Source organism: Hyphomonas sp. (genome assembly GCF_013823385.1).
Lineage (GTDB): Bacteria > Pseudomonadota > Alphaproteobacteria > Caulobacterales > Hyphomonadaceae > Hyphomonas.
Genome location: NZ_PNMA01000014.1, coordinates 1 through 88744, shown reverse-complemented (window position 1 = coordinate 88744; position 88744 = coordinate 1). Strand labels below are relative to the sequence as shown.

Sequence of the window (88744 nt, the reverse complement as noted above, 5' to 3'; positions counted from 1 at the left end):
TCGATGGCATCGGCCACCTGTTTGAGATTGAGAGGACGCAAATGCGCCACGCCATGAGCAAAGAAACCATCCTGCTGGCGGACGATCTCGCTCGCCACCTTCAGGATCGTGCGGGCCCGCTGGTCGAGGGACTTGACCAGCCAGCTCGCCGACGCGGCGCATTCGGAGATGAATTCCTTCTCCTTCTCGCGCATCGGCAGGGCGGTGACTTCGGCATAATAGGCCTTGTCCATCAGCACACGGGGCAGATTGTCGGAATTGAGTTCCACGGCAAACATGCCATTGGGCAGTTCACGGACATACACATCCGGCGCCACGGCGACCGTGGTGTCGCTGGAAAAACCCGCGCCCGGCTTGGGCGAAAGCTGGCGCAGTTCCAGCAGCATGTCCTGGATGTCGGCCTTGTCGACGCCGCACACATCCATCAGCGCCTTCATGTCATGCTTGGCCACAAGATGCAGATTGTCCAGCATCGCCTGCATCGCCGGGTCAAGGCGGCCGCGATCCTTCAGCTGCAGCGCAAGGCATTCAGGCACGGAGCGGGCCATCACGCCGGTCGGGTCAAAGCCCTGGCAGACGGTGAGAACGGCTTCAACATTGGCGATGTCGGCGCCCAGCGCCTTGGCCACATCCTCCAGCGGCGCGCGCAGGTATCCGGTCTCGTCCATCTCGTCGATCAGGCGGGCGGCGATCAGCCGGTCAGCGGCCGAAAGGCCCGCAAAGCTCAGCTGGGAATGGAGATGCTCATGCAGCGTCACATCGCCGGAGACATTGGCCGCATAATCGAAATCTTCCGAGGCCGGACCATTGGAGGCGCCCGACCAGTCGGTGGTGGCAGACGGCCCGCGCGCATCGGCGGCCAGGGCCGCATCAGAGCCCGTGCCCGGCTCGAACACGTCTTCACCCGGCGCGTCCAGCTGGTCGCGGGCTTCGCCAAGGCCGGAGCGCTCGTCGAGGGTCAGCTGTTCGCGGCTCTTGGGATCGCTTCCTTCGGCGGCCGCGCCAGCGCCCTCATCCTCGATCTTCACGAGCAGCGGATTGCGCTCAAGCTCGGCCTCGATGAATTCGGAAAGCTCCTGGTTCGACAACTGAAGAAGCTTGATCGCCTGCTGAAGCTGCGGCGTCATTACCAGGGACTGGCCCTGGCGCATGTCGAGTGATTGTTTCATGGCCATCGGCCGCGCCCCCTGAGATCAAGCGGCGAACTGTTCACCCAGATAGACCCTGCGCACATCCTCATTCTTCAGCACATCCTCTGGCGTGCCGGTGAACAGAACTTCACCATCATACATGACATAAGCCCGGTCCACGATCTGGAGCGTTTCACGCACCTGGTGATCCGTGATCAGAACACCCAGGCCGCGCTGTTTCAGATAGCGGACAAGTTCGGAAATGTCGGAGATGGCGAGCGGGTCGATGCCGGTGAACGGTTCGTCCAGTAGCATGAAGCTCGGACGGGAAGCGAGCGCGCGGGCGATCTCCACGCGCCGCCGTTCACCGCCCGACAGGGAGGTGGCAGGCTGGTTGCGCAGATGTTCGACATGCAACTCGCTGAGCAGGCCATCGACCTGTGCCATCCGCGCGGCGCGGTCGGGTTCGACCAGTTCCGCCACGGCGAGCACATTCTCTTCTACTGTCATTCCCCGGAAGATCGAAGCTTCCTGCGGAAGATACCCCACGCCCAGACGGGCGCGCTGATACATCGGAAGGCGGGTAACATCCTCGCCATCGATGGAAATGGAACCGGAATCGGCTCCGATCAGCCCCATGATCATGTAGAAGCAGGTGGTCTTGCCGGCCCCGTTGGGTCCAAGCAGGCCGACGACTTCTCCCCGCGCAAGGGAGAGCGAAACATCGCGCACAACCTGACGCTTGCCAAAGGCCTTGGCGAGGTTGCTGACGACAAGGCCTTCGGCCGGTTCGCTCATGATCTGGTCATTCCCTTTACGTGGGGCGGTATCGCCGCCCTCTGCTACCCTAGACCGTCATGCTTAAGATCGGCTTCAGGATTCCGTCAAAATTCACCGGTTCGTCTGAGGCTGGCTGTCCGGATCGATCACCATCCGGGTGCGCCCGCCGCCGCCTTCCAGCGTGGTGCGGCGATTGCTGATCTCCATTTTCAGGCGCTGGCCCTCGGCCACGTCGCGGTCCCGCATCAGGGCGACATTGCCGGTCATGGTGATGGTGTCGGTGGCAAGTTCGTAAATCCCGCGATCCCCCTTGGCCTTAAGTTCTGGGGTCACATAGTAGACGTTGCCTTCCGCCAGGATCGACTGGACCTCGCCAAAGCCGGCCGCCACGCCCTGGGTGCTGGCGCCGGGGGCCGGCTGGCCGGTGAAGAGGATGGTCACGGTATCTGCCCGCAGGCGCGCCGTGCCCTGGCGGATGTCGACATTGCCCACCAGCAGCACCTTGCGCTCGCGCTCCAGGCTCTCGGTCCGTTCGGAATTGATATAGATCGGCCCGCCCTCCGAAGAGATCTGCGCCTGGGCCGGCACGCCCATCAAAAGGCCAAGCACAAGGCCGATACCGGCTGCCTTAAGGAGTGCCATCTTATTCACCTTCACGCGTTCCTGCCGATGGTTCGGACTTGCTGGGATAGATCACTGTCTGGACATTGCCCTTGAAGACGATGCGATCACCGCCATCAAGGATTTCATACGAGTCTGCCCGGATATCTCCAAGAGGGCCCCTGCCCTGCAAGGGCGAAAGGCCTTCGACACGGTCTTCGGCGACATGCAGGCGGGCGCCCTGGGAATTGAACATGTAACCGGCCGCGTCGGAGATGCGGACATCCTCGTAGAGTTCCAGAATGCCGGTATCGCGGTCATAGAAGCCCGAGGGGGCCTGCACTTCGGTGCCCTTGGAATCGCGCAGCACCGGCCCGATCAGATCCACCGCCCCGTCGCGGGAGCGCCGGCGCTTGGCCGCGTCAGCCGTAATCGTGAAAATCTCGCCGGCCGCATCGCGCCCGGTAAAGCGCGGATTGATCATCGTCACCGCCTGGGTGTCGTCCACCGGCGGCGGGCGGCTTTCCTGATTGATGGCGCTGCGCACGATATAGCCGAGGAAAAGCCCGATGGAGACGGCCGCGGCCGCCACCAGCCCATAGCGCAGATACTTCACCCGCGAAGACCGGCGCCGCGCCTGCGCCAGCGTCAGCTGCCGCCGGGGCGCCCAGAGCGAAATCGGATCATTGTGGCGGGTTGCGTCCATGGAGGCGGGCAAAATCCGGCTAAACTGCAGTCAACCGGGAGTCTTACCCGTGATATCCGCCCTGTGAAAGCACGAGAAGACAGGTATCGGCGAGACTTTGCTCAGCTGTGAGCAAAAATGTCCTCGTCCGGCCAGCCGGCGAGGTCAAGGTCCGCCCGGACCGGCAGGAAGGCAAAGCAGGCCTCGGCCAGCTCCCTGCGGCCCTCACGCTCCAGCATGGCCTCAAGACCGGCCTTGATCTGGTGCAGATACAGCACATCGCTGGCCGCATACTGGATCTGCGCGTCGGTTAGCTTGTCCTGGCCCCAGTCGGAGCTCTGCTGCGCCTTGGACATGTCCACACCGGCCACTTCGCGGGCCACATCCTTCAGCCCATGCTTGTCAGTATAGGTCCGGGCAAGGCGCGAGGCGATCTTGGTGCACCAGATCGGCGCGCAGGTGATGCCCATCCAGCGCTTCATCATCACCACGTCAAACCGGGCAAAATGGAAGATCTTCAGAACCTTGGGATCGGTCATCAGCGCCTTGAGGTTCGGGCAGTCATAATCGCGGCTGAGCTGCACGATGTGCGCCTTGCCGTCGCCGGCAGAGATCTGCACCAGGGTGAGATTGTCCCGCAGGGGGTTCAGGCCCATCGCCTCGGTATCGACGGCAATCACGGGGCCAAGGTCGAGACCTTCGGGAAGGTCGCCCTTATGGAGGGTGATCTGGTTCATATAGCGGCCCTTATCACGGCGCGCGTTAAGCGCAAGTCAAAGGCGCCGCTTACCCCTGCGCGCGCTTGCCCGCCACAATGGCGGCATCCAGCGCCGAAAGGAAGCGTGAACGGTCCGCCTTGCTGAAGGGCGCCGGCCCGCCTGCCCCGATCCCGGCAACGCCCACCCGCCGGTCTGCCATGATCGACCGTGTGGCCAGCGCCGTGCCGATGGAGTCGTCCGTAAACGGCTTGCCCGAAGGGCTGAGCACACGCGCCCCGGCCTTCAGGCTGCGATCAGCCAGGGGAATGTCCGCCGTCACCACAATCGCGTCCGGCCCGGCCGCTTCGGCGATCCAGTCATCGGCCGCATCGAAGCCGTCACTGACAATCTTGCGCGAAATCAGGGCGTGTTCGGGAATGCGCAGATAGGAATTTGCCACCACGACAACTGCCACCTGATGGCGCAGGGCCACCATGTAGATCTCGTCCTTCACGGGGCAAGCATCGGCATCGACAAGGATACGAACGGTCATTCGGTCTCCATCGCCGCAATCCATTCCCGGATCAAGGCGAGGCTGTCAGGATCGGTGACGCTGCGGCCAAGCTCGGGCATGGCAACGCCCGGCTCGGTGGAGGCCATGCGGTAGAGCAGGATCGAGGCATCGGGATCGCCCGGCACGATCACCTGTTTCAGCCCGCCCGAGCCGCGCCCGGCGGCCACGGGATGTTTCAGGATGCCGATCCGCGCAGGCCCCGTCTCGGTGGAGGAAAGCCAGAGGCCGGAATTGGATGCCGATCCGTCCGCCTTGTGACAATGGGCGCAGTTCACGTCCAGCCAGGCCCGCGCCCGCAGATCGAGCGGCGCGGAGGGATCAAAGGCGTAAGGCTCTCCCGCCACACCCTCCGGCAAGCCGGAAAGAATGCCCGCCGCTTCCCAGCGGGCAAGCTGGCCCTCATGGGCGAGGTGGCGCGCCTTCGGGCCAATGGGGGCGATATCCTTGCCCGTCTGATGGCAGGTCTTGCACTGGTTCTGATTGGGCATGGCGTAACGCAGCTGAAGCGGCGCGCCATCCGGGCTGATCGTCTCGATGCCGATCCGCTGGCCGGCAGGGCTGTAGACCGCCTCGGTCTGCGCCGCGTTCCAGACATAGGGATAGGCCGCCCAGCCGCCCGCCTTGTGAATGAGGAGGCGCGTCTCCACCCGCCACTGGCCATCCTCCGGCGCGCGCATGTCGGGGGCAAAGGCAAAGGTCTTCACCAGCACGGAACCGACCGGGAAATCGAACACCTCCGTTTCGCGATAGGCCGCCGTCTGGCCGCCGGGCACGAACACGAAGCGGTGCTTGGCGGCGTGATCGGTGAACAGCGGATTGATCAGGTCATAGGGCAGAACGCCGGGCGCAGGCGCCCCGGTGGCCATATCGGCAAACAGTCCGTAATCGGAAAGGCTGGGCGCCGGGTCATCCGCCAGGATCACGCCCATATCTGGCCCCCGCGCGCCCTTCCCTGCCGGCGCACAGGCCGCCAGCAGGAAAAGCGAGGCAAGCAGGACCAGCCGTCTCATCGGTGCGGCGGCGTCAGCGGTCAGCTTGCGGCAGAACGATGGCGGCAGGCTCGGCAACCGCGCTGGCCGCCGGGCGTTCCGGAGACGGCGCCATCGCGGCCGGATCAATCGGATACTTGCCCAACCCCAAGCTGATGAAGCCGGCTTCCGGCCCCTCCAGCACCGCAAGGTTCACATCCTGCGCCGCGCCCTCGCCCCAGCGGTCCACCCCGTCCCAGACAATCGCTGGCAGCGTGCCGCCCAGCGCAGCTGCAAGCGGGGCAAGATCGCCCTGCGGATCATTGCCGCCCGCGCCATAGAAATTGTCGCGCAGCACCAGATCCCGCGGCAGCGGATTATAACGCTCATCCGTGAACGGCAGCGAATAGGACATGATCAGCACATGGGCCGATCGGTTGTCGTCAAACTTGTTGTCGAACACGTGCACATTCTGATTGGCCATCACGATGACGCCGGTGCCCGAAGGCACGCTCGCCACGATGTTGCCGGCAGGGGCGAAGTTGCGCGTATTGTTACTGCTGATCTCATTGTCGAAGATGCGGGTGGAATTGCCGCCCGTTACCGGAAGGTCTGGCAGGTCGAACACCAGGATGCCGCCGGTATTGTTGCGGGCGATGTTGCCATAGACATCGGCATTCATCGAATTCTCGATCTCGATGCCGGCCACATTATATTCAACCACGGAATTGCGGACGATGATATTGTCCGACTGGCCGACATAGATGCCCGCATCCGAAGCCGCGCGAACGGTGACATTCTCCACCAGCACATTCTTCGACTCGACCGGGTAGACGCCATAAGCGCCATTGGTCTCGTCCGGCCCGCCGGTCCATTCCACCGTCAGGTAACGGTAGATGATCTGATCGGCGCCCTTGGACTTGATCCCGTCGCCCTTGGTGTTGCGGACGGCAAAATCCATCAGGGTCACATCATCGGAGGTTACCAGCAGGCCCTCGCCTGCCCCCTCCTGGCCGGTGAAATCCAGGATCGTCTTGTCCTGTCCCGCCCCGCGCAGGGTAACGCCGTCGACATCCAGAGAAAGGCCGTCGATGAGCTGGAACGTGCCTTCCGGCAGCACGATCGTCTCACCGGGCTTGGCCGCGATCAGCGCCGCCTGCAGCGTTGCGCCGAAATCGCCTTCGGCAGACAGCGGCGCGGGCAATTCACTGATGGCGCCCGCCTTGTCGCTTGTGGTGGGCGAGCAGGCGGCCAGCGCCAGCAGAATGGCAGCGCTGCCAAGAGCGCGCAGATCAATTGTCATGGGTCCCTCCCCGGGATTGTTATGACGCGAGTGTCAACTTCAATCCGGGGAAAAGCAAGGGTGGGGAAAGCAAAGATGGGCGCGAAGCAGAACTCCGCGCCCGCCTGTTACCGGCTCAGTGGACGCTGAGCGGGCGGAGATCGTTGGCGTGGCAGGCAGCAAAGGCTGCGTCACGCCCTTCGACGATGGCAAGGCGCTGGCCGTCGGCGGAGAATACCATGAACAGGTCATCCGGGTCGTCGATGTCAGCGAGCGCGTCAGGCGGCAGAAGGCCGCTGATCTCACCCACATCCATGTGGCGGATATAGACGAGAGCTTCTTTCTCAAACAGGTCAGTCTTGATTTCGGTCGTCATCAGTCCACTCCTTTCCGCGCCCCGGCGGGGTCGCTGGCAGAGGGCTCACTGGCCACCTTGCCATGCAGGAAAGGTGGGCCTGCATTGTGGCCGGTTCAAGCACCTTGATGCGGCATCATAGCGGCAACCCCTTAAGGACCGTTACCGGCCGCGCCATTGCCCGAAATGTTCCCAGCCTGCCCGCCAAACGGTCAGGATTGTCCGGAAGTGTCCGGATTTGTCCAGGAATGTCCGGAAGTGTCCGGGTCTGGGTCTGGCTCCGGCTGCGGCTGCGGCTGCGGCTGCGGCTGCGGCGGAAAAACAAAAGGCCGCCCGTGCGGGGCGGCCTCTTCGTTCACTTTTCCGTGTTGCGGAAAAGTGGGGTCCTGGTGGAGCCAAGGGGAGTCGAACCCCTGACCTCTTGCATGCCATGCAAGCGCTCTCCCAACTGAGCTATGGCCCCGGACCGGGAAGCGGATGCACTAGACGAGCGCTGATCCGCTTTCAAGCCCCTTTTTCACCGATCATCGTCTTCGTCATCATCGGCGATTTCGAGGTCGTCATCACCGTCCTCATCATCGTCGATTTCGAAGTCTTCCTCATCATCGTCTGCGATGATGATATCGTCGTCTTCATCCTCATCGACACCGTCCTCGGAGAAGCCGGCAGGCACTTTGCCTTCTTCGTCCTCATCTTCAGCGCCTTCCAGAACGATGTCATCGTCTTCCGCGCCGAGTTCCTTGGCGTCTTCCTCGTCGTCCTCGACCTCATCGTCGGCTTCGACAACGTCGTCCTCATCGTCATCCCGGATGACGGCGTCTTCCTCTTCCTCGAGGTCGTCTTCGTCCTCGTCTGCAGCTTTCACAGCAGCGCGGGCCGCTTTCGCCTTCACCTTGGTGATGGTCGTGCGGATCACTTCGTCTTCAGGGTCGAACTCGTTGCCGCATTTGGGGCAGACGGCCGGGCGTTTGTTCAGATCGTAGAAACGAGACTCGCAGGACGGGCAGACCTGCTTGGTTCCGAGTTTGTCCTTGGACATGGGGCTTGCGCGCTCCTCTTGGGGCAAAAAGCCAATTGGAAGTTGGCGGCGCGCTTGCCATGAACGCCCCGCGCTGTCAAAGCCCCAATTGACATCTGCAACCCGCCTTTCTGACGAGACCTTTCCCCAATGGTATGGACCAGCCACCCGGTCAAACGCCTCGCCGGCGCCATTCGCGCGCCCGGAGACAAATCCTGCAGCCATCGCGCGCTGATCTTTGGCGGCCTCGCCGAAGGTGAAAGCCGCTTCACTGGGCTCCTGGAAGGCGATGACGTGCTGCGCACCGGCCAGGCCATGCAGGCGATGGGCGCAACCGTGACGCGCACCGGGCCGGGCGCCTGGGAGGTGACCGGGGTTGGCGCGAAGGGCCTCTCTTCACCTGAAAGTGTTCTGGACTTCGGAAACTCCGGCACCGGCTCGCGCCTGCTGATGGGTGTGATGGCCGGGTATGACCTCACCGCCTCCCTGACAGGCGACGCCTCGCTCTGCTCGCGCCCGATGAACCGCGTGCTCAATCCGCTGCGCCAGATGGGCCTGAAGGATACCGCCGGCCCTGATGGCAAGCTGCCCTTCACGCTGACCGGCTCAAAAGCCCTCCAAGCGATCCACTATGCCCCGCCCCAGGCGAGCGCGCAGGTGAAATCTGCCGTGCTGCTCGCCGGTCTCAACGCCGAAGGCGAAACCGTTGTGGTCGAGGCGAAGGCCACCCGCGACCATACCGAACGGATGCTGCAGGGCTTTGGCGCGAAGCTCACCTTCGGCATGGAACCGGGCGGCGCGCATGAGATCGGCCTCAAGGGCGGCCAACGCCTCTACGGGATCGACGCCGCCATTCCGGGCGACCCTTCCTCGGCCGCCTTCCTCATCGCGGCAGGTCTGCTCTCCCCGCAGGGCGATGTGACCGTTGAAAATGTCATGTCGAACCCAACCCGGTCGGGCTTCTATGACGCGGTTGATCTGATGGGCGCAGGCCTCGGCGCCGAAGAACGCGGCGAAGCAGCCGGCGAGCGCCTGATCGACCTGCATGCCGGCTATGCCGGCCTGAAGGGCATCGCTGTGCCCGAGCGCCTCGTTGCCTCGATGATCGACGAATTCCCGATCCTCGCCGTGCTGGCCGCTTTCGCGACCGGCGAGACGCGCGTGACCGGCGCCGACGAACTGCGCGTCAAGGAGAGCGACCGGATCAAGGCGATTGTTGCCATGCTGCGCGTCAATGGCGTGGATGTGGAGGAGACCGAGGATGGCTTCACCGTGCAGGGCTGCGGCGGCCCGGTGCCGGGCGGCGGCCTCGTCGAAACCCGCCACGACCACCGCATCGCCATGAGCGCGCTGGTCATGGGCACAGCATCGCAGAAGCCCGTAAGCGTCGACGACATCTCCATGATCGATACGAGCTATCCGGAGTTCATGGACCATATGGCGGCGCTGGGCGCGGACATCCGCAACTGACACCTGCCCCTACGGCAAAAATTGACGGATGAAATTCCGGCGCCAAAGTCAGCGCATGACAACGCTGTTTGATCCCCTGACCTTCACCCGTGGCCCGGCCATGAAGAACCGCTTCATGCTCGCCCCGCTCACCAATATGCAGAGCCATGCTGATGGCACGCTCAGCGATGATGAATTTCACTGGCTGGTGAAGCGCGCCGAAGGCGGCTTTGGCCTGACGATGACCTGCGCCGCGCATGTGCAGGCCGATGGCCAGGGCTTTCCCGGCCAGCTCGGCGCCTTTGACGACAAGCACCTGCCGGGCCTCACCCGTCTCGCCCAGGCGCTGAATGCCGAGGGCACGCATTCGGTGGTACAGCTGCACCATGCCGGCATGCGCACACCAAAGGAGCTGATCGGTGGACGCGCCCCACTCTGCCCGTCAGCTGACACGGAAACCGGCGCCCGGGCGATGACACTGGACGAAGTCAGACAGGTGGCCGATGATTTCATCGCGGCGGCCAAGCGCTGCGAAAAGGCAGGCTTCCACGGCGTGGAACTGCACGGCGCGCATGGCTATCTGCTTTGCCAGTTCATCAGCGCCGACATAAACAAACGCGAGGATGAGTATGGCGGCGATTATGAGGGCCGCACCAAGCTGTTGAGCGACATTATTGCGGGCGTGCGGGCCGAATGCGGCAAGGACTTCTCACTCGGTGTGCGTCTCTCGCCGGAGCGTTTCGGCATGGACATCGGCGAAATCCGGCGCCTCGCCAGCGAGCTGATGACCAGCGGTGACATCGATTATCTCGACATGTCGCTGTGGGACACGTTCAAGGAACCCGAAGATCCGAGCTTCAAGGGCCGCCCGCTGGTAGAGTGGTTCACCGGCCTGCCGCGCGGCAATTGCCGCTTGGGCGCCGCCGGCAAGCTCACCACCGGCGAAAGCTGCCGGCGCGCAATGGAGGCCGGGCTCGACTATGTCGTGATCGGCCGCGGCGCGATCCTGCACCATGACTTCCCAAAAAAGGTGGCGGCGGACGCAAACTTCCAGCCGATCGCCCTGCCGGTGCCCGAAGCGCATCTGGTGGCCGAGGGTCTGGGCCCGGTCTTCGTCAACTATATGAAGACCTGGAAGGGCTTTGTGGCTGAAGCGGCAACAGCCTGAGACCTTCTTGACTTGGGGGCGGGGCTGGCTCACTCCCCGCCGTCATGATTATCGCGATCGACGGCACGACAGCTTCCGGCAAGGGCACCATCGCGCGGCGCCTGGCCGCCCATTACGGGCTGCCGCACATGGATACCGGCCGGCTTTATCGCGCGGTGGCGGTGGCTGCCCTGAAGCAGGGTGTGCCTCTGGACGCCGCCGGCCCCCTCTCTGACCTGGCCCGGATGCTGGACCTGACCGACTTCGTGGAGCACGAGCTGCGCTCGGCCGAAGCGGGCAAGGCCGCAAGCGTCGTGGCTGCGATACCTTCCGTGCGGCAGGCCCTGTTCGAGCTGCAGCGGGCCTTTGCGACCCGCGAGGGCGGCGCCCTGCTGGACGGGCGCGACATCGGCACGGTGATCGCCCCGGACGCGGATGTGAAGCTGTGGGTGGACGCCGATGTGCGCCAGCGGGGCGAGCGGCGCTGGAAAGAACTCGTCGGCAATGGCGAGGATGTGACCCTGGAGCAGGTGATCGAACAGCTGAAAATCCGAGATGCCCGCGATCAGGGGCGCACCGACGCCCCCGCCGCGATGGCAGCCGATGCCATCTTGATTGATACGACTGATCTCACTATAGACGCGGCTGTGGAAAGGGCGATGGCTGCCGTCGAGGCTGCTCTCGCCAAGGGAAAGACTGCCTGAGGGGCGCCCGCAAGGGGAAAGCCTCAATCCAAACAGGCGGTGCCCGCTTCAGATACTGAAAGACCACATGACGGGTCGAATGTGCGCAGGCGGCAATGGTGCTGGCCTGCCTTGAACCATTTGGCCCTCTCCGGAGACCCCATGACCAACCAAATGAACCCCTCCTCTGCCGATTTCGCCTCGATGTTCGAGTCCTCGGCAGCGGCATCTGCCATGCAGGAAGGCCAGGTTATCCCGGCCACCGTCCTGCGCATCGACAATGACTCCGTCGTCGTCGACATCGGCCTGAAGACCGAAGGCCGCATCCCGACCAAAGAATTCATGCTTGAAGACAAGCAGCCCGCCCCCGGCGACCTGATCGACGTTTACCTCGACCGGATCGAGAACGCGCTCGGCGAAGCCGTTCTGTCGCGCGACAAGGCACGCCGCGAAGAGCGCTGGGTCAAGCTGGAACGCAGCTTCTCCAAAGGCGAGCCCGTCAAGGGCGCCATCTCCGGCCGCGTCAAAGGCGGCTTCACCGTCGACCTCGGCGGCGTAAACGCCTTCCTCCCCGGCTCCCAGGTCGATATCCGCCCGGTGCGCGATGTCGGTCCGCTCATGGGTGAAGTTCAGCCCTTTGCTGTTCTCAAGCTCGACCGCGTTCGCGGCAACATCGTTGTCTCGCGCCGCGCGATCCTCGAAGAGAGCCGCGCCGAACAGCGCGCCGAGATCGTCTCCGACATGGCTGAAGGCGACGTCCGCAAGGGTATCGTCAAGAACATCACCGATTACGGTGCGTTCGTGGACCTCGGCGGCATCGACGGCCTGCTGCACGTGACCGACATGTCCTACAAGCGCATCAACCACCCCTCGCAGGTGGTCGAAGTGGGTCAGGAAGTCGAAGTTCAGATCATCAAGATCAACCCGGAAACCCAGCGTATCTCGCTCGGCATGAAGCAGCTCGGCACCGATCCGTGGGACAATATCTCGTCCCGCTACCCGGTCGGCGGCCGCCTCAAGGGCACGGTCACCAACATCACCGACTACGGCGCCTTCGTGGAGCTGGAAGATGGTGTGGAAGGCCTGATCCACGTCTCCGAAATGAGCTGGACCAAGAAGAACGTCCACCCCGGCAAGATCCTCTCGACCTCTCAGGAAGTCGATGTGGAAGTGCTCGACGTTGACAGCGAAAAGCGCCGCATCTCGCTTGGCCTCAAGCAGACCATGGACAATCCGTGGAGCGCCTTCCTCGCGGCCAACCCGGTTGGCACCGAAATCGAAGGCGAAGTGCGCGGGATCACCGAGTTCGGCCTCTTCATCGGCCTCGGCCCGGACCTCGACGGTATGGTGCACATCAACGACATCGCCTGGGACAAATCCGGCGATCAGGCGATCGAAGCCTTCACCAAGGGCGACCGCGTCAAAGCGAAGGTTCTCGATGTCGACGTCGACAAGGAGCGCATCTCGCTGGGCATCAAGCAACTCTCCGGTGACCCGATCGAGGCTGCTGTCAGCAGCAGCGGTGGCGAGTCTTCCGGCGGTGGCCTCAAGCGCGGCGCAACCGTGACCTGCACCGTGACGGAAATCACCTCGGGCGGCATCGAAGTCGAGTTCGGCACCCCTGCCGTCAAGAGCTTCATCCGCCGCTCCGACCTCTCCCGCGACCGCGCCGACCAGCGCCCCGAGCGCTTTGCTGTCGGTGACAAGGTCGACGCCAAGATCGTTACGGTGGATCGCGCAACACGCCGCGTTTCGCTCTCGATCAAGGCTCTGGAGATCGCCGAAGAAGCTGAAGCCGTTGCACAGTACGGCTCTGCGGATGCAGGCGCTTCGCTGGGCGACATTCTGGGCGCTGCCCTGGCCTCGTCGAAAGGCAAGCCGAAAGCCGCTGCGGACACCGATGCCCTCGATGACCGTGGCCGTCTGGATGCGCCGCAAGGCGAAGCTGACGACCTCAAGAAGCTGAAGGGCCTCGGCCCGGCATTCGAGAAGAAGCTGAACGAAGCGGGCATCTACCACTTCTGGCAGATCGCTGCGCTCTCCGACGAGCAGATCGCAGACCTCGAAGAGGAACTGGCAATCCAGGGCCGTTTCGAGCGCGATGGCTGGAAAGATCAGGCCGAATCCCTCGCCTGAGGTAGACCATTTGGCGGCGGGCCTGGCTGAAACCGGGCCGGCAACCTAAATTTCCCGAAATGTTTGCGGCGGGGGCCTAGCGCTCCCGCCGCAAATGCGTTTATTATCAATGTGATGCTCAAGTCCCAACTCATAGAGAAACTCGCGGCGGAAAACACGCACCTGCGTCACGAAGACGTTGAAAAGGTCGTGAACGTTATCCTCAGCGAGATTGGCGAAGCGCTGGCCCGGGGCGACCGGGTTGAATTGCGCGGCTTCGGGGCCTTCTCCGTGCGCAAGCGGGACGCCCGCAAGGGCCGCAATCCCCGCACCGGCGAGCCTGTGAAAGTGCCTGCCAAGGCAGTCCCCTTCTTCAAGGCCGGCAAGGAACTGCGCGCCCGCGTTAATGGCGGCAATGATCCCGAGGCGAGATAGGCAGCGCCCCTTTCGCGCGCCTGATGCAGCGCCTTGACGGTCGGGCCAAACCCCGCGAACTCTGTTTCAAACTCTGGCTGCGTCCTGCCAAAGGGAAGGGGTTAGTATGCTTAAGGAATTCAAAGAGTTCGCCCTGAAGGGCAATCTCGTCGATCTTGCCGTCGGCTTCATCCTCGGCGGCGCGTTTGGCACGATCGTCACCTCGCTCGTGAACGACATCATGATGCCGCCCCTCGGCATGCTGATGGGCGGGAGCGATTTTTCCGACCTCTTCATTTCCCTGAACGGCGAAGTCTATGCCTCTCTGGCCGCCGCGTCGGAAGCCGGCGCGCCGGTGATTGCCTATGGCAAGTTCATCAATGCGCTCATCTCGTTTGCGATTATGGCGTTCGCGCTGTTCTTTGTGATCAAGGGGATGAACACGCTGAAGAAGAAGGAAGCGGCTGCCCCGCCGCCACCCCCGCCGCGCCAGGAAGTGCTTCTGGAAGAAATCCGCAACCTGCTGGCCAAGAACCAGTAAGGGGAGTTCGCGGAAAACAGGGTTCGCAAAGTTTTAAGCAGTCTGCTGCTACTTTGCGGATAGTAGAGTACCGCGTAGAGTGCGGAAGGGCGGCCTGTCGGGTCGCCCTTCTTGCTTCAAGGCTCAGAATGTCTGCTGCAGGCCTAGCGACTGTTCCAGAAGATCATGCGCGCCTTCAGTGAAATGGAACGCCTGCCAGCCCCGGCGCCGGGCGGCAGCGACATTCTCCTCCATATCATCCACCAGGAGGAGGCTTTCCGGCGCGACCTGCAATTCCGCTTCGATATGGCCGAAATAATCCGTATCCGGCTTGGCGATTCCCATCCGGCCGGCAGCGAAAATACGTTCTACACGATCGCCAAATCCCATTTTGGTCTCGATGTAGGAGGTACGATGGATCTCGTTATTGGTCGCCATCACATGGCGCACGCCCCGCGCCTTGAGCGGTCCGAACAGCGCGAGGGTCCGGTGATCCGGCAGCGCGTCACGCTCGAACCAGTAGTCGAGGATCTCCGCAGCGCGCCCGGCCGCGGCATTCGCTTCGGCCCATTCGGTTACCAGCTCGACCAGACAGGCCTGTCCTACGATCGCCTTCTGAAACCGGCCCGCGAAAAGGTAGCTCGAGAAGGACTCAAGCGAGAGCCCCAGATCCTGCTCAAAATTGCGGGACCAGGCGAAAACACCCTTCTCGATATTGCTGTTGAGAACGCCGTCAAAATCCCATGCGATGACCTGCACCGCGTCCAGATTTACCGGCGGCGTCATCAGTAGGTGTATTCCTCGATGGCGGTCAGCGTGATCGTGTAGGCCGCGTCCGCCAGTTCGCTTTCCTGTGTCTGGGTGTGGATCGTGCCTTCGATCCAGACGGCCTGGGCCAGGTCCTTCATCTTGATCGGCTTCTCCGACATCACGAACACGGTCTGGTTTGGGGGCGGCGGTGGCGCGTGAATACAGGCGCCGAAATAAGGCACAAGCAGGAATTCCTTGATCTGCGCGTCGGCGCCATATTCGAACGGCACGGTATAGCCGGGGATCCGGATCTTCTTGCCGTTGAGTTCCTTGACCGTGTTGAACGTGCCGATCTGAACAGCTGTGTCGGCCGCAGAGCCTTCGGCAATGCCTGCGCCGGAGTAGAGCATGGCCATCTGGGCCTGGTACATCTGGGCGAGGCGTTCCTCCTCCCCTTCCGGCATCAGGTCTTCCCAGCCGATCCGCCTCACCCCGCGGGCAGCGAGTTCAGCATCCTTCCGGGCCTGTTCCTCGGCGCGCTTCTTGGCGGCCTCAGCCCGGGCAGCGGCGCGTTCGGCTGCGCTCTGACCGATCTTGTCGCCAACCTTGGGGCCTTCCGATTTGGCCTCGGCGGGCGCTTCCTTGGCGGGCTTTGCCGGGGCCGCTTCAGCTGTGCCGGAACTGGAGGCCCCGCCGCAGGCAGCAGCAAGGGCAAAAGCAAAAGTTGCGAAGGCGAAGCCTGGGAGAGATGTCGTTTTCATTCCCCCTGTTTAAAACGCCCGCGCCCACAGTTCCAGCGCACAATGCTGTTACAAACGGACGCTGAGCCCATCTGCCAGCGAGCGGCGCATGGCCGCCACGGCCGGCACCGCCCCGATCACGAGGGAGGCGAGGGTCACCGCGCCCAGCACATAGAGGTCGAGCAGGCCAGGCCCGCCGGCGCCGAAGGCGACGCCGTAGCGCGCCTGCAGCATGGGCGCGATCGCGGCAAACATGCCATGCACGATGACAATGCCGATCAGGGCGCCCATGAAGCCGATGAGGCCGGATTCGAGCACCAGCAGCGAGAAGATATGCCCCGGCCGCGCGCCCGTTGCCCGCAGGATGGACATCTCGCGCCGCCGCTCATTGAGGCTCGTCAGGATCGAGGTGAGGATAGAGACAAGACCGACCGCGATCACGAACCCGGACACCGCCAGCAGGGCGCGCTCGGCAATCGAGGTGACGCCCCATAGCTCGCGCAGCGCCTCCCCCGGAATGATTGCCATCAGCGGCTCGCCGCGATTGGTGTTGATCTGCCGGCGGGTGGTCAGGATCGTGCCTTTCCGCTCCAGGCCAACGAAGATCGCCGTCACGGTCTTGGGCGTGAGGTCAAAAGAGCGGATCATCTCGGTGGGGATGGAATCGGCGAGCGGGTTCTTGGCACCGGTTTCCCAGCCGACATGAATAGCGGTGATGGCTTCCAGTGAGACGTGCACCGTCCGGTCCACCGGCGTGCCGGTGGATTTGAGAATGCCCGATACGCGGAAGGGGCGGTTCTCGTGGCCCGAGCCCAGGTCTGCCGCGCCAATACCGTGAGTGAGAACAAGCGGCGTGCCAATCTCGTATCCAAGTTCGCGCGCCACATCCGCGCCGATCACGGCGTCAAACAGATCATCAAAGATCGCGCCTTCGGCCAGCTCGAGTGGCTGCCCGCCGCCATATTTGTAGTGCTCGAAATAATCGGTGCTGGTGCCCATCACGCGGTAGCCGCGATGGCTGTCTCCCAGCGCGATCGGAACGGCCCAGGCAACATCCGGACGCTCCGCAATCTGACGATAGGTTGGCCAGGAAACTTCCGCCGTGGCCGAGCCCATGCGGAACACCGAATAGAGCAGAAGATTGACCGTCCCCGTCGGCGCCCCGACGATCAGGTCGGTTCCAGAGATCGTGTTCTCGAACCCTTCGCGCGCGCCACTGCGGGCCTTCTCGACCCCCAGGAACAGCGCAACGGAAAGCGCCACGGCGACGATAGTGAGGATCACGGAGCCCTTCCGATTGAGAAGGCTGGCCCAGGCGAGGGAAAAAAGAGCGGTCATGCCGGCGCCCCCGCCCTGTTCATTACGGTGAGATCGGCAGCGCGGGTGAAGAGGCCCGCAAGGGAGGCGTCGTGGCTGACGAAGAGGAGGCTGGCGCCGGAACGTTCGACTTCCTCCGAGAGTAGATTGATGAACCGGTCGCGCGCGTCTGCGTCCAGGGCGGAGGTCGGCTCATCCGCAATCACCAGGCTGGGGCTACCGATCAAGGCGCGGGCGGCGGCCACGCGTTGCTGCTGGCCGACGGAAAGATCTGACACGCGCCGCTCCAGCAGGCTTTCATCCTGAAGGCCAAGCCGGGCGAGCAGACGGCGCGCCTCCGCCTGCGGATCATTTCCGGCGGCCTTGCGGCGGGCGGGTGAGAAGCGCAGCGGCAGCAACACATTCCCGGTCACCGAGAGATAAGGCACGAGATTGAACATCTGGAAGATCACGCCCATCCTGTCCGCCCGCAGCCGGTCACGGCGCGGGGCAGGCAGTTTGTTCATATCCTGCCCCAGAACACTGATGCGCCCTGCCTGGGGCTGAAGCACGCCAGCGATCAAGCCAAGAAGCGTCGATTTTCCGGAGCCCGAAGGCCCCCGGAGAAACACGCGCTCACCGGCCTCGACACGGAACGCGTCGATGTCGAGCACTTGCGGGCCGCTCTTCCAGGCAAAGCGCAGCCCTTCGATATCGATTACGGGATCAGCCATGCGCTCTTATTTCAGGGAAAGCTCCGGGGAGGAAGGCGTGAGCTCTGCGGCTTTCTGGGTTGTGTCAGTCACAAATACGGCATTGACTTTCTCGAAGCCCGGAAATGCGCTGAAGCCTGCAAAACGGGCAGACATTACGGCGCCCACATTAGCGCACGTCCAGCTGAAGTTCACATGGCCGTCCGTGTGGCCGCTGGAGGTGTCCACCTTGGCAGCGGGGGTCTCAGCGGTGCAATTCCCGCCAGTCAGCGTGATCAGACCCGGCAGCGCGGCGGTGACATCCTGAGTGAAGACACCGTCTGCCTCGGAGAGCCCGAAATTGGCGAGCGGCGAAACCAGCTCTGCCGTCAGCTTTCTGCCGTCTATGACGAAGGCCAGATCCGCGATGCCGTGCACATGGGCCGCTCCGCCGGCATGCTCATGGTCGTGATCGTGATCCTCTCCCTCGTCGTGGTCATGGGCTTCGCCTTCGGCATGACCTTCTGCGTGCACGTCATGGCTGTCCTCCAGAGGAACTTCCGCTGACAGCGTGTCGCCCGTTTCGACGGGGCCGGGCGCCGCAGGGGGCGGCGTGCCTGGACCGCAGGCCGCAAGCACCGAAAGGGCCGCTCCAGCGAGCAATGGCAGCGAAACACGGGCAAGGTTGGTCATAAACAGCTCCTGACTTTTCCGGGCATGGCGGCACGGCCCGAAGGAAAACGGGCCCGCACCGCAAAAATTACTGGCAGGCGGCAGAGTGAAACATTATAACACTTTTCGCAAGGTGCCCGAGCGCACAAGCGCAGCCCTTCTTCAACCCCTGCCCCCTTTTCAGGCCGCAGCAAATCGGACACACGCCGCCGGATGCCCCTTTCTCTTCAGGCGCCAATCCTCTTCGGACTGCTTGCAGCTCTGGTCACTTCGGTAGGCCTGATTGCTGTTGCCGTGCGCAGCGAATGGACCGCGCGCCAATCTGGCCTGTTCTCTCTGGCGGCCGGGGGGATGCTGATCTCCCTGACGCTGTTGCACATTGCGCCCGAAGCGCTGGCGATGAATGGCCGCGCGCCCTATTTCATGCTCGTGGGGTTCTTCGGCGGCCTGCTGCTGAGTTCCGGTATCACCGCGATCTTTCCGGAGAAGGCTGGCGGGCGATCACAGGCCCTGACGCCGCTGCTGGCGGTCGGGCTGCATTCCTTCCTAGACGGGGTGATCTACTCGGTCACGTTTGCGGCAAGTTTCGAAGCAGGCGTCTACGCGTCTACCTCGCTCATCATGCATGAATTTGCCGAAGGCGTGATCGCCTTTGCTATTCTTGCCCGGCACGGCTTCCGGGTCCGGGAGGCCGTCATCTGGGCCTTCCTGGCCGCCGGGGCGACAACGCCGCTGGGAGCGCTGGTGAGCGGGCTTTTCCTCACCGGGCTCGGCCCGGATGTCGTCGCCGCGCTCTACGCCATTTCGGCAGGTCTGCTGGTCTATGTGGCGACGGGCCCCCTGATGCAGCCGCTGAAGGAAGAGCCGCCGCTTCGCGGTGTGGCGGCGCTGGGCGCGGGCATTCTGATCGCCATGCTTCTCCTGTTGACGCCGCTGCATGGCCATGGCGGGCATGACCACGCCCATGATCATGATCACGACCATATTCACCTTCTGAAAGACCCTTCCGGCATCCATCCGTCCGACTGAGGGAACCGGCATAGGCCTTGCACCGTTACTCCTGAAACAGCGCCTCTGGGCGCGGGAGGCTGGGTATGGTTGGTCACAGGTTCTGGACGAAATTTTCTTCTATTTTCATAGCCTTGGCAGCGGCACCGTTATGGGCTGCGGCGCAGGGCGGTTGTGGCCTCAGCGACGTTGCGCGGTTTCAGACAGCCGTTCTTGAGCCCGCAGAAGAGGCCACGCCCGCTTATCTGAAGCGCACCGCAGAAAGCTTTATTGCCAATTGCCCAGACCGTTTTGAAGCCCGCGACGCCCATCTGATCGCAGCGCGCAGTGCCATGGATGCCGGCATCGCAGCCGATGCGGTGAGCCACTACAAGGACGCCATTGCCCGCGGCGCGCACCTCTCCCCCGTTCAGCGGCTTGACCAATCTGTAGCCCTGCTGGCCGCAGGCGAAGAACGCGAAGCGCTTGAAGCACGCAACCTTGCGATCAGTCAGTGGCTGGAAGCGTTGACCGCGCGCGGAATGACCAATTTTGACATCCGAAAGTCACGCGGGGGCGTCATTCTGGCGGTCAGCTTCCCCCAGCAGGATCCTGACGCGTCCGTGCATGCGCTGTGGCTCGCTGTACCGGATGGGCCGGGCCTGCCGGCGGCGGCCGTCCTGCGGCCCGATCCGATGCGGGCCTCGTTGAGAGCCCTGCGAACCGGCCGCGCCCCTTCAGCGCTGACAATCCTGGAACAGCGCACCTGCCGGGACGCACGCATTCTGCGGGAAACGGCGCAGCCTGCCGCCATCGAGAGCTTTGACCGGGCCGCGACCGAAGCGATGCGCAATTATCTGCGCCAGCCAGCCGGGCTGACGAAAACCGGCCCTGGCGAACCCCTGCCGAGCTGCCTGATGCCGGAACTGATGCTGCCCGTGCCGGCTGCGGCGTACTAGAGCGGCAATTCGGTCGTGTTTTTCAGACACTCCATGGCAAAGGTGGCGCTGACATCCGCCAGATCGACCCTGGCGATCAGCGCTTTGTAAACGCGGTCATAGTCCGCCACGCTGCGCACCTGAACTTTCAGCAGATAGTCGACATCTCCTGCCATCCGATAGAACTCGATCACTTCCGGGATCGACTGGACCGCTGTGGCAAAGCGCTGGAGCCAGGTAGCAGAATGGTCCCGGGTGCGGATGGCGACGAACACCGTCTGGGCCAACCCCACCTTTTCCGGATCAATCAGCGCGACCCGCCGGGAAAGAATGCCCGCCTCTTCCAGCCGCTTCACGCGCCGCCAGCACGTATTGACCGAAATGCTGACACGATCGGCCATCGATTCGAGCGATATGCTGGCATCTGATTGGAGCAGACGCAGAATTGCCCGATCGGTATCGTCAATATTTTCCATATTTCGGATTACTATCCGAAATTTATTATCATACAATGGCATTCATAGGTGACTTCATGAGATGAGTTTACACGCGCGCTATGAGACTCTCCTCATATGCCTCAGCCCGCCTCCACTCTTCAGCAGCCAGCCATCACGTCTCCCCACGCGGCCCCCGCTTGCCAGGAGGCGCGGCTGAAGGCGCTTTCCGCCCTGATCGGGCGCACGCCGATGCTGTCTATCCGCTTGCGGTTCCGGGGCCGGGAACGCGTCATCCACGCAAAGGCAGAGCACTACAATCTGACCGGCTCCATCAAGGACCGGATGGCCCTGTCGATCCTCGCCTGCGCCTATCGCTCCGGCGCGCTGATGCCCGGCGATACGATTGCGGAAGCCACGAGCGGCAATGCCGGCATCGCACTCACCGCCCTTGGCCGCGCGCTTGGCCATCCGGTTGAGATCTTCATGCCGGACTGGATGAGCGATGAACGCAAGAACCTGCTGCGCAGCCTGGGGGCGAACCTCAACCTCCTCAGCCGCGAGGCGGGTGGTTTTATCGGCGCGATTGCGGCCACCGAGCAGCTGGCTGCCAGCCGGAACGATGTGTTCCTTCCCTGTCAGTTTTCAAACGCCGACAATTCAGCCGCCCACACCAACACGACAGCCCGTGAACTGATCAATCAGCTGGCATGTCTCGGCGCAAAACCTGATGCCTTTGTGGCGGGTGTCGGCACGGGCGGAACCGTAATGGGTGTTGGCCGCGCGTTGAAGGCAGCGTTCCCGAAGGCAAGGATTCACCCGCTTGAGCCGCTGGAGTCTCCCACCCTCTCCACGGGCCACAAGGTGGGACAGCACCGCATCCAGGGCATCTCGGATGATTTCATTCCGGCGCTTGTGAAGCTGGATCAGCTTGATGAGGTGATCGCCGTGTCTGACGGCGACGCCATCCGCATGGCGCAGCGTCTGGCACGCGAACTGGGGCTTGGCGTAGGCATTTCTTCGGGCGCAAATCTCATAGGCGCCCTGATCGCCGCGGAGAAGCTGGGGGATGCGGCGTGCGTCGCCACCGTCTTCTGCGACGATAACAAAAAATACCTTTCCACCGCGCTGGCCAGCGAAGAGCCGCACAAGGAAGGCCATCTCAGCCCCGAAGTCGAATTGCTGGATTTCGAAGCGACGGTGTGCGCCTGAGAGCGATTACCGGCGTTTTGAAACAGTCGCGGCTTGAGCGGCTTCTTCCTTCTCGCGCACCGTGAAGCGGCGGGTGAACTGAGTGACCCGAGGCGCAATCTCGGTTTCGAACCGCGATCCGTTGAAGACACCGTAATGGCCAACACCGGGTTGAATATAGTCCGTACGCATATCTTCCGGGATATTCTTGCAGATGTCGTGCGCAGCCTGGGTCTGACCGATACCTGAAATATCGTCCTTCTCACCTTCCACCGTCATCAAGGCCACCGTACGGACCGCTTCCGGTTTCACAAGGCGCTCGCCGCGGTACTTGTAGATACCGCGCGGCAGGTGATGTTCCTGAAACACGCGCTGGATGGTCTGCAGGTAGAACTCTTCCGTCAGATCCAGGACGGAGAGGTATTCATCATAGAACTCACGGTGCTTGGCGGCGTTGTCGCCGTCGCCCCCAACCAGGTGATTGAAGAATTTCCAGTGCGCATCGACATGGCGGTCCCAATTCATGTTCATGAATGAGGCCAGCTGCACAAAGCCGGGATAGACGCGGCGCAGAACACCCGGATAGGGCGCCGGCACGGTATAGATCATGTTCTGCTCGAACCAGTCGAACGGGCGTTCCTCGGCAAGCTTGTTCGGAACAGTCGGCGAGCGGCGGGCATCTATCGGCGAGCCCATGAAAGTCATGGTCGCCGGAAGCGCCGGGTCTTGATCCTCAGCCATCATCGAGATGGCGGCGAGGACCGGCGGCCCGGGCTGACAGACCGCGAGCACATGCGCCCCCCCGCCCAGATGAGTCAGCATCTTGCGGACATGGTCGATATAATCATCCAGATCGAAGCGGCCGAGCCACACCGGCGCCATGCGCGCATCGGTCCAATCCGTGATGTAAACATCGTGCGTCTCAAGAAAACCTTCGACGGTTCCGCGCAGCAGCGTTGCATAATGGCCCGAAAGCGGCGCCACAATCAGCAGACGCGGCAGCGGCGCCGCGTCCATGCGGCGCGCCTGGGCAAGGCGATCCGCGTCCTTCTTGAAATGAACGAGGCCGCACCAGGGAGACCGCCAGGCAGTCTGAGGCTCAACCGGGACATCAATGCTGTTGATCCGGACAGACGAGATGCGCCATTCCGGCTTGCCGTAATAGCGCGTCGCGCTTTCAAACACATCCGCCATCGCCGCAAGGGACTTGCCATAGCTGGTATGGCCCATCGGGTTGAACGGGGAGTTCAGCGCCGCGCGCCCCGCCCGCGCGGCAAGCCGCATCGGCGCCATGGCCACCCGGTTCAGTTCGACAAGGGAATAGAGCATCGTCTTTCAAACCCTTTTTGCTGCAGTGCAGCGTACGCCCCAAAAAACGCTCCGGCAAATGGTTTCGCCAGCCAGGACTTACCCCAGGGGAAATATGAGGGTTAACCGAAAGTCTTGAAAAACCCTGAAACTTCCGTGCCGCAGCCCGCACAGAGTTAACATTCCGAAGGTAGCTATTCTCTTCAGGGGAGAATCCTGCCCGGAGCTTTGCTGATGTTTCTGAGCTGCCAGCCCAACCCACATGACGATGGCCGAATGACCCGGGCCTTGATCTTCGAGAATACGCCGGGCACCCGTTTCGCCATTGATGCCGAAACGCTGCACCGCCACCCGGAACTGCTGAAACCCTTTGGCCGTTGGCTGCACATTCGCCTGCGCATCCTCGACGGGCTGGCCTATCTGGCCTGTCTGGTGGGCGTCATTGCAGCCCTGGTTGTCGGCTGGTGGATGGCCGGGCTTGGGCTAATCATTTGTGTGATGATGCTCGCTGCCAACAGGAAAACGGCCGGCCGGCTGGCAAAGTCTGCCGCGCAGCGATCATCGGAGAGCTTCCGGAAACTGCATGAAATGGGCTGTCTCTGGCTGGTGATGGCCTAGAGGCCGAAAAGCCCCAGAACTGCAGCCGCCGCTGCTGCGACCGTGAACATCAGCGAAAGCATGACCGAACTGCCCCGTTGTTCCTTGCGGCGCGTGCGGACGCCCTTGGGGTTCTTGCCTTCCTTCGGCGCAAGCATCATTCGCGTCGAGAAGAACCCAAAGCTGGACACCAAGGCCACCGTGCCAGCAATCCAGCTGGTGGCCAGCAGGAAAAGCGCGCCGGATACCAGCATCATACCGGCAATTGGTGTTGCCGTCCGGTACAGCAGTTCACGCACATGCGTGTCGGCCCGCGCCCCGGTCAGCTTGTCAAAGCTGCAATTGGGAGACGCGATCGCGGCAACCCAGGAGGCCCCGATCGCCATGGCGCAGGTTATAAGGGCGATGCCATTGGAGAGGGTCTGAAGGCTTTGAAGCATGATCCCTTATCGCCGGATTCGCGGCAAAGACATGTAGATTTTTGACAGGATTCTGTAGATCGCACTCGCCCTGAGAGCGATCAGATTGGCAGCCCGGCCCAGCTTGTGAGAGCTTGCCCCTGCCGGACGCGGAGGGAGGATAGATCGCAACACCATGGCTTATCGACTGAAACCAGGCAGCGAGACGGTTGAAGAGGGCGTCCGGCGCATCGCCGGGGAAGAATTTGCGCGGATAGCAGAGGTCATTGCCGCTGCAGATCTGCCAGCCCCCCGGAAGGTTCACGAGGTGCGCAAATGCACCAAGCGGCTACGCTCCCTGATCCGCCTCATCGGACCGGTATTTGATGAGGCGTCAATTGAGAATGCTGCCCTGAGAGACGCAGCCCGCAATCTCTCTGAAGCGCGGGACTCTGGCGCCATCCTGGATAGCCTGCGGAGCCTGAAACTGCCGCCAGAGACGCTCGCCGATGCTGAAGCCGCCCTCGCCGGTAATACCGGCGCGCCCAGCGGCGCCGTGGCAACCTCCAAACTCCTGAAAACCTTCGGACGCGATATGCGAAGCGCGGCCAAACGGGCCGCCGGCTGGGATATTCGTGCGGAAGGCTTCGACGCGCTGCAGCCCGGCCTCAAGCGCAGCTACCGGAAGCTGAGGCGAAACTTCTCAGAGGCGATCCGCACGGGCGAGGAAGAAGCGATCCATGATTGGCGGAAAAGCGCCAAGAGCCATTGGCACCATACCCTTCTGCTGGGACGTATCTGCCCGGATGCCATGGACGGCCACGCCCGCATGGCAAACCGGCTCTCCGAAAGCCTGGGGGACTGGCGCGACAGCGAACTGCTTGTGGCCGCGCTCAAAGCTTTGCCTGAAGACCGGCTGGACAAGGGCACTCTGAAAACCCTTCTGCGCGCTACCGCACGGGATCAGAAAAGGCTTCTGAAGAAGGCCGAGCGCATCTCGCGCCTGCTCGCCGCTGAGAAACCGGCAGCGCTTACCGCCAGATGGGCCGCTTATTGGGAGGCCAGCGGGACCTGAACAAGGCTTCGTCGCGATACTGTCACGCAGCATAGATAAAGGAGGCTGCGAATCGCCACTCGCCTGCTTCTCAGGAGTCCCCATGCCGTTCTTCCGGTCCGCCCTTGTCCTCTCTCTTGCCCTGACAGCGGGCGCCTGCGCGTCTGCACCCGCCCCTGTGATCGAGGGCCAGAAATTCGTTATGGCCAGCGTTGAAACGGCGCCTGCCGGCGCCAAAGGGGATGCGGCGGATGATCCGGCCCTGTGGCAACACCCTGCTGATCCGGCGAAATCCCTGATCCTTGGCACCAACAAGAAGGAAGGCCTGGTCGTCTTCGGGCTCGATGGTGCGGAAGTTCAGCGCCTGCCTATCGGCCTCATCAACAATGTGGATGTTCGTCAGTCCACAGATCGACCCTTCGATATTGCCGTTGCCAGCAATGATCAGGTCAACGCCATCTCGGTCTTCCTCATCGACCGGATGACCGGAGAGGTCAGCCATCGCGGCGATATTCCAACTAATACGATTGAGCCCTACGGCATTTGCCAGGCTCGAGAAGAGGGCCGGGATCTTGCCGGCGTGACGTACAAGGACGGGACGCTGCAGATCTGGTCACTTTCGGTGGACCAGGCTGAACTCAGCGGAGACCTGCTGAAATCGGTCAAACTCGAAACCCAACTTGAAGGCTGCGTCTTTGACGAGACGAACGGCCTTATCTTCGTCGGAGAGGAAGACCGAGGGCTGTGGACGGTCGCTTATCGCGAAGAAGCGCCTCAGCCCGTTCTCGTCGATACGGTTGGCGGCGCGGCCGGCCTGGTCGCCGATGTGGAAGGGGTATCCATCTGGAGAGGCGCAAACGGCGCGGGCTGGGTAGTTGTCTCCGCTCAGGCGGCCAATCGCTTCGTCGTCTATGAGCGGCAAGCTCCGCATAATCCGCGCGGCAGTTTTTCGATCATCGCCAACGAAGCGCTGGGCATAGATGAAGTGACCCATACGGACGGTCTGGATGTCTATTCCGGCGCCCTGCCCGGCTTCCCTCGCGGGGTTCTGATCGTGCAGGATGACGGAAACCCCAGGTCTGGAGAGAACCAGAATTTCAAGGTCGTAAATTGGGCAGATGTAGAAGCTGCTCTCGGCCTGCCGGAGCTTGCTGCCGAGTAAGCCTTGTGCGGCGTCAGCCGATACTCATTGCGAGTAGCCGGCTGATCTGGGCCCGCGGTAAACCGCTGTCGGAATGGTATGCATTGATCGCGTCCTGAAGAGCGGCGAGATCGCGCTTGCTGGTGGCTGCCGGGCGGTCCAGCACGCCCTCACGCACCAGAGCCGCGCAGACATCGCGCGACGCAATCCACGCATCCCATCCGGCGAAACGCAGGAAATACTGACCCGTCGCCCCACCAAGGCGTGAACCGCGCTGGCTCAGAAGCGTGAGCAGCCCAAGCTGATCCGCTCCCGGCCAACCTGCGAGAAAGCGGCCAAAACCTCCCTCCTTGTGGTCGACATCGGCAACGAAGCCTGCATTCTCAAGCGTTGCCCGGATCTTCTGCCCATTGCGCACGATTCGTTCGTCCGTCATCAGACGGTCCATCATCTCCTCGCCAAAGAATGCGAGCTTGCCCGGATCGAAACCCTCAAAGGCCGCCTCGAAGCCCGGCCACTTTGCTTCAATGACCTTCCAGTTGAACCCGGCGTTGAACACGCAGCGCGTCATCACCGAGAGAAACCGGTCGGCCGGCACTTTCTCCAGATGCGTAACGGCATGCGCGTTGCGCGACTTCTCAAGCGCCGCCTGCTCTCCCCCATGATGGCTACCAGCCATCTTCAGTATGGGATCAAAGCGGCGCTGCATGGAAGTGTCCTCAGCCCAGCGCGATCTCGTAGACGGCTGCGTAATCGTCCGCACTCATCGGGCGCGGGTTGCCCGCATGCGCAAGGTCGACCAGCGCATACTCAACGATCCCCGGCCCATCCGATGCCGTCAGCCCCATGGCGCTCAGCGTAGGCGGAATGCCGATGGCATTGTTGAGATCCTGAATGGCATCGGCCAGGTCGGCGCCGGCCTTGAGGCCCATTGCCTGGCGCAGGCGGGCATATTTCTCATCTGCTGCTCCGTTATGGAAGCGCAGGATGTGCGGAAGGAAGACGGCGTTCAGGGTGCCGTGGTGAAGCTTCTTTTCATGCAGACGCCCCGCCGCGTGGCTGAGCGCATGAACGCCGCCAAGACCCTTCACGAAGGCAAGCGCTCCTTCATAGCTCGCCATCATCATATGCCAGCGGGCTTCTTCATCCGAACCATCCTTCACGGCGCGCTTCAGCATGCCCATAGCGAAGGCGCGGTGCGCGCCGTCATAGCCGATAGCTTCCGCAGGCGGATTGATTGCCGGCGTCAGAACTGCCTCGATGCAATGCGTCAGCGCGTCCATGCCGGTTGCTGCCGTGAGCCCGGCCGGAAGACCAATCGTCAGGTCAGGATCGCAAAGGGCGACGAGCGGAATGAGATTGGGCGAGGCAAAGGTTTCCTTGCGGCCATTCTCCATGATGATGACCATGCCGATAGAGACTTCGGAGCCTGTTCCCGCCGTCGTGGGGATGGCGATCAGCGGCGGAATTTTGCCAACCAGCTTGGAGCCGCCGACGATGGCCGCGAAATTTTCCAGCGGGCCCTCATGGCTCGCCATCAGGCCAATCGCCTTGGCATGGTCCATGGAAGAACCACCGCCCACCGCAATGATCCCGTCGGCGCCGGACTCCTTGTAGAGGGCGGCTGCGATCTTGGTCTGCGCCTCGGTGGGGTTGGGCACAGTTTCAGCAAAGACACCGGCCGGCGCCACGTCCAGCGCGTCTTCGACCTTTGCAAGAATGCCCGATGCCTTGATCCCCGCATCAGTTACGATGAAGGGGCGCGTGATGCCCCGTGCCTTTGTCAGTTTGGAAAGCTGCTTGAGCGCGCCAGAATCGAAGACGCACTGCGTGAGAAAGTTCATAACCGGCATGGGAAACTCCAGAAGGCGGGAAACATGCCATGTTCCCAAGTGCGCTGCGCCAAGGCAAGCCTTTCCCTAGGGCAGCGCGCTGCTCACAGCGCCGCACCTCCCGATAGCAGGACACAGTTAAAGGCCAGCATCGCCGCCCCTGATTTTTATCTCAATACGGACGAGTACCTAAATGAGCGCATGTGCCGCGCGGCCCGGAGCCGCGCGGCAAACTGGGCAATTTCACCTTTAATTCCAGAGCGTTACCTGATGCTCATCACTCACAGAAACAGCGGGTTTCGACAATGAAAAAGCTCCTCGCAGCCACCTTGATGGCAGGCACAGCCCTGATGGGATTTGCCGGCACGGCTTCGGCCGAAGACAACCCCTGGATGGTGCGCGCACGCGTCATCGGCGTTCTGCCCGACGAGTCCGGCGCCCTGTCCGTGGGTAGCACCCGCCTGCAAGGCGGCGTGGACATCAGCGACCGATATGTGCCGGAACTCGACATCACCTACTTCTTCACCAAGAATATCGCAGCAGAGCTGATCCTGGGGGTAACCCCCCATGATGTGAAAGCAACCAGCGTGACGGTGCCGGGCGCCCTTGCCAATGCCAATGTTGATCTGGGCGATGTCTGGCTTCTGCCCCCTACCCTGACGCTGCAATACCACTTCCAAAACGGCACACGCTTCAAGCCGTATGTGGGCGCCGGGGTCAACGCGACTTTCTTCTTCAACGAAGATGCTGGCCCTGTGGCTGACGGGATCGATTATGATCCGAGCTTCGGCCCCGCACTTCAGGCTGGGTTCGACTATGATCTCGATGGCAAGGAAGGCGGCTGGGCACTCAACGTCGACGTCAAGAAGGTCTGGATCAACACGGATGTCACGGTCGACTTCACCACCGCTCTCGGCGCCAAGGTGAACGCGGATGTGGACATCAACCCGCTGATCGTGGGGGTCGGCCTCGGCTACAAGTTCTGATCTGGCCACAATCAGATTGGGGCAATACCAGCCTCCCATCCCAACCCTAGACTGGTATTGCTTAAACGAGAACGCCGCGCCCGCTGTCCAGCTGGCGCGGCGTTTTTTCTGCGCCTTGAATCTGCTGCTGCCTCTTGCGCCCCGGCCCTAGCCCGTTACTCGTCATGGTCATGACACTTTTGACTGTGACCGGCCTGAAGGTCGATTTCGAGACGCCCGATGGCACTGTGAACGCCGTGAAGGGAATTTCCTTCGGCGTTTCGCCTGGTGAGTGCGTTGGCATCGTGGGCGAAAGCGGTTCTGGAAAGAGCCAGTCCGCCCTTGCCGCCATGGGCCTGCTTGCCGGGAATGGCAAGGCAGAGGGCAGCATCCGGTTCGGCGACACCGAAATGCTGACAGCTTCGGCAGCCCAGTTGCGCAACATTCGCGGCGCTGAAATGTCGATGATCTTTCAGGATCCCCTCACCAGCCTCACCCCCCATATGACCGTCGGCGCGCAGATGCGCGAAATCCTTGCCCTGCATAAAGGCTTGAAGGGCGCAGAAGCCAACGACCGCTGTATCGAATGGCTGGAACATGTGCGCATCCCGGAAGCGGCGCGGCGCATGGAACAGTTTCCGCATGAGCTGTCGGGCGGTATGCGGCAGCGCGTGATGATCGCCATCGCAATGCTCTGCGGGCCGAAAGTTCTGATCGCCGACGAGCCCACCACAGCGCTGGACGTGACCGTCCAGGCCCAGGTTCTGGAGCTTATGGACGAGCTCAAGCGCGAGACCGGGACCGGAATTGTTCTGATCACGCACAATATGGGCGTCGTTGCCCGCATGTGTGACCGGGTGATCGTGATGCGCTATGGCGAAATCGTCGAGCAGGGCACCACAGACGAAATCTTCTATTCGCCCCAACACGACTATACAAAAATGCTTCTGGCGGCTGTACCGCGCCTGGATATGCCCGACCCGCCGGGCCGCCCCCCGCTTTCAGCCGCGCCGCCTGCAGAGGCAGAGCCAATTCTGCGGGTCGACGATATGAAGGTTCACTTCCCGATCCAGATCAAGGGAGGCCTGTTCGGGAAGCGCAAGCCGCTCAAGGCCGTCAATGGTGTGAGCTTTGATCTCCGGCCGGGTGAAACATTGGGCGTGGTCGGAGAATCCGGATGCGGAAAATCAACGCTCGCCCGGGGTGTCCTGCGCCTCATTCCGCCGACCGCCGGCACGGTCGCGTGGCTTGGCAAAGACATTGCCAAGGCCAGTCGCAGCGAAATGGATGGCCTGCGCGACGAGCTTCAAATCGTTTTCCAGGATCCCCTTGCCAGCCTTGACCCCCGAATGACTATCGGGGCCTCCGTGGCCGAGCCCCTGCTGGTGCATGAGCCGGGCCTCTCCCGCGCCGAACGCGAGGCACGTGTACGCGAAATCCTGCCGCGTGTCGGGCTCGATCCAGGCCTCATCAACCGATATCCGCACGAACTCTCCGGCGGCCAGAACCAGCGTGTCGGCATTGCTCGCGCAATGATCCTGAAGCCGAAGCTCGTTATCTGTGACGAAGCGGTCTCCGCGCTGGATGTGTCGGTGCAGGCGCAGGTGGTCGACCTGCTGATCGAACTTCAAAAGGAGTTTGGCCTCTCCATGATCTTCATCAGCCATGACCTTGCCGTCGTCCGCCAGATCAGCCACCGGGTCATGGTGCTTTATCTTGGACGGATCGTCGAGCTTGCGGACAGGAACGCCATCTATGAAGACGCGCGCCACCCCTATACGCAGGGCCTTATTGCAGCGGTGCCGAACGCCGATCCGCGCGGCGAACGCGCGCGTGAACGGGTGAAACTGACAGGTGATTTGCCGAGCCCCCTCGACAGCCGGGCCGCCTTGCGCTTCCTCAAGTCGAAGCTGGTGGATGATCCGAATGTGGATCATTATCAGCCTCAACTGGTCCAGGTGGCCCGGAACCATTGGGTGGCTGAGCACGACCCTGCCCCCGGCGCAGCAGGATTGCTTGTAAATTAACGCCTGCCCGAATAGGGTGCGGCCGCTTTGCCGGAACCCTTGATCATGCCCGATACCCTGACCTCTTCCCTGCCCGTTACCCTCGCCGACATACAGGCCGCCGCCAAAGTGCTCGAAGGGCAGATTGAGCGGACAGAGCTCGCGCATTCGAAAACGCTCTCGGCGATCACCGGCGCGCAGGTCTGGGTCAAACTGGAAAACCGCCAGTTCACCGCCGCCTTCAAGGAACGCGGCGCCCTGAACAAGCTGGTGAAGCTCTCCGACAAGGAGAAGAAGGCTGGCGTCATCGCCGCTTCAGCCGGCAACCATGCCCAGGGCGTGGCCTATCATGCCCGCCGCCTCGGCATTCCGGCCACTATCGTGATGGCCGAGACCACACCCTTCAACAAGGTGGAACATACCCGCGATCACGGCGCCCGTGTGGTGCTGGAAGGCATGATCTTTGACGAGGCCAAAGAATACGCTCTGACACTTGGTGAGAAAGAAGGCCTGACCTTCATCCACCCCTTCGATGACGCAGACATTATTGCGGGCCAGGGGACAATTGCGCTGGAAATGCTGGCGGACAATCCGGATCTCGACACGCTTGTGGTTCCGATCGGCGGGGGCGGGCTGATCAGCGGTATCGCCATCGCCGCCAAAGCCCTCAAGCCCGACATCAAGATCATCGGCGTGGAAGCGGCGATGTATCCCTGCATGCACGCGGCGCTGCGCGGCAAGTCGCCCAAAATGGGCGGCGCCACGATTGCTGAAGGCATCGCGGTCAAGGAAGTGGGACAGCTGACGCGCCTGATCGCCCAGGAACTGGTCGATGACATCGTTCTTGTGGAGGAGGAGCATCTGGAGCGGGCGATTACCCTGTTCGTTGAAGTTGAGAAAACCATCGCCGAAGGCGCAGGCGCCGCAGGTCTGGCAGCCCTGCTCGCCCACCCCTCGCGCTTCTATGGGCGTAAGGTCGGGCTGGTGCTGTGCGGCGGCAATATCGACACGCGCCTTCTCGCCTCGGTCCTGACGCGCGCGCTCGTCCGTGAGAACCGGCTTGCCCGCATCCGTATCGTTGGCGATGACCGGCCGGGTCTTCTGGCGCTGGTGTCCAAGATTATTGGGGATCAGGGCGCCAACATCATGGAAGTGGCCCATAACCGGATTGCGCTGGATGTGCCGGCCAAAGGCGCCGAGTTCGACATTCTCATGGAAACGCGGGACAGCCAGCATACGCAGGAGGTCATCGACGCCTTGGCCCAGGCCGGATACCCGCCTCGCGCCATTTAGGGTGCCCTTCAGGGCAGGTGACTAACCCGCGAAACCAGCCTAGAGAGCAACCGACCTTTTTGCCCTTTCAGGAGGCTCGCGCCATGTTCCGCGCCTTATTCATCGCCGCAGCCCTCAGCCTTTCGCTGACCGCCTGCGCCCCGCAATCCAAAGGCGCCGCCGAGGAATCCACCATGACGTCTCCCGTCGACAAATACCTTCCCTGGAACCCTGACGCCAAAGGGATCGTGACGACGGAAAGCGGCGTGCAATATATTGTCGTGAAAGAAGGCCCCAAGGGCGGCAAGAAGCCAGTGTCGTCGGACCGGGTCAGCGTGCACTATGATGGCCGTCTACCGACCGGGGAAAAATTTGATTCTTCGCTGGATCGGGGTTCGCCCGCCGAGTTCCGCCTGGATCAGGTCATCCCCGGCTGGACTATCGGCCTCCAGGAGATGAGCGAAGGCGACGAGTTTGTCTTCTACATCCCCAACCGGCTTGCTTACGGCCAACAGGCTCGCGGGAATGTCATCAAGGCGGGAGACGATCTCGTCTTCTATGTGTCGCTTCTCGGCATCGTGGAACCCAAGAAATCAGACGCCGCCGCCTGGGCAAAATACTATCCCTGGAACCCGGAGCTTCCCGAAGTCCAAAAGACCGATAGGGGACTGCAGTACATCATTCTGAAAAGCGGGGATGCCGCTGGCCAGCCGCCGGTCGGCGGGCAGCTCGTGGTCGTGCATTATGAAGGCCGCCTCGGAGATACCGGCGAGCTATTCGACTCCTCCTATCAGCGCGGCGATCCGGAAGTGTTCCCCTCCAATCAGCTTATCAGCGGCTGGGTCGAGGCGCTGGCCATGATGAAGCCCGGCGATCACTGGATGCTCTATATCCCGTCTGAACTTGGCTATGGCGAACAGGGCACGCCCGGCGGCCCGATCCCCCCAAACACGGCCCTGCAGTTCGAAGTCGAGCTGCTTGATGTGATGCGCTGAAGGCCATCAGTTCACAGATGTCTCTCAACGCAACGACGCTCGCCGCTATCGCTCTGGCCGCCGGAAAAGAGATCATGCGGGTCTACCGCACGGATTTCAGCGTCAGCCACAAGGATGACCATTCGGTCCTGACAGAAGCCGATGGCCTCGCTGAAGCGATCATCCTGAAGGGTCTTGCGGAGGCCGACCCCGGCCTGCAGGTGATTGCCGAAGAGGCCGTCGCCAGCGGCCACATGCCGGAACATGGGTCCCGCTTTGCGCTCGTGGACCCGCTGGACGGCACAAAGGAATTCGTCGCGAAGAATGGGGAGTTCACTGTGAACATCGCCATTATCGAGCACGGCCGCCCGGTGATGGGCGTTGTCTATGTTCCCGCGCAGCATCGCCTGTTCGTGGCAGAAAGCCCAACGCATGCCTGGCAGGCAAAAGCCGCACCGGACGGCCCGGTACCCACCAAACGCGCGCCGCTCAAAATCCGCCCTGCCCCAGCTGCGGGCCTGACCGCTGTTGCCTCGAAATCCCATCGTAGTCCCGATACAGATGAATGGCTTTCGCGGTATCCGATCGCCGAAATCAAGGGGGCCGGATCTGCTCTGAAATTCTGCCTCGTGGCGGCCGGAGAGGCGGACGTGTATCCGCGCCTTGGCCGCACGATGGAATGGGATACTGCCGCTGGCCAGGCCGTCGTAGAAGCTGCCGGCGGGCGCGTGCTGACCATTACGGGCGAGCCGCTCCTTTATGGCAAAAGAGAACGCGGATACGATAATCCCAGTTTTGTCGTCTTTGGAGATGTGACGCCGCGCTGAACGGCCGTCCTCGGAGGAAAGCATGGCACGTCAGTATTTTGGAACGGACGGTATTCGCGGCCGGATAAACAGGAGGCCGATGACCGCCGAAACGGCGCTGCGACTGTCCATAGCAGCTGCGCGAACCTTTGCGCCTCAAGGCGGGCGTGAAGTTGTGATCGGACGTGATACGCGCCTGTCCGGCGAGATGATCGAAGCCGCGCTGGTCGCGGGCTTCACATCCATGGGAATAACGCCTGTGCGTCTGGGTGTCGTACCAACACCTGCAGTGGCTCTGATGGCGCGGGAAACCGGCGCCGCCCTCGGCGTCATGGTCTCGGCGAGCCATAACAAATTCGAGGATAATGGCCTCAAGCTCTTCAGTCCCGATGGGGTGAAGTTTGACGATGCTGTTGAGGAGGCACTTGAGGCCAGCATGGGCGCCGCGTTTGAGGGAGAATACGCCGCCCCCGCAGACATCGCCCTCCCCCGCGAACTGGCTGGCGCTTCAACCCGATACGTCCGGCGCTGCCTCGACACACTGACGGGCACCAGGGACTTTTCTAAACTGAAGATCGTGGTTGATTGCGCGCATGGGGCGGGCTTTGAAACCGCACCAGTCGCGCTGAGAGAGCTTGGCGCGCAGCTTACGGTCATCGGCGATGCGCCCGATGGAGTGAATATCAATGCCGGCGTCGGGTCGACGGCGACCGGCGCCCTCAAAGCGGCTGTTCTAGAAACCGGCGCGGATATCGGCATCGCGCTGGACGGTGATGCAGACCGGCTGATCGTGATAGACGAGACAGGCGCCGAGGCCGACGGAGACCAGGTCATGGGTCTCATTGCCGGAGAAATGTACCGCACGGGCCGGCTCAAGGGCGGCGGTATGGTAGCGACGGTCATGTCAAACATGGGATTGTCGGAATACCTGAAAGCCGAAGGGCTGACGCTCGCGCGGACAAAGGTCGGCGATCGGTACGTTGGTGAGCATATGCGCGCACACGGATTTAATCTCGGCGGTGAACAATCCGGACACATCATATTGTCGGATGTGTCCACAACGGGCGATGGCCTTCTGGCAGGACTTCAGGTCCTGTCAGTGCTCGCCGCGCGTGGCGGCAAGGCATCAGACATGCTGCGCGTCTTTACGCCCGCGCCTCAGAAGCTCGTTAACATACGCTATTCCGGCGCGAACCCTCTCGAAAGTGATAGGGTCAAGACCGCGCTTGCAGAGGCAGATGACATGCTTGCCGACCGTGGACGGATGGTTGTTCGCAAATCGGGCACCGAACCGCTCATTCGCGTGATGGCTGAGGCTCTTGATGAAGCCCTGATGCTGAAAGCACTGGAGCACGCGGTAAAAGCCGTAAATGCAGAAGAAGGCGCGAGCTGAGCACTGTTTGCGTGGCGTCACCTGTTGCGCGCGCCCACCGGGCAGTTATCCTCTGGAGAGATACTCAATATTCCCGGAGGAACTTCCAATGGCCGAAGGTCAATCCCTTCCCCCGTTTCGCCCCCTGCCGCAGAAGACCCCTGATGTGGAAATGATCCGCAAGGGCGATGCAATCTACATCAAGTCACGCCAGGCACCGGGCGCGCGCCCCAGGACGATTCCCCACGCGCTTGACGAACGCGCGGCCCTGCATCCTGACAGGGTTTTCATCAAGGAGCGTGATCCGAAGACGGATCAATGGGTGGAGGTCACTTATGGCGAGGCAAAGCGGCTGACGGATTCTCTTGCGCAGGCCTTTCTCGATCTGGGCGCGGGGCCGAATGCGCCGGTCATGATCCTTTCCGGCAACTCCATTCGCGCGGCCCTGATCATCCTGGCAGCCCAGAAGATCGGCGCGCCCGCTGCCCCGATCTCGGTTCCCTATTCCACCATGTCGAACGATTTCGACAAGCTGAAGCATTGCTACAACACAGTGAAGCCAGCCATCATCTTTGCCGAGCAACTCGCCCCGTTCCAGAAAGGCATTGCCGCCCTCGGCGCGCAGAACTGCACCATCGTCAGCGCCGATCCCGGCGGAGACAATTCCGTACGGCGGTACGATGATCTTGTCGGAACCGAGCCTACACCCGCCGTGGCCGCAGCAATGGCAACTCTGACGGATGATAGCGTCGCGAAATATCTGTTCACATCGGGCTCCACCGGCATGCCAAAACCTGTTCCACAAACGCAGGGCTCCATGTGTGCCATGATTGCCGGTCAGGAAGGTCTGCGCGATGATGCGCGCGATCCCGACTACGATCCAGGCAAGGTCGCCAACGTGCTCGACTGGCTCCCCTGGAACCACATTTCCGGCTCGAATGTGAACTTTAATGGCGCGCTCTGGAATGGGGCCACCTTCTGGATCGATGGCGGCAAGCCCACCCCTGCGCTTTTCCATGAAACCCTCCGCAACATTCACGAATGCAGCCCCTCTACCTTCGGCACAGCGCCAATTGCCCTGGCCATGCTCGCTGAAGCCATGGAGCAGGACGAAAGCCTTCTGAAGGCCTTCTTCAAGAACATGCGTTCGATCGGTTATGGCGGCGCCACCCTGTCGGATGACCTCTACGACCGCCTTCAGGCCCTTTCGATCAGGGCGACCGGCCGCCGGATTCCGATCATCACAATGTACGGCGCCACCGAAACACAGGGCATCACGGTGGTTCACTGGGAGGCCGAGCGGGTCGGCCTGGTTGGCCTCCCGCTTCCCGGCACAACCCTCAAATTGGTTCCCAACGGCGAAAAGCTCGAAGTGCGCGTCAAAGGGCCGAGCGTCATGCCCGGCTATCACAATGATCCGAAGAAAAACGCCGAGGTCTTCGATGAGGAGGGCTTTTATTGCCTCGGCGATGCGGTGAAATTTGTTGATGAGAGTGATCCCAATCAGGGGCTCATCTTCGATGGCCGCGTCGGCGAGGACTTCAAACTCTCGTCCGGAACATGGGTTTCTGTGGGCACGCTGCGGCCGGATTTCGTGGCCGCCTGTTCGCCCCTTATCTTCGACGCCGTGATCTGCGGCCAGGACAAGGACTTTGCCACTGCGCTCGTCTGGCCCTCGCCGGTAACGGCAGAGCAATATGCCAAAGCTGCGGGCGATCCCGCCAAGGGCTTTGCCGCGCTGATGGCAGATCTTGCCCGCAAGGCAGCGGCCTTCAACGCTGGCGAACCGGGCTCATCGCGCCGCATCAAGCGGGTTCTTGTCATGACCGACCCGCCAAGCATTGATGCCGGCGAGATCACCGACAAGGGATATGTGAACCAGCGCCTCGTGATCTCCCGCCGGGCAGCTCTTGTTCAGGCGCTCTATTCAGAGCCGCCCGGGCCTGGCGTGATCCAACTGTAGGAGCCAAGGGCGCACCTCCCCCTTGTTTCATCACGCACGCGCCCTCACATCGCCGGAATTGCCCAGCAGGTGTATGGCGTATGACATTTGACGATGCCTTCCGCAGTTTCAGGGAAAAGCTGCATCTTCCGGAGATGCAGCCCCCTGATCTGCGCCTGCCGATTGAACGCCTTCGCCAACAATTCTTCCGAATGGATTATTCCGGGGAGCCCGACGCGCCGGAGCTTGCCGAAGTAAAGCTGCTGACCGTTCCCGGCCCCTCAGGCCCCCTCAAGGCGCGCCTCTATGTGCCCCTGGGCGCGGGCATTCCACCGGGCCCGGGCATCCTGTTCTTCCATGGCGGCGGCTTTGTGCTGGGCGATCTTGAAAGCCATGACATGATTTGCCGGCGCATGGCTGAAGGCTCGCGGTGCCGGGTGCTGGCCATTGATTACCGGCTTGCGCCGGAAACCTGCTTTCCCTGCGCGCACGACGACGCGCTCGCCGCCTGGCACTGGATCAGCAATAACGCAGAAGAGATCGGCATTGACCGCCGCAGGATTGCCGTTGCCGGCGATAGCGCCGGCGGGAACCTTGCCGCCTTCATCTGTCAGCAGATGAACCGTGAGGGCGGCTCCATGCCGGCATTCCAGCTGCTGCTCTATCCACTTCTGCAGTTTGCGGACATTCGCAGCAAGAAGATGTCGCCTCAGGAAAGCGGCTTCTTCATTTCCGTTGGCCTTTTCGAATTCTTCCGGGGACATTATCTGCCCGACCCTGAAACCTTTATGGATCCGCGCATATCGCCGCTTTTTGCGTCCCCCGAAGAACTCCGCAATCTCCCGCCCGCTCACATCATCGTATGCGGATGGGACCCCTTACGTGATGAAGGGCTGGCCTATGCCGCAAAGCTCCGCGCCATGGGAATCCAGGTGAGCGAGAAGGAATATCCTTCGATGGTACACGGATTTCTGAACCTTACTCATATCTCTGCAACCGCACGAATAGCAGCTCGGGAAGTGGGAAAGGTGACCGGAGAGGCTCTGGGTGCGATCTAAAAACCCCCTTTAGTTCCAAAAAGGGACGCTATTTCGTGACCCAAGGGCAACACTTGGGATTTAAAGCTATTTGTTGCGCCGCAGCAAATATTTCAAATGCTTGATAACTGTCTATTTAGTTCGCAAGGGCCAGACACCGCTGGCACCGATAAGTACTAGAGGAAACTCCCAGAAATGACGCTCAATAAAATGCTGATGACGTCTGCTTCCGCAGCCCTCATCCTCTTCGCCCCCGCCTATGCGCAGGAAACCCCCGAAGAAACGGCCGCGCGCGAATCCGCAATTGATCGCGTGCTCGGCACGGTCACCGTGACCGCCACCAAAAAAGCAAACGTCGAAGACGTGCAGACAGTCGCTGTTGCCATGACGGCCTACAACGCAGACACGCTGGACGCCCTTAACGTCACAACCCTCGAGAGCCTGAGCTATTCGGCGCCCAACGTCTCGCTCGACGATGTGGGCACCGCGCGCGGCACGGCCAACTTCGCAATCCGCGGCCTCGGCGTGAACTCCTCCATTCCGTCGATCGACCCGGCTGTCGGCGTTTTCATTGATGGCGTCTATCTCGGCGTCAACAACGGCGTTGTCGTCGACATGTTCGATCTCGACAGCATCGAAGTCCTGCGCGGCCCGCAAGGCCTGCTCTTCGGCCGCAACACCACGGGCGGCGCGATCGTCGTCAACACGGCAAACCCGACCGACGAATTCTCGCTGAAGCTGCGCAGCAGCATCGAAAGCCCCATCGACAGCGGCCGCGGCGGCCCCAACAGCAATCTTCAGGCTATCGTTTCGGGCCCGCTGATCGAAAACGTCCTGAATGGCAAGCTCGGCGTCTCCTACAACTATGACGACGGCTACTTCAAGAACCTCTACAATGGCGAGAACCACGGACAGCTCCGTTCCCTGACCTATCGCGGCGCGCTGGAATTCATGCCGACTGACTCGCTGACCTTCCTCGGCAAGCTGGAATACACCGACTCGCGCTCCGATGGTCCTTCGGGCAAAAACCACGCCTATTATGACCGCGACAATTTCGATTTCTCGATCAACAATCCGGGCTTCGGCGAAAACGAAACCATCCAGGGATCGCTGCGCACCGATCTGGATGTTGGCTTTGGCAATGGTGTGATCACCAACATCTTCGGCTATCGCAAGTATGAGTCGACTTCCTCCTCCGACATCGACGCGACGCCCTTCACACTGTTCCACTCAAATGCCGAGTTCAATCAGGAACAGTACTCCAACGAGCTGCGCTATGCCGGCACGTTCGACAAGCTGGACCTGACGACGGGCGTCTACTACTTCGAGCAAACCCTGGATTATACAGAGATCCGCAACCTGCCGAGCACCCGCCCGGCCACGCTCCCGGCTTCCATTCCGTGGGGCTTCTACGGCGGCGGCAAGCTCGATCACACCGTTTGGGGCGCCTTCGCCAACATCGACTATTCCATCACTGACAAGCTGATCGCCACCGCCGGCGTACGCTACTCGGTGGAGGAAAAGGCGGGCGACGTAATCTACATCCGTCCTCGCAATCCTTGCTCCGTGATCGCGGGCACATGCTCGCCTGACGGCACCAACGCCCTGATCAGCCTCATCTCCGGCGGATTGGCGCAAGAACCCAATGGCTTCCGCGATTCCAATGAGTGGAAGAACTGGACCCCGAAAGTTGGCCTGCAATATTTCTGGAGCGACAACCTCCAGACCTATGGTCACTACACCAAGGGCTTCCGCTCGGGCGGTTACAACTTCCGCATCACCGATATCCCGATCTTCAACCAGTTTGTCGCGCAAACCGGTAGCCTCGGCTTCGATGAGGAAGAAGTTGATTCCTACGAAGTCGGCTTCAAGGCGCAGAGCGCAGATGGCCGCATTCAGGTCAACGGCGCGGCCTTCATGACCGAAGTCGGCGACATGCAGCGCGAAGTGAACACGGCCGGTGCGTCCGGCGTTGTTCAGAACATCATCAACACAGCTGACGCTACGATCTACGGTCTTGAGTTTGACGGCCGCGTCGCTGTGACAGATACGCTTCTGGCCTCGTTCAATGTCGGCTTCATGGATGCTGGCTATGATAAGGTGTTCTTCGACCTGAATGGTGATGGCGTTATCAACGATGCAGACCTCAACCTCGACCTCCCCCGCGTGCCGCCGATCACCTATGGGTTCGGCCTCATGAAGGAGTTTGATCTGGGCACCTCAGGCGCTATCGTTGCCCGCGCAAACTATCAATATCGCGACCGTATTGCGTACACGGACAGCAACTTCGGCTGGATCCAGGATGCAAATATGGTCGACATGAACATCACCTGGGAAACGCCGGTTGATGGCCTCTCTGCCTCCTTCTATGGCAAGAACCTCCTCGACGAAGTGCAGCTCGGCAACGACACCCAACTGCCCTTCCCTGGTCCGAACTCGACGGGTCTGAACTATTCTTATCCGGCGCTTCCGGCTGGCGGCACCTTCTCGCCGATGAAGAAAGGCCGCCTGCTCGGCCTGGAACTGACCTACGTCTACTAAGATCAGTGGCCATCGGGCCAAGGATCCAAACTCAAAGGGCGGCCCGCAGGCCGCCCTTTTTCTTTGATGGTGACGCAAAAAGAACGGCCCCCGGTATCGAGGGCCGTTCTCCTACTTAGCTCCCGCCGCCAAATCTCTTGGTCAGGCTGATCTTGTAGGTCCTGCCGAAGGGATTGTGCGTGTAAGGATCGTAATTCAGATCAAACGCAGCAAACGGTGGATCTTCGTCGGTGACGTTGACCACACTGAGCCCAATGTCGAATTCGAACGGGGCCTTCCAGTTGTAGAACAGGTCAAAAGTCGTTTGCGAATCGATCTCCGCACCGACACCCCCCCGCGCGGCGGGGGCCCGCTCGTCCTTGTAGCTGTCAATGTGGCGCATCACAGCCCGGAAGTTGTGGTCTCCCAGGGCATAGTTGGCAAACACGTTAGCCTTCCACTGCGGCATAGAGCGCGTGAAGTTCGACCGGTTGAACTGACCGACATAATCACCGCCGCCGATTGAAACGCCTTCGACAAAATAGGGGGCTACCTTGTACTCAACGATATATGTCGCATCGAGGCCAACCGAAACCTCCCCGCCCATTGGGCCATCCGCCCATGTGTTATTGAGGCGGAGGTCAATCCCCGAAGTCTTGATATTCGGACCGTTGACAATTCCCGTCCGCACACGCGCAATATCTGATCCTGCGGCCGGGGTTCCGGTGCCGGTAATGATATTGTTGGGATCATTGAAGGTAATCCGGTTTAGGATCGGTGCAGAGAGATCCCCCGCCCGCAACGCGGCGACAGCAGCTGCCACAATATTCGACTGTTCTTCAACGATAATCGGATCGTCAAAGTCGAAATTGTAATAGTCGAGCGAGGCGTTGAAGCCGCCTTTCTGGAACAGACCACCAAAGTTGAAGCTGAAGGCGGACTCCGGTTTCAGATCAGGATTTCCAAACTGATCGATCGCCTTAAACGCCGAGGCCGCAGAAACAAACTGCAAGGTTGTCCCCACGCCATCAAGCTGGTTGAGCGTGGGGCCCCGGAATGACGTCTGGGCGGAGCCACGCAGCGCAAAACTGTCGCTCACCTGCCATTTGGCAGCGACCTTCGGGTCGAAGGTAGATCCCGTTGCACCGCCATAATCCTCGTACCGGACAGCAACCTGCATATCCAGGTTGTCAAAGAGAGGCACTTGGAGCTCACCGAACACGGCGTAAATCGTCTGGTCCCTGTCTGCTGGCACAGTCCCGGCAAGGAAGGAATACGGCCCCGTGCCGCCTGGCCCAGGCGTGACGTTTAGGTTCGTGAGGTCAGACATCGAGAGTTTATAGCTCTCGCGGCGAACCTGAACCCCGGCTGCCCAGCCAATGGCGCCGCCAGAAGCCTGCACATTGCTGAGGCCGGAAAGCACCGCATCAAAAACCAGAAGGTCGGTTTTCGCTGTTGTCTCGCTGCCATCTGTCATCCATTCGGCAAGCTCGACCGAGTTCTCAAGCCCCGGGACATAGCCGGGGTTTGCCTGGCCGGTCACGGCGTTCGCGGCAATTCCATTCGAGAACGGGTTGTAATACTGGCAAGTCCCCTGCCCGGCCACAAGGGATCCGGTATAACCTGCAGCATAAGGAACAGTGCCGGTTGCAGGATCAAAGCCCGTATTGGGATCAGTACAGATACCGAAGCCCCGCAAGGCGGACGTCAGACCCGTGATATAGGTGTCATTGGTGAGCCGGTATCCTTCGGTCGTGGAGTAGGACAGCCCGACATCATAATTGACGTCATTGTCAAAACTTCCCGTGAGCGATCCGGATCCCCGCCAGGTGTTGTAGTCGCGGCTGCCTTCCTGCGCACCGCCTGTGCCTGGGAAGCCACCCAGGCCGAAGGAGCGGCCGATGAATAGTGCAGCAACGGTCCCCGCCGGAAAGGCTCCTGGATTGTCAGCAATGTATCGTTGAAACGCCGGGTGGCTTGCAAGCACGACCTGGTTCGTCAGCACCTGTGGCGGATAGGAAGGCGAGGTTTTCCAGGTCGGCACATCCGTCTGCGCATACATGAGCTCAAGATGCAGTTCAGCGCCGTTACCGAGCTGTCTGTTATATTCGGTCAGGAACTGAAAACGCTCCTCTTCCTCCACAAGGTTATCAAACTGCGTGAAGTTAAAGACGCATGTGGGCGCCAGAGTTCCGCCGAGAGCCTCGCATCCGACATCATTCACATTGGCCGCCAGCGGCGTTAGGCCAGTTGCGCCAATCCCGAGCGGTACAAACCGGCCCGGATTTGAAATCGCAGACCAGCCACCTACAGGATTGTTGGCATAGGGCTGAACACCCCAATCCTTCTCGTTCACGGCCACCTCACTGCGGAACTGATATCCGACCGACGTGACCCAGCTGAAATTCGAGCCCTGCAAGCCGTACGCGGCAGAGATATCATATTCGCCATCGGTGCCCTCGAAGGTCTGATAGGAACCACCAATTTCAAAACCGTCGAGATCATCTCGTGTAATGAAGTTGACCACGCCGGCAATCGCATCCGAACCATAAAGCGCTGCAGCGCCGTCCTTCAGCACTTCAATCCGGCCGATCGCGATCGAGGGGATGCTGTTAGTGTCGACAAAAAGCTGGGCCTGCTCACCGATCGAGTAAGGATGAAATGTATGGCGGCGGCCATTGATCAATACCAGCGTCCGCGCGGGCCCCAGCCCCCGCAGGTTAACGTTCGAAGTACCCTCCAGACCGTTCGAGGCAAACTGGTTCGTCTGCCCGTCCACGCCCGAGGAAACGCCGAGGTTCCTGATAAGCTCGGTGACCGACGGCCTACCTTCGAGAACAAGGTCTGCCGCTGTCAGAACATCCACCGGCAATGCAGCATCCTCCGGGCTACCCTGGATATAGGAACCCGTGACCGTCACCGTGCTGAGTTTGCGCTCGCCATCGTCCTGTTGAGCGTTGGCCGTCATTGCACCGCTCAGCGCAATTGCTGAGGCGCAAAGAAGCGCTCCTTTGAAATACTTCATTCGTTTCCTCCCGTTTTATGAGGTCCAAGCGCAAGCTTTTGCCGCTTGTCATTAATTGGACTCAGTCTCACTCTTATGCGGTATTGACGTCCCGGAAAGGGGTGACTTGTGCTGCAGCGCTGCATACAAAAAAGGAACCTTTGGGCCCCATCCAATTTAGTCCGCCTACCCACAAGCTGGTTTAATTCATGCAGACCAATCCTCCCGAACAGCCCTCTTCGGCCGCCGCGCCATTCCTTCGGATAGCGGATTCTTTCGCGGATCCAGTGGCGCCGGCAGATTTTCCATCCGCGCTTTTGCGCTGGCGCAACCAGCGCTGGGCGGCCGAAACCGGGCTCGGCGATCTTTCGGAGGAAGCCTGGATCAGGCACTTTGCCCGCTTTGAGGCCCTCCCCGGAAACCTCCCTGAGCCGCTGGCCATGCGGTATCACGGCCATCAGTTCGGCACCTATAATCCTCAACTCGGAGATGGGCGCGGCTTCCTCTTCGCCCAGCTGCGCGACAAGGCCGGGCGTCTGCTTGATCTTGGAACCAAGGGGTCAGGCCAGACACCCTATTCCCGGCAGGGGGATGGCCGGTTGACACTCAAGGGCGGCGTGAGGGAGATCCTGGCAGCCAGCTATCTGGAAGCCCTCGGGGTAAACACATCCAAGGCCTTCAGCCTTGTCGAAACGGGCGAGGCGCTGAGCCGGAATGACGAGCCCTCCCCCACGCGCTCCTCGGTACTGGTGCGCCTCTCTCATAGCCATGTCCGCTTCGGCACCTTCCAGCGCTGCGCCTGGCATGAGGACCGGGAGAGCATGGCGCGGCTCGTCGATTACTGCATCGCCGAATTCTACCCGGCAGCCGATGCACCAGAGATTGCGCTCCGGACAGCAAATCTCCTCGAATGTGTTGCAATCGCTACAGGCCGGATGATTGGCCAGTGGATGGCGGCCGGCTTTGTCCACGGCGTGATGAACACGGACAATTTCAATATCACCGGCGAGACTTTCGATTTCGGCCCCTGGCGCTTCCTGCCGGTATCGGATCCGAATTTCACCGCAGCCTATTTCGACAGCCAGGGGCTTTACCGCTTTGGCCGCCAGCCGGTGCAGGGCGGCTGGGCGCTGCAGCAGCTCGCGTCTGCCATGTTGCTACTCGCTGAAGCAGACGGCCTTGCCAACGCGCTCGTGCCTTATGAGACGGTCTATCGGGACAGCTTCATCGCCCACACCCACCGCCTGTTGGGGCTTGAGCCAAAAAATGACACGGGTACTGACATTTCGTTTCTACAAGCGTTTTATGCCTGGATGACAGAAAGCGGGGCGATCTGGCCCCAGACCTTCTTCGACTGGTTTGGAGGCAGCGCCAGCGAAGCGCGGGCAGCAGCCTCACCCCAGGCCAGCCTTTACGATACTGCTCAGTTTGCCCCTGTCCGCGCCGCGCTGATGGAGCGCGCACCTCTCCGCCCGGAACGGCTTGGTAACGCTTATTTCCAGAATGCATCCCCCGTCAGCCTGGTGGTGGAGGAAGTTGAAGCGCTCTGGGCGCCGATTGCCGACGCCGATGACTGGTCCCTGTTCCACGCGAAGACGGATCACATCGAAGAGGCGCGTCTCGCTCTGGCGCTTTAACCCAAGGGAACACCTTGATCTTCCGGGGCGCCTGCAGGCACTTAGCCAAAAAATATGGAGGCCCTTAATGACCGATAAGTCCCGCCCTGGCCCGCTTTCCGGAATCCGCATCGTAGATATGAGCTCGGTTGTGCTCGGGCCGTTTGCGACGCTGATCCTTGCCGATCTCGGAGCGGAGGTCATCAAGATCGAGCCCCCGAAAAAAGGCGACACCATGCGGTATGCCGGCGCCTCCCCCACGGGCGACCTCGGCCCGATCTACATGGCGCTCAATCGCAACAAGAAGGCGATGACGCTGGACGCCAAGACGCCTGAGGGCAAAACCGCCCTGACAGAGCTGCTGAAAACCGCCGATGTGTTCTTCCACAATGTGCGCCTCGCCGGCATGGAACGGCTCGGCTTTGGCTATGAGCAGGTCAAGGCCCTTAAAGAAGACATCGTCTATGTTCACTGCGCCGGCTTCGGCAAAGGGGGCGCCTATGAGCGCCGCCAGGCTTATGACGATCTCATTCAGGGCGCGTCTGGCTTTGCCGATCTCAACGCCCTGCGTTCTGGCGGCCGGCCGGAATATGCCCCGTCCCTGGTAGCGGACAAGACGGCGGGCCTCTTCGCCACCTACGCCACCCTGGCGGCGCTTTTCCACCGCGCCCGCACCGGCAAGGGCCAGTTCGTACAGGTGCCGATGCTGGAGAGCTTCACCTTCTTCAACATGGTCGAAAATCTCTATGGAGAGACATTCCTGCCGGGCAACGGCAAGCTCGCCTACACCCGCTCCATCAACCCGAACCGCCGCCCCTACCCCACAAAGGACGGCTATATCGGGCTCGTTCCGTACTCGGATGAGCAATGGGAGAAGTTCTTCGCCATCGGCGGCATGCCCGAGATCTTTAAAGACCCACGCTTCTCAACCTATCAGGCCCGCACCGAAAATGTTGGCGCGCTCTATGCCCTGATCGAACAGGTCAGCGCCACCAAGACCACCCATGAGTGGCTGGAACTGATGGACAAGGCAGACATTCCCGCCATGCGCTACAATACCATGGCCGAAGTGCTGAGCGATCCCCACCTCGTCTCGACCGGCTTCTTCACCGAAGCGGAGCATCCCGAGGCCGGAAAATACCGCACCATGCGCCATCCGGTACACTTCTCGGAAACCCCCGCCAGCCTGCGGCTTCCGCCGCCGCGCCCAGGCGCCGATACCGAAAGCATTCTAGAGAGCCTCGGCCTCGGCGCTGAAGGCTGATCAGCCCCCAGCCAGGCGCGCCATCTCTTCTTCCGAGAGCTCGGAATTGTCATAGACGTTCTGGACGTCATCAAGCTCATCAAGCACGTCGAGCAGCTTCATCAGCTGGTCGGCGGCATCGCCGGAAACCGGCGTCGTGACCTTAGGCTTCCAGATGATCTTCGCCGAGGTGGGCTCCACCTTGTTGCCAAATGTCTCGGCCAGCGCAGTGGAAACGGCGGCGAAATCTTCCCGCGCCGTGTAGATCCAGTGGCCATCCTCATCGGATTCCACGTCCTGTGCGCCGGCCATGATGGCCGCATCCATCACCTCGTCGGCCGTTCCGGCGCTTGCAGGATATTCGATCTCGCCAAGCTGGTCGAAATTGAACGACACAGAGCCGGTCGTACCCAGCGCGCCGCCATTCTTTGAAAAGGCGGTGCGTATGTCGGTGGCGGCACGGTTCTTGTTGTCCGTGGACGCTTCGATGATGATGCCGACGCCGCCAGGGCCAACGCCCTCATAGCGGATATCGGCATAGTCTGCGCCGCCGCCGGACTGGCCCTTGTCGATCGCCCGCTGGATATTGTCCTTGGGCACCGAAACACCCTTGGCGTTGGCAATCGCCAGCCGAAGGCGCGGGTTCATGGCCGGGTCCGGCCCACCCATCTTCGATGCCACGGTGATCTCTTTGGACAGGCGCGCGAAAAGCACGGCGCGCTTCTTGTCCTGCTTGCCCTTACGGTGCTGAATGTTGGCCCATTTACTGTGCCCGGCCATGGGAAAACCCCTCGATACTGTCTGGTTTCTGGCTGTGTGGGGCGGTGTCTATCGCGCCAAAACGTACTTGGGAAGCCGCGCCGGTGCGATCAGCCAAACGTATCGGCCAGGCCGCCGGACCGCATCTCGGTCTGAACCTGCGTTACCTGCTTCGTCGTCCGCAACAACAGGATCCCGCACACGACCGAAAGCGCGCTGCCAACCGCGCCCACGATAATGCCGGCATCATAAGTCGGTAGCGGATCGGTGAAGCCTGTCAGGCGCAGGGATATGTTGGCAAGGATGTTCGAGCCGATCCACGTTGCCCACCACCAGCCGACATAGGCCGCAACCTTCTCAGGTCTCCCCGCGAGACGGTGAGACTCGCGCCATATCTGCAGCATGCCTTCAAACGGCTTCCAGATGTTGGCGATTGGAATGAAATACCACCCAACCGCCCAGCCCGGTGACATAGTGGCCGCCACAGCCCCGACAATGTGAAGGTTCTTCATGGCCCTGTAGGTCCACATCGAGACAAGGATGACCGAAGCGACCAGTCCGCCGATCTGGGCGAGGCTGACGCCGAGAACGGCCAGGGAAAAAGCCGACGACATCGCCCCCAGATCCAAATACGGGTCGAGCTCCCGCGCGGTCAGGAAATAGTATTCGACAAGGCTCGCCAGTGCGAGGCCAGCCTCCCCCGCCATATAGACAAAAAGCGCCACCCGCATCGGCTTGAACCGGCCCATCAGCGGACGTGTCAACTCCGTCTGGCCTGAAGCCCCAGCAATATCTGCCATGATATGCATCCCCGATCTCTTGCAACCCCGAATGGCACCCTGCCACGGATCATGGGCGTGGCAAGGGCTTACAGATGGCCGAGCTGGGCCAGAGCGGCCGCCAACCTTCGAACAATCTCCTGCCGCACCTTCCAGCTCAGCCAGGCTTTATCCATGCGAGAGAGCCAATGCGAATTGACCGCGCTGAATTCGGCCCCCAGCACGCGGGGGTCCGGGAGGATCTTCTGCCCCAGAACACTGGCGACATGGGCCATCTCCTGAGGGCTGGCAAAATGGAGTTCATGGCCCCGGTGTTCGAGTATCCAGACCGGCCAGCCCTTCCCCGCCTCCGGTTGAGGGAAAGGCGGCTCAAACTGTGCCGCAGCATGAAACGCGCCGTCCACCGGCCGGTGGACGTAGGGGCTGACCGGCGTTCGCACCGGTTGCCCGCGATACTCACATCGGAGGCGCAGGGGGCGCCCAGTGCGGCGGCGGGATGTCCACCGGCCTGGAGAGATCCACTTCGACGCGGAAGAAGCGCTCCGGCCGTTTCAGTTCGTAGGCAAACATCTGCTGGCCTGAGCGCACTTCCACCGCCCACACATTAGCCTTCGATACCGGAATGCCTTCACGGTCGAACAGATCCTTTGTGGACTGATCAGCCGGGAACTCCTGACGCGCGGCGGAAGGATCGGAAACCGAGTAGCCGCCATAGCTGGTCAGCGCGTCAAGGCTGCCGTCCTCATGGCGATGGACGTGACGCAGCTCCCAGCCGCCCCCCGGTCCCGTCGCCGTCAGCACCCAGGTGCGCGAGCGATCTTCGCCCACACTCAGCGGCAGACGGAACACGCCCGACTCGCAATCGCGCACATGCACGACAAGGCGGTTCTCGCGCCACTCGTCATCCACCGCGTCATGGCTCACCACCCGGCCTTCAAACGCCTTGCCGCAGACGGCCGAAAGTCCTTCCGCAAACGGAAGGTCAGGCGGCCCGGCAGGCGCCGTCGCGCAGGCGGCCAGAAGAAGGGCGAAGGCGGGGGCAACTGCCAATCTCAGCATCATGACAGGCAACCTACCGGCCACCCCCGGAAAGGCAAGCCTTCGCTCAACTGCCTGCGGCCGCATTCTCTGCAGATACGGGCTTGATGCTGTGGGCCTTCACGGCAAGCTGCTCCAGAGCGCTGCGCAACTCCCCCGCCAGCTCCAGCACTGCCTTGGCAGAAGCATCCTTCATCATCTCCTGACGCACCTGCCAGGAGTTGATTGTGCGGGACAGGCCCTTCTTGTCGGCAAACGCCGTCAGCGTCGCATAGGGATAACCATTGCGCACATCGATCAGAATGCCGCTTGCCGCTGCCTCTGCCTCAACATTGCGCCCAGGCAGCACAAACATGCCTATCACGGTGAGGTCGGCAAAGGAAAGCGCACTGCCTTTGCTCCGATTGCTCGTGGAAACCTCATAGGCAAGCACATAATCGAGATGCTGGCGCGCTGCGCCGCGGCGGATTTCAGCGATCGTATCGGCGGCCGTGTAGGAATAGCGCGGCTTGTCATTCTCCGGCGCCACCATCGCGGCAATCAGGGGGCTGACGGGCACGAACTCACCATAAAGACCATCAAGCTGCTGGGCCAGCGCGGCCCACGCCTCCCCTTCCCGCTCCGGGATCGCCGCCAGATGACCCCGCTCGATCCGGGCGAGCCCGATGCGCGCAGGAAACCTGATATCGGGCTCCACAGCCGCGATCTGGCGAACCTGAACGTCCACCTCCGAAGCCACTGCGCCAGCCGCCGGGGTGTAACTGCCATCATACCGCGCCAGATAATCCGCACCCGACGTTGTTTGCACATGCGTTGCGCAGGCGGTTGCCATCAGAAGGGCCAAACCCGCTGTCACCAGATTGAACCACATCCCCTCGCTCCTACTTGCCGGTTTGTCAGAAGACAGATTACCGGAAATTCAGACCAAAATGCGCCCATAAAAAGAAAAAACCCTCCCGGGAGCCCGGAAGGGTTTTCTAAAATGTTGCAACAGAAATATCAGGCCGGATTGGGCTCAACGTCACCGATGCCATCATCCTTGGGCTTCTTGCGCTTGCCGATCACGGGCACAGCGGAGGCGGGCCCGGCATCATCATCCGAAATATCCGGACGGCTCGGCGGAGTGCCCTTCAGAAGGTTGGCAATCTCTTCGCCCGACAGCGTTTCAAACTCAAGCAGACCGGTGGCAATCGCTTCCCACTCATTGCGGTATTTCGTCATGATCTCGCGGGCGTCTTCCTTGCCCTTTTCGATCAGCTTACGGACTTCTTCCTCAATCTTGCGCGAGGTTTCTTCCGAAATATGGCTCGACTGCATCAGTTGCTGGCCAAGGAACACGTCTCCTTGGTCCGAGCCGTAATCGACCGGTCCGATGATGTCCGAATAGCCCCAGCGGGTGACCATGGCGCGGGCAAGACGGGTTGCTTGCTGGATGTCGGACGCTGCGCCGGCCGTGACATTGTCATCGCCGAATTTCAGCTCCTCGGCCACGCGCCCGCCCATGATGATGGCAAGGCGCGAGGTCATCTCGACCTTGGACATGGAGAGCTTGTCGTCTTCGGGCAGCTGCATGACCATGCCCAGCGCGCGGCCGCGCGGAATGATCGTTGCCTTGTGGACAGGGTCAGCGGCGGGCACTTTCATCGCCACGACAGCGTGGCCGGCTTCGTGCCAGGCGGTGAGGATCTTTTCCTTCTCCGACATGACCATCGATCGGCGCTCGGGCCCCATCAGAACCTTATCCTTGGCATCTTCAAACTCTGCCATGGCGACCACCCGCTTGCCACGGCGGGCAGCGAGAAGGGCGGCCTCATTAACGAGGTTGGCCAGGTCAGCGCCGGAGAAACCGGGTGTGCCGCGCGCAATCGTCTTGGAATCGACATCCTTGGCGAGGGGCACATTGCGCATGTGAACGCGCAGGATCTTCTCGCGGCCGATAATGTCGGGATTGCCGACGGTCACCTGGCGGTCAAAGCGGCCCGGACGCAGCAGCGCCGGGTCAAGCACGTCAGGACGGTTGGTCGCCGCCATGATGATGATGCCTTCATTGGCTTCGAAGCCGTCCATCTCGACCAGCAGCTGGTTCAGCGTCTGCTCGCGCTCGTCATTGCCGCCGCCGAGGCCGGCGCCGCGCGAGCGGCCGACAGCGTCGATCTCGTCAATGAAGATGATGCAGGGTGCCGAGCGTTTGGCCTGCTCAAACATGTCGCGGACGCGGCTGGCGCCGACACCGACGAACATTTCAACGAAGTCCGAGCCCGAAATTGTGAAGAAGGGCACGCCGGCTTCCCCGGCCACAGCGCGGGCGAGCAGCGTCTTACCCGTACCCGGCGGGCCAACCAGCAGCGCGCCTTTCGGGATTTTGCCGCCGAGGCGCTGGAATTTTGAAGGGTCCTGCAGGAATTCGACGATCTCCTGCAGCTCTTCCTTGGCTTCATCAACGCCGGCAACGTCATCAAAGGTGACGCGGCCCTGCTTCTCCGTGAGGAGGCGGGCGCGAGACTTGCCGAAGCTCATCGCGCCGCGGGTGCCCCCGCCCTGCATCTGGCGCATCATGAAGAAGACAAAGCCGACGATCAGCAGGATCGGCAGAAGCGACAGAAGGACCGAGGCCACATTGTTGCGGCCGGTATCGGGCTTCACCGAAAAAGGAACATTGTTCTGGGTGAGAACGTCCTCGGTTTTCATGTCGAGGGCACGCAGCTCGCTTTTCAGCGTCCGCCCATCCGTCGTCTTGGCGATGATGGTGGTATCTCCCAGCGTCGCATCGGCAATCTTGCCCTGTTCTGCGAGCTGATAGATCTCGGACAGCTTTGTAGGCTGGGCACGGGCAACCTCAGGGTTGCCGCCCATCATTACAGCCATACCGATTACGAGCAGGGCGAGCGCGCCCCATATCGCCAAATTACGGACGTTCATAGCAAGGTTCCGTCAGAGACTATTCGATCCACCATACGGGATTGAATTTAGAAGATAGGCACCAAATCCTCTAAAAACGACTCCTTTCCTGCTGCTGCGGCAATTTCATTCGTGTGGCCGGAGAGGATGGCCTGGTGGGCGGCGAGGCGATTTGCCATTCCGGGGCGGGGCTGGCCAGCTTCGGGGAGAAGCTGCAGGCGGTCCCGGTGGCGGCGGATATGGCAGCCGCCCAAGGTGGCGCCGCGAAAATCTTCATCCGAAACAATGCGCTCAACCAGCCGGGCGAGGCCTTCACCCCGTGGGGAGGCCTCCCTGCCGGCCGCGATCTGGACCAGGAGCCCCATCGCGCGGGCAGCCCTTTCGGGTGGCAGACCGGCAAGGGAGACCACCTCGATACCCCCCTCACGCACGCTGCAATTTGTTGCCATCCAGCGCCAGAGAGCGGCATCCTCAATCATTCTTAATGTCTGAAACCGGTCAATCACGGACAGAAGTTGGACAAATCCGGACACTTTTGGACAAAGCAGGCGGCGCATGCGCACCCGCTCGTAGGCCGGATTCTCGTTCGACGGGTCGTCCGCCCAGCTGACCCCTTCGGCCTGCAGGAACGCGCGAAGCCCTTCCCGGCGGGCGCCGAGCAGAGGCCTGGCGATAAACACCCCCTGCCCCTCCGGCCAGACCGGAGAGAGGGAGAGCGGCCGCATGCCGGCGAGCCCATACCAGCCCGACCCCTGCCGGGCGCGCATCAGGAAGGTTTCTGCCTGATCGTCAGCCGTATGGCCCGTCAGCAGGAGACGGCTGCCTCTCTGGCGGGCTGCCCGCGCGAGCGCGGCGTGACGGCCCCGCCGGAGCGATGCCTGGCGGGGGGCGGCGCCTTCAAGGCGCAGCGTTTCATGCGCGAGGCCGAGCTTCCCGCAGAGCGCGGCAACGGCCTCGGCCTCGGCCCGCGCTTCCGGGCGCAGACCATGATCGACGGTGAGGCCATAAAGCGTTCGCCCCTGGCGGGCAGCCCAGCGCTGGGCGAGGATCAGAAGCGCCAGGGAATCTCCGCCGCCGGAGACGGCGACGCCAATCGGCGCGTCCAGCAGGCAGGCTGGCAGCGCGGCGAGCGCTGCCTCAAACGCCGGCTGTGGCCCTAGCCCTTGCATCCGGAACGGGTGCGCTCAACGGCCGCCAGATCGCGCACAACCTTGGACGCGTTGGGATAGCGCTTGGGCAGGGTGTCGAGAGCCTGACAGGCCTTCTCCGTATCCCCGATGAGACGCATCGAGCGGGCAAGACGGGCCAGCGCATCGGGCGCGCGCTGATCATCCGGGAAGGAGCGGATCATGGTGGTGTAGGCCTGGCCGCTTTCGGCATAGGCGTTCTGCTGGTGCAGCGTTTCGCCAAGCCAGAAATAGGCTTCACCGGCCTGCGGGTCATTTCCGAACTTGGTGACGAATTCCTGGAAGGCTTCCTGCGCGCCGGCATAGTCGAGCGCCAGAAGGCGCTGGCGGGCGACGGCGAAGAGCGGGCCGGCTTCGCCCGGAAGCTGGCTGGCCGAGATCGTGCCGAGCGAGCCTTCCGGCAGGCCGCCCTGCGCGTTGCGCGCCGGGGTCAGCACGGAGGGGCCGCCCCCGGAACCCGCCTGCGCGCTGGGCGCCGGGCCAACGGGAAGCTGCGCCGAAGCGGACGGCAGCGGGCCGGCAGCGGCCGGGCCTGAGCCGGTATCGAGCATTTCGGTTGCCTCAACCCCAACCACCATCTGCAGCGCGGTGATCGCGCGGGCCTGGGCCTGAAGCTGCTGGCGAAGCTCTGCATTCTCCTGCGCGAGGGCTTCATTATCCAGCATCTGCTGCTGGGCGCCATCGCGGGTGCGCGAGAGTTCGAATTCGAGCGTTTCAATCCGGCCATTGAGCTGGTTGATCCGTTCGGCATTGCGATTGATTTCGAGCATCAGATCCGCCGTCTGCTGACGGGTCTGATCGACCTGCTGGGAGAGGTCTCCGGTGGTGACCCCCTTCACGATCGGGGCGCCGCGCGTCTGCGCAGAGGCAGGCGTTGCGAGAAGTCCAAGGGCAGCAAGACCAGTAAGGGAGGCTTTCAGCATGACGGGTATCTCCGGGTGCGGGGGCAGACTTCAGCCCGGTGGAATAAAAGAAACAGCCGGGGCCAAATTATGGCACCCGGCTGTCCTTTTCATCACGTAAACGCAGTCAGCTTAGCTGGTGGCGCCAGAAATGATCTGGGTCCATGCGTTCCGGTTCATTGCCCAGGACTCTTCGTTCGAGCCAGCAGCGATCGGACGCTCTTTGCCGTAGGAGACGGTGTCGATGCGCGAAGCGCTGACGCCGAGGCTGACAAGGTAGTCTTTCGCAGCCGAAGCGCGGCGCTCGCCGAGGGCGAGGTTGTACTCACGCGTGCCGCGCTCGTCAGCGTTGCCGGCAACGAGAACGCGAACGTTCGGGTAGGCGTTCAGCCAGGCGGCCTGACGCTTCAGGATTTCCTGATCGTCGGAGTCGAGGCGGTACTGGTCGAGGTCGAAATAGACGCGCTCGCCAACGTTCACGCGGAAGTCTTCCAGCGAGCCCGGTTTGATCGAGGATTGCTGAACCGGCTCGGTGCGCACGGTTTCAGTCTCCGTCACGGTGTCCTGGACCGGCGGAGGGGTGACCGGCGTGTCGTTTGCCGGCGGGGGGCGAGAGGCGCAAGCAGCGGTCGCGGCCAGCAGAGCGGCGGCGGCAGAAGCTTTCAGGAAAGTATGCATGTGTCGGGGCTCCAAGGTTAGTTCAGTTGGCACTTACGGACCGCTTCGCGGTTTCTGTGTGTCGGCGGCCGTCTTATCGGGCCTTTTATTTCCTTATTCTGACTATTTTATCGCGACAATCGGTATTCCGTTGAATTTTCGGCCAATTGTGCTGTTTTTGCCACAAAATGGCCTTATTTGGACACGGTCCCGGGGCGCCTGCCCCAGGATGGGGCAGACTCTATTGCAGAACCGGCGACCAGGCCGGGTCCGAGGCATCGGTCTGGGTCATCACCCGGCGCTCGTTCCGGCCCGAAAGATCGACCGACCAGAGCTGGGGACCGGCGCCGGGACGGTTTTCGCGGAAGAACACGATGACCCGGCCATTCGGCGACCAGTCCGGACCTTCATCCAGATAGGATTCTGACAGCAGGCGCTCGCCTTTGCCATCGATTCCGATGACGCCGATATAGAATTTGCCGCCTTCCTGCTTGGTAAACGCAATCAGGTCTCCGCGCGGGGACCAGACCGGCGTGGAATAGCGGCCCCGGCCGAAGGTGATGCGGCAGGCGGTATCCCGGCCCCCCGACGGACAGGCGCGCGGGCTGCCATCGGTGTTCATGATATAGAGCTGCGGCGTGCCGCCCCGGTCGGAGTTGAACACGATCGACTGGCCATCGGGCGACATCGAGGGCGAGGTGTCGATCGCCGGGTGGTCGGTCAGGCGGCGGCTTTCGCGCGTGCGCAGGTTCATGATGTAGATGTCGGTATTGCCGCGCTGGGCCTGGGAGAGCAGCACGCTCTGTCCGTCGGTGCCGAAGCGGGGGGCGAAGGTCATGCCGGGGAAGTTGCCCAGCAGTTCCTGACGGCCGGTCTCGATATTGAAGAGGTAGACGCGCGGGCGGCCCCCTTCATACGACATATAGGTGATTTCCTGCGCCGAAGGGCTGAAGCGGGGCGTCAGCACGGTCGAGCGGCCGGAGGTGAGATATTGCTGGTTGGCGCCGTCGCTGTCCATGATGGCCAGACGCTTCACGCGCTCGGTCTTCGGCCCGGTTTCGGCGATGTAGACGATGCGGGTGTCGAAATACGGGTCTTCACCGGTCAGGCGGGTGTAGATCGAGTCGGCGATCTTGTGGGCGATGCGGCGCCAGTTTTCCGGCGTGGTAGTCAGCCGGCGGCCCGGCTCACCATTGATGCGCATCAGCTCCCCGCCATAGACGTCCCACAGGCGGAAGGAGACGGCGAGCTTGCCATCGGGAAGCTCCTCGAAAGCGCCGACGACCAGCGCATCGGTACGGATGATCTTCCAGTCGGCAAAGCGCGGCTCGGCATTGATCGAAAGATCGCGCTGGATGAAGGAGGCCGGGTTCTGCATGTCGAACAGGCCGGTGGAGGCAAGGTCCGCGCGTACCACATCGGCAATCTGCCGGGCGAGCTGGGTGTTGGTCCCCGTCACCTGGAAGTCCGGTATGGCGATTGGCGTCGGCTTGAAGTTTCCTTCATCCACGCGGACCTGCAGCTGGGCACTGGCAGGCGCGGCCAGCCCAAGGGCCAACATGATGACTGCCAGAAGCGGCATCAGTCTTTTCAGCATCAGTTCGGACTCCTCATCGAATTCTTGCGGCGTATCTGTCTCAACCCTGCTTCGGGCCAAGCGTCACGTCGATATCTTTCCAAAGCTCGTAATCATCCGCCGGCAGGCGATAATTCCCGATCTCACCGCATTTACGGACTGCCAGCAACGCGCGGTCAACCGCAATGCCCGACCGGCCGACAGGGCGCGAGCGGGGGGTGAGCAGGCTTGTGCTTATCACAGAGCCATCGCGGGCCAGCTTCATATTTACGGTAACATCGATCTGATGCTCGGGCGGCAGGTCGTCGACCGTGGCCCAGCATTCCATGATCTGGCGGCGCAGGGCCGCCTGCAGCGACGCGGTCGCGCCGGTGCGCGCGCCCGCCCCGGCCTGGTCGCGGTCTGAATTGGCCAGCACGGGACGGTCCGTCTGCTGGGCATCGGGGCGCTGCTCGGAGGTGCGCTTGGATTGCAGCGCGCTTTCGAAATCGTCCAGGAAGGAGAGGTCATCCTTCGGCTTGGCCGGGGGTTTCTCCACCGGCTTGGGCTTCGGCTTGGGTTCTTCCTTCTTCGGCTCAGGCTTGGGCTCGGGCTTTTTCGGTGGCTCCGGCTCGGGCTTGCGCGGATCGGGGACGGCCACCTCGGGCTCAGGCTCCGGGGCAGGTTCGGGCTCGGGCGGGGGCGGCTGTTCTTCCACCGGCTGGGGCGCGGCTTCCGGCTGGGCCTCGGGCTGGGGCGTATCGGATTTGCGCAGCTCGGCGACGTCGGAAATGCGGCCGATCTCGAGGAAGTCGATGGGCAGGTCGGCCGAAGAGGCGCACTGGGGCAGCTGCATCAGGATCTCGACCGAGCTGATGCCGGGCTGCTCACGGCGGATGCGGTCGATCTGCTCCTGGCACTCATCCTTCTTGTGCGGCCATGACATAACCGCCATGGCCAGCACGCTGGCATGCACAAGAGCGGAAACTGTCAGGCCACGAAGCATTCGTTAAGCTGGCTCCTCAGGGGTCAGCGGGGGGTGTTGGTCTTCTGTTCGGTGATGAAGGACATGCGGGTGAAGCCGGCGCCGCGGACTTCGGCGGTCACGTCCATGACAATGCCATAGGGCACGCTTTCATCGGCATAGAGGAACACGTCCTTGTCGTACCCCTCCCCCACAATCGCCTGCAGCTGGGCGCCGAGGGCCTCTACGGGCACTTCGGTCTGCTGGATCAGGACCGTGCCATCGGCCTTGACCCAGACGGTCAGCGGCGCGTCGTTGGGATCGGATTTGAGCGGGGCGGATGTTGTTCGCGGCAGGTTCAGCTGTTCGCCGCGCACCAGCATCGGCGCCGTCACCATGAACACGATGAGCAGCACCAGCATGACGTCCACGAACGGGGTCACGTTGATTTCGGCATTCAGGGACCGGCGTCCGCGCCGCCCGCCCTTGCCACCAGAACCGAGGATCAGGCCCATGGGTGCTCCTCAGTCCCGCGCCGTATCCGACGCGCGCCGCGACAGGCGCACGAGGACATCCTGGGAAAAGGTGTCGAGCTGGTCGGCGAGCTTGGTCAGGTCGCTGGTGAACTTGTTGTAGAAGATGACCGCCGGGATGGCGGCGATGAGGCCAAGGCCAGTGGCGAAGAGCGCTTCGGCGATCGGGCCAGCCACGGTGCCGAGGCTGGTATCCTGCTGCTCGGCAATGTTGAGGAAGGCGTTCATGATGCCCCAGACTGTGCCGAAGAGGCCGATGAAGGGCGAGGCCGAGCCAATCGTGGCGAGGATGGAAAGCCCGCTGCCTGCCCGGCCAAGCTCCCGGTCTACTGCGGCGCGCATCGAGCGTTCGGCCCGGCTGACGATGGCAGAGGCTTCTGCCGGGGCCGGGCCCTTGCCGGCATCCGACCATTCCCGCGCCGCCGAGATGAATACCCGGCTGGCAGGGTCCTTGCCGCCCTGGCCGGGGCGCATGTCGATCTCGCCGGCCCGGCCGCTCCAGAAGGCGTCTTCAAATTCGCGTGAAGACTTCTTCAGGCCGCCCAGTTTGAAGAATTTCTCGCCGATCACGATCCACGACCATACCGAAGCAAGAAATAGCGCAAGCAGCACCAGTTTCACGACCGGATCAGCAGCCATCAGCAGGCTGATCAGGGAAAAATCCGAATGGCTGGCAACCGTGCCGATTGCTTCCGTTTCCATGGGTCTTGTCATCTCCTTGGCCCGCCGGGGCAAATCACCCTGCCCCGAACCGCTTCTGCGGTAGCAGAAACGCGGGTGGGTTCAACTGCAGGCACTGGTTATTTCCGCACTGTAATCTAGTGCAAATCCGGCAGAAACACGGCGTGTTGCAGGCTTTGCTCAGTCGATATGAGCCTTACTGCATGATGGTTAAGCCATTATGGCAGATTCTTAATCTTCCGCCGGGCCGAAGGCGGCCGCGACGCCCCTTCAGAAGCGAAAAAGCGGGACGCCTTCCGGCGCCCCGCTTCCCTTTGAGATACCGCCTGCTCAGCCGAGCTTGGCGATTTCGTCCCTGGCCGCAGTGAGGATCTCCGCAATGCGGCGCTTGCGGGCCTCATCGGCCTCACGCTCCCGCACCGCCGAAATCACCGCATGGCGCAGCCGGTGCATGGCGCTGCGGACATCTGCGGGGTCTGCCGCTTCGTCCGCCTCCAGAAGATCGGCCAGACGGGCGTGGATGGCGTCAACGACCTCCGCTTCCCGCTCAAGCTCTGCCTGCCCGGCATCGGTGATGTGGAAGGTTTTCTTGCCCTCCTCGGTGCGCACTTCGGCCCAGCCGAGGTCCTGAATGATTTCCAGCGCCGGATACATGACACCGGGGCTCGGCTTGTAGGTGCCCCCGGTCCGGGTCTCGATTTCCTGGATGAGGTCATAGCCATGGCGCGGCGTTTCGGCGATCAGGCTGAGGATCAGGAGACGCAGGTCTCCATGGCCCAGCGCGCGCCCGCCCCGGCGGCCACCTGGCCCCCGGCGATGCCCGCCCATCCGGTGCATTTTCATATGCCAGCGCTCATGCCGGCAGCCTCTGTGATGCATATACATGAAGTCTCCTTTGCCTCGGCGCCTCTGGCAGCCTGAAGCGTTTTTCTTGAGGGGTTTGATCAGAGTATTGGCTCATTGATACACCTTTTAGATATATCGAAATTGAAGATAATTTCGATATATCTAAATGCAAGTCTCCGGCACGGAAATTTCCTCGCAGCCAGGCTGCTCGCCGCTTCAGACCGGGCCAGCCGCGCGGGGCTAGCCGCGCCAGCGATAGGCTTCGAGATGTTCGGAAATTTCCCGGATCGGGCGGCGCAAGCGGCCATCGGCATGGATCATCACCGCCGTGATCTCCGCTTCGGCCAGCACTTCATCGCCGCGCAGGCAGGTCTGGGAGAAGCGGATGCGGGGGCCATCCATGCCGAGATAGCGGGTGCGGATATGCAGCAGATCGTCCACCTTGGCAGGCTTGCGATAGGTGACGTTTACATTGGTGAGGGTAAAGGCGGCCGGGTCTTCCCGCGCCAGCAGCGACTGGTGCGAGATGCCTGCATCGCGCAGATGGTCTGACCGGCCCCGCTCAAAGAAGCGCAGATAGTTGGCGTGATAGACCATGCCGGTGAAATCTGTGTCTTCGTAATAGACGCGGACGGCAATCCAGTGCTGGCGCGCGGCATCGAAATTCTGGGCGTCGAGAACAGGAAGGGTCATGTCCCGCCCGTATCAGACTTTCTCGCCAGCATGAAGGCATGGGCCAGGGTATCGACCAGGGCGAGCGCAGCGGCCAGATCGCTCGCCGTGCGCTCCAGCGTTTCCGGGCTCCAGGCACCGGTGACCAAGTCAATCAGCGCAAACCGGTCTGCCCCCGGAAAATCGAATACCAGCCGGCTGCCCTTCCCGACGGCCCGGAAGGCGCCGCCTTCGGCCAGCGCGATCACCCGCTCAATCACCGCCGGATTGAAGATGGCCCGCGCCTCCACCTGATCGGTGGAGCGCAGCCGGTAAAGCTCGCCGAAGGCGCGTGGGCCAAGATCGACCTCGGTAAACCCGGCGGCCGTGTCCTGTGGCCAGCCCGTCTTGCGGGCGCGCAGCTGGGTGACGCCGTGGAGGGTCAGCGGCGCCTCCAGCACGATCACCAGATGGTGGATCGAGGGGGCTTTCTCCACACGCTCAACCCATTCAAACAGCTCGAAATCGATCCCGCCGCGCCGGCCGTGGAAGCCGTCCTCGACCTGCGCGTGCCGGGCTGCAGTCTCCTGATACTGCGCCTTCTGCTCAGCCGAGCCAATGACATAGACATTCGACTCGATCATCAGGCCGGCGTCGCGCGCGGCGGCCACCGCCTCCTCCATGCCGCCGGCCTGCTCCAGCGCGCCAGCAGCATCCTTGAGCTCGGCCGGGGCCCAGGATTGCCCGGCCAGCCATTTGAGCGCGGGAGGCATGCCGCCCGGCATGGCCACATAGGAAAGACCAAGCGGCTCTCCCAAAGCAGACAAGGCCCGCGCCCGGACTAGAAAGCGCGTCTTGGCATCCAGCACCAGACGAAGGAAGCTGCGCCAGTAGAGGAGCAGAGACCCGAGGAGGCAGCCCAGGAAAAGCAGCGGAAACAGGATGAATACCAGGGTCTCCCCCCACCAGCTATCCGGCAGGAGCGCCTGCACCAGCAGGAAGCTGAGAACGAAGGCAATGAAGCCGCCAGAGACGGCCCGGCTGAGCCGGCGCTTGAGGCGGGCGCCGTCACTGGCTGTCAGCCCGGCATTTTCCAGAAGGGGCAGCACATTGGTTTCGGCATGCGCCCGCAGCCCGGCAAAGCCGTCAATTTTCTCAATCTCGTCCCAGCCCATCCCCATGGCAAAATGCTAGCAGGACCGCCATGCGGCGTCATCCCTCATAACAGGGGAGCGCTTTCCGGGTGTAAGCGGAGGGATGCCAGAGACCGCGCCGCCCCCTTCCCCCATGCTGCCCGTGCTGCGGGGGCTTGGCCATCGCTGCCCGAATTGCGGGCGCGGGAAACTCTATGCGCGGTATCTGAAGCAGGTTTCCGAGTGCAGCGTGTGCGGCGCGCCGATCGGGCGCATCCGCGCCGAGGACGGCCCGCCCTGGCTGACCGTGCTGATCCTCGGGCCATTCCTGGCGGGGCTGACTTTCATCAGCGCGCGGCAGGAAAATTGGCCCATCTGGATCAAGCTGCCGACGCTGGGCGCGTTTGCGATCCTCGCCGTTCTGATGCTCCTTCCCCGGATCAAGGGCGCGATCATCGGCCTCTTATGGGCGATGGATCAGGACCGCTAACTTCCAGCTGGCCTCGGAACACCTTCAGGCAAACGCGGCAGGCCATCGTCAAAGTCGAAAAGGGCCGCCTGATGGCTCGTCCAGATATGGATGACAGGCTTCGAAGGGAGGGGCGTGTCGAGACTGGCGACCCGCAGAATAACGGCGTCCTGATCCTTCCATTCGGCAACAAGGTGCGATCCGCATCTGGGACAGAAATGGCGCAACTTGCCCGGAGTGGACTCAATGTTGGCAACGATATTTGCGCCTTTCGTCCAGGCAAATCCGGAGCGGGGTGCCCGCGCCGTCGTCGCAAAAGCTGCTGAATGGGTCTTCTGGCAGGTCCGGCAATGGCAATGCCCAATCGGTCCTATACTTTCTGCTCGATAAGCCACCGCGCCGCAAAAGCAGCTTCCTTCCAACATATCTCACTCCTCATCAAAAAGCGCTGATTGCTGCCCCCCCGGCGCTTTCAGGCCCAGGCGCTCATAGGCCAGCGGGGCAGCCACCCGCCCGCGCGGTGTGCGTGCCACATAGCCTTTCTGCATCAGATAAGGCTCGATCACGTCTTCCACCGCGTCGCGCGCTTCTGACAGGGCAGCGGCCAGCGTATCGGCCCCGACCGGACCACCGGCATAGGTTTTGACCAGGGCGTGCAGATAGCGTCGGTCGAGCGCGTCGAGGCCGTCTTCGTCGATCTCCAGACGTTTGAGCGCCTTGGCGGCTGAGACGCGGTTGATGCCTGCCCCGTCTGCCTCGGCAAAGTCGCGCACCCGGCGCAGGAGGCGCAGGGCGATCCGCGGCGTGCCGCGGGCGCGGGCGGCGATCTCCACCGCGCCATCTTCCGTGATCTGAGCACCAAGCTTGCGGCCGGCCGCCATGACGATGCGGCCAAGCTCCTCGGCCTCGTAAAATTCGAGCCGAACCGGAATGCCGAACCGGTCGCGCAGCGGCGTCGCCAGAAGGCCGGCGCGCGTCGTGGCGCCCACCAGCGTGAAGGGCGCAAGATCGAGCCGCACCGAACGCGCCGCCGGCCCCTCCCCGATCACGATGTCGAGGGCATAATCCTCCATCGCCGGATAGAGGATTTCCTCCACGATGGCGGGCAGGCGGTGGATCTCATCAATGAACAGCACATCATTGGGTTCAAGATTGGTAAGGATGGCGGCCAGGTCGCCCGCCTTGGCAATCACAGGCCCGGAGGTCGCGCGGAAACCGACGCCCATTTCGCGGGCGAGGATCTGCGCCAGCGTCGTCTTGCCAAGGCCGGGCGGGCCGAAGAGGAGCACATGGTCGAGCGCTTCCTTGCGCCCGCGCGCGGCCTCGACATAGACCTTGAGATTGGCCTTCGCCTTGCGCTGACCGACATAATCCTCAAACGTCTGTGGACGGAGGGCGCGGTCGAGCGCGTCGCCGCCTTGCGCGTTGGGATCGGCGAGAGAATCTTTGCGGGTCATGCCTTGCCTCCCGGCGCAGCCGTACCCCTCTCCCGCTTGCGGGAGAGGGGGGACCCGCGCCGGAGGCGTGGGAGGTGAGGGCCTTCTGCGCTCACGAATGTTTCAAGACCCTCACCTCCCATTGCTTCGCAATGGGCCCCTCCTCTCCCATTGCGTGGGAGAGGGGCAAGGGGTCGTTTCGCGCGGCTCACCGTGCCAGCTCCTTCAGCGCGCCCTTGACCAGCACGCCGACATCTTCAGCGCCATCTTTGGCGGCGATCGCCACGGCCTTGGCCGCTTCGCCCTGGGTGTAGCCGAGATTGACCAGCGCGCTGACGGCCTCGCCGCGCGCGCCGGTGGCGGCAGATGCAGGCTGCGCGGAGGCGAGCCCGGCAACGGCGGCCACTTCAAACTTTCCGAACCGGCCGAGCGGGGGCGCCTTGCCGGAAAGCTCCGTCACGATCCGTTCACCGAGTTTCTTGCCGATACCCTTGGCGCGGGTGAAGGCGCCTGCATCGCCCAGCGCGATGGCATCCATGATTTCTGCCGGAGAAAGCCCGTCGAGAATGGCGAGGGCGGATTTTCCGGCCACGCCCGGCACATCCTGAAGGCGCACGAACCAGGCGCGTTCTTCATCGGTGGCAAAGGCAAAGAGCGTAATCGAGCTTTCGGTGACGCGCGTTTCGATATGGGCGGTGATCTTGTCGCCGGTCTGCAGCCTTGCCAGCAGGCGCGTGCCGGCGAGGGCGACATATCCAACGCCATTCACATCGATCAGCACATGGTCGAGCCCGACGGCGGCGACCTCACCCCTCAGACGCCCGATAATCATGCCGCCCCCTTCTTGATCCTCTGCATCGGCAGATGGTGCGCCGCGCAAATGGCGCAGGCAAGGGCATCGGCGGCGTCGAGCTTCATGTCCCCTGCCCGGGGCAGGAGGCGCTGGACCATGAATTTCACCTGGTCCTTGTCCGCCGTGCCGGTGCCGACGACCGAGAGCTTGATCTGGCGGGGCGCAAATTCGGCGACCGGCACCCCCGCCATGGCGAGGGCCGCCATCGCGGCGCCGCGCGCCTGGCCGAGCTTCAGCGCCGAGCGGGGATTGGCGTTGACGATGGTTTCCTCAACCCCGGCAGCATGGGGCTCATGGTGGCGGGCAAGCTCCCCCACCGCCTCGAAGATATGGCCCAGGCGCTCTGCCATCGACAGGTCTGTCGGCGCTTCGATCACGCCATGCGCGATATGCACGAGACGGGCGCCCGTCTGCTCGATGATGCCCCAGCCGGTATGGCGGAGGCCAGGGTCGATGCCGAGGATGCGAATCGGGGTGCTCATTCCCGCCACCCTAGCAGCGAGGATGGTTAAAGACAGCTTGAGTTTTCACTCTTTGTTCGCGCGTTCTGGCATCTGACTGCCATATCCAGGTCACTCAAGCCTGCTAAACGGAGAAGAAGGGGGAGCCAAAATGACCCATGTTTCCAAAAATACCCGCTTCTGGGACCGGACGGCGCGCAAATATGCGGCCGATCCGATTGCCGACGAGGCCGGGTATGAACGGTCTGTGGCGCGGACGGCCGAGTTCCTGCAGGCTTCCAGCGAAGTGTTCGAATTCGGCTGCGGCACGGGCACCACGGCGCTGAAACTGGCGCCCCATTGCGCTCATCTTCTGGCAACGGATATTTCGGCGGAGATGATCGCCATCGCCCGCGAGAAGGCTGCCGCCGCAAGCGTGGGTAATGTCACCTTCGAGGTGGGGGTGATCAATGATGATCGCTGGCGCCACAAGGCGTTCGACCTGGTCCTCGGCTTCAACATCCTCCACCTGCTGGAGGAACGCCAGCCCGCGCTGGAGGCGGTTCACAGCCTGCTGAAACCCGGCGGCCTCTTCATCTCCAAGACACCCTGCCTCACGGAAATGGGCTTTGGGCTCCGCCTCGCCCTGCCCCTGGCCCAGGCCATCGGCAAGGCGCCGCATGTGGATTTCTTTTCCGAAGCCACCCTCACCGGCGAGATCACGCAGGCCGGGTTTGAGATCGTTGCCAGCGAACGCCATGGCACGCGCGGCAAGGATGTGCGCGCCTTCATCGCCGCCCGCAAACGGTAAGCGGGGCAGCGCGCCGGAAAGACCGGGCGCTGCCCCGATAATAATACGCTATTCTTCCATGCGCGGGATGAGCACCCCGTCAATCACATGCACCACGCCGTTGGAGGCCTGGATGTCAGAGGCGGTGACCTTGTATTGGTTCACCATCACCGTGCCATCGGCCAGGCGGCGGACAGCGAGCGCCAGATTGTTGATGCTGGCGGTGGCCACGTTGGCGTCTTCTGCAGGCACATCCGCAGCAAGCACCTTGCCCGGAATGACGTGATAGCTGACGATCCGGGTCAGCTTGTCCTTGTTTTCCGGCAGCAGCAGCGTGTCGAGTTCGCCCGGCGCCAGCGCGGCAAAGGCTTCATTGGTCGGCGCGAACACTGTGTAGGGGCCAGGGCCCGCCAGTGTTTCGCTCAGACCAGCCGCGTCCACGGCGGCAAGCAAGGTTGAAAAATCCGGATTGGTGGCGACGACATCAACAAGCGTGACATCTTCGACCGGCGGGGCCTCTGCCGGGATTTCAGAGGTTTCCAAAGGTGGCGGAACAACTGTCGGCGCACCTTCTTCCACAGCCGGCGAACAGGCCGCGAGGGCAAACACGCTCGCAGCGGCAAAGAGAAACATTTTCATCAGACAGGTCCTTTTGTGGCGCGCCGTACGGGGAATGGAGGGCGCGGGCCATTAGATGGGGCGATCACGCGCCTCGGCCAGCGCGCACTCTTTCACTTGTCCGGGGCTTTTTCAGGGCAGGACGGAGGCAGCCTGCCTCAACTCATCCATCTGAGCACGCGCGGCTCGATCGGGTTGGCGAAGTCCCTGCCCTCGCTGCGGGCGGCGGTCCATTCGCGTTTCAGCATCTGATACCATTTGGCCTGCACATCGATATCATCGATCCAGAGCATCGCCTTCTGATAGGCCATGCCTTCATTCTGCAGGTCGACCATGCGCCCATCCTGGGCCAGGAAGGTCTTGCCCATGCGCTTTGCCATCGGGATGGCGAGGTTCAGCAGCGGCGCGCCGGTCCACCAGGTGAACTGGGTAATCCGTGTACGTTTGGGCGCTTCAGGCGTCAGGCAGGTCAGCGTCAGCAGGCGCGCGGTATTGTTGGAGATGATCTCCCACCGGTAGCCCGGCAGCTGGAAGCGGATCTCGGTCATCACATCGCCGCCGAACACCCAGCGATAAAGCTTGGAGTTGGAAGACGGCGCATGCCGGTCAATCGCCCAGCCCCGCAGGGTCGGCACGAACGGCTTTTCCTTGAGCTTCAGCCCGGAAGACGGCGGACGCCACCACCACTGGTTATGCACGAAGGGCACATGCGCCGGGTCCATCAGGCCGACCACCGCATCATCCATATGGGCATTGAAGATGTCATGGATGACAAAGCCCGGCTTGTCCGGAAGCGGCCCGAAATCCGGCGGCGCAACAGCCGGCGGCGCGGCAGAGCGCGGGTCGTGCGCCACATAGATATAGACCGCCCCGTTCGCCTCATGCACCGGATAGCGGCGCACCTTCACCTTTGCAGGATCATAGGGGCTGCCTTCGGTAAGGCTCGGCATCAGCTTGCAGCCGCCATCGGTGCCAAAGCGCCAGCCATGATAGGGGCATTGCAACGTCCACTGACCGTGGGTTTCCACCTGCTGGCCCGCTGACAGTGGCACCAGCCGGTGGGGGCAGATGTCGCGCAGGGCGAACGCCTCCCCTGCCGGGGTGCGCCCCACCACGACCGGTTCCCCCAGCATCATGATCCGCTGCTGCCTGCCCGCCTTCAGCTCCGCGGACGCCGCCGCCAGATACCAGCTGTCGGTCAGGAAGCCGTCGGCCGTGATGCCGGTTTTCGGCGGGGTGTGCTGGGTGTCTGGCAAAGGGCGGCCTACTCTGCGGGGGTGACCGTGACGGTCACTTCAAATGTATCGGACGGGGCCTCTTCACTTTCCCAGGGGCGGCCCTCGGTGAGCTTGATGACGCCGGTGCCGGGGGCAGAGGCTTTGAGATCAAAACTCATATAGTGATTGCCACCGGTAAAGCCCGGCTGGCTCTGCAGCGCCGGATTGGTGGGGCGGGTGTTCTCCGCGGTCAGCTCCAGGAAACCTGGCATTTCGGCGATCTGCCAGACATAGCCGGCGGTGGGCACGGTCTCGAGCTCGATCCGGAGGGTTTCGCCCACCGGAACGGAAACTTCCCCGCCCTTCTTGTCTTCGCCGGCATAGACAACGCCCGTTTCGGCCTCGGCCTGGGCGGCCTCGGCAGCGGCCGTCTGAGCGTCTTCACCTGGCATTTCGCCCATCATCATCTCTTCCCCATCGACAGCCGGCGGCTCCACATTGCCGGTGTCCACCGGCGTCTCAGCGGGCGCGCAGGCCGCAACGCCCAGCGCCATCGCTCCGGCCAGCATCATTCCAATCGGGTATCGCATGAGAAACTCCTGTTGCTCTCCGCAGTATCGCTAAGTTCGCCGCGACGCGAAAGCAACTGCGTAAGAATGCAGGGGTTGCCCCAGGCTTCAGCCGTCCGTGCGGGCGGAAAACTCGACCTGGCCGCCACCTTCGAAGAAATACCGGGTCCAGAAGCCGCGCAGTTTCGCGTCCAGCGCCGCCGGCAGGGGCGAGCGCGCCTTGTCGTGCAGACGGCCATAGCCGATGACGCGGACGGTCGTTCCCGGCGTGCGTGCCAGCGCGCCATGTTCGGCCACGATGCCCATCAGTTCGTCTTCCGGCAGCGAGGAAAACTTGCGCCAGGTGAGCATGTCGCTGTTTTCCAGCATGTCCGAATAGATGATGAGGTTGGTATAGGGCTCTGCCGAGGCCGACCCGGTCCAGTGGCCGATGGTGCGGATGATGTCGGAGCCCGAAGCGTCTTCGGCCGTGTTGATGATCTCGCGCAGCGAGGCGGCCAGGGTGCCCATGAACTGCTGCTGGTCCTGCTTGGCCTTCATCGTGCTGCACGAGCCCACGATCTCGTCCACCACTCCGCCTGCTTCCGGACAGCCCGGCTTGCAGGCATTCGCCAGACGGCGGGTCTTGGAATAGTGGTCGGAAATCGTGGCGATGATGATGCGGTCGCCAGTCTGCAACCTGTCTACCACGCCGCCGAGACTTTCCATCAACAGCGTCTGGTCGGCCGCGTCAAAGGTTGTCGTGCGGTCGATGAGGAACAGGGTGGAGCGGTCGCTGAGCGCGCAATAATCGTCGGGCGTGCGATTGACGAAGCCCGATCCCGCCGGCCCCGAACAGGCTGACAGCAGCAATGAGAGCGCAAGAACCGGCAGGGCGAGCCGGCATCCCGGAAACATGGTCATCTGGTCAGGCGCTGGCCCTGTTGATCTGGTTGGCATGGCGGCGCTGTTCGACGGATTCGGCGTCAGCACGCTGACCCTTGATAGTCGCCAGTTTTTTCTCGGCCTTCTTGCGCTGGATGTCGGCAGACTGAAAATCCGGATGAGGATCATGCGAGAAATAGGCCGCCGTCAGGCCAACCGCCACAATGCCGAGATTGATGGCAAAGAAGATCCAGCCGGAAATGCCAAGGCCCGCCTTGAACATGTCCCCGGCCATCTGGGCCGCGCCCGTCCCCGCCAGCATGTCCGAAAAACTCGCCTGGGGCTGGGTTGCAAAGTCGATATACCCCTGGCGCAGAACGGAGACGCCATAGATCAGCGACAGAATGATCGCCGTGATCAGCACCACCTGCAGCAGCTGCCCGGCCCAGCCGGACTTCTTCACATGATAGCCAAACCGGCAGAGCACGAGGCCAAGCCTGTGAGCCAGGGTGACAAGAATGACGCCCACAAGGAAGGCCACGCCGAGCGACACGGTCGGGCTTTCACGGAAGAACAGTTCAAAGCTCAGCCGGTTCACCGGGATTTCGAACAGCATCAGCGCCAGCATGAAAGGCCAGTAGAAGAAGCTGCGCGCATAGCGCGGCTGGCGGTCCACCTCGGCCTGGATCGTGTCCCATTTGGCATTGATGGTATCGAGCGTGTCCTGAGCGTCAGCGATGCGGCCGCCATACTTGGTCTCGATCGCATTCATGTGGCCGGCGTGGAGGTCGTGCAGGCGCTCGATCTTGGCGCTGCGGGCCGCGGCGCGATCTACCGTCGTGTAGTTCCCTATCACGCGCAGGGCGGACGGGGTCCGATCCGGGGTTTCCGCCATGGGCTGATCCTCCAAAGGTCAGTTTAAAAATCTTAACTGAGCTTCCCCCGCCTCGCAAGGCGCCCGCACAGACGCTGCAGTTAACCTTTGAAGGAACGCAGCGACAGCGCGCCCGGCCACCTTCATTTCCGGCAAAATGTCCGCCAGGGGTCCAGCCAGAAGGCCATTAATCATGACAATTCAAATACTTGGTGAAGCTGTCACAGAAAGATGGTATGCGGAACAAGTATTTTTCCGCGTGAGCATGTGAATGCAGGGCAATGGGACAGAATTAACCAAATACACGGCGGCTGGACCGGCTGATTTGCCGCAAGATTCTTTTCCCCTGACGCGCGAATTACACGCTGAAACCATCACAACATCTTCACGGGAAGCTCAGATACGTATCATCGGGCTGGATATATGCCGGTCTGTCGCGATCCTGGCGACCATGTTCAGCCATGCGCTTTTTGCAGGCGGCGCCCAACCCTATTACGCGCTCGACCATGCGGGCCTGATCTGGTTGCGCTATTTCCTTCAACTCAGCCCGCCGATCTTCATCATCCTGTTCGGTTCGGTGCTGGAAATCGTCTACCGCCCGCGGATCGAGGCGGGACAAAAGCTTCAGACCACGGCTCGCCTGCTGACCCGCGCGGCTCAATGCTATCTGCTTTATCTCGTCACCCTTCTGGCGATGCTGGCGGCAGGTCTCGGTTCACCGGCATACATGCTGCGCTGCGCGCTGTTCTTCGGCGCCACGCCCTATGGCGACATCCTGAAATTCTACACCCTTGCTCTGGCCTTCGCCCCGGCGCTCATCTGGCTTCGGGACAGGGGCGGTTTCGTCACCCTGGGGGCCGTCTCGATAGTCATCCACCTGCTGCATCCGCTGATCACGCGTCTGGCGGTGCCCGAAACATCTGCTGCAGACGCATATCTGAGCCCCGTCATAGGCTTCCTGATCGGCGGCGGCGAGATTGTGACGGGGGGCCCCTCCTTTCTGCATGGCATGACATTCGTTATCTGGGGCATGATGATCGGCCGCGCCGTGATCGTCCTCACCCGCGCGTCTTCCAGCCGGCGGGAAATCATGCAGGCAGCCTGCAGCATGGGCGCGCTGCTGCTGGTTTCCGGCGCTGTGCTGCTGGCCTTCTGGAACTTCGACGCCCCCTTCAACACCGTTCGAGACCTCAGCAACCTCACCTACCGGAATATCAACCATCCGATCTATTTCGCTTTCGGGCTTTTCGGCACGCTGCTGGCAGTGTTCGTCTGCCTCATCCTCTATGACGTGTTCCGGGTGAAGTTCGGCCTGTCGCTGACCTTCGCCGGCAAGACGAGCCTCTTCACCTTCTCCTTTGGCAATGCCCTGCTTTACCTTGCCCCGGCGCTGACCCTCAGCCTGACGGGCAGCTGGATCTACACCTTCGCCCTGTTCTTCCTGGTCTGCCTGCAGAGCTATGCCTTCAACTGGCTGCAGACAGCGCGCGGCAACTGGCTCGCCACCCGGTTCCAGGCCTTGATTGTGCAGATAAATTCGGCGGTCAGCTGGCTTCCCCGGCAGGTCGCTGCGCCCTATGCCGGGCTTCTGGGCTGGCGATAGGCACCGAGCCGCCTGAAACCGCTTTCAGGCGCGCGAATGGAACGCTATATGCCGCCCATGACCCCACGCGACAAAATCCGTAACTTTTCCATCATCGCCCATATCGACCATGGGAAGTCGACCCTTGCCGACCGCCTGATTCAAGCCTGCGGCGGGCTGACCGACCGGGAAATGAGCGAACAGGTGCTCGACTCGATGGATATCGAGAAAGAGCGCGGCATCACCATCAAGGCGCAGACCGTGCGCCTCGCCTACACCGCGCAGGATGGCGAGACCTATACCCTCAACCTGATGGACACGCCCGGACACGTCGACTTTGCCTATGAAGTCTCCCGCTGCCTGGCCGCCTGCGAAGGCTCGCTGCTGGTGGTCGATGCCTCGCAGGGCGTCGAGGCCCAGACGCTCGCCAACGTCTACCAGGCCATCGATCAGAACCACGAAATCGTGCCCGTTCTCAACAAGATCGACCTGCCCGCCGCCGATGTGGACCGGGTGAAGGAACAGATCGAGGAGATCATCGGGCTTGATGCCTCTGACGCGGTGCAAATCTCGGCCAAGACCGGCCTTGGCATTCCCGACGTCCTCGAAGCCATCGTCACCCGCCTGCCCCCGCCGAAATCCGGCGACCAGGCTGCGCCGCTGAAAGCTGCCCTGGTTGACGCCTATTACGACCCCTATCTCGGCGTGGTCGTCATCGTCCGCGTGCATGACGGCGTGCTGAAGAAGAAGCAGGCGATCCGGATGATGCGCACCGGCGGCGTCTACGAGATCGACAAGGTCGGCACCTTCAATCCCAAGCTCACCGAAGTCGAGGCCCTCGGCCCCGGCGAGGTCGGCTATTTCGTCGCCTCGATCAAGGAAGTCGGCGACTGCTCGATCGGTGACACGATCACCGAAGACAAACGCCCGACAGACAAGGCCCTGCCCGGCTATAAGGACGTGCAGCCGGTCGTCTTCTGCGGCCTCTTCCCGATGGATGCCGGCGACTTTGACGATCTGCGCGCCGCGATGGGCAAGCTGCGCCTCAATGATGCGTCCTTCACCTGGGAGATGGAAACCTCCGCCGCGCTCGGCATGGGCTTCCGCTGCGGCTTCCTCGGCCTCCTCCACCTTGAGATCATCCAGGAACGCCTCTCCCGCGAGTTCGACCTCGACCTGATCGCGACCGCGCCGAGCGTCGTCTATGAAATGACGATGACGGACGGAACCGAGATCGAACTGCACAACCCCGCCGACATGCCGGACGTGGTGCGCATCGCCGAAATCCGCGAGCCGTGGATTTCCGCCACCATCTATACACCGGACGAATATCTCGGCTCGATCCTGAAACTCTGCCAGGACCGCCGCGGCATCCAGACGGAACTCTCCTACGTAGGCGGACGGGCCTGCGTGAAATACGAACTGCCCCTCAACGAGGTGGTGTTCGACTTTTACGACCGCCTGAAATCCATCTCGCGCGGCTATGCAAGCTTTGACTATACCCTCATCGGCCACCGCGCCGAAAACCTGGTCAAGCTGCAGATCCTCGTCAACGAAGAACCCGTCGATGCGCTCGCCATGCTCGTCCACCGCGACCGCGCCGAAAGCCGGGGCCGCCAGATGTGCGAACGCCTCAAGGAGCTGATCCCGCGCCAGATGTTCAAGATCCCGATCCAGGCCGCCATCGGCGGGCGGGTCGTGGCGCGCGAAACCATCAGTGCCATGAGGAAAGACGTCACCGCCAAATGCTATGGCGGCGACGCCACGCGCAAACGCAAACTCCTCGACAAGCAGAAGGCCGGCAAAGCCCGCATGCGCCAGTTCGGCAAGGTCGAAATCCCGCAGGAAGCCTTCGTGGCCGCGCTGCGGATGGATGGGGATTGATCCGTAAAGCCGCTTCTCCCTCTAGGGAGAGGCGGCTTGAATCAGGCCTCTTCCAGCGGCGCCGGATTGTCCGGCGCAAAGCTCACCGCTGACAGGAACACGATCATTCCGGGCACGAACGGCATCAGATACCAGCGCCACCTCGCACGCGCCGGGCTTCTTACAATCCCTACCGGAAAATCGTCACGCCCAGCCACGCCAGCAACGGCACAAGCATCGTGATGGCCATCCAGTAGCGCAGCATCGGCGGCACAGAGTGGGGACCATATGCCCTGGAGGACAGCCCTCCGGGCCGGAACTTGCTCTGACGGCGCCTTACGGCCACAAACTTTCGCTTCGGCCGCCGGAACTCCAGCGCAGTGTTTTTCCGCGCCATTCTGGCGTCCTCCCGCAGTCTGAGCTGGGGAACCTGCCTGCAAAGGCCTGAAGCGGGGTTGTTTCTTCCTTTGAAATTTCACCGATCTCACCGCGTCTGCCAGCCCGCAAAATTCAATTTCCCGGCTAGCCGCCGCGCCCGGAAAGGGGCACAAAAGCCGGCCAGACTGCGAAAGGACGATTCCCATGCGCCCCCGCCCGCTTTCCGCGCTCCTGCTGTCAGCCCTCACCTTTGGCGCCTGCGCCAGCGCGCTGGTGGCCCCGCCGCCGGAAGCCAGCCCCGCCGATGCCGCCCTTGCCCCGGTCATTCCCGACCCCAGCCTCGCCAATGGCGCAGGCGCCGGCGTCTACCGGCTGGACAAGCATCATGCGAGCCTCGTCTTCGCTGCCGACCATCTCGGCTTTTCCAACTATGTCGGCCAGTTCACGCGCTTTGACGCGACCCTGACGATCGACCCCGCCGCGCCCGAGGCCGCCACGCTCACCGCCACGGTGGACCCCACCTCGCTGACCATCCCCACACCGCCCGACGGCTTCCTCGAAACCCTGCTCGGCCCGGACTGGCTGAACACTTCCGCCTTCCCCGAAATCACCTTCACCTCCACGCAGATCCGCCAGACCGGCCCCGCAGACGCCGAAGTGACCGGCAATCTCACCTTCCTCGGCGCCACGGTCCCGGTCAGCTTCCAGGCCCGCTTCAACGGCGCCTATCCGGGATATCCGCCCTATGACCCCAACGCCCGCGCCGGCTTCCACGCTGCCGGCAGCCTCAGCCGCTCGGCCTTCGGCATGACCTATGGCCTGCCGCCAGAGGGTTCCACCATGGGCGTCGGCGATACGGTGAAATTCTGGATCGATGCCGAGTTCACCGGCCCGCCCGCTGAGGCCGTGCCCACTTAACCGCTTCTATCCGGCCCCCTGCCCCGCTATATGCGGGCGATGACCCAGCCCCTGACGATCCTCGGCATAGAGACCAGCTGCGACGAGACGGCCGCCGCCGTGCTGCGCTATGAGGATGGCCGCGCGACGCTTCTGTCGGATGTGATCCGCACGCAGCTTGCCGAACACGCGCCCTATCTGGGCGTCGTGCCGGAGATTGCCGCCCGCGCCCATGCTGAGCTGGCTGACCTCACCGTCGCCGCCGCCATGCATGCGGCGGGCCTCACCTACGGCGATCTTGACGGGGTCGCCGCCACGGCGGGCCCCGGCCTCATCGGCGGCGTGCTCGTCGGGCTGATGACCGGCAAGGCGATTGCCCAGGCCGCGGGAAAGCCCTTCATCCCGGTCAACCATCTGGAGGGCCACGCCCTTTCCCCCCGTCTGGGTACGGACTGCCCGTTCCCTTACCTTCTGCTGCTCGTCTCCGGCGGACATTGCCAGTTTCTGGAAGTGCGCGGCCTGGGGAATTATCGCCGCCTCGGCTCCACCATCGACGACGCCGTGGGCGAAGCCTTCGACAAGGTGGCAAAGCTCCTCGGCCTCGGCTTTCCCGGCGGCCCGGCAGTTGAACGGCTGGCCGCCTCAGGTGATCCGAAGGCGCATCAATTCCCCCGCCCGCTGCTCAATCGCCCCGGGCTTGAGATGAGCTTTGCGGGCCTCAAAACTGCCGTCGCCCGCGCCGCCGAAAGCGCCCGCAGCGATCGCGAGAAGGCAGACATCTGCGCCAGCTTCCAGGCCGCAATCTGCGATGTGCTGTCTGAAAGGGCCCGCCGCGCGTTGGCAGGGTTTGATGCGGGCACGGATGAAAAGCGTTTCGTCGTGGCCGGGGGCGTCGCTTCCAACAAGGCCATCCGCGCCGCGCTTGAGGCGGCCGCCGAAGCCAGCGGCGCGCGCCTCATCGCCCCGCCCCTGCGCCATTGCACCGATAACGCCGCGATGATCGCGCTGGCTGGCGCCGAGCATCTGGCCGCCGGCCAGTCCACGCAAGAGGGCCTCGCCTCGGGCGCGCGTCCGCGCTGGCCGCTGGACGAAGCCTCGGCCAAGGCAGACCCGGTCTTCGGCGCGGGCCGGCGCGGCGCCAAGGCCTGAACACACGCCCCTTCCTCAAATGAGTACGGGCGCCTGCAGGAGGCGCCCGTCTGGCCGGTATCCGGGTGGGAGGAAGCCCGGAATATCCCGGCATCAAGCTGCAGGTGGCAGGGGAAACGCCCGCAGCGATACGTGTCTGCGTGCCGGCCTTAGCCGACGAAATAAGCGAGCTGCACGGTCGCCCACATGACAAGGGCGGTGGCAGGAATGGCCGCAAGGAAAGACAGAACGGCCTGACGATTTTCCTGGGAGGACATGGGAGTAGCTTTCTGACGGTGCCGGGCAGCGACCATCGCCGCCCATGCACATCATATAGCACCCCATTGAGGGATAATCAATGAACAAATTGGATTTTGTTCAATCGTCAGCGTTCAGGTGCTTTTTCATGACGACTTCCACGCCGGGCACGCAGTGCGGATCGACCGCCTCCGGCAGCCCTTCCCAGACAGCCGGCTGCGTCGCGCCAGGCGACATGCCTGCCAGCAGCAGGTCCATCACCCCATCGATCTCACGCTGCAGCTTGGGCAGGGTCAGCTTCGAGAACAGCTGCGGAAAGCGGAACTTCATCAGCGCCGACTGCCACATCTCGGCCACCTCTTCAGGATTGGCGATCTGGCGGAACTCGCCCGCCTCCATGCCGTCCCTCATGATCTGAACCAGATAGGTCCGCTCCTTGGCGAGCTTCTCATTCATGTAGAGCGGCCGCTCATCGGCGAGCACTTCAGCCACTTCCAGGATCTTCGCCTCATCCGCGATGGCCGAATAGGTCCGCGTCAGTTCGTAATGGAAGATTTCGCGCATCCGGTCGGCCGCAGACACTTTCTTGTCCGCAATCCTGGCAAAGGTTTCATAGGCTTCCTCATTGAACTTGCGGGCCATGGCCTCGGCAATGTCGAGCTTGGAAGCGAAGAACCGGTAGATATTGCCGGCGGACATGTTGCAGTCCTTGGCAATCTCCGCCATCGTTGTCTTCGAGTAGCCATAATGAAGGATGCGCTCCACGGCGGCGTGGAGAATCTGCTTCCGGGTGTCGTCCATCTGAGTCATTGGCCAACTCTACAGCAAATTGCTGAACGTTCAATATATTGTTCAGCGTACATTGCGTGTCATTTGGCTGACATTTGGTCTCACCCCCACTTCGCTCCACCCCCGCCCGATAACAGCGATGACATCCGCCCAATGCCTGTGCCATAGCGGCGGCAGGTCAAAAGGGAGATGCCCACGATGCCGCTTTTCTGTCTGCACTGCCTCGACAATGAAACTGACGGGGCCGAACGCCGCGCCGCAGCCCGTCCCGCGCATCTGGAATGGGCCGCCAGCCTCGGAGAGGCGTGCCGCATGGCCGGGCCGCTGCTCAGCAATGACGGAAAGATGATCGGTTCGGTCTTCCTGATCACCGCCCACAGCCTGGAGGCGGTACGCGCCCTGCATGCGGAAGACCCCTACACGAAAGCCGGCGTGTTCGGAGTGGTCCGGATCAACGAAACCCGCTGGGCCATCGGCGAAGGAAAGCCCGCATGAGAAAGTTCATCTCCGGCAATCTCAACTATTCCAGCTGGTCGATCCGCCCGCTCCTGGCCGTGCGCAAGGCGGGGCTCGGCATTGAAGAAGAGATCCTGCCGCTGGATTTCCCCGAGACCACTGCCCGGCTGAAGGAGATCAGCCCGACGGCCAAGGTGCCGCTACTGATCTGGGATGACCTGATGATCTGGGAAAGCCTGGCGATCACCGAATTTGTCGCCGAACTGGCTGGCCCCGGTGTCATCTGGCCCAAGGACACTGCCCGCCGCGCCATCGCCCGCGCCGTCTCCTCTGAAATGCATGCCGGCTTTGCCGCCATTCGGAGCGCCTGCTCGATGGACATTCGCGGCCGCACGCCTGCGCCGGAGATGACCCCCGCCCTCGAAGCAGACATCGCCCGTCTTCAGGCGATGTGGTCAACCCTGCGCGAAACCTATGGCGGCAATACGCAGGAGCCTGGCCCCTTCCTGTTCGGCGCCTGGTCGGCCGCAGACGCCTTCTATATGCCCGTCGTCACCCGCTTCCGCACTTTCGGCCTGCCGCTCACCGGCGCTGCGGCCGACTATGCTGCCGCCGTGCTGGAAGATCCGGACTTCAGGCGTCTGGAAGCGGAGGCGGCTGCCGAGCCCTGGTGGATCAAGTATGGGCCCGAAGGGCGCTCGGCCGGACTTCTGAAACCGGCGGGCTGAAAAGATCATAGCCAAGGTCATGCCGGACGAGGTCTCTGACCCGTTCGGCATAAATCTCCATCGCCTCGCCGGTGAACAGCTCGTCCAGCGTCTCCCGGCGGTTCTGCAACACATTCGGCTCCGCCTCGGGGTCGATGCGCTTGGCCATGGCCTCTTTCGTGCCCGCCTGAAGCGCGGCCTGAATGGCTTCGGGCGTCAGCGCCACGCCCCAATGCTGCGCCATGGCTTCCAGCGCGGCGCGCGGATTGATGCGGGTGGCCTCATACTGCAGCACCCTCACCTTCCCCGGATAGGCGGCGTGAATGTCGCCCCACCGGTTCCAGAACCGGGCGATCCAGTAAAGGTCGCACCGGAACTGTTTGCCGGCCGGATCGCCGCGCAGATAGTCCAGCCAGCTCACCTGAATGTCGTCCTGCCATTTGGCATAGTGGGAAGCCAGAATCCCCATCGGATGGCGCACGCACAGCACATAGGGCGGCAGCTTCATGGCCTTGCGCGCCCAGGCCCAGTCGGCCAGCTGATGCGGAATGGAATGGCTTTTACCCAACCGGGGCAGCTGCGCATACACCGGCGCATCCGTTGCGAAGCCGACATAGGGCCGTGTGGCATTTTCCGAGAAATAGACCGGCCGGGGAATGCCATAAGTATCGGCCAGCGCCACCGAAAACATGTAGAGCATCCAGTGCGTACCGGAATTCTTTGAGCTGACGAAAAAGCCGTCAAAAGCGCCGTGCCGCAGCACGGAGAAGTTCGTCCATCGCTCTTTGCGGTCCTTTGTCAGGAAGGCTTTTGGCGGACAATTCTGCATGATTGGGTGGTAACCGTCTCTTCTGGAACGATGCAACACCCTGATGCATTGCAGGAATGTGTTGCGCAGTTATGTCTTGAGACCGGCCATATCCCGGTAGATCTGCAACAATGACAGCTGCGCCCGCGTCGGCAGCCCTTCCGCCTCCGAGACCGTCACCAGCATCGCGTCGAGGTCCACCACTTCCTTGGGGCCAAGCTGGGGCGCATTCACCACCAGCCTGCTGAGGCGGCGCATCTGGTCTTCGCCCGGCAGCTGGCTGCCAGCCACCCAGGCGGCATGGGCGGCCAATTCTTCTGCTTCCTGCATGGAAAAGCTGAAATGCGTGCGGATTTCGGCTTCGATCATGTCGGCCTGCCGCCCGGTCAGCGGCGCGCCGCGCGCCAGCGCCATCATCATCATCATGATCGCGGCGGCTTCCCGCGGATCTTCGATCAGTTCAACGCCGCCCTTGCCGGCCCGCCATTTGAACGCCAGGCGGCGGGGCGCATTGGCAACGGTCTTTGCCACTTCTCCCAGCTCATCCAGGCCGCGCCGGGCCATCCGCAGACGCCAGGTCCACACGGCAATCGCGGTCAGAATAGCAAGGACACCAAAGATAATGTGCATCATGACAGTCTAGTCCGCCTGAGACCGGCGCGCCATCTTCCTTTTCCGTTAGATTGCGGGCGGCTCTGCCCGCCGGATCATTCTGGCGCAGGCTGGACCATCGGCGCTCCAAGATAGCGGACTTTCAGCTCCAGCCCGTCATTCCCGAAAATCGTATCTAGGTGCTGCCGGTAGAAGCCGAACACCTCCTCGCCTTCCACGGCGATATTCTCTGCAAAACGGGTGGCAAAGATCATCCCGGACGGGACAAGTTCGAAAACACCGCGCTCGGCGCTCGCCCGGAACTGGAAGGTCAGCCAGTAGACCGAAAGATCGTCCCGAGGCTCCCCGGATACGGTGTAGTAGGAAAAGATCATGACGGGCAGGCTGACCTCGCCGGACGCCACCAGCCCATCTTTCAGCTCCACCTGCTTCAGCAGATACTGGCTGATGTCGAACGTCAGACCGTATTCATACGAAATCGCCCCGCCCGGCCCGATGGCGTATTCTGTAAGAGACACAGCGGTCGGCAGCGACACCTGCCCCGCCTGCAGCAGATGGTTTGCCTCCACGGCCTTCAGCCGGATCTGCCCCGGCTCAAACGACGCCGCCAGCATCACCTGCTGCCCGCGCACAAAACTCCGCTGGGCAATCTGGGCCTGCTGCTCGCTCATCTGGCAGGAGCGGACGGAAGCCCCCATAGCCGCCAACGCGCCGATAGACGCGACCAGCGCAACCAGCCGGTCAAAGGGCCAGTTGCGCGGGTCAAAGAGGGGGCCAGCCCTGTTTCGAAGGCTCTGCTCCGCTGGCGGAGCACTCTCGGGCCCGCCCTCCTGCTCCATCAGGGAGCAGGCTGTTCTGCGGGCGCCGCCGCTGCATGGGCCTGTGTCAGCACATAGGCCCGGATCGCTTCTGCCTCGTCCGGGGTGATGTATTCGGCAAACGAGACCATGCCGTTGGCGGCCAGGTTGCCTTCCAGCACCACGCCCTTCCAGGCGTCCGTATTGGCCGTGATGGCCGACCAGCGCAGGTCAGGCAGCACGCCGGAGGAGACCGCCAGCGGGCCGTGGCACACCGCGCAATTGCGCGCATAATGCACCGTACCTTCCGAAATCACCGCCATCGAGCCGAAGGCTTCGCCTTTGGGGGTGGCATCAACCGGCGCCAGGCCGGAATCGGCAATCTCGCCCGTACCGCCCAGCTTGAAGGTCACCACCTTGCCGACCGTCGAAGGCACTTTCTCGTCATAGGCAAAGCCGGCTGCCAGCGCGAAGGCAGAGCCCCAGCCGGTGGTGATCGTCACATACTGCTCACCATCGATCATGAAGGTGCCGGGGCCGGAGGCGCCGCCGGATTTGAGGTTATGGCTCCACAGCTTGTCGCCCGTGGCCGCGTCATAGGCGACAAACTCGCCGTTCAGCTTGCCCTGGAAGACGAGCCCGCCGGCCGTCGACAGCACGCCGCCATTCCAGGCATTGCCATGCTCCACGCTCCAGCGCGGGGCACGCGCCACCGGGTCCCAGGCAATCAGGCGGCCTTTCAGGCTCGCCCGCAGGAATTTCGCCACTTCCGGGGGCGCAATCGGCGGCACGCCCGCCGAAAAGTCGATCCCGGTATTCCAGCTGACAGGCCGCGCGGCAAACCGCGGGTCTTCTGCATAGGCCTGCGGAATTTCCTGGGCCGGAATATAGGCAAGGCCCTCATCCGGGTTGAACGCCATCGGGTGCCAGTTATGGCCGCCCAGCGGGCCGGGCGTCTGCTCATAGGGCTGTTTGGCATAGCGCGCTTCAGGCACTTCGATCGGCCGGCCATTTTCATCCAGGCCCGTCGCCCAGTTCATCGGCACATAGGCGTCGCCCGAGATGTATTCGCCGGTCGCCGCATCGATCACATAGAAGAAGCCGTTCTTCGGCGCCTGGAGGGCCACGCGGCGCGGCGCGCCATCCTCGCCCAGCGGCAGGTCCGCCAGAATGATCGTCTGCGTCGCGGTATAATCCCAGTTGTCGCCCGGCGTGGTCTGGAAGTGCCATTTATAGGCACCGGTATCCACGTCCACGGCAACGATCGAAGAAAGGAAAAGGTTATCTCCGGCCGACGGATCCCGGAAGGTCCGGTTCCAGGGCGAGCCATTGCCAACGCCGAAAATGATCTGGTTGTTCACCTCGTCATAGACGATCGAATCCCAGACCGTGCCGCCACCACCATCGGTCGTCCAGGCGCCTTCATCGCCCCAGGTCACGTTGCCCACCTGCACGAAGGCATCATCCGAGGCGGCGCCATCGGGCTGCTTTGTGGGGTTGGGAACGGTATAGAAGCGCCAGACGAGATCGCCCGAGCTTGTGTCGTATGCGGAGAGATAGCCCCGTACGCCAAGCTCCGCCCCGCCATTGCCGATCAGCACCTTGCCATTCACGACGCGCGGCGCGCCGGTGATCGTGTAGGGCTTGTCCTGATCAACGGTCACCTTGCTCCAGATGACTTCGCCGGTCTCGGCGTTCAGCGCTTCAAGCCGCCCATCGATCACGCCAACATAAACCTTGCCGTCATAGACAGCCACGCCCCGGTTGACGACATCGCAGCAGGCCTTCACGCCCACCGCGCGATCCGCCTGCGGATCATACACCCACTTCTCCGCCCCGGTCTTGGCGTCCAGCGCATACACCACCGACCAGGCCGAGGTGACATACATTGTTCCGTCCACGACAATCGGGGTCGACTCCACGCCGCGATTGGTGGCCAGGTCATAGGTCCAGGCCACGCCCAGCTGGCTGACATTCTCCTTGTTGATGGCGGTCAACTTTGAATGGCGCTGCTCGTCATAGGTGCCGCCATAGGTCAGCCACTCATTGCCGGCGCTCTCGGTGGAGATGCGGGCGGTATCGACGGCCGCAAAGCCCCGGGGCTCGGCCTTCTGCACCTGCCCCTGCCCGCAGGCGGCCAGAATAAGCGCCGCGCCGGCAGCTGCCATCAAGGGGCTGGCCCAGCGGGCCGTCACAACTTTGCTCACGATAATCCTCCCAGACCACGTCCTGCGGCGCCTTGCGCGCAGGATCAGTTCGGCAGGAGACTAGCTGCTCGCCCGGTAAAGTCGAGATGTGACGCGGCGGGAGTGTCTGCCGGCGTCTGCCTCCTCAGGCAACCGCAGCCAGGCGCAGCTCGTCGCGCGCGTCGAGGATCGCGTCCTCGACGGCCTGCCGCCAGCTTGCCCTGTCCCCCGCATTGGCCGCCGCCTTGGGAAAAGTGACGGAACGTGACGCGCTGACGACCCCGCCCTCGCCGTTCACGAGGCCGGAACACGCCTCGGCCGCGCCGGCCCCCTGCGCGCCATAGCCGGGCACCAGGAACAGCGCCTTGGGCGCCAGCGCCCGCACGGCGCGGGCCTCTTCCGGCGCCGTCGCCCCGATCACCATCATCAGGCTCGACCAGCCACACGGGCTCATCAACCGCTCCGTCAGCGGGCCCAGCGCCTCTGCCACGCGCACATAAAGCGGCGCCCCGCCCATGATGCGCGACTGGAAATCGCCCGCGCCGGGATTGGAGGTGCGCACCAGTACGATCACGCCCTTGCCATGCGCCTTGGCGAGCTTCGCGTAAGGCTCCAGCGTATCGAGCCCCATATACGGGTTCACGGTCAGCGCATCGCCCTCGAAGGGCGCGCCCGGCGCCAGATAGGCCTGCGCATAGCCCTCTGCGGTGCTGCCAATATCGCCGCGCTTGGCGTCCATCAGCACGATCAGCCCGGCCGCACGCGCAGACTTTGCTGCCGCCTGCAACGCCGCCATGCCTTCCGGCCCATGCCGCTCGAACAGGCTCACCTGCGGTTTCACTACCGCCACCTTGCCGGCAGCCGCCTCGATGATCGCCTGCGACCATTTCCAGACACCTTCGGGCGTATCGCCGCCGAAAAGCTCCGGAATCATGCCCGGATGGGGATCAATCCCCACGCAGAGCGGGCCGAATTTCCGGGTGCCTTCGAGGAGCCGGGTCGCAAAATCAGTCATGCGGTCACCTCGCACATAACCTTCACCACCTGCAAGCGCCGCCGGGCCGTGTCGGAGGCGGCGCCATAATTGCGGATGCGGAAGGTGTCAGACGGGCCCGCCTCGCGCGGCACGCCCATAGTGGTGAGGAAGGCATCCACCGATTGCGGCGCCGTTGTGTAGACGCGGCCCCGGCGCGGGCTTTCGGCCACGATCACCCCGCGCACCGCCCCGTCTTTGCCGAAGACCGGCCCGCCGGAAATACCGCCCAGCGTGCCCGTCAGCCCATTCGTGCGGCCGACCTCCGCCCAGGCCAGGATCGGCATGTCCGCCTCGCGCAGGCCGCGCGTCACCAGCCGCGAGCGGCCCACCAGCTTGCTGGCAAGTTCGCCGGGCTGGCCCTGGGGGAAGCCCACCAGATAGCCCTCGCTGCCAAGGAACATCGGCGAGGTGAGATCCAGCATTACCGGATTGGGGCTGCGCCCGGTCGAGAGGAGGGCCAGATCATGCCCGTCATCAAGGGAAACCCGCGCCACCGGCACATAATTGCCCGGCGCCACTTCCAGGCTCACCTTCGAGCAGCCATCCACCACATGCCGGGCCGTCAGCCAGTCTCCGCGCGAATTGATCGCGAAGGCCGTGCCCACGCCATTCTGCGGCGGCCCGGTCTGCACCACGACCAGCTCGTCCAGCGGCGAGGGATCCGGCAGCAGCGGGCCGATTTCCTCGGCAATAACCGAAGGCGGCGGCGGTTCTGGCGCCTCGGCCTCCGGCACCAGCGAGAACACGACCAGGAGAATGAAGCCGAGCGCGGCGGCATAAATCACCCAGTCAAACGCGCGCATGCTTTCATATCCTCTGCAACACTGGATCCCACAGCCCTGCCGCAAAGATCAGCCCGGTGCCGAGCTTTGCAGCAGCGAGCACCACCGCCGCGCCCATTTCATCATTCGAAATGCGGCGCGGAATGCCTCGCAGGATCAGGTCCACGATACGGTAGGTAATGAGTTGCATGAGCAGTGCAATGGCCCCCCAGAGCACAAGTTCGGGAAGTGACACCGAAGACGCCAGCGTCGAGGCAATCGGGATGGCCAGGCCCCCGATGGCCCCGCCCAGCGCCACACCGGCCGAAGCATTGCCATCCTTGACGAGGGCCAGTTCCTTCCAGGGCGTGAGCAGAACATAGACAGTCGACGCAATCAGCAGCATGGCCCCCGCCATGCCCGTTGACATCAGGAAGCGCGGAAAGGCTGCATCAAAAGCGCTCAATTCTCCCAGTATCACCCTTGTTTATCCTCGCATGCGGGTCTACGCCCGGCTTCTGGAACCACCGGTTCGACCCTATCGAGTGCGCCCCCCAGCCTCAAGGAGAGAGGAACATGCTCGCCGGAAAAACTGCCCTCATTACAGGCTCGACCAGCGGCATCGGCAAGGCCATCGCGCTGCAGCTTGCAGCCGACGGAGCCAACATCGTGCTCAACGGTTTCGGTGACGCAAAGGAGATCGAGACACTTCGCGCCGGCATCGAAAAGGATCATAAAGTAAAAGCCGCCTTCTCTGGCGCAGACCTGACAAAGCCCGAAGCCATCGAGGCCATGATGCAGGAAGCAGCCGACACCTTCGGCGGGGTCGACATCCTCGTGAACAATGCCGGCACACAGTTCGTAGCCCCGATTGACGAGTTCCCGGTGGAAAAGTGGAACCTGATCATCGCGCTGAACCTGTCGGCCGCCTTCCACACCACCCGGCTTGCCCTGCCCTACATGAAATCGAAGAAATGGGGCCGCATCCTCAATATGGGCTCGGCCCATGCCAAGGTCGCCTCTCCCTTCAAATCGGCCTATGTCGCCGCCAAGCATGGCCTTTCCGGCCTCACCAAGACCACCGCCCTGGAAGGGGCCACCCACGGCGTGCGCTGCAACACCATCTGCCCAGGCTATGTCTTCACCCCCCTGGTCGAAGGCCAGATCGCCGACACGGCCAAGGCCCGCGGCATGACCGAGGAGCAGGTCAAGAATGATGTGCTCCTCGCCGCCCAGCCGACCAAGGAATTCGTCACCGCCGAGGAAGTTGCCGCCTTTGCCAGCTTCCTCTGCTCGCCCGCCGCCGCCCAGATCAATGGCGCAGACCTCTCCATCGATGGCGGCTGGACCGCACAATAAGTTTATTTGACGCTTCGGGCAGACCACGGCACCTTCACCTGCAATGCTGGCACGCAGTTTTCTTCTCGCCCTCAGCCTCTGGCTGATGATCGCCGGCGGCCTCGCCGCCCATGCGAGCCCCTGCCATATGCAGGATGGCCTGAAGCCCGCCGCCGCCAGCCAGGCAGCAGATGCAGCCCCCGCCCACACTCATTGCGACATGATGGCTGATGCCGCGCCTCAGCCCTCTTCTGAAAGCGCGCCGGACAAGGCACCCTCCCCCGACAGCATCTGCTGCTGCCCGGCCGTACTCGCCGCCCTGCCAGCCCCCGCCCTGCCGCAGGCAGCGGCCCTTGCCTTCTCCCTCCCCGCCAGCTTCCCGCTGGACGCCCGCGCGCCCTCCCGCACGCTGATCCCCGAGCCGCCGCCCCCGAAAGCCTGACCTGTCGATCATCCGCCACCGGATCAATCAACAGACAGGACAAACGGCTCATGCCATCAAAATTCATGGTTGCGGCGCTCGCGCTGACAGCCCTCGCGGCGCCTGCCAGCGCCCGGCCCGTCTCCTATGCAGGCGGCTGGACGGCGATGCAGGACAATAACAGGATGTATTCCTCCCTGCTCGTCCACTATTCGCCCACGGCCACCGACTCCATCGGCCTGCTCGCCGAGCAGAACTGGTCAATGGACGCCACCTTCACCGGCCTGCAATACACGCGTCTGGCCAGGCGCTGGAACGCGCCGCAAAGCCAGGGCAATCTCTATATCAAGCTCGGCGCCGGCGCAGCCGATGCGTTCGAGGGCGGCCAGAAAGCGGCCGGCTTTGCCGGCCTTTCGGCCGACTGGGAAACCCGGCGCCTCTTCGTCTCCTATGACGTGCGCGCCCGCGACTATGGTTTCGACCAGTCGGTCTCCCATGCCGCGCGGATCGGCGTTGCCCCCTATGTGGCCGAATTCGGGAAACTTCATACCTGGGCCATGCTCCAGGTGGAAAACCATCCCGAGGCGGACAATCCCGTCCAGGTCACGCCCCTCCTGCGCTTCTTCGAAGGCCCCCTCCTCGTGGAGGCAGGCTACACCCTCGAAGAAGATCGCTTTCTCCTCAACTGGATCTATCGTTTCTAAAGGACATATGCTCATGAAAACCCTGAAAATCCTCGCCCTCGCCGCTGCCCTTTCGCTGGCCGCCGCCCCAGCGCTCGCAGCCCCGGAAGTCCCCGCAGCCAGTGCCCAGGCCAAAGGCGAATTCGTCACCGCCCATGTGAACGGCCTCGTCTGCGATTTCTGCGCCCAGGCCCTCCAGAAGGTCTTCAAGAAGGAAGCCGCCGTCAAAGGCATACATGTGGATCTCGGCAAGGGCGAGGTTCACATCTCCATGAACCCCGGCCAGACGCTGGATGACGCCACCATCGAAAAGCTGATCCGCAATTCCGGCTACGCCCTCACCGGCATTGACCGGGAGGTGGCCGAATGACGGATACAGACGAAATCCGCCCGCAGAGCACCTTGCCCGCCTTCCTGACCCTGTTCACCTCGACCGGCACGCTGATCTGCTGCGCCCTGCCGGCGCTGCTGGTCAGCCTCGGCGCCGGCGCCGTCATGGCGGGCCTGATCGAGGCCGTGCCCCAGATCACCTGGCTCGGAAAGAACAAGGCGCTGGTGTTCGCCTTCGCCGGCGCGCTGCTGCTCGCCAGCGGCGCCTGGCAATGGCATGCGCGCAGCCTCCCCTGCCCGGCAGACAAGGCCCAGGCCGCCGCCTGCGCCCGTGCCCGGAAGGTCAGCTGGATCGTCTGGGGGCTGAGCGTCGCGCTCTATGTCATCGGCGCCTTCTTCGCCTTCTTCGCCGCTGCCCTTTTCTATTGAGGGTCTTCCCGGAACGGCAAAGCCCCCTCACCTTGCAGGTGAGGGGGCTTTCTCATTCGGCTGCCTTCATGATGGCTTCCATCCGGCCGATCCAGATCAGCCAGGCGGCGCGGCCCTTGTCTGTCAGGAACACCCGCGTCTGCGGCTTCTTGCCGACAAAGCGCTTCTCCTGCAGCACATAGCCTGCCTCTTCCAGCTTCTTCAGATGCGTGGAGAGGTTTCCATCGGTCGCCCCCACCTTATCGCGCAGCTCCCCGAACACAGCCGGGCTGGCCGTGGACAGATACGCCATCACGCCGAGGCGCAGCCGCCCATGGATCACATCGTCAATGTCATTATGGTCGAAGGGATTATCCTCGCTCATGGCGCCGTCCTCCCTCTCTCAAACCGTCTCGGAGGGCTCGGCCCGCATCATCATGAGGCCCGGCACAAACACTGCCAGGAAGGCAGACGCCGCGCCCACCAGCCAGATATACTCCGTACCCGTCAGGAACACGGCGGCAAGAACACCGGCAAAGGCCGCGATCCCGGCAAACTTCAGGGCGCCTTGTCCGGAAATCGCTCCTGTCACATACTGGCCGATGCCATAGAGCCCGAGCACCATCGGCACGGACCAGTAGAAGCCTTCCACGCCTTCCCCGGTCAGCAGCATCCGGGCAATCAGACCAAGGAAGTAGACGGAGAGAAACATGCCGGAGGTCGTCCACAGCACAGCCTGCACCCGGTTGCTGGCGGACGCCTGCCCCGGCTTGCCGCGCGCGCCGGAGACGAGCAGGAACTGGCCGATCCCGCCCAGAGCGCCAAACACGATCCAGAGATAGAGATAGGCCAAACCGCCCAACTGGACGACGGCCCCGGTGGCGATCAGGAAGTGCCCCAGATAGGCCAGTGTGACGAGCCCGCCCCACATCGCCAGGAACCGCCCGCCCAGCAGCGGCGCGTTCTGGCCGGCTTCGGCGAGGTCACGGATGTAGCTCAGATCTTCAGCAAGGCTTGGCGAACGTGTCACGACATTATCTCCTCAATAACTTTGTATTTCAAAGTACTTTTTTATGTTCGCTCCGTCAAGACCCAAAAACGCGGCGAAAACCCTCTCCCGCAGGCAGCAAAGTGAAGGGAGCGCAACGCTAAACCCCTCTCCCTCTGGGAGAGGCTGCGGAGGATCAGCGTTTGCACTGCAAACGCCCGGAGCAGGCCATTGCGCAGCAATGGGAGGTGAGGGCCTGCAACATTGGATAAGCATGGACCTTATCCAACACGCGTGCGCCCCCTCCCCACGTCATCACGGAATTTGCTAGAGCAAATGTCCGGGACCCAGACTCCCCCTCCACCCCCCGTGTCATCCCGGCCAAGGCCGCGCAGCGGCC

General features: G+C 62.6%; 93 protein-coding genes and 1 tRNA gene. 36 read left to right on the top strand and 58 right to left on the bottom strand.

What is annotated here, in order from left to right:
* From C0456_RS10355 to C0456_RS10305, 11 genes are all read right to left on the bottom strand, one after another.
* Positions 1–1169: RNA polymerase sigma-54 factor (locus C0456_RS10355; protein WP_291051415.1), on the bottom strand; the 1169-nt coding region annotated here is incomplete at its 3' end.
* A 24-nt stretch (positions 1170–1193) separates the two neighbouring features.
* Positions 1194–1928 carry an LPS export ABC transporter ATP-binding protein gene (gene lptB / locus C0456_RS10350; protein ID WP_291051413.1) on the bottom strand — a complete coding sequence of 245 codons (735 nt, stop codon included), beginning with the start codon at positions 1926–1928 and terminating at the stop codon, positions 1194–1196.
* A gap of 93 nt (positions 1929–2021) precedes the next feature.
* A complete protein-coding gene (locus tag C0456_RS10345; protein WP_291051410.1) occupies positions 2022–2552 on the bottom strand; it encodes an LptA/OstA family protein in 531 nt (176 codons plus the stop codon).
* Between the two features lies 1 nt (position 2553).
* Positions 2554–3216: an LPS export ABC transporter periplasmic protein LptC gene (gene lptC / locus C0456_RS10340; protein ID WP_291051407.1), complete on the bottom strand. Its 663-nt coding sequence runs from the start codon at positions 3214–3216 to the stop codon at positions 2554–2556.
* A 101-nt stretch (positions 3217–3317) separates the two neighbouring features.
* Positions 3318–3932 carry a ribonuclease H-like domain-containing protein gene (locus C0456_RS10335; protein ID WP_291051404.1) on the bottom strand — a complete coding sequence of 205 codons (615 nt, stop codon included), beginning with the start codon at positions 3930–3932 and terminating at the stop codon, positions 3318–3320.
* A gap of 49 nt (positions 3933–3981) precedes the next feature.
* Entirely contained in the window at positions 3982–4446 is a 465-nt protein-coding gene (locus C0456_RS10330; RefSeq protein ID WP_291051401.1) for a YaiI/YqxD family protein, read from the bottom strand.
* Positions 4443–5477, bottom strand: a complete 1035-nt coding sequence (locus C0456_RS10325) for an SO2930 family diheme c-type cytochrome (RefSeq protein ID WP_291051399.1) — start codon at positions 5475–5477, stop codon at positions 4443–4445. The genes C0456_RS10330 and C0456_RS10325 overlap by 4 nt, the downstream gene beginning before the upstream one ends.
* A gap of 13 nt (positions 5478–5490) precedes the next feature.
* Positions 5491–6738, bottom strand: coding sequence for a parallel beta-helix domain-containing protein (locus C0456_RS10320; RefSeq protein WP_291051397.1), 1248 nt, complete (start codon positions 6736–6738; stop codon positions 5491–5493).
* Positions 6739–6853: 115 nt separating this feature from the next.
* Positions 6854–7093 carry a DUF1150 family protein gene (locus tag C0456_RS10315; RefSeq protein ID WP_291051393.1) on the bottom strand — a complete coding sequence of 80 codons (240 nt, stop codon included), beginning with the start codon at positions 7091–7093 and terminating at the stop codon, positions 6854–6856.
* Positions 7094–7459: 366 nt separating this feature from the next.
* A tRNA-Ala gene (locus tag C0456_RS10310) sits at positions 7460–7535 on the bottom strand.
* 54 nt (positions 7536–7589) lie between these two features.
* Positions 7590–8111, bottom strand: coding sequence for a TIGR02300 family protein (locus C0456_RS10305; protein WP_291051390.1), 522 nt, complete (start codon positions 8109–8111; stop codon positions 7590–7592).
* 129 nt (positions 8112–8240) lie between these two features.
* Between C0456_RS10305 and aroA the strand changes: the two genes are divergently transcribed.
* The 6 genes from aroA to mscL all read left to right on the top strand — a co-directional run bounded on the left by aroA (position 8241) and on the right by mscL (position 14439).
* Positions 8241–9560, top strand: a complete 1320-nt coding sequence (aroA, locus tag C0456_RS10300) for a 3-phosphoshikimate 1-carboxyvinyltransferase (RefSeq protein ID WP_291051386.1) — start codon at positions 8241–8243, stop codon at positions 9558–9560.
* Positions 9561–9615: 55 nt separating this feature from the next.
* Positions 9616–10707 (top strand): NADH:flavin oxidoreductase, encoded by a 1092-nt coding sequence (locus C0456_RS10295; RefSeq protein WP_291051385.1) that lies wholly within the window; start codon positions 9616–9618, stop codon positions 10705–10707.
* A gap of 44 nt (positions 10708–10751) precedes the next feature.
* Entirely contained in the window at positions 10752–11390 is a 639-nt protein-coding gene (cmk, locus tag C0456_RS10290) for a (d)CMP kinase (RefSeq protein ID WP_291051382.1), read from the top strand.
* Between the two features lie 141 nt (positions 11391–11531).
* Entirely contained in the window at positions 11532–13505 is a 1974-nt protein-coding gene (rpsA, locus tag C0456_RS10285; protein WP_291051379.1) for a 30S ribosomal protein S1, read from the top strand.
* A 114-nt stretch (positions 13506–13619) separates the two neighbouring features.
* Positions 13620–13919 carry an integration host factor subunit beta gene (locus C0456_RS10280; RefSeq protein ID WP_367179244.1) on the top strand — a complete coding sequence of 100 codons (300 nt, stop codon included), beginning with the start codon at positions 13620–13622 and terminating at the stop codon, positions 13917–13919.
* A gap of 106 nt (positions 13920–14025) precedes the next feature.
* The gene (gene mscL, locus C0456_RS10275; RefSeq protein WP_291051373.1) at positions 14026–14439 is read left to right on the top strand and encodes a large conductance mechanosensitive channel protein MscL; all 414 of its coding nucleotides are present in this window, start codon (positions 14026–14028) and stop codon (positions 14437–14439) included.
* 123 nt (positions 14440–14562) lie between these two features.
* Here the strand turns inward: mscL and C0456_RS10270 are convergent, their stop codons facing one another.
* Genes C0456_RS10270 through C0456_RS10250 form a run of 5 tightly spaced genes read right to left on the bottom strand, consistent with a single transcriptional unit; the run spans position 14563 to position 18589 of the window.
* Positions 14563–15204 (bottom strand): HAD-IA family hydrolase, encoded by a 642-nt coding sequence (locus C0456_RS10270; protein ID WP_291051370.1) that lies wholly within the window; start codon positions 15202–15204, stop codon positions 14563–14565.
* Positions 15204–15929: a DUF3299 domain-containing protein gene (locus C0456_RS10265; protein WP_291051367.1), complete on the bottom strand. Its 726-nt coding sequence runs from the start codon at positions 15927–15929 to the stop codon at positions 15204–15206. The genes C0456_RS10270 and C0456_RS10265 overlap by 1 nt, the downstream gene beginning before the upstream one ends.
* Positions 15930–15977: 48 nt before the next feature.
* The gene (locus tag C0456_RS10260; RefSeq protein WP_291051366.1) at positions 15978–17246 is read right to left on the bottom strand and encodes an ABC transporter permease; all 1269 of its coding nucleotides are present in this window, start codon (positions 17244–17246) and stop codon (positions 15978–15980) included.
* Positions 17243–17938, bottom strand: coding sequence for an ABC transporter ATP-binding protein (locus tag C0456_RS10255; protein WP_291051363.1), 696 nt, complete (start codon positions 17936–17938; stop codon positions 17243–17245). Before C0456_RS10255 ends, C0456_RS10260 begins: the two co-directional genes overlap by 4 nt.
* A gap of 6 nt (positions 17939–17944) precedes the next feature.
* A complete protein-coding gene (locus tag C0456_RS10250; RefSeq protein WP_291051360.1) occupies positions 17945–18589 on the bottom strand; it encodes a DUF2796 domain-containing protein in 645 nt (214 codons plus the stop codon).
* A gap of 192 nt (positions 18590–18781) precedes the next feature.
* Here C0456_RS10250 and C0456_RS10245 point away from each other — a divergent pair, with 192 nt between their 5' ends.
* Together C0456_RS10245 and C0456_RS10240 are read left to right on the top strand one after the other, a co-directional pair.
* Complete coding sequence (locus tag C0456_RS10245) at positions 18782–19597, top strand: ZIP family metal transporter (RefSeq protein WP_291051357.1); 816 nt, start codon at positions 18782–18784, stop codon at positions 19595–19597.
* A 113-nt stretch (positions 19598–19710) separates the two neighbouring features.
* Positions 19711–20514 carry a hypothetical protein gene (locus C0456_RS10240; protein ID WP_291051354.1) on the top strand — a complete coding sequence of 268 codons (804 nt, stop codon included), beginning with the start codon at positions 19711–19713 and terminating at the stop codon, positions 20512–20514.
* Here C0456_RS10240 and C0456_RS10235 read toward each other — a convergent pair.
* Positions 20511–20960, bottom strand: coding sequence for an Lrp/AsnC family transcriptional regulator (locus C0456_RS10235; protein WP_367179246.1), 450 nt, complete (start codon positions 20958–20960; stop codon positions 20511–20513). The genes C0456_RS10240 and C0456_RS10235 overlap by 4 nt on opposite strands.
* Positions 20961–21065: 105 nt before the next feature.
* On the opposite strand from C0456_RS10235, the gene C0456_RS10230 reads away from it, so the two are divergent.
* On the top strand, positions 21066–22139 hold the full coding sequence (locus tag C0456_RS10230; protein ID WP_291051348.1) for a PLP-dependent cysteine synthase family protein: 1074 nt from the start codon (positions 21066–21068) through the stop codon (positions 22137–22139).
* Between the two features lie 6 nt (positions 22140–22145).
* Here C0456_RS10230 and C0456_RS10225 read toward each other — a convergent pair whose 3' ends face one another.
* The gene (locus C0456_RS10225; protein WP_291051346.1) at positions 22146–23447 is read right to left on the bottom strand and encodes a polyhydroxyalkanoate depolymerase; all 1302 of its coding nucleotides are present in this window, start codon (positions 23445–23447) and stop codon (positions 22146–22148) included.
* Positions 23448–23702: 255 nt separating this feature from the next.
* On the opposite strand from C0456_RS10225, the gene C0456_RS10220 reads away from it, so the two are divergent.
* On the top strand, positions 23703–24044 hold the full coding sequence (locus C0456_RS10220; protein WP_291051344.1) for a hypothetical protein: 342 nt from the start codon (positions 23703–23705) through the stop codon (positions 24042–24044).
* Here the strand turns inward: C0456_RS10220 and C0456_RS10215 are convergent.
* On the bottom strand, positions 24041–24463 hold the full coding sequence (locus tag C0456_RS10215; protein WP_291051341.1) for a hypothetical protein: 423 nt from the start codon (positions 24461–24463) through the stop codon (positions 24041–24043). The two genes, C0456_RS10220 and C0456_RS10215, sit on opposite strands and share 4 nt — an antisense overlap.
* A gap of 154 nt (positions 24464–24617) precedes the next feature.
* Here C0456_RS10215 and C0456_RS10210 point away from each other — a divergent pair, with 154 nt between their 5' ends.
* Complete coding sequence (locus C0456_RS10210; RefSeq protein ID WP_291051338.1) at positions 24618–25496, top strand: CHAD domain-containing protein; 879 nt, start codon at positions 24618–24620, stop codon at positions 25494–25496.
* Between the two features lie 82 nt (positions 25497–25578).
* Positions 25579–26637 (top strand): phytase, encoded by a 1059-nt coding sequence (locus C0456_RS10205; protein ID WP_291051334.1) that lies wholly within the window; start codon positions 25579–25581, stop codon positions 26635–26637.
* A gap of 13 nt (positions 26638–26650) precedes the next feature.
* On the opposite strand, the gene C0456_RS10200 is transcribed toward C0456_RS10205, so the two are convergent.
* Both C0456_RS10200 and C0456_RS10195 read right to left on the bottom strand, forming a co-directional pair.
* Positions 26651–27325: a DNA-3-methyladenine glycosylase I gene (locus tag C0456_RS10200; RefSeq protein ID WP_291051331.1), complete on the bottom strand. Its 675-nt coding sequence runs from the start codon at positions 27323–27325 to the stop codon at positions 26651–26653.
* Positions 27326–27335: 10 nt separating this feature from the next.
* Positions 27336–28469 carry an iron-containing alcohol dehydrogenase gene (locus C0456_RS10195; RefSeq protein WP_291051328.1) on the bottom strand — a complete coding sequence of 378 codons (1134 nt, stop codon included), beginning with the start codon at positions 28467–28469 and terminating at the stop codon, positions 27336–27338.
* A gap of 311 nt (positions 28470–28780) precedes the next feature.
* Between C0456_RS10195 and C0456_RS10190 the strand changes: the two genes are divergently transcribed.
* From C0456_RS10190 to C0456_RS10150, 9 genes are all read left to right on the top strand, one after another.
* A complete protein-coding gene (locus C0456_RS10190) occupies positions 28781–29434 on the top strand; it encodes an OmpW family outer membrane protein (protein ID WP_291051325.1) in 654 nt (217 codons plus the stop codon).
* Positions 29435–29604: 170 nt separating this feature from the next.
* The gene (locus C0456_RS10185; protein ID WP_291051322.1) at positions 29605–31440 is read left to right on the top strand and encodes an ABC transporter ATP-binding protein; all 1836 of its coding nucleotides are present in this window, start codon (positions 29605–29607) and stop codon (positions 31438–31440) included.
* A 45-nt stretch (positions 31441–31485) separates the two neighbouring features.
* A complete protein-coding gene (locus C0456_RS10180) occupies positions 31486–32712 on the top strand; it encodes a threonine ammonia-lyase (protein ID WP_291051319.1) in 1227 nt (408 codons plus the stop codon).
* 83 nt (positions 32713–32795) lie between these two features.
* Entirely contained in the window at positions 32796–33686 is an 891-nt protein-coding gene (locus C0456_RS10175) for an FKBP-type peptidyl-prolyl cis-trans isomerase (protein ID WP_291051316.1), read from the top strand.
* Positions 33687–33703: 17 nt separating this feature from the next.
* Positions 33704–34492, top strand: a complete 789-nt coding sequence (cysQ, locus tag C0456_RS10170; RefSeq protein ID WP_291051314.1) for a 3'(2'),5'-bisphosphate nucleotidase CysQ — start codon at positions 33704–33706, stop codon at positions 34490–34492.
* A 22-nt stretch (positions 34493–34514) separates the two neighbouring features.
* Positions 34515–35864 carry a phosphoglucosamine mutase gene (gene glmM / locus C0456_RS10165; protein ID WP_291051311.1) on the top strand — a complete coding sequence of 450 codons (1350 nt, stop codon included), beginning with the start codon at positions 34515–34517 and terminating at the stop codon, positions 35862–35864.
* 88 nt (positions 35865–35952) lie between these two features.
* On the top strand, positions 35953–37806 hold the full coding sequence (locus C0456_RS10160) for an AMP-binding protein (RefSeq protein WP_291051308.1): 1854 nt from the start codon (positions 35953–35955) through the stop codon (positions 37804–37806).
* A gap of 80 nt (positions 37807–37886) precedes the next feature.
* Positions 37887–38843 carry an alpha/beta hydrolase gene (locus C0456_RS10155; RefSeq protein ID WP_291051306.1) on the top strand — a complete coding sequence of 319 codons (957 nt, stop codon included), beginning with the start codon at positions 37887–37889 and terminating at the stop codon, positions 38841–38843.
* Between the two features lie 174 nt (positions 38844–39017).
* Positions 39018–41363, top strand: a complete 2346-nt coding sequence (locus tag C0456_RS10150; protein WP_291051304.1) for a TonB-dependent receptor — start codon at positions 39018–39020, stop codon at positions 41361–41363.
* Positions 41364–41478: 115 nt separating this feature from the next.
* On the opposite strand, the gene C0456_RS10145 is transcribed toward C0456_RS10150, so the two are convergent.
* Positions 41479–44367, bottom strand: coding sequence for a TonB-dependent receptor (locus C0456_RS10145; protein ID WP_291051301.1), 2889 nt, complete (start codon positions 44365–44367; stop codon positions 41479–41481).
* A 188-nt stretch (positions 44368–44555) separates the two neighbouring features.
* Here C0456_RS10145 and C0456_RS10140 point away from each other — a divergent pair, with 188 nt between their 5' ends.
* On the top strand, positions 44556–45983 hold the full coding sequence (locus C0456_RS10140; protein WP_291051297.1) for a protein adenylyltransferase SelO family protein: 1428 nt from the start codon (positions 44556–44558) through the stop codon (positions 45981–45983).
* A gap of 67 nt (positions 45984–46050) precedes the next feature.
* Positions 46051–47226: a CoA transferase gene (locus C0456_RS10135; protein ID WP_291051295.1), complete on the top strand. Its 1176-nt coding sequence runs from the start codon at positions 46051–46053 to the stop codon at positions 47224–47226.
* Here the strand turns inward: C0456_RS10135 and C0456_RS10130 are convergent, their stop codons facing one another.
* From C0456_RS10130 to C0456_RS10055, 16 genes are all read right to left on the bottom strand, one after another.
* The gene (locus C0456_RS10130; RefSeq protein WP_291051292.1) at positions 47227–47985 is read right to left on the bottom strand and encodes a YebC/PmpR family DNA-binding transcriptional regulator; all 759 of its coding nucleotides are present in this window, start codon (positions 47983–47985) and stop codon (positions 47227–47229) included.
* A gap of 89 nt (positions 47986–48074) precedes the next feature.
* Positions 48075–48764, bottom strand: coding sequence for a DUF4328 domain-containing protein (locus C0456_RS10125; protein ID WP_291051289.1), 690 nt, complete (start codon positions 48762–48764; stop codon positions 48075–48077).
* Between the two features lie 68 nt (positions 48765–48832).
* The gene (locus tag C0456_RS10120) at positions 48833–49183 is read right to left on the bottom strand and encodes a hypothetical protein (protein ID WP_291051286.1); all 351 of its coding nucleotides are present in this window, start codon (positions 49181–49183) and stop codon (positions 48833–48835) included.
* A 16-nt stretch (positions 49184–49199) separates the two neighbouring features.
* Positions 49200–49802 carry a hypothetical protein gene (locus tag C0456_RS10115; RefSeq protein ID WP_367179245.1) on the bottom strand — a complete coding sequence of 201 codons (603 nt, stop codon included), beginning with the start codon at positions 49800–49802 and terminating at the stop codon, positions 49200–49202.
* Positions 49803–49848: 46 nt separating this feature from the next.
* Positions 49849–50652: a hypothetical protein gene (locus C0456_RS10110; RefSeq protein ID WP_291051281.1), complete on the bottom strand. Its 804-nt coding sequence runs from the start codon at positions 50650–50652 to the stop codon at positions 49849–49851.
* 128 nt (positions 50653–50780) lie between these two features.
* Positions 50781–52700, bottom strand: a complete 1920-nt coding sequence (gene ftsH / locus C0456_RS10105; RefSeq protein WP_291051278.1) for an ATP-dependent zinc metalloprotease FtsH — start codon at positions 52698–52700, stop codon at positions 50781–50783.
* Between the two features lie 47 nt (positions 52701–52747).
* Entirely contained in the window at positions 52748–53848 is a 1101-nt protein-coding gene (gene tilS / locus C0456_RS10100) for a tRNA lysidine(34) synthetase TilS (protein WP_291051275.1), read from the bottom strand.
* A complete protein-coding gene (ybgF, locus tag C0456_RS10095; protein WP_291051272.1) occupies positions 53836–54789 on the bottom strand; it encodes a tol-pal system protein YbgF in 954 nt (317 codons plus the stop codon). Before ybgF ends, tilS begins: the two co-directional genes overlap by 13 nt.
* A gap of 111 nt (positions 54790–54900) precedes the next feature.
* Entirely contained in the window at positions 54901–55446 is a 546-nt protein-coding gene (gene pal / locus C0456_RS10090; RefSeq protein WP_291051269.1) for a peptidoglycan-associated lipoprotein Pal, read from the bottom strand.
* Positions 55447–55666: 220 nt separating this feature from the next.
* On the bottom strand, positions 55667–57022 hold the full coding sequence (tolB, locus tag C0456_RS10085; RefSeq protein ID WP_291051266.1) for a Tol-Pal system beta propeller repeat protein TolB: 1356 nt from the start codon (positions 57020–57022) through the stop codon (positions 55667–55669).
* 40 nt (positions 57023–57062) lie between these two features.
* Positions 57063–57986: a hypothetical protein gene (locus C0456_RS10080; RefSeq protein WP_291051263.1), complete on the bottom strand. Its 924-nt coding sequence runs from the start codon at positions 57984–57986 to the stop codon at positions 57063–57065.
* A gap of 23 nt (positions 57987–58009) precedes the next feature.
* Positions 58010–58459: a biopolymer transporter ExbD gene (locus C0456_RS10075; protein ID WP_291051260.1), complete on the bottom strand. Its 450-nt coding sequence runs from the start codon at positions 58457–58459 to the stop codon at positions 58010–58012.
* Positions 58460–58468: 9 nt separating this feature from the next.
* Positions 58469–59179 carry a MotA/TolQ/ExbB proton channel family protein gene (locus C0456_RS10070; protein ID WP_291051258.1) on the bottom strand — a complete coding sequence of 237 codons (711 nt, stop codon included), beginning with the start codon at positions 59177–59179 and terminating at the stop codon, positions 58469–58471.
* A 309-nt stretch (positions 59180–59488) separates the two neighbouring features.
* Positions 59489–60037, bottom strand: a complete 549-nt coding sequence (locus C0456_RS10065; RefSeq protein ID WP_291051255.1) for a PadR family transcriptional regulator — start codon at positions 60035–60037, stop codon at positions 59489–59491.
* A gap of 207 nt (positions 60038–60244) precedes the next feature.
* Positions 60245–60697: a YbgC/FadM family acyl-CoA thioesterase gene (locus tag C0456_RS10060; RefSeq protein WP_291051252.1), complete on the bottom strand. Its 453-nt coding sequence runs from the start codon at positions 60695–60697 to the stop codon at positions 60245–60247.
* On the bottom strand, positions 60694–61836 hold the full coding sequence (locus C0456_RS10055) for a DUF3137 domain-containing protein (RefSeq protein WP_291051249.1): 1143 nt from the start codon (positions 61834–61836) through the stop codon (positions 60694–60696). The genes C0456_RS10060 and C0456_RS10055 overlap by 4 nt, the downstream gene beginning before the upstream one ends.
* A 76-nt stretch (positions 61837–61912) precedes the next feature.
* Here C0456_RS10055 and C0456_RS10050 point away from each other — a divergent pair, with 76 nt between their 5' ends.
* Positions 61913–62278: a DUF983 domain-containing protein gene (locus C0456_RS10050; protein ID WP_291051247.1), complete on the top strand. Its 366-nt coding sequence runs from the start codon at positions 61913–61915 to the stop codon at positions 62276–62278.
* Here the strand turns inward: C0456_RS10050 and C0456_RS20925 are convergent.
* From C0456_RS20925 to ruvC, 4 genes are all read right to left on the bottom strand, one after another.
* The gene (locus tag C0456_RS20925; RefSeq protein ID WP_367179243.1) at positions 62275–62682 is read right to left on the bottom strand and encodes a GFA family protein; all 408 of its coding nucleotides are present in this window, start codon (positions 62680–62682) and stop codon (positions 62275–62277) included. The genes C0456_RS10050 and C0456_RS20925 overlap by 4 nt on opposite strands.
* Before the next feature lie 3 nt (positions 62683–62685).
* Positions 62686–63714, bottom strand: coding sequence for a Holliday junction branch migration DNA helicase RuvB (gene ruvB / locus C0456_RS10045; RefSeq protein WP_291051244.1), 1029 nt, complete (start codon positions 63712–63714; stop codon positions 62686–62688).
* Positions 63715–63901: 187 nt separating this feature from the next.
* Positions 63902–64525, bottom strand: a complete 624-nt coding sequence (gene ruvA / locus C0456_RS10040; RefSeq protein ID WP_291051241.1) for a Holliday junction branch migration protein RuvA — start codon at positions 64523–64525, stop codon at positions 63902–63904.
* Complete coding sequence (gene ruvC / locus C0456_RS10035; protein ID WP_291051238.1) at positions 64522–65028, bottom strand: crossover junction endodeoxyribonuclease RuvC; 507 nt, start codon at positions 65026–65028, stop codon at positions 64522–64524. Before ruvC ends, ruvA begins: the two co-directional genes overlap by 4 nt.
* A gap of 130 nt (positions 65029–65158) precedes the next feature.
* On the opposite strand from ruvC, the gene C0456_RS10030 reads away from it, so the two are divergent.
* Positions 65159–65797 (top strand): class I SAM-dependent methyltransferase, encoded by a 639-nt coding sequence (locus C0456_RS10030; RefSeq protein WP_291051236.1) that lies wholly within the window; start codon positions 65159–65161, stop codon positions 65795–65797.
* A gap of 48 nt (positions 65798–65845) precedes the next feature.
* Here C0456_RS10030 and C0456_RS10025 read toward each other — a convergent pair whose 3' ends face one another.
* The 5 genes from C0456_RS10025 to C0456_RS10005 form a co-directional block, all read right to left on the bottom strand.
* Positions 65846–66415, bottom strand: coding sequence for a fasciclin domain-containing protein (locus tag C0456_RS10025; protein WP_291051233.1), 570 nt, complete (start codon positions 66413–66415; stop codon positions 65846–65848).
* Positions 66416–66552: 137 nt separating this feature from the next.
* On the bottom strand, positions 66553–67650 hold the full coding sequence (locus C0456_RS10020) for an aromatic ring-hydroxylating dioxygenase subunit alpha (protein WP_291051231.1): 1098 nt from the start codon (positions 67648–67650) through the stop codon (positions 66553–66555).
* 8 nt (positions 67651–67658) lie between these two features.
* Positions 67659–68201, bottom strand: coding sequence for a protease inhibitor I42 family protein (locus C0456_RS10015; protein ID WP_291051228.1), 543 nt, complete (start codon positions 68199–68201; stop codon positions 67659–67661).
* An 87-nt stretch (positions 68202–68288) separates the two neighbouring features.
* Positions 68289–69083, bottom strand: coding sequence for a hypothetical protein (locus tag C0456_RS10010; RefSeq protein ID WP_291051225.1), 795 nt, complete (start codon positions 69081–69083; stop codon positions 68289–68291).
* A 4-nt stretch (positions 69084–69087) separates the two neighbouring features.
* Positions 69088–69939, bottom strand: a complete 852-nt coding sequence (locus C0456_RS10005) for a hypothetical protein (protein ID WP_291051222.1) — start codon at positions 69937–69939, stop codon at positions 69088–69090.
* A 250-nt stretch (positions 69940–70189) separates the two neighbouring features.
* Here C0456_RS10005 and opgC point away from each other — a divergent pair, with 250 nt between their 5' ends.
* Both opgC and lepA read left to right on the top strand, forming a co-directional pair.
* The gene (gene opgC / locus C0456_RS10000) at positions 70190–71521 is read left to right on the top strand and encodes an OpgC domain-containing protein (protein ID WP_291051219.1); all 1332 of its coding nucleotides are present in this window, start codon (positions 70190–70192) and stop codon (positions 71519–71521) included.
* A 57-nt stretch (positions 71522–71578) separates the two neighbouring features.
* Positions 71579–73384 (top strand): translation elongation factor 4, encoded by a 1806-nt coding sequence (gene lepA / locus C0456_RS09995; RefSeq protein ID WP_291051216.1) that lies wholly within the window; start codon positions 71579–71581, stop codon positions 73382–73384.
* A gap of 41 nt (positions 73385–73425) precedes the next feature.
* Here lepA and C0456_RS09990 read toward each other — a convergent pair whose 3' ends face one another.
* Positions 73426–73581 carry a hypothetical protein gene (locus C0456_RS09990; RefSeq protein ID WP_291051214.1) on the bottom strand — a complete coding sequence of 52 codons (156 nt, stop codon included), beginning with the start codon at positions 73579–73581 and terminating at the stop codon, positions 73426–73428.
* A 364-nt stretch (positions 73582–73945) separates the two neighbouring features.
* Between C0456_RS09990 and C0456_RS09985 the strand changes: the two genes are divergently transcribed.
* Complete coding sequence (locus C0456_RS09985) at positions 73946–74659, top strand: YceI family protein (RefSeq protein WP_291051211.1); 714 nt, start codon at positions 73946–73948, stop codon at positions 74657–74659.
* Positions 74660–74698: 39 nt separating this feature from the next.
* Positions 74699–75787: a tRNA (adenosine(37)-N6)-threonylcarbamoyltransferase complex transferase subunit TsaD gene (tsaD, locus tag C0456_RS09980; protein ID WP_291051209.1), complete on the top strand. Its 1089-nt coding sequence runs from the start codon at positions 74699–74701 to the stop codon at positions 75785–75787.
* A gap of 357 nt (positions 75788–76144) precedes the next feature.
* On the opposite strand, the gene C0456_RS09975 is transcribed toward tsaD, so the two are convergent.
* Positions 76145–76834, bottom strand: a complete 690-nt coding sequence (locus C0456_RS09975; RefSeq protein ID WP_291051207.1) for a TetR/AcrR family transcriptional regulator — start codon at positions 76832–76834, stop codon at positions 76145–76147.
* A 177-nt stretch (positions 76835–77011) separates the two neighbouring features.
* On the opposite strand from C0456_RS09975, the gene C0456_RS09970 reads away from it, so the two are divergent.
* Positions 77012–77308: a YciI family protein gene (locus C0456_RS09970; RefSeq protein WP_291051204.1), complete on the top strand. Its 297-nt coding sequence runs from the start codon at positions 77012–77014 to the stop codon at positions 77306–77308.
* On the top strand, positions 77305–77997 hold the full coding sequence (locus tag C0456_RS09965; protein ID WP_291051202.1) for a glutathione S-transferase: 693 nt from the start codon (positions 77305–77307) through the stop codon (positions 77995–77997). The genes C0456_RS09970 and C0456_RS09965 overlap by 4 nt, the downstream gene beginning before the upstream one ends.
* Here the strand turns inward: C0456_RS09965 and C0456_RS09960 are convergent.
* The 7 genes from C0456_RS09960 to C0456_RS09930 all read right to left on the bottom strand — a co-directional run bounded on the left by C0456_RS09960 (position 77945) and on the right by C0456_RS09930 (position 84642).
* Complete coding sequence (locus C0456_RS09960) at positions 77945–78739, bottom strand: sulfotransferase domain-containing protein (RefSeq protein WP_291051199.1); 795 nt, start codon at positions 78737–78739, stop codon at positions 77945–77947. The genes C0456_RS09965 and C0456_RS09960 overlap by 53 nt on opposite strands.
* 135 nt (positions 78740–78874) lie before the next feature.
* Positions 78875–79417, bottom strand: a complete 543-nt coding sequence (locus C0456_RS09955) for a hypothetical protein (protein WP_291051197.1) — start codon at positions 79415–79417, stop codon at positions 78875–78877.
* A gap of 74 nt (positions 79418–79491) precedes the next feature.
* On the bottom strand, positions 79492–80235 hold the full coding sequence (locus tag C0456_RS09950; protein ID WP_291051194.1) for a hypothetical protein: 744 nt from the start codon (positions 80233–80235) through the stop codon (positions 79492–79494).
* Complete coding sequence (locus tag C0456_RS09945; RefSeq protein WP_291051191.1) at positions 80235–82400, bottom strand: PQQ-dependent dehydrogenase, methanol/ethanol family; 2166 nt, start codon at positions 82398–82400, stop codon at positions 80235–80237. Before C0456_RS09945 ends, C0456_RS09950 begins: the two co-directional genes overlap by 1 nt.
* A gap of 124 nt (positions 82401–82524) precedes the next feature.
* On the bottom strand, positions 82525–83394 hold the full coding sequence (gene pyrF, locus C0456_RS09940; RefSeq protein WP_291051188.1) for an orotidine-5'-phosphate decarboxylase: 870 nt from the start codon (positions 83392–83394) through the stop codon (positions 82525–82527).
* Positions 83391–84218: a serine protease gene (locus C0456_RS09935; RefSeq protein WP_291051186.1), complete on the bottom strand. Its 828-nt coding sequence runs from the start codon at positions 84216–84218 to the stop codon at positions 83391–83393. Before C0456_RS09935 ends, pyrF begins: the two co-directional genes overlap by 4 nt.
* A gap of 4 nt (positions 84219–84222) precedes the next feature.
* Positions 84223–84642, bottom strand: a complete 420-nt coding sequence (locus tag C0456_RS09930) for a DUF350 domain-containing protein (protein ID WP_291051183.1) — start codon at positions 84640–84642, stop codon at positions 84223–84225.
* A gap of 110 nt (positions 84643–84752) precedes the next feature.
* On the opposite strand from C0456_RS09930, the gene C0456_RS09925 reads away from it, so the two are divergent.
* The 5 genes from C0456_RS09925 to C0456_RS09905 are packed head-to-tail and all read left to right on the top strand — an operon-like array spanning position 84753 to position 87377.
* Positions 84753–85535 (top strand): 3-hydroxybutyrate dehydrogenase, encoded by a 783-nt coding sequence (locus C0456_RS09925; protein WP_291051180.1) that lies wholly within the window; start codon positions 84753–84755, stop codon positions 85533–85535.
* A 43-nt stretch (positions 85536–85578) separates the two neighbouring features.
* Complete coding sequence (locus C0456_RS09920; RefSeq protein WP_291051177.1) at positions 85579–85956, top strand: hypothetical protein; 378 nt, start codon at positions 85579–85581, stop codon at positions 85954–85956.
* Between the two features lie 50 nt (positions 85957–86006).
* The gene (locus C0456_RS09915; RefSeq protein ID WP_291051175.1) at positions 86007–86639 is read left to right on the top strand and encodes a hypothetical protein; all 633 of its coding nucleotides are present in this window, start codon (positions 86007–86009) and stop codon (positions 86637–86639) included.
* Positions 86640–86652: 13 nt separating this feature from the next.
* The gene (locus C0456_RS09910; RefSeq protein WP_291051172.1) at positions 86653–86988 is read left to right on the top strand and encodes a heavy metal-associated domain-containing protein; all 336 of its coding nucleotides are present in this window, start codon (positions 86653–86655) and stop codon (positions 86986–86988) included.
* Positions 86985–87377 carry a hypothetical protein gene (locus tag C0456_RS09905; RefSeq protein WP_291051169.1) on the top strand — a complete coding sequence of 131 codons (393 nt, stop codon included), beginning with the start codon at positions 86985–86987 and terminating at the stop codon, positions 87375–87377. Before C0456_RS09910 ends, C0456_RS09905 begins: the two co-directional genes overlap by 4 nt.
* 52 nt (positions 87378–87429) lie before the next feature.
* Here the strand turns inward: C0456_RS09905 and C0456_RS09900 are convergent, their stop codons facing one another.
* Positions 87430–87741 carry a transcriptional regulator gene (locus tag C0456_RS09900; RefSeq protein WP_291051167.1) on the bottom strand — a complete coding sequence of 104 codons (312 nt, stop codon included), beginning with the start codon at positions 87739–87741 and terminating at the stop codon, positions 87430–87432.
* Positions 87742–87759: 18 nt separating this feature from the next.
* The gene (locus tag C0456_RS09895; RefSeq protein ID WP_291051165.1) at positions 87760–88386 is read right to left on the bottom strand and encodes a hypothetical protein; all 627 of its coding nucleotides are present in this window, start codon (positions 88384–88386) and stop codon (positions 87760–87762) included.
* Positions 88387–88744: the final 358 nt, after the last annotated feature.

Coding starts and splice junctions, on each gene's coding strand:
- lptB (WP_291051413.1), bottom strand. CDS start 1,928: ATGAGCGAACCGGCCGAAGGCCTTGTCGTCAGCAACCTCGCCAAGGCC.
- C0456_RS10345 (WP_291051410.1), bottom strand. CDS start 2,552: ATGGCACTCCTTAAGGCAGCCGGTATCGGCCTTGTGCTTGGCCTTTTG.
- lptC (WP_291051407.1), bottom strand. CDS start 3,216: ATGGACGCAACCCGCCACAATGATCCGATTTCGCTCTGGGCGCCCCGG.
- C0456_RS10335 (WP_291051404.1), bottom strand. CDS start 3,932: ATGAACCAGATCACCCTCCATAAGGGCGACCTTCCCGAAGGTCTCGAC.
- C0456_RS10330 (WP_291051401.1), bottom strand. CDS start 4,446: ATGACCGTTCGTATCCTTGTCGATGCCGATGCTTGCCCCGTGAAGGAC.
- C0456_RS10325 (WP_291051399.1), bottom strand. CDS start 5,477: ATGAGACGGCTGGTCCTGCTTGCCTCGCTTTTCCTGCTGGCGGCCTGT.
- C0456_RS10320 (WP_291051397.1), bottom strand. CDS start 6,738: ATGACAATTGATCTGCGCGCTCTTGGCAGCGCTGCCATTCTGCTGGCG.
- C0456_RS10315 (WP_291051393.1), bottom strand. CDS start 7,093: ATGACGACCGAAATCAAGACTGACCTGTTTGAGAAAGAAGCTCTCGTC.
- C0456_RS10305 (WP_291051390.1), bottom strand. CDS start 8,111: ATGTCCAAGGACAAACTCGGAACCAAGCAGGTCTGCCCGTCCTGCGAG.
- aroA (WP_291051386.1), top strand. CDS start 8,241: ATGGTATGGACCAGCCACCCGGTCAAACGCCTCGCCGGCGCCATTCGC.
- C0456_RS10295 (WP_291051385.1), top strand. CDS start 9,616: ATGACAACGCTGTTTGATCCCCTGACCTTCACCCGTGGCCCGGCCATG.
- cmk (WP_291051382.1), top strand. CDS start 10,752: ATGATTATCGCGATCGACGGCACGACAGCTTCCGGCAAGGGCACCATC.
- rpsA (WP_291051379.1), top strand. CDS start 11,532: ATGACCAACCAAATGAACCCCTCCTCTGCCGATTTCGCCTCGATGTTC.
- C0456_RS10280 (WP_367179244.1), top strand. CDS start 13,620: ATGCTCAAGTCCCAACTCATAGAGAAACTCGCGGCGGAAAACACGCAC.
- mscL (WP_291051373.1), top strand. CDS start 14,026: ATGCTTAAGGAATTCAAAGAGTTCGCCCTGAAGGGCAATCTCGTCGAT.
- C0456_RS10270 (WP_291051370.1), bottom strand. CDS start 15,204: ATGACGCCGCCGGTAAATCTGGACGCGGTGCAGGTCATCGCATGGGAT.
- C0456_RS10265 (WP_291051367.1), bottom strand. CDS start 15,929: ATGAAAACGACATCTCTCCCAGGCTTCGCCTTCGCAACTTTTGCTTTT.
- C0456_RS10260 (WP_291051366.1), bottom strand. CDS start 17,246: ATGACCGCTCTTTTTTCCCTCGCCTGGGCCAGCCTTCTCAATCGGAAG.
- C0456_RS10255 (WP_291051363.1), bottom strand. CDS start 17,938: ATGGCTGATCCCGTAATCGATATCGAAGGGCTGCGCTTTGCCTGGAAG.
- C0456_RS10250 (WP_291051360.1), bottom strand. CDS start 18,589: ATGACCAACCTTGCCCGTGTTTCGCTGCCATTGCTCGCTGGAGCGGCC.
- C0456_RS10245 (WP_291051357.1), top strand. CDS start 18,782: ATGCCCCTTTCTCTTCAGGCGCCAATCCTCTTCGGACTGCTTGCAGCT.
- C0456_RS10230 (WP_291051348.1), top strand. CDS start 21,066: ATGCCTCAGCCCGCCTCCACTCTTCAGCAGCCAGCCATCACGTCTCCC.
- C0456_RS10225 (WP_291051346.1), bottom strand. CDS start 23,447: ATGCTCTATTCCCTTGTCGAACTGAACCGGGTGGCCATGGCGCCGATG.
- C0456_RS10220 (WP_291051344.1), top strand. CDS start 23,703: ATGACCCGGGCCTTGATCTTCGAGAATACGCCGGGCACCCGTTTCGCC.
- C0456_RS10215 (WP_291051341.1), bottom strand. CDS start 24,463: ATGCTTCAAAGCCTTCAGACCCTCTCCAATGGCATCGCCCTTATAACC.
- C0456_RS10210 (WP_291051338.1), top strand. CDS start 24,618: ATGGCTTATCGACTGAAACCAGGCAGCGAGACGGTTGAAGAGGGCGTC.
- C0456_RS10205 (WP_291051334.1), top strand. CDS start 25,579: ATGCCGTTCTTCCGGTCCGCCCTTGTCCTCTCTCTTGCCCTGACAGCG.
- C0456_RS10200 (WP_291051331.1), bottom strand. CDS start 27,325: ATGCAGCGCCGCTTTGATCCCATACTGAAGATGGCTGGTAGCCATCAT.
- C0456_RS10195 (WP_291051328.1), bottom strand. CDS start 28,469: ATGCCGGTTATGAACTTTCTCACGCAGTGCGTCTTCGATTCTGGCGCG.
- C0456_RS10190 (WP_291051325.1), top strand. CDS start 28,781: ATGGCAGGCACAGCCCTGATGGGATTTGCCGGCACGGCTTCGGCCGAA.
- C0456_RS10185 (WP_291051322.1), top strand. CDS start 29,605: ATGACACTTTTGACTGTGACCGGCCTGAAGGTCGATTTCGAGACGCCC.
- C0456_RS10180 (WP_291051319.1), top strand. CDS start 31,486: ATGCCCGATACCCTGACCTCTTCCCTGCCCGTTACCCTCGCCGACATA.
- C0456_RS10175 (WP_291051316.1), top strand. CDS start 32,796: ATGTTCCGCGCCTTATTCATCGCCGCAGCCCTCAGCCTTTCGCTGACC.
- cysQ (WP_291051314.1), top strand. CDS start 33,704: ATGTCTCTCAACGCAACGACGCTCGCCGCTATCGCTCTGGCCGCCGGA.
- glmM (WP_291051311.1), top strand. CDS start 34,515: ATGGCACGTCAGTATTTTGGAACGGACGGTATTCGCGGCCGGATAAAC.
- C0456_RS10160 (WP_291051308.1), top strand. CDS start 35,953: ATGGCCGAAGGTCAATCCCTTCCCCCGTTTCGCCCCCTGCCGCAGAAG.
- C0456_RS10155 (WP_291051306.1), top strand. CDS start 37,887: ATGACATTTGACGATGCCTTCCGCAGTTTCAGGGAAAAGCTGCATCTT.
- C0456_RS10150 (WP_291051304.1), top strand. CDS start 39,018: ATGACGCTCAATAAAATGCTGATGACGTCTGCTTCCGCAGCCCTCATC.
- C0456_RS10145 (WP_291051301.1), bottom strand. CDS start 44,367: ATGAAGTATTTCAAAGGAGCGCTTCTTTGCGCCTCAGCAATTGCGCTG.
- C0456_RS10140 (WP_291051297.1), top strand. CDS start 44,556: ATGCAGACCAATCCTCCCGAACAGCCCTCTTCGGCCGCCGCGCCATTC.
- C0456_RS10135 (WP_291051295.1), top strand. CDS start 46,051: ATGACCGATAAGTCCCGCCCTGGCCCGCTTTCCGGAATCCGCATCGTA.
- C0456_RS10130 (WP_291051292.1), bottom strand. CDS start 47,985: ATGGCCGGGCACAGTAAATGGGCCAACATTCAGCACCGTAAGGGCAAG.
- C0456_RS10125 (WP_291051289.1), bottom strand. CDS start 48,764: ATGGCAGATATTGCTGGGGCTTCAGGCCAGACGGAGTTGACACGTCCG.
- C0456_RS10115 (WP_367179245.1), bottom strand. CDS start 49,802: ATGCTGAGATTGGCAGTTGCCCCCGCCTTCGCCCTTCTTCTGGCCGCC.
- C0456_RS10110 (WP_291051281.1), bottom strand. CDS start 50,652: ATGTGGTTCAATCTGGTGACAGCGGGTTTGGCCCTTCTGATGGCAACC.
- ftsH (WP_291051278.1), bottom strand. CDS start 52,700: ATGAACGTCCGTAATTTGGCGATATGGGGCGCGCTCGCCCTGCTCGTA.
- tilS (WP_291051275.1), bottom strand. CDS start 53,848: ATGCAAGGGCTAGGGCCACAGCCGGCGTTTGAGGCAGCGCTCGCCGCG.
- ybgF (WP_291051272.1), bottom strand. CDS start 54,789: ATGCTGAAAGCCTCCCTTACTGGTCTTGCTGCCCTTGGACTTCTCGCA.
- pal (WP_291051269.1), bottom strand. CDS start 55,446: ATGCATACTTTCCTGAAAGCTTCTGCCGCCGCCGCTCTGCTGGCCGCG.
- tolB (WP_291051266.1), bottom strand. CDS start 57,022: ATGCTGAAAAGACTGATGCCGCTTCTGGCAGTCATCATGTTGGCCCTT.
- C0456_RS10080 (WP_291051263.1), bottom strand. CDS start 57,986: ATGCTTCGTGGCCTGACAGTTTCCGCTCTTGTGCATGCCAGCGTGCTG.
- C0456_RS10075 (WP_291051260.1), bottom strand. CDS start 58,459: ATGGGCCTGATCCTCGGTTCTGGTGGCAAGGGCGGGCGGCGCGGACGC.
- C0456_RS10070 (WP_291051258.1), bottom strand. CDS start 59,179: ATGGAAACGGAAGCAATCGGCACGGTTGCCAGCCATTCGGATTTTTCC.
- C0456_RS10065 (WP_291051255.1), bottom strand. CDS start 60,037: ATGCATCACAGAGGCTGCCGGCATGAGCGCTGGCATATGAAAATGCAC.
- C0456_RS10060 (WP_291051252.1), bottom strand. CDS start 60,697: ATGACCCTTCCTGTTCTCGACGCCCAGAATTTCGATGCCGCGCGCCAG.
- C0456_RS10055 (WP_291051249.1), bottom strand. CDS start 61,836: ATGGGGATGGGCTGGGACGAGATTGAGAAAATTGACGGCTTTGCCGGG.
- C0456_RS10050 (WP_291051247.1), top strand. CDS start 61,913: ATGCCAGAGACCGCGCCGCCCCCTTCCCCCATGCTGCCCGTGCTGCGG.
- C0456_RS20925 (WP_367179243.1), bottom strand. CDS start 62,682: ATGTTGGAAGGAAGCTGCTTTTGCGGCGCGGTGGCTTATCGAGCAGAA.
- ruvB (WP_291051244.1), bottom strand. CDS start 63,714: ATGACCCGCAAAGATTCTCTCGCCGATCCCAACGCGCAAGGCGGCGAC.
- ruvA (WP_291051241.1), bottom strand. CDS start 64,525: ATGATTATCGGGCGTCTGAGGGGTGAGGTCGCCGCCGTCGGGCTCGAC.
- ruvC (WP_291051238.1), bottom strand. CDS start 65,028: ATGAGCACCCCGATTCGCATCCTCGGCATCGACCCTGGCCTCCGCCAT.
- C0456_RS10030 (WP_291051236.1), top strand. CDS start 65,159: ATGACCCATGTTTCCAAAAATACCCGCTTCTGGGACCGGACGGCGCGC.
- C0456_RS10025 (WP_291051233.1), bottom strand. CDS start 66,415: ATGAAAATGTTTCTCTTTGCCGCTGCGAGCGTGTTTGCCCTCGCGGCC.
- C0456_RS10015 (WP_291051228.1), bottom strand. CDS start 68,201: ATGCGATACCCGATTGGAATGATGCTGGCCGGAGCGATGGCGCTGGGC.
- C0456_RS10010 (WP_291051225.1), bottom strand. CDS start 69,083: ATGACCATGTTTCCGGGATGCCGGCTCGCCCTGCCGGTTCTTGCGCTC.
- C0456_RS10005 (WP_291051222.1), bottom strand. CDS start 69,939: ATGGCGGAAACCCCGGATCGGACCCCGTCCGCCCTGCGCGTGATAGGG.
- opgC (WP_291051219.1), top strand. CDS start 70,190: ATGCAGGGCAATGGGACAGAATTAACCAAATACACGGCGGCTGGACCG.
- lepA (WP_291051216.1), top strand. CDS start 71,579: ATGACCCCACGCGACAAAATCCGTAACTTTTCCATCATCGCCCATATC.
- C0456_RS09985 (WP_291051211.1), top strand. CDS start 73,946: ATGCGCCCCCGCCCGCTTTCCGCGCTCCTGCTGTCAGCCCTCACCTTT.
- tsaD (WP_291051209.1), top strand. CDS start 74,699: ATGACCCAGCCCCTGACGATCCTCGGCATAGAGACCAGCTGCGACGAG.
- C0456_RS09975 (WP_291051207.1), bottom strand. CDS start 76,834: ATGACTCAGATGGACGACACCCGGAAGCAGATTCTCCACGCCGCCGTG.
- C0456_RS09970 (WP_291051204.1), top strand. CDS start 77,012: ATGCCGCTTTTCTGTCTGCACTGCCTCGACAATGAAACTGACGGGGCC.
- C0456_RS09965 (WP_291051202.1), top strand. CDS start 77,305: ATGAGAAAGTTCATCTCCGGCAATCTCAACTATTCCAGCTGGTCGATC.
- C0456_RS09955 (WP_291051197.1), bottom strand. CDS start 79,417: ATGATGCACATTATCTTTGGTGTCCTTGCTATTCTGACCGCGATTGCC.
- C0456_RS09950 (WP_291051194.1), bottom strand. CDS start 80,235: ATGGAGCAGGAGGGCGGGCCCGAGAGTGCTCCGCCAGCGGAGCAGAGC.
- pyrF (WP_291051188.1), bottom strand. CDS start 83,394: ATGACTGATTTTGCGACCCGGCTCCTCGAAGGCACCCGGAAATTCGGC.
- C0456_RS09935 (WP_291051186.1), bottom strand. CDS start 84,218: ATGCGCGCGTTTGACTGGGTGATTTATGCCGCCGCGCTCGGCTTCATT.
- C0456_RS09925 (WP_291051180.1), top strand. CDS start 84,753: ATGCTCGCCGGAAAAACTGCCCTCATTACAGGCTCGACCAGCGGCATC.
- C0456_RS09920 (WP_291051177.1), top strand. CDS start 85,579: ATGCTGGCACGCAGTTTTCTTCTCGCCCTCAGCCTCTGGCTGATGATC.
- C0456_RS09915 (WP_291051175.1), top strand. CDS start 86,007: ATGCCATCAAAATTCATGGTTGCGGCGCTCGCGCTGACAGCCCTCGCG.
- C0456_RS09910 (WP_291051172.1), top strand. CDS start 86,653: ATGAAAACCCTGAAAATCCTCGCCCTCGCCGCTGCCCTTTCGCTGGCC.
- C0456_RS09905 (WP_291051169.1), top strand. CDS start 86,985: ATGACGGATACAGACGAAATCCGCCCGCAGAGCACCTTGCCCGCCTTC.
- C0456_RS09900 (WP_291051167.1), bottom strand. CDS start 87,741: ATGAGCGAGGATAATCCCTTCGACCATAATGACATTGACGATGTGATC.